We start from the raw sequence: 115,343 nt of genomic DNA, 5'->3' as shown, positions 1-115,343 counted from the left end.
GAAAGCTTATTGACTGTGAAATACAGACAATTATCAAAAAAATCATCTAAATTCATAAAAAAACCCCTAACATTTTTGCTTGTACATACAAATTACAATGTTTCATTTTGTTTGTCAAATTGTAAGTTTTAAAATCCAATAACATAACAAATGACAAAATTTAATATTTGTCATTTGTCATTAGCGTGTGCTATGATGAATTCATAAAAGTAAGGGGAGTGTTTAAATGATGGAATATAGAAAGAATGGTAAGGATGGTCCGTCCGTTTCGGCCATTGGTTTAGGATGCATGGGAATGTCCGATCTTTATGGTGCGGCAGACAGAAAAGAAAGTATCGCAACCATCCATGAGGCACTTGAGAAAGGGATCACACTTTTTGATACCGGGGATTTTTATGGTGTGGGTCATAATGAACTGTTGCTAAAAGAAGCCCTTGAAGGGAAAAGACGTGAAAATGCGTTCATCGCCGTTAAAACCGGTGTGTTGCGATCACCGGGTGGTGGATGGATCGGCATGAACAATCGCCCGGAGGCAATCAAGAATAATCTTGCCTACACGCTTCAGCGCCTTGGCGTGGATTGCATCGATCTCTATCAACCAGCTCGCGTAGATCCAAGTGTTCCGATTGAGGAAACGGTAGGGGCAATTGCGGATCTGGTGAAGGCTGGTTATGTGAGGCACATCGGGCTTTCGGAAGCGAATGCTGAAACTGTTCGCCGTGCTCATGCCATTCACCCGATCAGCTGGCTGCAAATTGAATACTCCCTTTTTAGTCGAGGGATTGAAATAGAAATCCTGCCTACCTTGCGTGAATTAGGAGTCAGTCTCTCTGCTTATGGGGTTCTATCACGGGGATTATTAAGTGGTAAATGGACGAAGGATCGCCAAAGTGTACCAGATTTCCGTTCATTCTCACCACGCTTCATGGGAGAAAATCTGGATAAGAACTTAACACTAGTAGAGGCTTTGAGAAAAATTGCGGAAGAAAAAGAAATAAGCGTAGCTGAGCTCGCCATTGCATGGGTCCTTTCCCGCGGGGAGGATGTCATCCCATTGATCGGGGCTCGTAAACGGTCCCAATTACAGGATGCACTAAGCGCAGTCAGCATTCAACTAAGCCAAACGGAGCTTGAAAAAATAGAAAGAGCCGTTCCTGCGGAGGAAGTTGCCGGAACCCGTTATGCTGCGGAACAAATGGGCTTACTTGGAGTGGAATAAACAACTATGGCTGATTTTCTGACAAAAGAAACCATCTTAGATACAGCAGAACAAGTGCTTCGCCGTTTTGGACCGGAGAAAACAAGTGTGGTTGATGTAGCAAGGGCACTGAATGTAAGCCATGGGACGATTTATCGGCACTTTTCAAGTAAAGCAGCTTTAAGAGAGGCCGTTGCAGAAAGATGGCTCCACAGTATATCTGAACCATTAAAAGCAGATTTTGCACAAGGTGGTTCATCCGCTGAACGATTGCGCTTATGGTTTGAGATGCTGATCAATATTAAACATACACTCGTCCAAAAAGATCCTGAGTTGTTTTCGATGTATACGACCCTCGTCCAGGAGTCGGGTGAAGTGGTTCATGATCATATAGAAGAATTAATCAAACAAATCATCCCCATCATTGAAGAGGGGATCGCTAACAATGAATTTAAATCCAGTGATGCCACGAAAACGGCAACAGGTGTCTTCCTGGCAACGGCACGGTTTCATCACCCGGCACTTGCGATGGAATGGGCATCGCCTAGCATCAATCAAGAATTTGATATCGTATGGAATGTGATTCTCTCCGGCATTGTGAAATAGAAAAACACCCTACCGCATATCCGACAACCCCCTGTTAATGAAATGGTGAAGCAGTTCCGCCATTTCCTTGGGGGTTTTTTTCATGCCGTTTTCCAGCCAGCTCTTGATCATGTAGATGCTGCCACTTACATAGAAGATACTCAGATAGTCGTAGGTTTCGCGGTCGAGCTGCTTGTGGTCGGTCAGCCAGTTTTTGAAGATGAATTCCTTTGCGATGCTCATGCCTTTTTTCTGGAATTGGACCTCGGTGTGTTCACTGAGCAGTATGCGGCAGATATCGCTTTTTGCTGCGATGTATTCGAAGATCTTCTCGGTCATCTGGTAGGCTTCATCTTCCTTGGAGAAGTTGTATTGGTTGAGCGTATGGACCATATCTTCTGTAAACTCTTCATCGATAGAATCGAGCAAGTCATATTGGCTTGCGTAATGGGCGTAAAAGGTGGAGCGGTTGATGTCGGCGTGCTCGCAGATCTCCTTGATGGTGATGCTGGCGATGGGTTTTTCCTTCAGGAGTTCAAGCAAGCTGTCTTTCAGTACCATGCGTGTGTATTTCTTTCGTCTATCCATATCAATTATCATTCCTTTCATGAAGCGGGAGATTTGGAAGCAGAGAACCGTCCCCTGCTTCTTAACCAACATAACGTTCAAGAGTGTTGTGCAACCGACATTTTGAAAGCAACTGCTTGTTGAATGTCCAACACCGTGTCTTTTATAATAATAAAATGAAATGATGGAAGACACAAGAGAGGATGAACGACGATAAATATTGCATCACGTATCATTAAACATAAAAAGGCTGTGTTAATTGCGTTTACATTGGTAACGATCATTGCCACGGTGGCACAGTTCTTTGTTTCGGTCAATTACAATATGGTCGATTATCTGCCGGATGATGCACAGTCTACCCGTGCGATGGAGGTCATGGAGGAGGAGTTCACCGGTGCGGTACCGAATACGCGTGTGTTGATCCCTGGGGTCTCGATCCAGGAAGCGCTAAGCTTCAAGGAACAGCTCGAGGCGATCGACGGTGTCGGGGATGTGCTTTGGCTTGATGATGTGGTCGATCTGAAGACTCCACTTGAGATGGCGGACTCGAAAATGGTGGAAACCTATTATAAGGATGGCAATGCCCTGTTTAGCATCAGTGTCCGCAGTGGGGATGAGGTGGCCATCACCGATAGCATCTATGAGTTGATCGGGGAGGAGGGGGCGATTGCCGGTGAGGCGATCAATACCGCTACGTCCCAGAAGATGGCCGGCAATGAGTCGATGTATGCGACGCTATTGCTCGTGCCGATCATCATTTTGATACTGGTCCTGTCCACTACTTCCTGGGTGGAGCCGGTCTTTTTCCTGACGGCGATCGGGGTGAGTGTGCTGATCAACCTTGGAACGAACATCTTTATCGGCGAGGTTTCCTTTGTCACCCAGTCGGTTGCCCCGATCCTGCAGCTGGCGGTATCGCTGGATTATGCAGTCTTTTTGCTGCATAGCTTTTCCGATTATCGCAAGAAAACCGATAACCCGGAAGAAGCGATGGAGCTTGCGATGAAGAAGTCTTTTCCGGCCATCACGGCAAGTGCCGCTACGACCTTCTTCGGATTTATCGCCCTTACCTTCATGAACTTTGAAATCGGTGCCGACCTTGGGCTCAACCTGGTAAAGGGGATTGTGCTGAGCTTTGTCAGTGTGATGGTATTCCTGCCGGCATTGACGCTCTATTTTTATAAATGGATGGATAAGACAAAGCATCGGAGCTTTGTGCCAAGCTTTAAGGGAATCGGAAACATCGTGCTGAAGTTCAAGGTTCCAAGCTTGATCCTGGTGTTTGCCCTTCTTATCCCTGCGTTCATGGCGCAGAGCAATACGGCCTTTACGTACGGATTTGGCGAAATACCTGAGGATACGCGTTCGGGTCGCGATTTTAAACTGATCAACGAGACTTTCGGGGAAAAAACGCCGCTTGTGCTGCTCGTACCTAAGGGGAATGTGGCCAAGGAAGAAGAGCTCGTTGCAGACCTTGAGGCGCTTGATTATGTGACAAGTGTCATCGCATATGTAAATACGGTGGACGCTGTGATCCCGCCGGAATACTTGGAAAAATCGATCACAGATGAATTTTATTCGGAGAATTATGCGCGGATCGTCATCAACACAAATCAGGGGACAGAGGGCGACATTCCTTTTTCCATCGTAGAAAAAGTGGAAAAGGCCGCTGCTGATTATTATGGAAAAGATGCGCTCGCCCTAGGGGAAAGTGTGACCTTGTTTGATATTAAAAACACTGTCACAAAGGATAACATGCTCGTCAATATCTTGACGGTTGTAACGATTGCGATTGTGCTCCTTGTTGGCTTCCGGTCGATCTCGATCCCGGTCGTGTTGCTTGTGACAATTCAGTCCGCTGTGTGGATCAACCTATCGATTCCGTATTTCACCGAAACATCACTGGTGTTTGTCGGTTATCTGATCATCAGTACGGTCCAGCTTGCAGCAACCGTCGATTACGGAATACTTTTCACGGAAGCCTATCAGCATCATCGTAAGGAAATGTCGGCGGTCAAAGCGATGGTAAAAACCCTGGATGAAAAGACGTTTTCGATCTCGATTTCAGCAGGGATCCTGTCAAGTGTCGGGTTCATTCTATGGATCACCTCCTCGAATCCGATTGTCGGGGCGATCGGTCTATTGCTGGGAAGAGGGACGTTGCTTTCTTTTGTGATGGTGCTATTCTTCCTGCCGGCACTATTGCTCGTAGCCGACAGGCTGATTAAAAAAACAACCTATAAAGCGGACTACTATAAGGAGAAGTGATGATGAGAAAACAACTACAATATACAGCACTCGCAGGCATGCTCGTCCTGCCATCGTTCCTTGGTCATGGAGCTTTGGTGGAGGCGGAGACAACAGGTAAGGTTGCGTCCAAGGATGAAGTGGTCTATGCCACATTGAAAGCAAATGGAGAGCTCGGGCCGATCTATGTCGTCAATACGCTTGATGTGGCCCGTGCCGGAGAGATACTGGATTTTGGAAAATATGAGAGTGTGAAGAACCTGACCGATTTGACCGAACTGGAGCAAGTAAAGGAAGAAATCCGATTGGACGCATCTGAGAAAGGGAAGTTCTTTTACCAAGGAAATCTGCCGGAGGGAACGGAGCTGCCGTGGGATGTCACGGTGACGTACTTGCTTGATGGCAAAAAGGTGGAGCCAGCTGATTTGGCTGGAAAATCAGGCGAGCTTGAGATCTTTATCGAGACGTCTGAAAACGAGGGCGCCGGATCCGTCTTTTACGAAAATTACTTGCTGCAGGTTTCCTTGATGCTGCCGAACACCTATCAGGATATAGAAGCAGCGGACGGGATGATCGCCAATGCCGGGAAGAACAAGCAGATCACCTTTACCGTCATGCCTGGCCAAGAGGAAAAGATGACCGTGACGGCAACGGTGAAGGACTTTGAATTTGATGGCGTGCAGATTGCAGCAGTCCCATCCACCTTGCCGATAGATACGACAGGTACGGAAAGCATGACTGAGGACATGGGGCAGCTGACGGATGCCATCAAGCAATTGAATGATGGCGTGGCAGAGCTGGAAAGTGGAGTTGCTGAATTGAATGATGGCGCAGGACAACTTCGTGACGGTTCCTCTCAGTATAAAAACGGAATAGGTAAGTTGAACGGCTCGTCCGCCGAGCTGGTCAATGCCTCGAGCTCGATTCAAGACGCATTGAGGAAAATAAATGCCGGACTTTCCGGGGATGCGGGACAGGTGGATCTAACCGCACTGGCAGAGTTGCCGGCTGGCCTTACGGAACTGGCGGCTGGCTTGAAAGAGACAGCCGATGGCATGGCGGTATTTAAGGAAAACTATGCGAAAGCCTATGGTGCATTGGATGGCGCCATCAAAGAAATACCGGCTAAGCAGCTTTCTGAAGCAGAGATTGCCGAGCTTTATAAAAGTGGGGCCAACCCTGCAACCTTAGATAAACTGGTGGCTTCCTACTCTGCGGCCCAAAAGGTAAAAGGCACCTATAACCAGACAGAGCAAGCCTTTGCCGCAGTGGAGCCGTCCCTGACTCAGATGGAAGCAGCAGTAAGAGAGATGAGCGGTGCGCTTTCCACCATCGTTGGTGAGATTTCCACTTCACTGAAGGAAACCGATCTCAGCGGGTTCAGCGAGCTGCAAAAAGGAATCTCCAGGCTTTCAGCCAACTATGGTGAATTCCATTCTGGACTGGTTGGTTACACAGGCGGCGTAGGTGAACTGTCAACCTCCTACGGTAAACTGCACGCTGGCCTTGTCGAGCTGAGTGATGGCACTGGTGAATTGGAGAATGGTGTAGTTGGGCTTGAAGACGGAACAACGGAACTATATGAGGAAACAAAAGACCTGCCAGAAAAAATGCAGGACGAGATCGATAAGATGATCCAGGAATACGACAAATCCGATTTCAAGCCGGTTTCCTTCGTATCTCCGAAAAACGAAAAGGTATCATCCGTTCAGTTTGTAATCAAAACAGAAAGCATCAAAAAAGCGGAACCTGAAACAAAAGAAGCAGAACCGGAAAAGAAAAAAGGCTTCTGGACCTTGTTGAAGGAACTCTTCAAATGAAAAATGAAAAAACCCTAAAAAACACAAAACAAGAACGCTTGGATTTTAGATTCCATGCGTTCTTGTTATATAATGACCACTAAGTAGCAATATAGGGGAGTGGAATATGGAAAGTAACGTTTTTGAACAGATGGCAAAAAAATATGATACAGAAGATAGAATGGAATTGTCTAAAGTTATTGTAAAGGAAGTAAGACCGGAATTACAAAATAGTCTATCTAAATCTTTAATAGACTATGGAAGTGGTACTGGCCTGGTCAGCTTGGAATTATCAGATTTAGTAGATTCTATTTTGTTAGTGGATTCATCAGAACAAATGTTGGAGGTTGCGAAAGCTAAAATTTCTCAAAGAAGAATCATCAACTCAAAAGTGCGTTTTTCAGATTTTACCCAGGAAACGCCGGAACTCAAGGCAGACATCGTTTTACTGTCACTCGTCCTTCTTCATATTCCCGATACTAATAAAATTTTACAGGAATTGTTCAACATTTTAAATGATGATGGCAAACTCATTATTATTGATTTTGACAAAAACGATCAAATATATCATCCGAAAGTACATAACGGTTTTTCACATGATGAACTGAAAAATAGATTATCCGAAGTTGGATTCAACTCAATTAAAATGAAGACTTTCTATCATGGGAAGGGCATTTTCATGAAACAGGATGCCTCTATGTTTATATCCAGTAGTGTAAAGTGAAAAAGGAAGCAAATGAAGCCCTGCTTCCGATATTTAGATATGATTGGAAGTGTTAGTTTGTCTGAAAAAATATTAAAAGAGCATTTAATGGATAAGTACGGAGATTTTATCCCTGTTCGATTAAGTGGAGGATACACTAATGAAACGTTCTTGTTAAAAGGAACCCGCCCTCCTTTAGTGGCTAAGGTTGCAAATTCTTTTAACCAGGACATTCAAAACGAAATAAATTGCCTAACACTTAATCAGGAAACAGGTGTAGTTCCCAAAGTCTATGATTTTATTGAAGCAGAGAATTTTCAAATAAGTGTAATGGAGTACAGAGAAGGAACCAATGGGCAATTTATTTTAGATAATAATGACTTGGAAAGAACAAAAGATTTATATAAAATCTTAGGAAAGTCCCTTTCAGAAAATATCCACTCCAGAAAATATAACTTCAACTCAAATGGAATAAAAGAATGTGATTTAGATACCCTGAACTTTAATTTAGATTTTGTACCTGAAAGCTTAATACAATTTTCAAAAGAGATATTAGAAAAAATCAATGATACTAAAGAGGAATGGGTTTTGACGCATGGTGATTATGGGATGCACAATGTGCTATATGCAACCGATAACACTATTACTGTTTTAGACTGGGAATGGTCAGAATGGGCAAACCCTTTAACAGATATAGGTTGGGTCTGCTGGTTTACAAAACTTCATTATCCAGAGCATGCGAGCTTATTAAATTCATTATTCATAAAAGAATACAAAAGTAATAGCCATGTTCATTTATCTTCTGAAAAACTAAAAGCATATTGTGTATATAAAGTCTGGAAAGTATTAAATAAAGTGAAGGATGGACCGCAAGAGGTACTAGAGGAATGGGTTAAGCGGTTAAAATGGACAATTGAAACAGATGTCATCTAAGAGGGGTCCATTAATAGTTAATATGCAGCCATAAAGGAAAAAGCTATCATTCCTAAGTATTAGAGGACGAGGAGTGATAGCTTTTTTTAAGGTGATAGAAAAATGAAACTTTTCACATTAATATTCCGTAGAATATAGTAAATATAAGGAGGGATTCCGATGATCTGGTTATTTATCATAGTTCCTGTAGTGATCCTTTTGGGTATCGTAATTTTTATGGATAAGAAAAATAAAGGGGTGGGCAATGCCCCTGACGTGAATAAAGGGAATCATGGCATTGAAACGGAGACAACAAGGTTTCAGCATTATAACGATAATAACGGCGGAAATTGATGAAGCTGATTAATAGCTGAAGATACGACCATTTAAGGTATTGTTGAATTGAATTCATCCATGATCTCCATCAACAGGCCAAAGAGAATAAGACAAATAGGCACTACATTTAAAACAAGGGCAAAATTCTTTTAGATAATTTCTCTTTACTGAACATGGAAACGATGCTTAAAGGGATGCCCACCATGGAAGCTAGAAATGTCAGTGATGCGAGGAGTTTTAAGAAAGAAGCCGCGCTCCCATCCGACATGATGGAACTAATGAATAAGCATACTGGTATGACAATGATCGTTGCCAGTGCGATAAAGTAAGCGATATTAGTGAAAAGTTTCAAATCCTGCCTCATTTTCAACATCTCCACCTTTTTGAAGTCCTTATTTAATGATACCAAAAAAATACATTCTTGTTTAACATAAACCATAACGTATATTTCTCCTTCCAGATTTCATACTAACAGTTGAAAAGGAGGGATACTTATGGCAAAACGCAATGGCAAGACAGACGCAGCGCAAAAGAACAAACAGGGCTTTGACTCCAGTAAGTCGGATTCGGAATTCTCCAAGGAATTAGGCAGTGCAGCTGCCAACCGGGCGCATAAGGAGAAGGCCAAGGAAGAAAAATCATCCAAGAACCAGGGTGAATGGAACGGGATGAACTGATTTCTACTGAAAAAGCCTTCATTTCCGGATAAAGACGGAGGTGAAGGCTTTTTAATATATGCACCGAAAATTTCATTAAAATCGCTGCTCTTGCCCATACTAATCCAGGGAGGTAGAGCGACTTATGATACAAATTTGGTTAGCAGGTCTTTTATTATTGGCTCAGCCTGTCGGGCATAGCAGCAATAGCTTGATTATCACGCAAGAAGGGCAGCAAATTACTACTATGGAACGTGAGGAATTCGCGATGCCACTTCCGGGAACACCGATTATCAATGATGACAAATATAAAGAATTCGTAGAGATGCTTGATCAGAAAATATATCGTGCTCCCCAAAATGCGGTGATTAACGAGCATGGGGGCATAGCTTCAGAAAAGATAGGCTACAAATTAAATCGCAGGGCGTTCAAGGAAAAGTTTTATGAATACTTTTATAGCAATGGCCCAGCAAAAATGGAAGTGCCCCTATCCGAGATCTATCCAAGGGTCGATAGTGAGCTGCTTTCTAATATCAGAATCAAACAGATCGGTCAATATGTTACATATTTCAATTCCTATAATAAAAGTCGTTCTCATAATATATTTCTTGCCGCAAATGCGATAGATAATCATGTCATTTTCCCGAATGAGACGTTTTCCTTTAACAAGGTGGTTGGAAAAAGAACGATTGAGAAGGGGTACCTGCGTGCGCCGATCATTGTGAGGGGGGAATTGTCAGAAGGGGTAGGCGGTGGTATTTGTCAGGTGTCCTCCACATTGTACAACGCTGTGGACCGTGCCGGATTGAAAATTGTCGAGCGTTATTCCCATAGCCGGAATGTTCCTTATGTTCCTGCGGGACGTGATGCGACCGTAAGTTGGTATGGACCCGACTTCCGGTTCCAAAACCAATACAATCAACCGATATTGATACGGGCAAAACGATATGGGGGCAGCATGATCGTGACGCTTTACTCTTCGGATGTAATCAATTATGAACCGCGGGTGGTGCCGCGTGCTGCATCTACCTTACCAGAGGAAATTAATATAGAACTAACTGAAAGATAACTCTATCCTATTCGAAAAGAAGGATATCCCACTCTATAAAAAGAATACTTCTAGTGAAGAACATATGAACTAGTGTGGAGGGATTTATCTTGGGGAGACTGGTGCATTTTGAAGTCCATGTGGACAACATGGAGCGTGCAAAGACATTTTATGGCGAGGTATTCGGTTGGAAGTTTGAGGACTGGACGGATTATGCGGGAATGCCTTATTTCGGTGCAGTGACAGGGGATGCGAATGAGCCTGGGGTCAACGGTGCTTTGATGCAAAGAAGAGGTCCTGCGCCTGAAGCGAACCAGCCTATGAATGGATTCTCCTGCACGATGGGCGTGGCGGATTACGAGGCTACAGAGAAGCTCATCCTCGAGCATGGCGGCAAGGTTGCCGTCCCTAAGTATGCCCTTCCTGGCATGGCGTGGCAAGGGTATTATGTGGATACCGAAGGAAATGTCTTTGGCGTTCATCAGCCGGATGAAAACGCGAAGTAAGTAAACAAAACAAGGGGACGGTTCTCTGCTTCCGAAGCAGAGAATCGTCCCCTTGATTCTTTAGACCATAAGAGCAAGAATGAGGTCGAAATGTCTATTCATGACTTGTTAAAATAAAATAAAAGAATGGCATCGGCTAAAACAGGAAGGACGGAAAGCGAATGGTTGCTAGAGTAAACCTTACTTTTGAAGAAATGTGGGAGAAAATAATTGCTTGCGACAGTAAGTATGATGGTCTATTTTTTACGGCAGTGAAAACAACCAAAATCTATTGCCGTCCTTCCTGTAGATCTAGGAAGCCGAAGAAAGTAAACGTGGAATTCTTCCATGACATCCATGAGGTGGAAAAGGCAGGCTATCGTGCCTGTAAAAGATGTCAGCCGAAATCGGATCATGCTCCACATATTGAACTGGTTAGAAAGGTCATTTCCTTTTTAGTGAATCAATATAAACAAAAGCTGGAACTACAGGATATTGCGGATCATGCAGGTGTAAGTGCCTATTATCTTGAGCGGCAATTCAAACAGGCAACTTCAGAAACGCCTCGTTCCTATCTGGAGAAAATCAGAATTGATAAAGCGGCTCATCTTCTGAAAAACACTGATCGAACGAATCTTGAAATCTGCTATGAGGTCGGATTCCAAACGCCATCCAACTTTTATAAAGTGTTTCGCCGGTTGAGAAATTGTTCACCCAGTGAATATCGAGCACTGATAAGAGAGGAGAAACAGCATTGAATTGGATCGATAATGGCTCCTCTATTGAGATTCATCCCCCGAGCGACTTCAATTTTAAAGAGTGTCTCATGTTTTTAGGAAGATCTGAGCAAGAGGTATTGCATCAAATAAGAGATTACAATTTTTATAAACTGATAAAAATAGATGACGAATTTATTTTATTGAAAATAGGAAAGGTGAATGATGTCATTAGAGTGGAATTTCCGATTGGCATTCCGACTCCAGGTTTGCGTGAAAAAGCTGCATCCTACGTGTGGGAATACTTTGATATGAATCAGGAACTGGGAAACTTTTACGACATGGCCTATTCTGATAAGGTTCTACAGAACATCGTCAAGAAGTATCGGGGATTACGTATAATTTGTATACCGGATCTATTTGAAGCGCTGACCTGGGCGATTATTGGTCAGCAAATCAATTTAACTTTTGCCTATAGGTTAAAAAAACGATTTGTTGAACATTTTGGAGAATGTCTCACTTTTGAAGGAAACACCTACTGGTTATTCCCCGAAATTGACACGATCGCACAGCTAGATATAGAGGATTTAAGAAAACTCCAGTTTACAACCCGGAAGGCGGAATATATTACTGGAGTTGCAAAGGCTATGAAAAGTGGGCATGTAACAAAAGAAGCCTTGCAACAACAAGATTATCAGCAAGTGAAGAAATCTTTAATGGAAATCCGTGGTGTTGGAGCTTGGACGGCCGATTATGTGATGATGAAATGCCTGCACCATCCCGTTGCATTTCCGGTAGCGGATGTCGGTCTGCATCAGGCAATCAAGCTTCAATTGGGGCTTGAACGCAAACCCTCGATCGAGGAGTTAGAGGAGCTGTCAACAAACTGGGCAGGATGGCAGGCGTATGCAACCTTTTATTTATGGAGGTCTTTATATGAGTAGTGGAATACATAAATTAGATTACAAAACACCGATTGGCTTACTTGAAATAACGGGAACGGAGGAAACTATCTGTTCGATTATGTTTGAAGAGCGGGAAGAAATAGAAAATCTTATGCAAGATGATACGCCAAAGGTTTTAGCGCTTTGCTGGAAGCAACTTGATGAGTACTTTAAAGGGGAGCGGAGTGAGTTTACATTCCCCTACACTTTTCAAGGAACGGTCTTTCAACAATCAGTGTGGAACGCATTGAAAGAAATACCTTATGCCGAAACGGGTTCCTATAAGGATATTGCTGTTTCAATCGGCAATGAAAAAGCCATCAGGGCAGTCGGAAGTGCAAATGGCAGGAACAGGCTGACCATTGTGATTCCTTGTCATCGAATCATCGGGTCAAATGGTACATTAACAGGCTATGCAGGTGGCTTGTGGAGGAAAGAATGGCTTTTGAATCACGAAAGGACTTTTAAATAAGTTCAAACAAGGGGACGGTTCTCTGCTTCCGAAGCAGAGAACCGTCCCCTTGCTTCGTTCCGAAATTTATTTAATATTACAACTATGTAAAAAATTGCTATAATAAATCTGAGTGTATTGACCATAAAGGGGAGAGTCGAATGGAGCAAAATCCATTAGAAAGAAACAATGGTAAGGAAGCAAGGGTGAAGACGGAAAGAAAAGAAGGGGAGCCTACTGCTGCCTTTAAAGGTGCGAGCTGGGCAGCACTGGCTGTCGGTGTGTCCGCTTATCTGATTGGCCTGTTCAATGCCGGTATGGAGCTGAATGAAAAAGGCTACTACTTCGCTGTATTGGTATTCGGACTTTACGCAGCCGTATCCCTGCAAAAAGCGGTACGCGATAAAGAGGAAGGGATTGCTGTAACCGGCATCTACTACGGCCTTAGCTGGTTCGCCGTTATTATCGCTATTTCCTTGATGGCGATCGGACTATATAACGCGGGCAGCATCATCCTGAGTGAAAAAGGATTCTATGCGATGGCGTTTGTGCTGAGCTTATTTGCTGCGATCACGATCCAGAAAAACATCCGGGACACGCAATTGGCGAGGGAGAAGGATTAAATTAAAAAGGTACCTGCACACAGTTTGGTGCAGGTACCTTTTTTCTGTCGGGCTTAGTGAAAAAATGAAATAATGGATTCATCCAGAAGCAAAAACATCAATATTTGCTTGTTTTTAAAGGGGAAGACCCTGTTTCCTTGTTTGTCGGTTTGTCACTGGGAGCTGAAAAATGCAATATGCACAAAAAACTAGATTTGCGGTGAAAAACCATGCTCTTTCGGTGAAAAATTTCAATTTGCGCACAAAAATCAGATTTTACGATGAAAAAGTAAGGGTTTATGCACAATTCGCAGGATGTGGTAGATTTCGACACGCGCTCAACTTCGCCCCCGCCCCCGCCCCCCACCACCAAAAACCAAAAATCCTCTCCAACATGAACATAAAAAAGCAGGACGGAAACACAATCTGTTTGCCCGTCCTGCTTTAATTGCTCTACATGAGTGTACTGCCAATCACTTATTCCGCAGTCCCAACTGTCTCCTTTACCTCTTGTTGAACCAATCGATCATCAAACCATCCGATCAGATGCTGCAAGCGCTCCAAGCGGTGCTTCGGCTTTCCGGAACGGGACAAGTCATGGTTCTCATCCGGGAAGCGAACAAGCTTTGTATCAACACCTAATCGCTTCAGGGCGATATACCATTGCTCTGCCTGCTCCATCGGACAACGCAAGTCCTGTTCGCTGTGCAGGATCAGGGTCGGAGTCTTGACGTTACGCGCATGGTGAAGCGGAGAGATTTCGAGCAGTTTCACTGCATCTTCCCATAGATCCGCATGCCCGTGCTGCCATTCGGTGAAGAAGAAGCCGATGTCGCTAGTGCCGTAGAAGCTGTGCCAGTTGCAGATGCTTCGCTGGGTGACAGCTGCCTTGAAACGGTCGGTGCGGGTGACGATGACGTTCGTCATATAGCCGCCATAGCTTCCGCCTGTCACGAATTGCTGCTCGTGATCGATGTAGTCGAAGTTTGCCAGGGCATAGTCTGCACCTGCCATGATATCTTCATAGTCCATTCCGCCGTAATCGCCGATGACGGCATTCACAAAGTCGTGGCCATAGCCGTGGCTGCCTCGTGGATTTGTATAAAGGACCACATATCCTTTTGAAGCCATCAGCTGCATTTCATGGTGCAGGCCATTTCCATACGCCGTTGCCGGACCGCCGTGGATTTGAAGGATCATCGGATATTTCTTGCCTTCTTCAAATCCATAAGGCTTTAAAACCCAGCCTTCAATCTCCTTGCCGTCTGTGCTAGGGTATTTGAAGTTTTCCGGTGTGCTTAGATGGACCTCGCCATAGAGCGCTTCGTTCCAATCCGTTAACTTCTCTGTATTTTCCACGTCATTCAAATCCTGCACTACCACGTCCCCTGTGGAGTGAGGAGTGGCAAGAACCAATACTGCTTTATCGTCATTTACGATATCGTAGGAAGTCACAACGCAGGCAGCAGGGGATAGCGCAGCTGAAACGTCTCCTTCGATGCTTACCTTGAACAGCTGGCAATCGCCGCCGACTGTGGCATGGAAGTAGATGTTTGAGCTGTTGGAATCCCAGATCAATCGTGGCTCTGCAGTGTCATACTTCGCATCGACCCCAACGAGATTTCCGACTGTGTAGTCGAAGCTTTCGGTCAGGTTTTTCACCTCGCCTGATTCTACTGAAATCAATAGCACATTGGCATTCCCCTGGCTTCTTTCGCCGCGCTCATGACCAGCTACAGCGAGCCATCTGCCATCCGGTGAAAAAGAAGGCGCCATCACATAGCCATTGGCCTGATAGAAAAGGGTCTCCGTTTTTGCTTCGATATTGTATTTCCAGATCGCAGGGAGGTAGCCCCATTCTTTGTCCTCTGCCTTTGTTCCGATATAGAACAGTTTTTTTCCATCTGGAGTGAAACGGGGTTGCCCGAAGTCATGCTCGCCATCGGTGATTTTCGTATAGGATTTTGCATCGATATCGTAAAGGTACACATGCTTGCGATCCTCATTATAGATTCCGACGCCGTCCCCTTTATAGCGAAGTCTTGTAATCACCTTCACATCGCTTTTTTCTTCTTTTTTCTCTTCCTTATCAGTGGCAAGCTTCAACTCGCCGCTGATTGTGAGTGCAAGCTGCTTTCCGTCTGGAGACCAGACAAAATCACCGATTCCCTGCTTGACGTCTGTCAGCTGAACCGCTTCGCCGCCGTCCGTATGTAAAAGCCAAACCTGATTCTTCCCTGTACGATTGGAGCGGAAGGCGATGGCCTTTCCATCTGGTGACCACTTCGGAGCCACATCTTTTACGAGGCTATCCTTGGAATAATGGGACGTAAACTGTCTGCCTGCACCTTTTAAATCAGAAACATAAATGGAAGAATAATAGCCATCCTTCTCCTTATCCACCTGAGTGAGGACATAAGCAACCTTGTCCTGGTTTGGAGAAACTTTCGGATCTCCGACAAACTTGAATTTACATAAGTCTTCTGCTGTAATTGGACGTTTCGTCATTGTACATACCTCCATTATTGGCAATCTATGAGTCTATCATATCATTTCGTGAGGCGAAACAAAATATTAATTTTAGATATTTCTGTATTTTATAAAAATAGAATCTGCAGATAGAAGTATTTTATAAATCCTTGTCGAATAAAGTAAGTAGATTAATCTAGCTGATAGGAGAGATTCGATGCACAATCAAAAAAGAATACGGGATTACGGCGTCCGAATTGGCCGAATGAAGCCGGGGCCACGTAACGCCATTACAGATGTAGAAGGAGTGACTGTCGGCCATGTGACGCTCAGTGATGGGAAAATGCAAACAGGAGTAACAGCCATTTTGCCGCACCAAGGAAACATTTTCAAAGAAAAACTGATAAGCGCAAGCCATGTCATCAACGGATTCGGAAAAACGATGGGGACGATTCAAATGGCGGAGCTCGGCACATTGGAAACACCGATTATTCTGACCAATACATTAAATGTCGGGACCGCGGCAGATGCGTTAATCGACTACACGCTGGGGCGAAACCCAGAAATCGGCCGGACAACTGGAACCGTCAATCCCATCGTCGGAGAATGCAACGATATGTTTTTGAATGATATAAGGGAAAAGTTCGTGAAGCCGGGGCATGTTCTTCAAGCATTTGAGAATGCCTCAACTGAATTCAAAGAGGGAGCGGTAGGGGCTGGAACAGGCATGCTCTGCTATTCCTTGAAAGGGGGCATCGGTTCTGCATCCCGGATCATAGAAATGAAACATGGAAAGTACACAATGGGTGTTCTAGTGTTAACGAATTTTGGGATATTGGAGGATCTCAGGATTAATGGCAAGGCAGTCGGCCAGGAGTTGGCAGATGCAATGGAACAGTCTTACAAGGATAAGGATGAAGGCTCCATCATGATAATCGTTGCAACCGACCTCCCAGTATCGGAACGGCAACTGAATCGGATCATCAAGCGGTCTGTCACCGGCTTATCGAGGACAGGTTCCATCATTACAACCGGAAGTGGTGAAGTTGTCATAGGCTTTTCCACTGCAACCAGGATCCCCCATGAAAAACCGGAGCACTGCCTATCATTGCCGATGATTCATGAAGAGGATATTGATATGGCCTTCAGGGCAGTGGGGGAAGTGACGGAAGAGGCCATTTTGAATTCACTTGTTACCGCAGAGGCTGTGGTGGGACGAGATGGCAATGTGCGGCCGGCATTAAAGGATTTAATCGAGGAGTTTACTCTTTCTTTAATTCAGTGATAAAAACAAGTGTGAGCAGGCGATGCGATGTTTATAATGAAGTTGGAGCAACTATTATTTGTAGAAATGAGTGGTAAGCTATGACTCAAGTAAAGAACATTATTGAGGAGAATTGGCTGAGGAATATCATCCTCTTTCTTAGCAGCCAGACGATTTCCCTATTTGGCTCGTCCTTGGTTCAATATGCCATCATGTGGTACATAACGCTCACAACTGGTTCGGGCTTGATGATGACGTTATTCATCATTTGTGGCTTTATCCCGTCTTTTATTTTATCGCCTGTTGCGGGGGTGTGGGCAGATCGCTATAACCGAAAAATGCTAATCATCCTTGCGGACAGTCTCATAGCCATTGCCACACTGATTCTTGCCATTCTCTTTTTGATGGGCTTTGATTCGATCTGGCTGCTTTTTGTGATGGCGGCGGTTCGTGCCTTTGGAACAGGAATTCAGACACCGGCTGTTGGCGCAATTTTACCGCAAATTGTACCAAAGGATAAACTGACAAAAGTAAACGGGGTAAATGGCAGTATCCAGGCTATTATTATGTTCGTATCCCCATTGGTCAGTGCGGCGCTATTGGGCTTGACGTCGATTGAAGTTATCTTCTTGATTGATGTCGTTACAGCAGTGATCGCGATTTTTACACTTTCTTTCTTTTTGAAAATTGCAGTACACGAGAAGGCAAACACCAAGCAGACGACAAGTTATTTTGCGGATTTCAAGGAAGGAATACATTATGTGAGCAATAATCCTTTTCTAAAGCAGTTCTTTTTATTCTTTGCTGTCTTTTTCGTATTGATGGCGCCTGCCGCATTTCTGACTCCGCTGCAGGTGACGCGGAGCTTCGGTGAGGATGTGTGGCGTCTTACCGCAATTGAAATTGCATTTTCCATCGGTATGATGATAGGCGGTGCCGTCATCGCTTCCTGGGGTGGATTTTCTAACAAGGTGAAAACGATGGGACTTGCAAGCATCATGATGGGGGTCTGTACTTTTGCACTCGGCGTTGTTCCGCAGTTCTGGTTTTACTTAGGCCTCATGACGATATTCGGTCTTGCTGTGCCTATATTCAATACTCCAGCCACTGTGTTGCTGCAAGAGAGAGTGGAAGAGGATTATCTGGGCAGGGTATTTGGCGTATTCGGGATGATCTCCACTTCGATGATGCCGCTTGGAATGCTGATATTCGGCCCGATAGCTGATTTTATCGCGATCGAATGGCTGTTAATCGGAACGGGAGTATTGATCATCATCCTTGCAATTCTTTTAGTACGGAACCGCGTATTGTTGGAGGCGGGAAAGCCTGTTTCGGAGGAATTGAAGGTATAGAGGAATTGGGACGGTTATGTAACTGTCCCAATTTTTTTGTGCTTTTTTAGAGCATTTTACTAGGTGTAATTTTTCAATATCTGATACGTTAGAATTACTAATAGATGCGAGGTGCTGGGAATGAAACTGAATGACTGGTTTGATAGAGGACTAACGTATGGACAATATGTAGAGGGCATGACAGTGAACAAGGAAGAAATGGAATCCATTTTTGATAAATTTACCCTTGATGAAGAAAAGGTCGGGTTTTTAAAGGGCCGACAGCTTAGAGTCATCGTTCTGACGGAGGATTGGTGCGGGGATGCGCTTTTGAATAATCCGATCCTGATGAAGATTGCGGATGCTGCCGATATGGATGTCCGGTTTATCCTCCGTGATCAGAATCTCGAGCTGATGGATCAGTATTTGACGAATGGAACGGCACGTTCGATCCCAATCTTTATTTTCATCGATCAAAAGGGAGAAGAGGTTGCGGTCTGGGGTCCAAGAGCAGTGGCACTGCAGGAAATGGTCGATAGGGTCAAGGCTACCCTCCCGCCTGCGGATGCACATGATTTTAAAGAAAAGCAAGCTGGGGCTTTCAAACAATTAAGAGAGTCCTATGTGAAGGATTCCTCTTTATGGGACATTGTTTCCGAGAGTATTTTAGAAAAGGTAAAAGAGAGAGTACTATAATACGAAATCTGGACAAGGAGCAGCCCTATGACCTTACTAAACAAAATAGCCACCGGCAACACCGCAAGCATCTACCTGCATGAAAACAAAGTGGTAAAGGTTTTCCGGGACGATCTGCCAGCATCGGCTCCGATGTATGAGGCAAGCAAGCAGCAACAGGCTTATGGAACAGGGCTTCGGGTGCCAGAGGTGTTCGAGGTCACTATTATAGACGGCAAGCCTGCGCTTGTCATGGAGTATGTTAGCGGGAAGACCCTTGGGCAACTGGTGATGGAAGATAGGGAGCAGGCCGGATATTACATGGGGCTCTCCGTTGATATCCAGAGGGAGATCCATGAGAAAAAGATAGATTCAATGGAGCCGATGAAGGAAAAACTCGAGCGGCAAATTGAGTCGGTTGGCTGCCTGAATCAAGAGGTGAAGGCTGCGTTATTGGGGAAACTTGCTTCCATGACTTTTGAGAGCAGGCTTTGCCATGGGGACTTTCACCTTTACAACCTGATTCAGACGGATGACGGGATCACGATCATTGATTGGGTCGATGCGAGTTCCGGGGATATCCGGGCTGACGTTTACCGGAGCTATTTGCTTTATTCTCAGGTGTCCACGGAGCTTGCGGAATTGTATGTGGAAATCTATTGTGAGAAGAGCGGGCTGGGCAAAGAGGAGATTTTTTCTTGGGCACCGATTGTGGCAGCTGCAAGGCTTGCGGAGAATGTGGCGACAGAGGATGAAGGGCGGTTGCTGGCGATTGCTCAGTCTGCCCTTTTGGATGATTAAAAAAATTTCTCATTGACTATTAGATTCCTCCCATACTATAATCACACTTAATACTTTTAAAAGCACATAGGAATGAAGCTATGAAGAGAATCTATTAAATCTTATCTCCCTGTTGTAGAGAGCCGGCGTTTGGTGAAAGTCCGGTACAAAGATAAGAGGAATTTCAATCTTGGAGCTTTACTTTGCCCTCGTACGCAAAAGGGCAAAGCGGTGTTTAGCCGTTACATTTAGAGTGGAAAGTCGCATGCTTTCAAGAAGGGTGGTACCGCGTGAATCAGTCACGTCCCTTCGGAAAACGTGTGGCTTTTTTGTGTTTTAGTCTTTTATTTTGGGGAGGAATTCGTGATGCAGCAAGAGGAACAATGGTCATCGAAGTTGGGATTTGTATTGGCGTCTGCGGGGTCAGCAATTGGCCTTGGGGCGATATGGAAGCTGCCGTATGTCACAGGTGTGAGCGGCGGGGGAGCATTCATTCTTTTATTTTTACTGTTTTCCGTGTTGATTGGTTTTCCGCTTTTGCTTGGTGAGTTTATCATCGGAAGGAGTACAGGGAAGGAAGCGGTGTCTGCCTACAAGGAGATTGCGCCAGGATCAAAATGGCATTGGATCGGCTATCTTGGCGTGTTTACCTGCTTTCTCCTGTTGTCGTTTTATAGTGTGATCGGAGGCTGGATTGTCCAATACTTATTCTACGGGGTTACCGGTATGATGGGTAGCTTTGCCGGCGGTTATGAAGGCTTATTTACGGAAGCGGTGTCCAATCCGGTTGCGGCTGTTGCTGCACAGGGTGCATTCTTGCTATTAACCATTCTCGTGGTGGCAAAAGGTGTGCAGAACGGCATTGAGAAGATGAATAAAATCATGATGCCTGCGTTGTTTATCCTATTCATCGTGCTCATCGTCCGCTCGTTGACTCTCGATAATGCGATGGAGGGTGTCTCGTTCTTTTTATATCCTGACTTTTCGAACATTACCTCTGAAAGCGTCCTGTTTGCGATGGGGCAGTCATTCTTCTCCTTGAGTGTCGGAGTTTCCGTGATGGTGACCTATAGCTCCTACTTATCGAAAAAGGAGAGCCTTGTGCAGCCGGCAGTTTCAGTTGTCGGCGTGAATCTATTCATCTCCATCCTTGCGGGACTTGCCATTTTCCCGGCAGTTTTCTCCCTTGGCTTTGAGCCGGCAGAAGGACCAGGCTTGTTGTTCATCGTGTTGCCGTCAGTGTTTGATCAGATCATGTTCGGGAAAGTATTCCTGTTTTTATTCCTGGCTCTGTTTCTATTTGCGACACTTACTTCGGCCTTTTCGATGCTTGAGATTGTCGTGGCGGCACTGACAAAGAACAAAGGCGGCGGTTCCCGAGGTTCCAGAAGCAAAGCGGCCTGGTTGACCGGACTTGGAATCTTCCTTGTCGGCATTCCATCCGCCCTGTCCTACAGTGTATTGGGCGATGCTACCATCTTCGGGAAGACGATATTCGACAGCGCCGACTTCCTGGTCAGCAACATCCTGATGCCTGTAGGCGCATTACTTATTTCGATCTTCGTATCCTATAAGATGAAAAAGGATATCCTCAGAAATGAAATCATCCAGGGGTCAAAAGAATTGAATGGATTATTTACCTTGTGGTACCTGTTAATGAGGTATGTGGTGCCGGCAGTGATTGTGGTTGTGTTTTTGAATGTGGTTGGTGTGATTTAAGGTCATGGGGGATAAGGGAACTGTCCCCATTCCTCTTGCGGGGCCAGACCCTGCAAACTTTTTTAGCCAGATTTGATGTTTTTTGTCGAAAAATGCGTTTTATCGATATCTGCTCTGTTTTCGTTGATATATTAAAATTCTCATTGATATCCGCATATTTTCGTTGATATCGTGAACAGATTCATCGATATATTAAAATTTTCGTTGATATCCCACTTCGGGACACAAAAATGCGGGTTGCAACATAGCCTAAAATGAAAAAAACTCGTCAAATTGACGAGTTTTTTCATTTAAAACCAATCATCAATACCCCTTCTGCAGATTATGATACATATACTGATAGTATTTTGATTCTTCTACCATCCCGAGCCTCAAGATAGAATTTTGGGCAGCCATTCGATGGAGCGGGCGTCTGTGGGATCGAGCTCGGGCGCCCAGTTGAAGCATTCCACCGCTTCGTTCAGCTGTTTATGGTCATGGGGGCAGGTCCCTCGTCCCGCGGGACAAAGGACCTGTCCCCATTTATTCCAGAAAAAGAAAGCAGCACTAAAAACGGCTATTGTTTCCGTCCTGCTTTTTTTGGCGTTTGAGCAGGGTTTGGGTGTATCCAAGGCGGGGAGGGAGACTCCCGATTGGTTTCCAATATAAAAACAGGACATGCTTTTCGAAATGCTCCTGAAGCAAAAGCAGCTGTGCAGGTTTTGCGCTTATATCCATTCAAAAAATAATCCTCAACTTCGGTGCAGTTGAGGATTAATTGATGTTAACTTAGACATTGTCTAAGTTAATCATCAAACTCTACGAATTCATCATGCTTGAATACCATTGAGGTCGCTGTACGTCCATCCATTCTACCACCTGACAAAGCTATAACGACAGCTTTAGCATCTTCATCTGTATCACCCTTGAGTTCTACACGAAGCATGTTGTTACCAGTAAAAGTGTTTTTTCCAACAGGTTCAGCATCTACCTTTAAAACTGCGCAGGCACCGGCTGGGATACAAACATCTCGTTGATAAATTTTTACTTCGGGAGAAGCTGGTGGATATAAGCTTGTGTCTCTACAATTATAAACAGATACATGAACAGTTGAAGTCCTGGATGCTAGATTTTTTAACCCGATTAATAGAAATTCAACAGCTCCACTAGCACTGCCATCAATAGAGATTGGTACAAAAAATGGTCCGGATGTTAGTCTTTTTCCCATTAGTTAATTCCCCCCTTTCCTATTACATAATGTATTCTATTCTGAAAGATTAGAGATGCAAGGTACAAATAGATTAAGTGGTTCGTCTATTTTTTGATTATTTAATAGAGGGGCTTTAGATAGAGTTCATGTAAAACTAAAGGAGGATTCCTGTTTGTAGGTTGTGTTCGTTGATTACAAAATCAATAAGGTAGCGTGGTATTTAGTTGTCATGCCCCTTTCATCTAATTAGGAATGCTCCTTGATTATCTGTGCAATCTCAGGGTCTATCTGGACACCAAGATGATCCTGAGTCATGTCCCCAGTGGCAGCGTCCTGGATGATTTGTGCCGCATCTTCAACCAGTAGGAAGCCCTGTAAATATAGGAGCAGAGTGGCAAAGACCACACGGATTAGATAAGCGTTGTGATTTCTGTATCTTTCTTCGATAGACAGCCTAGGGTCGCCTGCTGCAATACGCTCTTCAGCCGTTTTGGCAAAGGGTATATAGGACCCAGTCAGTGAACAAAGATCATTTGCTCCATGTCCAATGGCACGAAGGTTCCATCCTGTATAGGTTCCTAGTGGTACTATAAGAAACGGATGACGGATACCGGCAATTGAATTCCCGTCGGCGTCAACCGCAGTAACATATTCAGGATAAGGTGCACCGATGGTAGGAGGCTGAGTACTGTGATCCAATACGTTAAGGTAATTTACTAACCCGGTGTAGTTCACACCAGGGATATCGGGGAAGCCTGTCGATAGCGGGGGCACAAGAGTTCCTGATTTCAGACTTGCATATTGGCTCGGAGGTGGTTGGGTTCCGTCCGACACCCATCTGTCTAGTGCGACAATAAGTGCCCGGATGAAAGGCCTGTAGTCCATGGGGTTGCTGAGCTGCTGACAGATTCCCATCGTAGGTGGCAGACCTGGGAAGTGCTGTGTTCCTGCGAATAGGTACGCCCTTACATTTTTCGGCAGAGTAAGGTCCTTTGTCCCCCTTGTATTGGTAACGACTAATGACCCGCGTCCTTGCCAAATTTCATTTTCACCATCCATGTGCATGATCTTAGGACATGTATCATTGCATTGGCATGTTTCGTGAATGCCGCCAGTCTCCCCGCTGATGGGATCTGTAGTTACCCTATAGGTGAAGGGGAACTGGTCTCCGGGAAACAAGTGATCTTCATGCTGTCTGGAATTACGTCCAGGCTGGGCAAATTCATAATTGGTGAAGCTTTTTCGAGAACCTGTAATCAAGGGTATAACCCCGTCAAAGGTGATACGGCCAGACTCATCTTCGTTGAATCCTTGGTGGATAAAATCACGGAGAAAACGACCGCTCTGGGAAACACCGAGAGCTAAGACTTTTTTAATGGAAGGCTTACCCTTGAGCTTCAATGGGTTGGGAGTACCATTGTCATCTGCCTTCTCATAGCGCAAGTATGACACGACGTCACGGACAGCGGCGAAGCCAATTCCCATTACTTTGGGGTCTTTAGCTGGATAAATGAATTCGTAGATTGCCCCACTGTCGTATCCGGCTGGACGGTTAATCGAGATTTGCATCGTGTTCAAGTATTGCCATGTCAAATCAGAAGGGATGGCTCGCGGGTCGTGCTCCCTGGCCCTCACCGTGAGCGTTGCCTTTGTTGGATCCAAGTCGGCTGCAGGATATGTCAGATTGCCTGTGAAAGTGGTGCTTATTCCAGTGTCTGTATACTCCTCACGCGATGTGCCAACTATGGGTTGTCCATTGTTTGTTGGAATGGGAAACTGAGCCAGCATCCTTCCGCCGCCTGCCACAACATCTCCCTGCCACGCGCTCCACACTATCGTGTAGCCCTGGTTCATTAGAAAACCTGTGCCCACATCGCCAGGTCCCCAAGGATCGTTGCCCATCACCCCGCTGTTGATCCAAAAGTTCGCAAACTTGGTTCCCCGATTTACTACTTCATAGAAGATGCGGCGGTTTCCCCGTGACATGTCTACCGGCTTCAGAATAGCCACATCGACGATATACTCAACAAGCCCACTGCTGTTACGGGGGGCCCGGTCCAGATTAACAATGCCCGCGTTTAAAGGGTTTGAAGGGTCGAGTACACCTTTTGCTGTTCCCTTCATCACCTCGTACTGTCCGACAGTGCCAAACTCCATGCCGCCGAAAGCAGGCGACACCACTGGTGCAAGCGTTAAATCTAGTATTGCCATTTTTATTCCTCCTATTAAATTGATAAAATACCATATATAGTATTCTGGCTATATATGATAGGAGTGGGCGAATAAATATAATAGTGAAAAAAATTCAACCTCCCCAATTTCTCCTTTTTGCATCTTACTCTCCAAACACGACAACCTCTTAACTTTCTACTCATTTATTGCCATCTATCAAACAGACCGACCAAAGTGTTAAGTATCAAGTCCAAGGGAAAAACAGGTACCAGTCCTCCACGTTAAAAAGGAGTAACGTTCTTTGCGTTAATAGGAACGAGGGACCTATCCCCATTCCTCACTACTACATTGGTGCAATCTCTGTTTATTGGTAACTTCTAAGCGGGGCCAGACCCTGACGAATTTTTAGCCCAAGCAGATGATTTTTGTCGAAAAATGCGTTTTATCGATATTTGCCCTGTTTTCGTTGATATATTAAATTTTTCATTGATATCCGCATATTTTCGTCGATATCGTGACCGGATTCATCGATATATTGAAATTTTCATTGATATCCCACTTGGGGACATAAAAATGCGGGTTGCAACATTGCCTGAAATGAAAAAACTCGTCAATTTGACGAGTTTTTTTCATTTAGAACCAATCATCAAGATCCATTCTGCAGATTTTGATATATATACTGATAGGATTTTGATTTTTCTACCATACCAAGCTCGAGATAGAGATTGGTATGCCATATGATGAAGCGGATGTCTGTGGGGCGGCCTCGGGCTTGGGGTCCCAGTTGAAGCATTTCGCCGATTCGTTCAGCTGATTAATGTCATGAGGGACCTGTCCCCATTTATTTTTACAGGAATTATGATAGCTATGTCGTATATGTAATTAGGTGGAAATTTATGGTGAGCATTTACTTCAAGGAGTAGCAGATTGCTCGATGGAATTGGAGGGATTAATGTGACTTATTTTTTCATTGGCTTTATCGTGCTGGCAGTCGGATTCGCGATATTTAAAGTCATAAGGAAGAGGAAATTACCGAGTAACAACTATACTCCGTTTGATGATATTACAATGGGTAAGTCGGATAAAGATTAATTTTAATTTTAAAAATCGCGATTATCTTCTCTTTAATGGTTGGCGGACAACCTTGCGAAAAGGAGCATGCAATGAATGACAATTAGAGTCAAAAGAGAAATCTTCCTAGTTTCAGTGTTTTCACTTATTGTGATGGTTATCATTTCAATCTGGTATCTAACAAAACCGGACCATTCCGGTATTGTCGGAGCATTAGAAGAGAGTAAATTCACCTTGTACCCCGTTAAAGTAGACCCCGAAGAAGAACCATATACTCCAGAAATCCATTTCTCAGAGGATACTAAAGTTACTGGGAAAATAAGCAGTATTTTTGATTTGAAAGACAATCAAGAGGTTAAAGTATGGCTAGAAACAGTTGACGGCAAACACTTTGCTGAAAAAATTGTCGTTACTGTCGTTACTAAAGAATAGAATTTCAAATATACAATCTATGAATTTCCTGGATCGAAAGGATGAAAAAAATGACCATTGATAAAAAAGAATTGTGGGATTGGGGAAAGGCGCTTTTCATTGCCTTTTTGTTGGCTTTTATAGTAAGGTCTTTTTTACTCTCTCCTATAGTGGTGGATGGGGAATCGATGGAATCTACGCTAGAGGATCAAGAACGGATGATTGTGACTAAAATTGGGGAACCAAAGAGATTTGATATTGTTGTGTTTCACGCTACCGAGGAGAAGGATTATATAAAAAGAGTGATAGGATTGCCGGGTGACCGCATTGAATATAAGGACGACATCTTATATGTGAATGGCATAGCATACGAGGAACCTTATCTCGATGATCAAAAAGCCAGTATAACGGATGCTCCATTAACGGAGTCATTTACTCTTTTGGATACGCCGGTGAAGGGTGAAACAGTTCCAAAAGGGCATGTTTTTGTGATGGGTGACAATAGGAGAATTAGTGATGACAGCCGGGATCTTGGGGCGATTCCCATGGATCAAATAGTAGGAACAACCAATGTAGTGTATTGGCCATTAAGTGAAATGAGGATAATAAGAAAATAAACGAATAAGGGTAAGGTGTACTGGATGATAAATGCATTCGCCATTATCCTGAGCAGTCAAAGGGGCTTTGACCCTAAGTCCTCCCTATAGAAAGGAAATTCAGTCCCCCTTGTAGAAGTAATGAAGGAACACGATACCCAATTTAGGAGGTAATTAAGATGATCCATAAGCTTTCGCAAGTCATGCTGTATGTCGACAATCAGGATGAGGCAGTTAAATTCTGGACGGAAAAGGTCGGGTTTGAGGTCATTTCAGAGGAAAATAACGGTCATATGAGGTGGATTGAAGTGGCGCCGTCCAAGGATCGGGAAACGAGCATCATCCTGCATGATAAGGAAGTCATAGCAAAAATGTCGCCGGAATTGAACCTTGGGACCCCTTCACTCATGTTCACCACGCCAGATCTTGAGCAGTTTTATCGAGATCTATCTGAAAAAGGGGTAAAGGTAGGGGAAATGGTGAATATGGGGCCGATGAAGGTTTTTAATTTTGCCGATGGGGAAGAGAACTATTTTGCGGTGATGGAGAAGGTTGAATAAGTTTTGTGAAGGTTCAATTCCTGCCGAGGGGTTGGGCTTTTTATTTTTGTTTTTCATGTATGATATACTAGATGAACTTACATAAACAAGCATGTGTTTTAGGAGGATAAATAGATGACGAACAACGATATTCTGATTAGATTGAGATACGCCCTGGATATCAAAGACAAAGATATGGTCGAGATTTTTCAGCTGGGGGACGTGGATGTGACCCAGGAAGAAGTGGAGAAAATACTCACCAAGCCGGTGGACAGCTACGATTTCGACTCGGAGGAAGAGTATGAGCAAGCGCTCGAGGAAGAGGACATCCTTCCAATCAACAATAACAAGCTGGAGGCATTCCTTAATGGCTTCATCATTTTTAAAAGGGGCAGGCAGGAACCAAAGCCCGGACAGCCGGAAAAACCGCCATTTTCCAACGAACCTGCCAACAATATCCTGTTGAAGAAGCTGAAAATCGCCCTCAGCCTGACAACGGATGATATCATCGACACATTGGCTGAAGCGGGAGTTTCGATTTCCAAAAGTGAGCTCGGCGCTTTCTTAAGGAAGAAAGGCCATAAAAACTACAAAGTCTGCATGGACAAGTACGCCAGGAACTTCCTGAAGGGATTGGCATTGAGATATCGCTAAAAGCAGGGGTCAGGCACCTTGGAAAATATCCAAGGTGCCTGACCCCTTTTTTGACCGTTTATTTCATCACCACACCATGTGTGACTGCCTGCTGTTTCTTTTTCTTCCATTGCCAGTATGTGCCGATCCGCATCAGTGTTTCAACTGGGCCGGCCTTGCGGTATTGCAGGTACCAATGGCTCAGGGCCACCTGGGTGCTGTAGATGACAATCGCAAGCAGGATTCCGTTCAGGACCCCGATTTTGCCGAACAGGCCGAATCCGTAGCCGTAGAATATGGTCGTGCAGATGACACTTTGGAGCAGATAGTTGCTCAGGGACAGGCGCCCGACCTTTTCAAATAAGGCAAGCAGCGGATTGAAGTCCATCGTATACAGAAGGGCAAATGCAAAGATATAGCCCAAGGAAAGCAGTGGGGCCCCGAGCATCCCTGCAACTCCTGAGAAGGAGGCATCCGGAAATGCATATGACAAGCTTTTTAGTAAAAGTCCTAAAGGCACAAGCACCATCGAGACAAGCAAATAGCCTCTTCGTTCCTGCTGTGGATTGGCGAACCAGTTGCTTTTTGCCGCATACATGCCAAGCAGGAAAATCGGGCATAGGATAAACGGTGAAAGCAGGAACAGCAGGAAGTATGCTGCAGGTGGAAGTCCAAGTGGATCCTCATCGCTGTTGCGGAATTCCTTGATATCGGTGTAGCTTCCTGCTGCATATATTTCAGTTGCCTTTTCTACATAGGAGGTCATGTTCTGTGCTTCTTCCTTTGTCGGCTCCATCGTCCCGAGGCCTAAAAGGGAGGTCAGAATGAACAGCACCGAAGCCCAAACGAGCATCGTCTTCTTATTTCTATTGATGAAAATAAGCATGATCAGGCTAAGAAATCCATACGTAAACAATATATCTCCTTCCCAGATATAAATGGAATGGAGCAATCCGAGTACTAGAAGCAGGAAGGAACGGCGCACAAAATGGCGTTTCACTTTCTTGCCGTCACGTTCGAGCTTTTCCTTGAATTTGATCATCGAATATCCGAACAGGAACATGAAGATCGGCATAAAGCTGCTCTCCACGAAAATCCTCAGCCAGGTATTTGAGATGCTATCTCCTGAAAACAGCTGGAAATGCTGCAGTTCATCCTTCCCCCACATCCCATATTGAAAAATTAGCATATTTGCCATCAGGATCCCTATCAGGCTGAAGCCTCGCATTCCATCTATCAGTTTAACCCTTTTATTCATCTTCGTTTCTCCTCTCACCCTTTTCATAATTTCACTATATATGTGGCTCATGTCTGATGATTGACGGCTACCTTACGAATGGATAAATTAATTTCCATTTTGTTCAACTATTGGTAAAGTTGCTATGCTAAGATATGTACGGGGTGGAGATACATGGAAAATAAACATATTTTAATAGTCGATGATGAAAAAGCGATTGTGAAAATGCTTGAGATCATGCTGAAAAAAGAAGGGTTCAACCATATATATACGGCACATACTGGTGCGGACGCACTTTCTATATTGGAAAAAGTGAAGATGGATATCATTGTGCTTGATGTCATGCTTCCGGATTGCAGCGGCTTTGAGCTATGTCCGAAAATCCGTCAGATTTCAGCTGCTTATATTCTCTTTTTGACGGCAAAGGTATCAGATCTGGATGTGCTGACAGGCTTCGCCACCGGAGGCGATGATTATGTCACGAAGCCTTTCAATCCGCTAGAAATTGCGGCAAGAATGAAGGCCTATCTCCGCCGGTCACCTGGGACCATGGCGATACAGGAAAAAAAGGAATCGGAAAAGATCTATCATTTCGGGAGGTTCCAGTTAAATGAAGAAGCGGGGGAGCTGATCGTGGAAGGACAGGCGGTCCCGTGCCCGACACAGGTCTATCTCCTGTTGCTTCATTTTTGCAAGCATCCCAATATGGTCCTATCCAAATCGCGTCTGCTTGAAGCGGTCTGGGGGTTTGACCACTATGTGGATGACAATACCGTTTCCGTACATATCAGGAGAATCAGGGAACGAATCGAAAAAGACCCAAGCAGTCCGGAGCATCTGGTTACCGTCAGGGGCCTTGGGTATAAGCTTGTGAAGGAAAAGCAGGCATGAAGCGGTTAAGAAGAAGGCTGTTCCTGCATTTTTCCTTTCAGTTCATTTCTCTTGCTGTCGGGATGATCATCCTTTTCATCCTTCTCATGCTGATTCTCGTCGGTGTGATGACAAAGCATGAATCCATGATCAATTACTATCAAACGAAGGTGGAAAGTGTCGCGATAGATACCGGCAATTCGATTAATAAATTGACGATGGCAGAGGGATGGGACAAGGATCTGGCAGATGAGGATGTATGGGTACAGATCATCGATCATAACGGGAAAGTGATAGAATCAAGCAATGTGCCACCGGACTTCCCAGACTCCTATGACAAACAGGAGCTTTACGTGATGCAGGAAAATAAAGAGATGCTCGGATTTTCTCTCTATTTTTATCTGGAAACGACCTATGATGAGCCATACCTTTTTGTATTGGGAAAAGAGGACGAAGCACATAGTCTTTTGCAACAGCTTACGGGCGACTACAGCTCTGAAGATATCGTCGATCAAGCACGATCCGGGGAGATAGAGGAAAAGTTACAGACGGTGGACGGCCATCTGGAAATATGGGATGGGAATAATCAACTGCTGCAATCCATAGGAAACGATACGAACGCGGCGGATGACCTCCCGCTTGATATTTATATAAGAAATATTACGCCTGATGCATATGCTACAACAGCCACGTACCATCGTGACGAGAGCACAGGTCATTTATGGGTACTCTATACGCCGAATGAACATAAGCAGGAGCTAAAACTGACATCGCTCGAGGAAATCATCGTGGCCTTTGCCATAACAGTTGCCGTTTTTCTGTTGCTGGCCATCATCCTTTCGTTCTGGAACGGATTCCGTTACGGGAACCCACTGTTCATTTTCACGAGCTGGCTAAGCCGGATGGGGAACGGTCAGTATGAAGAGGTATTGACTGAAAAAGAAAAGAAGCTCATTTTCAAGAAAAATGGCAAGATCAGAATGAAGTACAGACTGTATGCTGAGGTGTTCGGGGCATTCTATGACATGGCGGAAAAGCTGGATCAGTCAAAGAAGGAAAGAGAAAGATTGGAAAAGACCAGGGAAGAATGGATGACCGGACTTTCCCACGATCTTCGCACGCCTTTGAGCACGATGCAGGGCTATGGCACCTTGCTAGAAAGCGGACAATACGACTGGTCAAAGCAGGAGCTCGAGGAGATAGGAAAGACAATCGATGACAAGAGCAAGTATATGTTAAGTCTCATAGAGGATTTTTCCTTAAGCTTTCAATTGAAAAATGACTCCAGCATCGCCAATTTCGAACCAACAGAAATCAATAGCCTGATGGCGCACATTATCGAGAAGTTCCAGGAGGACAGGACTCTATCGGACTATCATCTATCATTCGAGCCTCTGGACTACACCGTCACCATGCCAATAGCAAAAAGATGGTTCGAGAGGATGGTGGATAATCTCATCTATAACGCTATTAACCATAACCCGCCAGGAACCAATATCAAGGTGAAGCTGGAGACAGCTGGAGACTCCCTCCTGAAAATCAAGATAGAGGACGATGGGATCGGAATGGACAAGGAAACCCGCAGGAACCTGTTCAACCGCTACTATCGCGGGACCCATACCGAAGCCCGCACAGAAGGATCTGGCCTTGGCATGAGCATCGCCCTCCAAATTGCCAAGCTGCATAAAGGCTCTCTGTCTGTTGAATCAGTTGTAGGCGAGGGGACGGTTGTAGTGATTGAGCTTTCGGGGACAGGTCCCTTGTCCCACTAGTAGAAATCCTGCTGTATGGTGGAACAGCTTGCATAGGATAGGGGAGTACGGATGAAATCTATCATTATTTTAGTAGAATTAGTTCTATTAAGCTTCTTGGTTTTTAGATTATTTAAACTTTACAGGAACTATAAAAACCTAGGCGATTCAGGGACCTTCCTTGAAAAGGTAGGAATGGTATTGAACCGATCGTTGCCAAAGCCTGTTTCCACTCTATTAATCCGGGAAATCACGATGTTTTATTATCTATTGGCAGGAGAATCTCCAAAGGAAGCAGGGGAATCCTTTACTTATCATAAGGAAGCGGGCTATAAAGCGATTCTTATTGCTTTACTGAGCGTGATTCTACTCGAGAGTGCAGGTCTCTTTTTCCTGCTTCACCAATGGAGTCCCATCCTATCTTGGATTCATATTGCGTTGAATATTTATGGCGTGCTTTACCTTATCAGTGATTACCGTGCCATTAAACAACGCCCGATCTTACTTACCGATGAACAGCTTCGTATTCGATTAGGTTCGAGGAGGGAGATTGAAGTTCCCATAAGAATGATAGACACGGTTAACAGCGGCAATAGTTTTATGGAAGAGAAAAAGAATAAAACAGTTTTTAAAGCTGTGTTACTCGAGACGGAGATGCCACACTTTGAACTTTGCCTCAAGGAACCTATTTACATGATCAATCTCCTGGGAAAGCCACAAGTGATAGAGAAAGTGTACGTAACAGTTGATGACAGGGAGAGATTCCACCAATCCCTGCTTCGAAAAATGGAGAGTGGCAAATCCGTTTTAAGGTAACAGCTTACGTAAGCTGGCATAAGCAACAGCACATTCCTACAGGAAGGAATTGTGCTGTTTTTTGTCGAAATGATGGAGAGTACATAACTGAAGGGGGAACCATCATGAACAAGATAAAAGTAGGGATCATCGGTACAGGTTTTGGCGCAAAGGTGCATGCACCCGTGATGCAGAGTCATCCTGGATATGAAGTTGTTTCGATTTCAAGTGTCGCAAGAGGCAGGCTTGATGAGATCAGGGAAGAGACCGGTGTGGAAAATGTGTATAGCAATTGGCAGGAGATGCTGGATCAGGAGGAGCTCGACCTGGTTGCGGTCGCCTCTGCTCCTTTGTTGCATCATGACATGGTAGTGAAGGCATATGAAAAAGGCTGTCACGTGTTGTGTGAAAAGCCGATGTCCTTTGATGCACAAGAGGCAGAGAATATGATCAAGGCAAGGGATGAAGCGGGTAAACTCGGTTGGATCAATTTTGAATACCGTTTCCTGCCTGCAAGACAAAAGGTGAAGGAAATCGTTGCGAGCGGGAAGATCGGCAAAGTGCTGCATGTGAATTTTTCCTTGAATATTGCGGGCTATGAGCGTTACGCGACTGCAAAAAGAGGATGGCTCAGTCAAAAGGACCAGGCAGGGGGAATGCTAGGTGCGGTCGGTTCGCATCTGATCGATTCGCTATTATGGTGGACGGACGCACGGGTTGAATCCATTTCTGGTCAGCTGACCACACACGTACCGGAGTTCACGGATGAGAATGGGGAAAAGGAAATCCGTACGGCAGATGATGCTTTTCAGGCTATGGGGAATTTCGTTGGCGGAGGAACCTTTTCTATCGGCTCGAACATCGCGGTACGTCATGCAGAAGGCTGGGAGCTGGAGATCTACGGGACTGAAGGAACTATAAAAATGTCACAGGACAACAAAGTGCTTCTTGGACTCGGAAATGACCCACTCGAGGTAGTGGAAATAGAGCACACACTCGACATTCCTGAGGGGATGAATCCTGTTGCCGCAGGCTATTATAATGCATTCTACCGATCACTGGATCAAGTATATAATGCGCTTTCGAAGGGTGACATGCATGCGGACCTGCCTGTCTTGGAGGACGGCCATCATGTCCAGCTGATCCTGGATGCAATCATGCGCTCCCATGAGGAAGGAAGAAGGATTGTTGTCGGGTAATCCTTCTTCTGGCCCTTTATCCGACTCCTTTACAAGTTGGTTTGTGAGGTCTGGGGTCATACCCGCTGAGTAATAAATAAAAAGAACCTTAAACCTGGTAAAGAAAAGTCGGCTGGATTTTTCTATACTCATGTTACAGGTTCTTTATTTTGATAGGGGGAAATCCTATGAAACAATCGTGGGGGCCACTTTGGATTTTACTTGCAGCATTCCTCTGGGGGACCACAGGGACTGCACAAACCTTCGCACCGGAAACAGCCCACCCCATAGCAATCGGAGCTGCCCGCCTGGCGGCGATCAGCATGGCGATTTTCCAGCCGTTATTCTTTTCGTCGGTTACCATCACCGGAGTGGCGATCGGAACAGTAATCACAATCGGAAGCGCCCCGATTCTTTCCGGCGTTCTGGAGTGGTTCTTTTTGAAAAAAACCCCATCAAAAATATGGAAGGTTTCGACGGGATTATCCATTATCGGCTGCCTCCTGCTTTTTTTAAACAAAGGATCGGTCCACGTCGATCCTTATGGGATCCTGATGGCGCTAGGTGCGGGGCTCGCGTTTGCTTTTTATGCGCTAGTCAGCAGAAAACTGATCACCAATCATTCTTCCTTATCGGTGGTTGCTGTCGTGTTCAGTCTCAGTGCCATATTTCTATCCCCGTTTTTGTTTATCTATGAGATGTCGTGGATAAAGGAATTCAGTGGCGCCGTTGTAACGCTACATCTTGGAATTGTGACGACCGGGATTGCCTATCTGCTTTTTGCAAAAGGGCTTGCAACCGTCCCTTCCTCCACAGCTGTGACACTCTCATTGGGAGAGCCTTTAACCGCAGCGATCTTCGGGGTATTCATATTGAAGGAACAACTGGATCTCACTTCATGGATTGGCATTTCGCTGCTCTTGGTGGGAATTGCGTTGTTGATCGGTTTCCCCCAGAAAAAAAAGGGCAGATGAGCCATTAGATCGGGAATAAGGATTATATAAAAAACGAACCCGCCATCAAGGGTTCGTTTTCTGGTTCAACAAAGTAATGAGGTCAACACGCTGACTGTTGCTAGCAAAGATAAGGGAATATAAATATTGCGGGTTAATTTGTACAAGTTCCTCAAAGAGTTTTGTATTTTGATCCGCCCGGTAAAGCTCCACCAGAATGGACCTTGTTGTCACATCATCATAGCCTGTCACATTTGTATAGGAGAAGTTATTGTACACCTTTTGCCGGTTGATATAAACATCGACATTGCCTAGATCAACCGCTGCATGAACAAATCTGGCACTTGTGATGGCTGTGGCTGGGGCAGGCCCTGGTTGAGGTCCTTGCCAAGGGAATGGTTCGGGTGGCGTGGGGGTTGGTGTTGGCTGAGGTCCGGTTCCAGGGATGCGGGTTCCTTTCCAGTTCCGAACACCGTATCCTGTTGAAAAGCCTTGTGCATACGTACCTGCAAACGAATTGCCGGTAAAAGTGAATCTAAGGTATCCTGCATTTAATGGCGGTGCATAAGATGGACTCTCTGCCCATGTCCCTGTAAGCACATTGCCGCCGATCGTTCCTTCGATTCTCCCATTAATCCTTCCATCTTGATAACTATATTCCCCTGTAACGTTACCGTTCTCTTGTTTTAAAATCATTTTGCCGAAATCTGTTTTCCATTCTCCTGTTACATCAACTGTAGGCGGTTGCTGCCTGAAATTATAAGGAAAGCCATTATGATGTGCATCACTCCTTATCATTGGCTGTTGATTTGAATAAGGATAATGATGATTGTAATAGTTCATTTACCCGTCACCTCCTATCACATCATATGTATAGAGCATCCATTCGTTCAGTAGCGGAACTAAAACACCCCATTTCTGGTCATTCACCCATGCATCTTCCTGGATATGACATACGTTATAGGAAAGTCACCTATATTTGAAAAACTAAAAGGTGACAACAATCCATTTCTGCTAAAGAAGGAGGATGTCAAAAATGTATCAATTCTCAGCACGCTCATGCATGTCTTGCGGGTCCAATCCAGGGCAGCAGTATTCAAATCCAACATCACAGGGGTATATGGGTATGGGACAGAACCCATTCGGTTCCTATGCTGCAGCACCGCCGCCGATCGATCCGCCACACTATCAATATGGGGGATATGCTTCCCAGTTCATGAATCCATACGGAAATCCTTTTGGAGGGTTTCAGCAGCAGTTTCAATCACCCCCACTGGGACATAGCACTCTTTTTTCACCTGGATCAATGAATCCATACGGAAATCCTTATGGCGGTGGGTTTCAGCAGCAGTTTCAATCACCGACCACTCCAGGACAAAGCACTATTTTTTACAACGGGTCCTATCCGCCGCCTCCATGGGGGACACTTGGACTATCAATCGGCGAAGGTTAAAACGTTATAGAGGAATTTTTCACTTTCTATACAAATTGAACCTTTATCAAAAAGAGAAGCAGGCTAGCCGATAGCCTGCTTCTCTTTTTAGATTCCCCCTCAACACCAAACAATCACTTTATAAGGCATGGTCTGAGCCGGAATGCTTTTGGTGGCCGGACCGTAGATGGCAATCAGGTTGCGGTTGGCGGGATTCCCTGTAAAAGGCTGACCGTTTGCTAACAGGAGTTGGGTGTAGGGGGAGAGATTCAGCTTCAATTGTCCGTCACTGCTCACCAACTGGCTGTTGAAATAGTCGACTTTTACATTTTGGCTGTTGTTTTCTTTTACAATGATAATTGCATTGTATTGAGGCGGGTAGATAAAAGGGACCGGGGCATTTGCATCATGATAGCCAGTGATGGTATCCCCGACTGATACCCGTGCTTGATCGATGAAATAAGTAGTGGGTGCGACCACAAAATTGACCATTCCCCCAGCACTATCTTCAACTGAATACAATTTATAGCAGCCTTCTCCTTCGCCTGTGGAACTGATTGCAAAATCGCTGATCATGGTGACGATTCCCCGGAAAAACGCAAAGCTTATCATAAGGATACCTCCAACATTACGAAATTCTTCAACTATATTCTTATTCGGCACGGGCGAGATTAAGAACAGGTCGGAAGTAGGTAACACCCTTTTCTTCTTTTCTGTTACTATTGTGGAATAATTGCATTCTGATTATTGAATCATAATACAAAGGATGGTGACCGAATTGTCAAGGCAAAAAAATACATATGATAGGCTTGATAAGCCGACAAAAAGCAATTGGAGTGTCCTGCTTGGGGCCGCTTTCCTGATGGGATCTTCGGCAATAGGTCCAGGCTTTTTGACTCAAACTGCCGTTTTCACGGAGCAGCTACTGGCAAGCTTCGGTTTTGTCATCTTGATGTCCATCATTTTGGATATCGGTGTCCAAGTAAATGTTTGGCGGATCATCGCCGTTTCAAAAAAGAGGGGACAGGATATTGCAAATATGGTTCTGCCGGGCCTTGGCTATTTCCTGGCATTTGCCGTCTCATTGGGTGGACTGGCTTTTAATATCGGGAACATAGGTGGAGCGGGGCTTGGCATGAACGTGCTTTTTGGACTGGATGTGCGCATTGGCGCGGTCATCACTGCAGCAGTTGCCGTCGGGATCTTCCTTTCAAAAGAAGCGGGAGTGGCGATGGACAAGATTGCCAGGGTATTGGGATTGATGATGGTGTTGATGACACTCTTTGTGGCATTCCAGAGCAACCCGCCGGTAGGAGAAGCGGTGCTGCGGACTTTTGCGCCGGAAACCGTCGATGTGTTTGCCATCATTACGCTAGTTGGAGGTACCGTTGGTGGATACATAACGTTTGCCGGTGGACACCGCTTGCTAGATGCAGGGATAAGCGGAAAAGAAAACCTTCATCAGGTGACCAAAAGCTCGGTTTCAGGAATCATCATCGCGTCCATCATGCGGATTTTCCTATTCCTAGCCGTATTGGGCGTAGTGGTGACAGGGTTCGAGCTCGATCCGAAAAATCCAGCGGCATCCGTTTTCGAACAGGCAGCAGGGATTGTCGGATATAAAATGTTCGGGCTGGTCCTTTGGGCAGCAGGTATCACATCGGTGGTCGGGGCGGCTTACACCTCGGTATCCTTTTTGCGGACCTTATCAAGCAAGATTGATCGGAATAATACAAAGGTGATCATCGGCTTTATCATTGTATCCACCATTATTTTTGTACTGATCGGTGAACCGGTGTTACTACTGATTTTGGCAGGTGCATTTAACGGATTGATTCTTCCGATTGCACTCGGGACCTTGCTGATTGCTGCCTACAAAAAATCCATCGTGGGGGATTATAAGCATCCGCTGTGGCTGACCATTTTCGGGGTTATCGTCTTTTTCGCCACGGCATATCTTGCAGGTGTGACATTAGTGAATCAGGTGCCGAAATTATTTTCTTAAGGGTAAGAGAGCTGTTTCCAGCTCTCTTTTTTGCATGGTGAAGCGGTGCCGGGAATTAGATTATGCCGTGTGCATAGGGTTATAATAAATGTACTAATAAAAGAAGGAGGGGATAACATGACAATCGATAAAAGGAAATCAGGCTGGAATTTTGATAATTCGTATAGCCGCCTGCCGGAAAAGTTATTTTCTACGATAGATTCAAATCCCGTTTCTGGTGCAAGGATGATTATTTTCAATCATGCTTTGGCGGAATCTCTCGGATTAAACACAGAGGCGCTTTTAGAGGAAGAAGGGCTTGCGGTGTTAGCTGGGAATGAAGTGCCTCAAGGTGGTGCATCATTGGCACAGGCATACGCAGGTCATCAGTTTGGTGGATTTACGATGCTTGGGGACGGACGTGCCTTGTTGATAGGGGAGCAAATCACCCCTGATGGCGAGCGATTTGATCTTCAATTGAAGGGCTCTGGACGGACACCATATTCCCGTGGCGGAGACGGTAGGGCGGCACTTGGAGCGATGCTGCGCGAATACATCATCAGTGAAGCGATGCATGGACTGGGCATTCCGACGACACGCAGTCTGGCAGTCGTTACCACCGGAGAGAGAATCATGCGGGAACGATTGCTGCCGGGTGCAATCATGACAAGGGTGGCATCGAGTCATTTGCGTGTCGGCACGTTTCAATACGCAGCAAACTGGTGCTCTGTGGAGGAGCTTCGGGCCTTGGCTGATTATGCAATAGAGCGGCATTATCCTGAGATTGAAGAAGGTGAAGGACGATACCTGGACTTTTTCAAGGCAGTGATGAAGCGTCAGGCTGCGCTGATCGCCAAATGGCAGCTGGTCGGGTTTATCCACGGGGTGATGAATACGGATAACATGACAATCAGCGGAGAGACGATTGATTATGGGCCATGCGCGTTCATGGATGTGTATGATCCAAAGACGGTATTCAGCTCGATTGATGCACAAGGGCGCTATGCGTATGAGAACCAGCCACGGATTGGCGGGTGGAATCTTGCGCGCTTTGCCGAAGCACTTTTGCCTTTGTTGCACGGGGAACAGGAAAAGGCGGTGGAGATTGCCCAAGAAGCCCTCTATGAATATTCCGGATTGTATAAGAGTCATTGGCTTGCGGGAATGAGAGCGAAGTTAGGGATTTTTAATGAAGAAAAGGAAGACGAAGCATTGATCGATGAGCTTCTCGGTCTGATGAAGGAGCATCATGCTGACTTTACGAATACATTCCGTGCGTTAACCTTAAATAAGGCGGAGGATGCGTTATCCGGGAAGCCTGAGTATGAAGCGTGGCGCGGGAAATGGCAGGCGCGGCTGGGCAGGCAGGAAGAGAATCTTGCGGCTGTACAGGAACTGATGAAGCGTAGTAACCCTGCAGTGATACCGCGCAACCACCGGGTCGAGGCAGCGCTTGAAGCCGCGGTGGAATTCGGAAACTTCGGCGTGATGGAGAATCTGCTAAGAGTATTGGAGGATCCTTTTGCGTATTCGGAGGAACAGGAGGAATATTGTGCGGTGCCTGGACCATCAGGCGATGATTATCGGACATATTGTGGAACATAGGGACAGGTTCCATCTCACACTTAAAGGGCTGAGGAGCCAGCATCCTTCGTACATGGTAAGATTTTTGGCGTAGTGGAAAGCTGAACTCGGCCCCTTATAGAGATAGGGTAAAACACATTGGCTTTTTGGGAAGAAAGATGTAAGATTATGTTGAAGGAGGTGGAAAAGATGCAACAACAATTGGACCGTATGGAGGAAATGCTTACTAGTCTAATCACCATAGTTGGAAATATCAACAGTGAACAAAAGCTGATGAAAGCTGAACAAATGGAGATGAAGAAAGACATTTCTGAAATGAAAGCAGAGCAAGTGGAAATGAAGAGAGATATGTCAGAAATGAAGAAAGACATCTTTGAAATGAAAGCAGAGCAAGTGGAAATGAAGAGAGATATGTCAGAAATGAAGAAAGACATCTTTGAAATGAAAGCTGAACAAGTGGAAATGAAGAGAGATATGTCAGAAATGAAGAAAGACATCTTTGAAATGAAAGCTGAACAAGTGGAGATGAAGAGCGAAATTTTTATTATGAAAGAAGAAACAAAGTTAATGCGTGTAGAAAATGAGAAACGCCATTCAGAGGTAATGAATCGCTTTCATACCTTAGAAGCGGACCACGAACACACATGGGAGAAAACCGTTAAAAATGAGAGGGAGTTTGCGGTTTTTAAAAAGCAATTTGAGCTGCAAAACACCGATGTCTAATCCACAGTTTTATAGAAAACTCAAATCTTAATACTCCATTTTAAATCCACATAACACTGCAGGTTTAAATCCATTCAATCATTTTATCATCATAGGAACTCAGCCCAGATAACATGGGTATTAGGACTTATAAAGTTAAAAGAGGTTGGGAGATTACATTCTCCCGACCTCTTTGCCATTGAAGCGAATAATCACATATTTCGATGGCTTCTTCCAGGATAGATAACGGTAGATGATGAGGACAATCAGAAAATAGGCGACAATTACTCCATTTAGTGCCAACCGAAGCAGAAGTAGATCTAATGGTTCAATCAAGCTGGAAAATCCAAAGCTGATAATCCAAAGACCAACCAACACAAGAAATCCAACCCAGTACCAATCCATCTCATAGCTTGAAGGTTTATTATCCAATTGTTGCTGTTTCTCCATGATGCACGCTCCCCAGTTGTGCCCTAAAAGAAATCAACGCTAAATTGGTATGCTCTTGGGACACTTTAAAGAACAGGATCCGTCGGGGACAGGTCCCTGTGTTGCGCTTTTGGAATGGGATAAGGGGCCTGTCCCCAGAAGGATTTTTGCGATCTTTGCCGAATTGTTGAACAAGTGAATACAGAATACATACGAAAGAAGGTAACTCTATTGCCACGTGAGGAAGTTGTTTTTGAGAGTAGCGGTAATATGCTTGCCGGTACGTTGTTTACTCCAGAGGGGCCTGGCCCCTATCCGGCTATGGCGTTTCTTGTTGGCTCTGGTGGAGTGTCGAAGCGTCTGGGGGAAGCTTGGGGATTTTATATGTGGGTGACTTTGGCGGAGCATTGTGTGTCCAAGGGTGTCGCAGTTTTGCTGTTTGATAAGCCTGGTCTTGGCGGATCTACAGGTAACTGGGAAGCACAGACGTTTGATGATCGCGCGGATGACGCGCTGGCAGCTGTCCGCTTTTTGCAGACGCGAAAGGTGGTTGATCGGCAGAAGATAGGGCTTATCGGACATAGTCAGGGAGGATGGATTGCACAGCTGGCTGCATCTAAGTCTAAAGAGGTTGGTTTTATCATAAGCTTGGCTGGTCCATATATCTCCGTTTACGAACAGATATTAATGGATCGTGAAAACCATCTTCTTGTTGCCGGAGCGTCGCCGATGAAAAAACTGGTGGACATGACTGCAACCAGAGCATTGTTTTTAACGGCGAGGGTGGCAGAGAAGGTTGGATACAAGCATCCAATCATGAATATCCTGGATTATGATCCAAGACCCATTTTGCCCGAAGTCACCTGTCCGGTGCTGGCTCTCTTTGGGGAGAAGGACGTCCTTTGTTTGCCAGGGCCGAGCCTTGATGTCATTAAAAGCCTTATGCCTAAAGGTGATGTTACTACAAAAGTGTTCCCACAAACCAACCATCTTTTCTGGAGATGTAAAACTGGCAGCACGAAAGAGTATGAAAAATTGGATAAGCGTTTTGTGCCGGAATTTTTAGAGTCGATTACAAGCTGGATGAAAAGTAAGGATATCGTGAAGGGGGGAAGACAGGGTGAAACAACCGTGGTCTGAAGTAATGCCTGTCGTGCAATTCCGGGTTGCAAGGCCGACCGATCAGCTCGATAAAGTGGTGGAGTTTTATACAAAAGGATTAGGGTTGAAGGTCATTGGTTCTTTTAATGAGCATGATGGCTATGATGGGGTGATGCTCGGGTTGCCTGGCTTTGCTTATCATCTGGAGTTTACCCAGCATAAGGATGGAAGCCCATGCCCAGCACCGACCGAGGATAATCTATTGGTGTTTTATATTCCGGACAAAGGAGCGAGAGACCGGATTGCCGGGAATTTGGAGGAGATGGGTCATTTGCCGGTTGAGCCTGAGAATCCTTATTGGGGCAGGAGCGGGATTACATTTGAGGATCCGGATGGGTGGCGCGTGGTGCTGCAGAATACGGCGGGGATTGGTCCGAATTAACGGGGACAGTCCCTCATAAATGGGACGAGGGACCTGTCCCCATAATTATCTAATTATCTAGCCAGCCCTCTCTCAAATGCGGCTAAGTGATTCAAGGATGCATCTTTTAATCTGGTAAATACATTTCGGACGTCAGTAGGTATTTCAAGGTCAAGGAATTTTTCATACATCGCGATATTTTCGATTTCTCCTTCCACACCGGCTGCATATGCATTCTTTACCGATGCTGGAGGAGTGACGAATTGTGGTGATATGTCTTGTGGAACCGGTACTTGATATCGGTTGAAAAGTTGAAGCAAAGCGGAAATATGTCTGAGTTCCGCTTCCTGTATTCTGGCGAACGTCCGGATATAGCCAAAGGTGCCGAGTATCTTATTGTAGCGGGCTTGTGCTAAGTATTCATCTTGAAGTGCGTAGGTGAGTATTTCACGCAGTGATAAAGAGGTAGCATTTAATGCACCCTTTGCACCGTAAGTGTCTGGTGTCTGGCGGTAATGGCTAAAGTACTGCTGCTGATAGGGGTAATGATTCGAAAACATAGTTGCTCATCCTCCTGGATGTTAGTGGATGAGATATCATATGCTTTATGATGGAGTGGGTTCCATGGGGACAGGTCCCTCGTTCCGCGGGACAAGGGACCTAGCTCTCAAGTACTCAAAATTCAATGCCATTGTTCTTAGACATATCATCATTTATGATCCCTATGCCTTTTACCTTTCCATCTTTCACATCTGGTTGAACAGAAGGGTTTGAGGGATAGGCATTCCCATTGAAGATTAACTCCTTGTAACGCCCCTCCATACCCCCACCTGAAACATACATGATTATATTATTCCATCCATTTGTCATCCTATCTCGAATAATGATTGGTGCTCTTACTAAAGTAAATTGTGAAACAAGATTATATTCTCCTTCTATTTGTTGAAAGATTAGTGCACTACATCCTCCAGTCCCGCATACGAAAGGCCCTGTCAAATAGACAAATGTTTCGGGTTCCTTGTCGTTATTAAGATCGATTCGATTGTAATAATACCGAACATTATTCTCTCCAGGTTTTAGATCGAGCACTTTACTAAATGCTTTTTCTAATGCCATGTCGCGTTCTGTTTCGGACTCCATGAAGGTAACATCGCTTATATCGACTTTGCTATCTTCAGGTTTGGCTGAATAAATAGTGTTACCTTTTACAAAGGTGCACAAGCAAACCATAAACAATACTAGTTGAATGAGACGGTAATTCTTCTTCATGTTGATCACTCCGATAAATTAGTATCCTTCCACGCATATTCTACCCAAAAATACTTTCTTCATTTAACAAGGGACAGATCTGTGTTGGCGGACCATGGGACCTGTCCCCTTGGCCCACCACCTTAAAAAAGTACAGAACATACCAAAAGAGTGCTAGTGATAGCGCTTACAACACCGGCGCCCCGGCAATATAATTAAGTTGTAATCATATGGATGACAATTTAAAGGGGGATTTAAGGGATGAAGAGAACGTGGAAGTCTTTTTCGGTTTTACTCGTTGTGATGCTGGTCACGGCTTTAATGGCGGCATGCAGTGACAGCAGTGGGGGTAGCAGTAAGGTGAGCGTCGGGATTGTTTTGCCTACGAAGGACGAGCCTAGATGGGTTCAGGATGAGCAGCGTTTCAAGGATGCTTTGTCCGATTCCAAATATACTACGGAAATTTTGTTCAGCCAAGGTTCTTCCGCTAAGGAAAAAGAGAACGTGGAAACATTGTTGAATAAGGGGATTGAAGTTTTGATCATCACGCCTCATGATGGAGCTGCGGCAGCTTCCGCTGTGGAAGCGGCAAAGAAGGAAGGCGTAACGGTCATCTCTTACGACCGTCTGATCACGAACACAGATGCAGTGGATTATTATGTAACGTTTGATAGTGTGGCAGTTGGTGCGGCACAAGGGCAATATTTGATCGATAACTCAGAAGGCAAGGATGTTCCATTGTACCTGTATGCTGGTGCAGCTTCTGATAACAACGCATTCCTATTCTTCGAGGGTGCATGGAGCGTGCTTCAACCGAAAATCGCGGATGGCACTTTCAAAATTGCCAACTCCAGTGAAGCGGAAAAGTTGAAGGATAAAGCGGAGCTTACTCGTGATGAACTTGGTAAAATCCTAGGTCAGGTTACAACGAACTGGGATCCAAACGAAGCGAAAAATAAAGCGCAGACTCACTTGACTGCAGCTAGTGCAGATCTTAAAGGTGATGTAGCGGTACTTGCTCCGAATGATGGAACAGCTCGTTCAATCGCGGATGTATTTGGAACGGATGGCGACATCACAAGCTTCCTTGTAACAGGTCAGGATGCAGAAAAAGCTTCCATCCAATACGTAATCGATGGCAATCAGTCCATGACAGTGTTCAAGGATGTCCGTACATTGGTGAAGGATGCAATGGGTATCGCAGTTGAGATCCTTGATGGGAAAACTCCGGAAACAACGGGTTCTTATGATAATGGAAATAAAGAAGTAAAAGCGAAGCAGACGGATGTAATCGTGGTGGATCAGGAGAATGTGAAAAAAGAACTGATCGATTCCGAATACTACGAAGCTAGCGAGTTTACTGGACTATAAGATGGGTTGCGGGATAGTGGTTCTTAACCGCTATCCCGTCATTGTCAGTGCTTTTGTTAGGCTCTTTTCATGAGAAATGGGCTTTTGTTAAAGGGGGATAAGCATGAGTGAATTTATTTTGGAGATGAATGGGATCTCAAAGGAATTTACGGGAGTGAAGGCGCTTAGCGATGTGAATTTCAAAGTGAGACAGGGCGAAATTCATTGCTTGATAGGAGAGAACGGAGCCGGCAAGTCCACGCTGATGAAGGTACTGAGCGGGGTGTATCCGTATGGAACCTATGAGGGCGATATCGTGTTCGAGGGCGATGTACAGCAGTTTAACAAAATCAGTGACAGTGTGAAGACGGGCATCGCGATCATTTATCAGGAGCTTGCATTGTTTCCGGATCTGACGGTATATGAAAACATTTTTGCCGGAAATGAAGTGAAGCATGGAGGTTTTATCGACTGGAACAAGACAATTGTAGAAGCGAAAAAGCTGCTAGATAAGGTGAAGCTGAACATCACGCCGGATACGCTAGTGAAGGACTTGAGTGTCGGGAAGCGTCAGCTGGTCGAGATTGCGAAGGCACTCAGTAAGGATGTCAAACTATTGATCCTGGATGAGCCGACTGCCGCGCTTAACGAGGACGACAGCGAAAACCTGCTTGACCTTTTAAGAGACCTGAAAAGTCAGGGAATCACCTGCATCATGATCTCCCACAAGCTGAAGGAGGTCATCTCTATTGCTGACAAGGCGACCGTCATCCGTGATGGGAAGACGATTTGTACGCTTGACGGGGCAAAAGGGGAAATCACCGAAAGTGTCATCATCAAGAACATGGTGGGACGCGAGATTGCTGACATTTATCCGAAACGTCCCGACCAGGTGATCGGAGAAAAAATTCTTGAGCTGCACAACTGGTCGGCCTATGATCCTCAGCTTGGCAGACAAGTAGTGAAAGATGTGAACTTGCATGTGAAAAAAGGCGAGATTGTCGGGATCGCAGGCCTTATGGGTTCCGGGAGAACAGAGCTTGCCTTGAGCATTTTCGGCAACGCCAAGAACTATAAAGTGGAGGGAGACCTTGTATGGGACGGCAACTCGACGGTGCTGAAGCATACGAGTGATGCCATCAAAGCGGGAATCGCCTATGTAACCGAGGATCGAAAGGGCGATGGGCTGTTTCTTTTACAGGATATTAAGAGCAACATAACTGCTGCCAACCTGAAAGGCATCGCTTCAAGCGGTGTTATCAATGATAACGAGGAAATCAAGGTGGCCGATGGCTATAAGGACTCCCTTCATATAAAAGCATCGTCACTTGAGCAGCTTGTCGGAAACCTGAGCGGCGGGAATCAGCAGAAGGTGTCGATCGGCAAATGGCTTTTTGTCGGACCGAAGCTCTTGATCCTTGATGAGCCGACGCGCGGGATTGACGTTGGGGCGAAATTTGAAATTTATACCGTGATGAATAAGCTGATTGATGCAGGTCTTAGCATCATCATGATCTCATCCGAGCTTGGGGAAGTGCTCGGCATGAGTGACAGGGTGTATGTCATGGCGCAAGGAGAAATAAAAGGGGAGCTTGCGATTGCGGATGCTGATCAAGAAAGAATCATGCAGCTCGCGACGCTTTAGGAGGTTAATAGAATGAATGTGATACAGGAAGCAAGAACGTTGATTCATGAAAATATTCGCGATTATGGAATGTACATCGCACTATTCGTTATTATTCTTACTTTTTCCATCATGACAGACGGACTCTTCATGAGTTCCCGGAATATCAGTAACCTGCTTGATTCTGCGGGATATATCGCAGTGCTTGCGGTCGGGATGACCCTCGTCATCGTCATCCGCCATATTGATTTGTCTGTCGGGTATGCGGCCGGTTTCCTCGGGGCGATCGCTGCTATCCTTTTGACACAAACTGGAGTCCCGGTATTCTTGACGATTCCTATCATTCTAGTATTAGGTGTGGCAATCGGGCTTTTCAACGGGGTGCTAGTTGCGAAGATCGGAATTCCTTCCTTCGTTGCGACGCTTGCCGGGATGCTCATCTTCCGTGGTGCGCTCTTGCAGGTAACGGAAAAGACAGGGACCATCATCATCCAGGATGACAAATTCAATGCAATCGGGAATGGCTTTATTCCATCCCTGATGCAGGTGAGCGGGCTACATCTATTATCCTTGCTTGTCGGTGTTGTCGGAATTCTTCTATATATCTATAGTGAATTCTCCAATCGCAAAAATAAAATCAAGTACAACTTCGAGGTCGTGTCCAAACCGATTTTTGCATTAAAATTGGTGTTCGTTTCCGGGATCATCGGATACATTACGTGGATACTGGCAGGATATAACGGATTCTCCTGGACAGTCATCATCATGTTACTGGTCGTTATCATCTACCATTTCCTTACGACTAAAACCGTGCTCGGCCGCCATATCTATGCAGTCGGAAGCAACCCGGAAGCTGCTCACCTTAGCGGGATCAATGTGAAGAAGATCACCTATATCGTGTTCGGTTCCATGGGGATGCTTGCTGCCCTATCCGGTATCCTTTTCACGGCACGTCTGCAATCGGCTACAACTACGGCTGGAACCCTTTTCGAGCTTGATGCCATCGCTGCAGCTTATGTCGGGGGCGTATCCTCTGCAGGAGGAGTCGGAAAAGTGACAGGCGCCATCATCGGTGCGATCGTAATGGCGTCGTTATCCAGCGGGATGAACCTGCTAGGTGTCGGCATCTCCTATCAGTATATGATCCGTGGTGGGGTGCTTGCAGGAGCGGTGATCTTTGATGTGATGACCCGTAAAAAACGTTAATAACATGAGGGGCTGGAATCGGTCCCTCGCTTTTTTATCCTCTGATCCCCTCTTTTAAAAATAATCCTACAAAAACTTTTAATCTGCCAATCATTGGTTCTATCAGCAAGTATTGTGCAATTTTGAATAGATGATATGATGAAAATAACATCATGGAGGGGAAGGGGACAGGTCTCTTGCGGAAAACTAGTATTATCGTGCTATGCATTTTGATTGCGATACTTTGTAATTTTACCTTCGTCTCAGCCGGCAAAGTTTTTCGCTCGGATTGGAAGCTGCCTCCAAGGGTAGCCGAGAGCGAGGAGCAGCACCGTCTTGTACTCATCACCCAGGATAGGGAGACGCCTTTTTGGGATGAGGTCGCGAGCGGTGCGATGAGGCAGGCCCGGATGGAAGGGGCGAGCCTCGAGGTCTGGGGAAGCTACGGCAAGAACAAGGAAGAATTTTTGAAAAGCATCGAAATCGCCATTCAATCAAAAGTGGATGGCATCATCATACAGGGTCTGGACAACGAGGAGTTCAAGGACCTCACGAAAATCAAGGCCTCCTTTTACGGCATTCCAATCATCACGGTGGCGAATGATGTCCCGATGAACGAGAGCCTTCGCAGGACGTATGTCGGTTCCGATCAATATATGGCCGGGAAAATGATTGCGAGAGAGCTTTTGAATGAGATGGGTGAGGAAGGCAGTGTTGTGCTCATGTACGACAGCCAAAAGGAATTTTACCAGCAGGAGCGTTTGAAAGGTATCGAGGAAGTACTAAAGCATTACCCGAACATCGAGATGGTCCATGCGGCTACCGAGGATACCCGCGAGCAGATTACCGCTTCGACAAGGGATGTGCTGAACAGAGCCCCTGATGCCGAAGCCTTCATTGCGGTCAATGCAAATGTGGTGGGGGCCATGATCAAGGAAGTTGGTAAGCGCTCTCAAGTGGCACCTTATCACATCTATTCTTTTGACGATGGACCTGAATCGCTGTCCTTGCTGAGGCAGGGAAAGCTTGACGGAATGATCGAACAGTCGCCGGAGATGATGGGGCAGGTCAGTGTGCAGCTGATGATGGAGTGGCTGAACGGAGTGACCGTGCCACTAGATAAAAACGGGTATTTAACGGAGATTACTATCTTGAAAGCGGCGGATGTGCAATGACCAGTATCCAAAAGAAAATATTGACGCTCACCTCGGTTGTACTGGTCATCATGTCGGTAATTTGGTTAGCGCTTACATATTACAACCATAAAACACAGCAGCAGTACAATGAAATCCTGCAGCGTTATTTAAGCATGAACGAGGTGACAACTGCAAGTCAGCAGGTCATCACCGACCTTAACAACTATATGATTCAGCCGTCCAAGGGGAACAGAGAGCGACTGGATGCGAGCAAGGAGAAGATCCAGCAGGCTAAAAATGACGTCTCGAAGCTTCGGAATACCGAGAATAATTTTACCTTGACGAACTATATCAATCTGATTGACAGTTTTATGGAAACGACGGACCGTCTGCTTCTGTTCCATGCTGAAAATGATAGTGAAGCGTCCGCCAACGAGTTCACCGAAGCGACGCGGATCTCCACGTATATGTCGGAAATGTCACTCACGCTCCTTGATACGGAGCTGAAGACGTACAACCGTTTTTACAGGGGGATCATCGAGCAGTCGGGGGAGGTCATGAAGCTTGGGATCTGGGTGTTGCTCCTGATTGCCTGCGTTCTTTTGCTTGTCACATACTGGTTTTCTTTGAGCATCACAAGGCCTGTATACAAGCTGACAAAAGCGGCAAATGAGCTGTCCAAGGGGAATTTCGGCCAACCGGTCAAGGTCGAGACGAATGATGAAATCGCCTTTTTGGCAAAAACCTTCGACCGGATGCGGATCAATATCAACAATCTGATTTCGGAAATCAAGCATAAGGCACAGCTCGAGCGCGAACTCCAGGAGAGCAAGCTGCTTCTGCAGGAAAGCCAATTCCGCAGCCTGCAAAGCCAGATCAACCCGCACTTTCTTTTTAATACCCTGAATACCTTGTCAAAAAAAGCGTATCTCGAAGGCTCGGAGGAAACGAGCGACCTCCTGGTGAGTGTGGCGGGAATCCTGCGTTACAACCTGAAGAGGCTGGACCGCTCGGTGACGCTCCATGAAGAAGTGGTCGTCTTAAAGCAGTACATGGATATTCAAAAAGCGAGATTCACAGACCGACTTCACTTGCATATGGAAGTCGACCCGTCATGTCTTGGGATGAAAATTCCGGCGCTGACCCTTCAGCCGATCATCGAAAATGCCGTCATTCATGCGGTGGAGCCGAAAGAGGATGGTGGCGTCATCTGGTTCCGGGTGATGGAAGAAGCGGACCATATCCGGATCGAAATCGAGGACGACGGATTGGGCATGACCGAGGAAAAGAGACTGCAGATCATCAACGAAACACCGGTCCTGTCAGAAAGCCATTCTACAGGAATCGGTTTCAGCAACGTCGTCAAGCGCCTCCGCCTTTTCTACGGCTATGAGGATGTGATCGATATCGAAAGCGTGGAAGGCAGGGGTACGAAGGTCATTTTGAAAATAGAAAAACAAGGAGTCGATGCGGCATGATAAAACTCCTGATCGTGGATGATGAACAGATAGAACGCGAAGGCATGCAGGCCATTCTGGAAAAAGGGTTTCCCGGAATTGTGGTAAGGCAGGCTAAAAATGGGAGAATGGCAGTGGAGATGGCGGGGGAATTCCGACCGGATTTAGTCCTGATGGATATTAAAATGCCAGGAATGAACGGGCTGGAGGCGGTGGAGCTGATCAGTGCCGACAATCCAGCAGTGAAATTCATCATGGTCACCGCTTTCGACACCTTTGACTATATGAAGCAGGCAATCAAGCTTGGTGTAAAGGACTATGTACTGAAACCGAGCAAAGCAAGCGAAATTGTGGTGACAGTCGGAAAAGTGATCGGCCAGATCGAAGAGGAACAGAAAAAGCTGGCAGAAAGCAAGGTGCAGCAGGAAGCGTTGCAGAAAACCCTGTCACTTGTGGAAACAGACGTCGTGACACAGCTTCTGTTCGACCATGTGCATGAAGTGCATCTGGATATGCTGGTGGAGATGCTCGATACGAAGTCGACGGATGAGATGTTTGTGATGCTCTTGATGCTGCCTGCGGGTTCAGAGCATCTTTATCCCACAGTTAAGGAAAAGGTGAGGAGGACAAAGAGCGGATGGATCGGGGCACTAAACGGTTCGCAGCTTCCGGTTATCGTATTTCGTGATCGGTCAAGGTCGTACCGGGCGCAGGCGACAGCACTTGCTCGAGAGATCCTTGCTTTAGGAAGCGCCGATCCTGTTCAAGGCTGGTTTATCGGGATCGGAAGCGTGTGTGACTCGCTGAATCGGGTACGGGAATCCTATCATGATGCACTCATGGCAACAGTGAATACAGGTCTGCCTGTTAAGTATCGTTTTTCTTCGGATGTACCGGTCATGGGGGCAGGCAGTGAGGCGGACCTGAACAGGCATCAGAAAAAAGAGTTTGCCGATGAAGTCAGGCTTGGACAGTGGGATGAGATACGTTCTTATGTGATGAGCATGATTCAATGCTTGGAGAAGGAGCGGACTGAGCTATTGCATACACAGCAACGGGTGCAGGAGGTGCTGTGGGTGGCTTCACGCGTGCTGAGTGAAATGGGGGTGGAGATCGGCACACCGATGTATTCTTTTAACCTATTGGACTACCGTCAGCTTCGGACAGAAACGGGGCAGCTGCTTGATCGTATGAGGCAGGCCTATATCGGGCATTACGCCCGGATGGAAGCGGACACGATCCACCAATTAAAGCAGTTTATCATGGAGCACTCCCACGAGGACATCACCCTAGATGCCCTGGCGGATAAAGTAGGGCTCAGCCCGATCTATATCAGTAAAATGTTCAAGGAAAAACTAGGCGTCAACTATATCGATTTTCTGACAGAATGCCGCATTGAAAAAGCGAAGCGGCTGATGGGGGATCCTGAAAGAAGCATCAAGGAAATCACCTTTGAGGTCGGCTATCACGATCCGAACTATTTTTCAAAGGTGTTCAAGAAAATGTGCCACATGTCTCCGAAGGAATATAGGAAAACATTGCTTGGCAATAAAGTTTGATCAGGCAGGATAAAAGGGGGAGAGGCAGATGGGTTTGTGGCGTGTATTATTTTTTATGTTGGCACTGACGCTGGTCTTCTGTGTTGCCTCTGCTTGCGAAAATACAGCGACAACATTGGAGCCAGTGGTTCCTACTAAGCTATCTGAAAAGGAAACGGTCGATGATGGCAAAATCAAAATCGGGTTCTCGATGGATACACTTGAGGAGGAACGCTGGCTGAGGGATCGGGATCTGTTCAAGGCGGCGGTGGAAGACTTGGGAGCGGAAGTGAAGATACTCGCGGCAAACGGGGATGATGCCGAACAGGTGCTGCAGGCCGAAAAGCTAATCGCAGAAGGTGTCGACTTGCTGGTGGTGGTGCCGCATAATGCCGAGGCGACCGCAGCCATCGTCAACAAGGCGCATCTCGCCGGAATACGGGTCATCTCCTACGATCGTTTGGTGAAAAATTCGGATATCGACCTGTATGTCTCTTTTGACAATGAAAAGGTGGGAGAATTGCAGGCCGAGGCGATCACAAAGCTCGTCCCGAAAGGTAAATATGTCTACATTGGTGGGGCAGAGACGGACAACAATGCACATCTTTTCAAAAAAGGCGTCTTCAACGTGCTGCAGCCACTGATAGACAAGGGCGACATTACGGTGGTGTATGACGAGTGGACCCGGAATTGGCTGCCTGATAACGCCTTTGCCAACATGGAAGCGGCGCTTGCTGGCAACAATAATGACATAGACGCGGTCATTGCCGCCAATGACGCCACAGCCGGGAAGGTCATCGAAGCCCTGGAAAAACAGGGACTCGCAGGCAAAATTCCGGTTGCGGGCCAGGACGCAGAGCTATTGGCGGCGCAGCGGATCGTCCAGGGAACACAGACGATGACCGTTTACAAGCCGATCCAGACATTGGCCCAAGAGGTGGCCGAGCTGGCAGTGCGCATGGCTAAAGGCGAATACATCGACACCGACCGAAAAGTCAACAACGGCAAAATCGAAGTCCCATCCGTCCTGCTCGCACCGATAGCGGTGGACAAAGAGAATATGGATGAAACCGTGATTCGCGATGGATTTCACACGCGTGAAGACGTATATCGATGAGACAGGGGGACAGGTCCCATGTCCCGCCTAGGGCGGGACGAGGGACCTGTCCCCGTGGTATGATAGTGGGAAAAGGAGGAGACGCTAATGGACTTTATCGCGCTTGATTTTGAGATAGCAAACAATGATTTGAGCAGTGCCTGTTCGTTAGGGATGGTGTTTGTCGATCAGAATAGGATTGTGGACGAGAAGTACTATTTGATTCAACCACCGGGGCTTAAGGTGGACAAGTCCTTCACGAAGGTGCACGGTTTGACGGAAGCGGATTTGAAGGATGCGCCGACATTTGATGAAGTCTGGGCCGAAATCAGCGGCTTCTTTCATTCGGATACATTGGTTGTTGCACATAACGCTTATTTTGACATGAGTGTTTTAAAAAGCACCCTGCTCCACTACTCCTTGGAGATCCCGGAATTCAACTATGCCTGCAGCATTCCGATCAGCACGCGCGGATTGAACGGATTCAAGGTGGGGGGATCGCTGAAGGCAAGAGCCGAGCATTTTGGTGTGGAGCTTGACCATCATCATAATGCCCTGTCCGATTCACGAGCCTGTGCTGAAGTGGTATTGCGATGTGTGGAACTGAGAAAGCGGAAATCGCTCCAAAGCTTCTGCAGCACGTACTCATCGATTCCGGTAAAGAGTTTTGTAGATTTGAAGCCTCAGACGAGTTTTTACACGAAAACAAAAACAAGAAAGTCAAATGTGCGAAAGACATTTAACTCTGTCTCGGTAAGTGATATCACCCCTTCTGCCACTGAATTTGACGACAAGCATCCGCTTTTTGAAAAGAACCTCGTCTTCACGGGCGAACTGACCAGCATTGATCGGGCGGAAGCAATGCAACTGGTGGTTGATAAGGGAGCCGTCATCAAAAGCGGAGTCAGCGGCAAAACTGACTACCTCATCGTAGGACAGCAGGACCCGACCATCGTTGGCCCGGACGGACTTAGCACGAAGGAAAGAAAAGCCCACGAATTGATGAAAAAGGAAAGCAAAATAAAGGTTTTGAAAGAAGAGGAGTTTTTGAAGTTGATAGGGACAGGTTCCGTGTCCCACTGAATGGGACGAGGGACCTGTCCCTAAATTAAGTTTGATGCAGCCTCCTAATGGGAACAAAGAACGATAGCGAACTTTGTGAGGAGGAAAACAATATGAGCAAAACGATATTCATTACAGGCGCCGGTACCGGGCTTGGCAGGGGAGCTGCACTCGGTCTTGCAAGGAATGGTCATCGTGTGATTGCGACGACCGAGCTGACTTCCCAGAAGACGGATCTTATGCGGGAGGCGGATGAAAAGGGGCTTGATATAGAGGTTTTTAAGCTCGATATCACGAATCGTCTCGACCTGGAGCAAATCTATAAGTATGATTTTGATATATTTGTAGCCAACGCTGCAATCAATGAAGGTGGACCGCTTGGGGAAGTGCCCATGGAGAGGTTCCGCTCATTGTTTGAGGTGAATGTATTTGCCACGCTTGAGTCTGTTCAGTATGCTGCGCGTAAGCTGGTGAAAAAAGGATCCGGAAAGATTGTCTTCATGAGCTCCATGGCCGGCATCTCCGCAACCCCATATGTCGGCCCATATACAGCAACCAAGCATGCGATTGAAGGGATTGCCCAAACGATGAAATCTGAGCTTGCGGAGTTCGGGGTAAAGGTGGCAACCATCAATCCAGGTCCATATGCAACAGGCTTCAATAAACGGGCAGCTGAGGAAAAATGGAAATGGTACGAGGAAGAGAAGCATTTTACCAGAAAAGAAGATATGAAAGAACAGGAAGCAAAGCTAAAAGAGTTTGACCCACAGGATATGATCGATGTCATGGTTGAAATCATCCCGGCAGATCACCACAAATTCCGCACCGTCCATCCGGAAGAAACAGAAAAGCAACTGAAGGAAACCGAGCAGGAGCGGTGGGGAATGGAGATTTGATTGAATGAATAAAGAAGGGGCCTGCCCCCCGCTGCGTTAATGCTTTAACGTGGCGGGGGTCAGGCCCCTTTTTAAGTTGGGTCACAGAACCCTATCCCCACGGATTTTCACTAAAGCCTCCAGACTGAATCTCTTTAGCTGTGAGTCTGGCATTGGGGCGAGGTTTTCAACTGCTGTTTCTGCAGCAGTGATGGCTTCTTCGTGTCTGCCGAGTTCTGCAAGGATCAGTGCTTTGAAGGTATCCTTGATATAATGGTTGGTCAGGTCGATCGGATGATGATTATTGATGGATCCCACCTTTTCGATTGTTTGCAGGGCCTCTTCATAACGTCCCAGATAGTAGAGTGCCTTTGCTTTTTCCAAGTTGAACCACGTATCATAGTCCTTCATTCGTTCGGGATCGGAGAGGAAGCTCTCTGCTTTATCGAGCGCTTTGCTGTATTCCTTTTTTTCCGATATCAGTTCGATGATTTGAAACAATCTGTAAAAGTAGATGGAGATTGAGTCATCAGCAAATTCCCCGTACTGTTTCAGCTTTTTTAAATAATAGTCCATCTTTCTTTTATTCTTGTCCATCCATGCATGCGCCGCGGCAAGGCGGTACAGGTCGTCTATCAGATAAAAAATCCTCTTTTCCTTGGAGAAAGCGAGTGCATTTTCCATGGCTTCAACCGCAGCTTCGTATTCCCCTACAGCAAATAACAAGATTGCCTCATGATAGTCCAAATCAAGCCTTGCCATAGGTTCAATATAGGCATGGTTAGTTTCGATTTCCTTCCTTTCGATCAGGAAAATTTCGAGCGCCTTTCTGTAATCATGCTGATGAAACGAGATATTCGATAAGAATATCCCGATGGCAGTCCTGTTGGAAGAGATATTCATCTGATCAAAAATGTCCGCTGCCCTTTTTAAATATTTCTGCCAGTCTGGCTTCTTTTCACGTTGCAGGGCATAGCTATAAATCTCCATCAAGCGTGCACTCTCAAAGCCTTGGGTCAGCTTATCAATGAAGGGTGCTATCAGCTCGATCAATTGCATAGATTTATCTGGTAGAACAGCAAGCGGGGTATTATGTATTTTTTCACCCTTCTCCAGAACACTTCTCAGCTCCTCGGAACTGACTTCCCCCAAGAGTTCTGCCAATTCCACTCCCAACTGCCCGGCAATATGTGTCAGGCTCTCCATGGAAGGATTCGCCTTGTTGTTTTCAATCAAGCTGAGCATGCCCTTCGTGAGACCTGTCCCGGCAAGAGCTTCGAGCGTCAGCTTCTTCTGTTTTCTTAATTTGCGTATCCGTTCACCAAGCATGTTTGCAGAACGCTCCTTTCTTCCGCCTATTTTGTTTAATTATATTAAACTTTTCCTTGAAAGGGAAGAGCGGTATGTGATATGATTTGTTTAATTAAATTAAACTTTATGAAAATTGGGGTGTTGTTAATGGAGGAAAGCTATAAAATAAAAAGGGCAACCTATCACCTTTATACCTTTATGATCAGTAAGCTTGTTGCATCATTTGGTGCTCAGGTCTATACTTTCGCAATCAGTTTTTACATTTTACAGACAACGGGATCTGCGACGAGCTTTGCGGCGAACCTGATATGCAATATTCTCCCACGTACACTGGCAGCTCCATTTGCCGGAGTCATCACAGACCGATATTCAAGAAAAAAGATTGTCATCGTCTCCCAGATTGCCACCACCTTCGCGATAGCAGGTCTTCTAATTTTTATCCTTACATCAGGACTCTCCCTACCGGCTATTTATGTCACTACATGTATTTTGTCGCTTACCTCCATGTTTTCCGGAATTGCATTCACTTCATCCATTACAGGACTAATTGATAAGGATCGAATCCAAAAGGCGATGGCCTTGAATCAAATGTCCATATCTTTTGCCGCGATCGGAAGCCCTGCGGTCGGGGGATTATTATATGGAACAGTCTCCATTCCGGTATTTCTGATTATTTATATCATGGCTTCCATCATTGCAGTAATCCTTGAATCAACGATGAACTTCCGCCTATTTACAACTGTACAGAAAAAGGAAGCAGAAGAAAAAGTGAAAGAAACCATGTGGCAAAGCATCAAAGCTGGAATAGGCTATCTGCGCCTGAAGCCTGTCATCATGATCATGCTTTGGATCAGCTTGCTTATCAATTTCCTTTTTGGAGCATTTGAAGTCGGGTATTCCTATATCCTGATTGAAAAGTTGAATGTGGAGTCCCGGCATTTTGGCTTGACCCAAGGAGCGTTCTCCCTTGGAATGCTGCTCTTGTCGATCTATTTTTCTGCCAGAAAAGAAGTTCGCTATCCGCTTTTGGTCTCCAAGTGGGGTATAGTCGGACTTGGCGTCATAATGGGGGGCATCTCTCTGCCACTTGTATTGTCCATATCCTATTGGATTCAATTCTCGTACTATATGCTGCTCATGTTCTGCTTCGGTTCCATGATTATAGTCGTCAACACACCTATTCAAGTCATGCTGCAAAAAACGATCGACGACGAATACAAAGGACGGGTATTTTCCATCATCGAAACAATGGCAATGGCACTCATCCCACTCGGCATGGTCATCTACGGCATACTCTATGACATCTTCCCGGGACAATGGGTACTGCTCCTGTCGGCAAGCATGCTCGTAACCGTCGTCCTCATCATGGCCAGACCGTCCGTGATCCGCAAAGCACACCCAGAAGTGACGCTGAAAGAAAAAGAAAGCGTCGCCTGACGGGGACAGGTCCCTTGTCCCCAGTGTATAATGTACTTAGGTGATGAAAAGATGGAAACAAGGGACTTTCTCTTAAACGAAATGAAGTTGATTGAGAAGTGGGAAAAGGATCAAAAGGGCATCTGGTTCTGGGAGCGCCTTACCCGTCTGCCATTCAAGCTGCTTGATAAGGTGACGCCGAAATTCATCCAGGCGAAGATCGGAAGCCTGCTCGATGAACTAGGCAGTTACATTCAGAATGGCGGGGAGTATTTGACGAGTGAAAAGTCGGTGCTGCAATACTTTGAAAAGAAAACGGGGCGCAAAACAATAGAGCTATCGGACATTCAAGCTGCACCTGTCAGCGAGATGAAACAGGTCTCACTCGAGCTCTCCGGAAGAAGAAAGACGGCTGCCACGCTACAGGGGGCAAGCACCGGTATAGGTGGACTTTTTACTCTTGCCATCGACATTCCGGCAATCCTTGCGATATCCTTGAAGACCCTCCAGGAGATCGCAGTCATTCACGGCTACGACCCGAAAGACAAAAAGGAGAGGGTCTTCATTTTAAAGTGCCTCCAGTTTTCCACAGCTGATTATGTCGGGAAAAGTGCCATATTGAATGAGTTGGCCGATTTCGGAAACGACGAACGAAAATCAAGCGAAGTCATTTCGCAGCTCCAAGGCTGGCGCGAGGTGACATTGACTTTCACGGAGTCATTCGGTTGGAAGAAGCTTTTTCAGATGGTGCCTGTCGCCGGAATACTTTTCGGTGCCTTTGCCAATCGCTCCATGGTCAGCGATCTTGCCGAATCAGGGACGATGCTATATCAAAAGAGAAGAATTTTGGAGAGACTTGAGAAGGTTTCGAGTCCGGTTAGTGAATAAAAGAGGAAAATCCCTGTCAAATGATGGGGATTTATTTTTTTGTCACTGATTTACCCTTGGCTAACCGGAATTCTCATAGTTATATGGGGCAGCAAATATCGTTATGCTCAAAAATTTTGATATACGGTGAATTCTGGCAGGTTTGCGGTGAAAAAAAGGTCTCTTATGCACAAAAAATCCGTTTTGCGGTGAAAAAAGGCTCTCTTATGCACAATTCGCAACATCCGACAAAAACCGACATCAATCATGCACCCTCCAAAAAGAAGATTTACTAAAAAAGGAAATATTCAGCCTGATGTGTAATATAGCTAAGAAGCAGGACTATTTTCACATAACCCAAAAAGGAGGAGGAACTATAACCATGATTAACAGCTACACAAGGTTCGCAGCGTCAACCCTCGTGCTGCAAGTGTTGACCATCGCAATCTCTGGAGCGTTCGTGCTGAAGCATTTTCCACCAATCCACGTAATGAATGGAGTCATCGCCATCATCATAGCGGCCTTATTGCTAAAAGCAAAATGGAAGTGGACACCGGTATTTGGTATTCTCTACGGACTTTTATTTTCCATTCTTACTGTGCCAAGCTTTGTGATCACCATGTTCCGTCCTATCGATCCGGCATACAACGCGATGCGGGAGGCGAGCAATCCATTTTTCGGTATCAGCTTTTTGACGGCATTGCTTGTTCTTACCGTCCTGATCAGCTCGGTTGCGGGGCTACTTGTCAACCTTGGGAAAATCACCGAAGGTCCGTCATGGTTTCCTAAGCTGAAGGCGGCCATATATGGAGCTGCTGCCATGGCACTTCTTACAAGCATTTACCTTCAATTGCATTGGGTCACCGGAATCAATGCCACAACCGTCGAGCAGCTCCCGACCCTTGTCATGAAGTCGGACTCCATGGAGCCGCCTGCGATGGAAATTACAGAAGGGGAACCGATTGTCCTTCGCATCATAAACGAATCGGACAATGCCTGCCATATTCTAAGCTTCCCAGAGCTTGATGCAAGTGTGCACATGGAGCGCGATCGCACCGGGCTGCTTGTCATTGACCCGGAGCCTGGGACCTATACGTACCAGTGCAAGGCGCACCATGATTATGTGAACGAGAATATTAAAGGTGTACTGACCGTGAATCCAAAATGATGTTCCTTGAAATCCACCCCTCTACCGGGTTGGATTTTTGCATTTTCTATCATATTTTTCGTCATAAAACTACTCCTAAAATATTATTTTTTTCTCAGATTTTCAGGAGGGAATTATGGTAGGATAAGAAAAAATCAGTTTGATAGAACATAGGGGATGGGAATCATGCTGGAAGGTAAGATAATCAAATTCTATCGCGAGCTAAAGGAAATGAAGCAAAAGGACTTAGGGGATGGGATATGTTCGAGTACACATATCAGCAAAATAGAGCGGGGACTCACAGAGGTCTCAGAGGAAACCATTCTATTGTTATCACAAAGATTAGGCATAAAGATGGAAGAGGAATTGACTGACTATCGGAGGGTGGACTTGCTGATAAAAGACTGGCATGCTGCGATCGTGAAAAAGCTCAAATCCAAGGCAGACTCCATCAAGGAGCAGCTGGATGGCATCCATCTTCTGCATATCCAGGATTTCTACCGTTCATATACACTCGTGCTCACGAGGTATTATTTATCTAACGGAAAGTCCGAGGCAGCACACGCGTTGCTAGAGGAAATGGACGTATGGACCGGACTGTCCGATTATGAGGAAAATATGCTGCTGCACATCAAGGGAATCTATTACTTGTCTGTAAAATATGATTATGTCACGGCGATTTCATTTCTTGACAGGATCAGTCTGGAGCATTACCCGAATCAGGAATATTATTATGACCTTGCCATGGCATACAGCTCATTGAACTCTAGGGTCCTTGCGTTTTTCAATGCAAATAAGGCCTTGGCATTTTTTACGAAAATAAGGAGCTTCTCCCGCATTGTGGAGGCGGAAATGCTGATGCTCATCCAATTGGAGCAGTCTGAGGACTATCAGTTTCTCAGCAGTGAATATCATCGCTTGATCGACATGACAGGAGACTATGGCTTGGAGCACCAAAAAGCGATGCTGCATCATAATCTGGGCTATCTTAACTTGCGTCATGGCTATTTCACAGAGGCAAGTCTCTACTACAAAAAGTCGATGGATGCGCGGAATTCCTCCGATCCAAGATATGTCGGTTCGCTTGAAGGCTACATCAATTCTTTGACAAAAGAAGGGAAGACGACGAAGGATAGGTTGTTGAAGCTGGTGGAAGAGGGACTGGCTTTATGCAGAAAATTTACGGATTCTACATTTCATCATCTTTTTACGATGCACCGGTATTCCATTTTAGCGGAAGAAGAGCAGTATTATCGCTATCTTGAGAGTTATGCTTATCCTCACTTTGATAAAAAGGGCTATGTCATGACGAAGGAGCACTATGCCGTGAAGCTATTCGATTATTATATGTCCCAAAACGATATGGAGAATGCGAACCGTTATGCGGGGGCGCTTGTAGAGAAATTCAGAAGGAACAATCAGTTTGTTTGATTATGAATGACGCCGACATCCATAATAAAGCCGCCTGCATCCCCATTATGCAGGCGGCTTTGCTTTTGAAAAGAATTATCTTAATCCGTAAGCCTTGATGATCTCTTGGGTGATCTTATTGCCTTCATCATCCCATGCGCTTGCTCTTAGGGAGACAAATTCTGCATTTTTAGGATTTTGGATGGAAGTTGTAAATGAGTCTCCCTCGCGAGTGAGCTTCACTTTCTTCCAAGTTTCGCCTTCATCGAAGGAAACTTCTAATGTTGCATCTTCAACTTCTCCATAGTCAAGCGCAGTTTCCAACTTAGTAACGGAGATCTCAAGCTCTGTTGGGCGCTTTGCCAATGCATCACCATTTACATCAGTGTCCACCTTGTAGTTGAGCGATAGGAAAGGAAGATCGTGTCTCCAAAGGTCCTCGTCCTCAGCTTCTTTATTCTCGGTCCAGAAAGTCCATTCCGTATTCGTGCGGATGGAAGTCCTGAAGCGTTCTGGATCACGTTTCGCTTCTGTCACGACACGTAATTGGGTACGCTCTGCCGGTACAACAATGTTGGATTGTAAAGCCTGCCCTTTGCCTTCTTTCACTAATGTGTCGCCATTGTAGAGCTTGATTGTCTGATTTTGGACGGAGTAATTATAATCCGCTCCTCCGGTATTCCCCACACCGCTATCCGCAAAAGCAGGGAAATTGAACTGAAGGCGGTTTCCTTGACGGTTCGGCCCCCAGTAACCATTACCTAGGCTAGGACGGACGACAGGGGAGAACCAGTTTTCCACCAATTTCTGTCCGCCTGTGTATGTTGCAAGCGGCTGGCGTACTTCCCAAGGTGTATCCACGAATTGTGCCAGGTGATACCAGCTGGTGCCCTCGGTCGCTGAAACGTATTCCGTGCGTTCGGTTGGATAATTTATTTTGTATTGGAATCCGATTGCACGTCTTGTGTGTGGACGGAGGTCATATCGGAATTCACCGCCGGCAGCTTTGACATGGGAATTGTAGCGACTATCGATTGTCACCAAATCCTCTTTTTTCGGTTCATATTTCAAGTCATTCGGGATGGAGCCTACATGCACATCGACTAGGTCGTATACATAAGGAGTATCCACTTCCCCTTCCACTTGAAGCTGTACATTGCCTGAGCGTACCGCTTCTACAAGCTTGTCGCCTTCCTGTTTGCTGATCCCTGCCACGGCAATCGGGTTGTCCGTATACTCAGGTGTACCGGCAAAAACACTGAATTCCTTGTTTTCATCGTTCACGACGATTAGCAGCTTCACCCCTGCAGCTGCAGCAGCAGTTGCCTGTTGGGAAACGGTTACCTCGCTGTTGCGTTCCACTACTACCGCTTTGCCATCTGCTTTAAGTTGTTCAAAGTCAGCTGTAGTTCCTTTCCCGGCATATACAGTGGTAAGATTGTATTTTCCATCAAGCAGGGTGCTGCCTGCTAACGGGATATCATCCAATTCCTTACCTCTGAAATTGATGGACAGATATGGTTTGGTCAAGCGCCAGCGAGTCAGCATCTCAAAATATCCTTCTTTAGGCTCTTTCGTAGGTACCGCATATAGCTTATCGATCCATACAGGCATGAGATAGAGGCTCGTAAGCGGCTTGTTGCCGATTGTTTGGTAATATTCCATGCGCTGGTACATAGGTTCTGCTTTCTTCGATACTTCTACAGAAATTTCTTCCGCTTTACTTGCATCTAATTCCACCGTTTTGGACTCAACTAGGTTCACCTCAGGATCTCCTACTAGTGCAACGCCTGCCTGATCCGTGTCCATATCCACATCCATCAGGGACATGGCGGAATAGGTGCCAGGTGGAAGGCGGAGCTCCAACGTACCATTGACAGCATAGGAGTATGGCTCCATGGTTTCGCTGAAGATTACAGCATATGCAGTGGTCGGTTCGCCTTTACGGTCCTTGGCGTTTAAAGTGAGGGTGTATCTTTCCTCTTCTTTCACCATCGCCATCGTGGTGTGTACGACTGCTTCTCCGTTTGATTTTGCTGTTATAAAGCCTTGGTAGCGGGAACCGGTTTCAGCAAACTTGGATTCTAGGGTCGCGTTCACGTCTGCAGTTCCACCTGCCGGAATGGTGATGGTATTTTCAGATAGAGTCAGCATGCCTGATGGAGCAGCTTTTCCTTCTGCATTTGTAAAAGTCGCTTCTAATTCAAGAGTGATCGCTTCTTCACTGTCGTTCGTATACGTTACTGTTTTTTGAACAGGCGTTGCATTGTCATGAGGCCATTGAAAAAAGCCGAATGAGATGGAGCTTGTTGCCCTTACCTGGGTTTCAAGGGCAGCTGGGATGTCCACGCGACCAGTCCCAACGTGGTAAGGCTGGTAGCCATCAAGTTTTTTTGTGGTGTTCATCAGGGCTTCTTTAATTTGTTGTCCGGACCATTCCGGATATTTCTGTGCCAGGATGGCTGCCGCACCTGCAACGTGAGGGGTAGCCATGGATGTCCCATTTAAACTTTTATAGCTTCCGCTTCCAGGAGAGTACTGGGAGCGAGCTGCGTTGATACCTACACCAGGAGCAGATAGGTCAGGTTTCAATCCCATATCCTTATAGCGAGGTCCTTTGGAAGAGAAGTAGGCAAGCTTGTCTGCCTTGTCTACAGCTCCTACTGTCAATGCCGCATCAGCCGCACCAGGGGAACCAATCGTACCTTCGCCGCCTCGATTTCCTGCAGCGATGACGAATAAGGTGCCATTCTCTTCAGAAAGCCTATCTACAGCCTGTGCCATTGGATCCGTTCCATCACTTGGCTCGGAGCTTCCAAGACTCATGTTGACGATTTTCGCATTATCGGATGCCCATTCCATGCCGTCGATGATCCAGGAGTCCAGTCCAAACCCTTCATCACTCAGTACTTTCCCCACCAATAAGCGTGCATCAGGAGCCACACCTTTTGACTTTCCATCAGCTGCACCTGTTCCAAGCACCGTAGAGGCAACGTGAGTTCCGTGACCATTTTTATCCGTTACTTCCTCTCCTGGAACAAAGCTTACCGCTCCGTCCAGCTGAGGTGCGATGTCCGGGTGCTGAGCGTCAATCCCTGTGTCTAGCACGGCCACCTTTACGCCTTCACCTGTATAACCCGATTCCCAGGCTGTGTTAGTTCCGATCTGTGGAACGGATTGATGAAGGGATGCTTCCACACGTCCATCGAGCCAGATTTTTTCCACACCATGCTTGAAGAGGGAGTCTTCCTGGTTTTCTTTAGTGGTTTTTGCAGAGACTGTGACATCCTCCCAGAATGTTTCCGCAGATTTCTTATCTGCTGAAAGAGCAGCTGCATTTATGCTTTCAAGTTCTTTTGTTTTCTTGGACCCTTTAGGAGTAGGTGCACCCTTTGAGGAGAAAGCTCTTGCCTTGCTCTCTTCGTATTCGACAATCAGCGGCAGTGACGCGAGGTTTTTGTCGTCATAGCCATACTCTAACAATTTAGTAATATTGAATAAGTCATGATCAAGCTTTCCGGCTGCAAGATATGGCATAACTTTGTTAGGGAGTACGAAGGTATCCTCATCTGTAGTGATGACCCGGACCCCATCCCCATTCTTCTGGGCAGGTTCGACGTTGATGATATATTTGCCGTCAGCAAGCACGGATACCTTGACGACGTCTCCGGTGATCAGGGTGATAACATGATTGCCTGTGATGCTGCTATCCATTGAAACGATAGATGGATTGTTTTTTAAGGCATTGTCATTGTCGGTCGAAGCGCCTATTGATTGAACCTGGAAAAGAGATCCAGAAAGCAAAGAGGCGGCAATGGATCCAACCAATACGGATTTCATGGTCAACTTCTTCAATTTACATTCTCCTATCTGTCTTGTAGTAAATGATCAGAATGCATGTGGAAAACTCTTGCTGAAGAAAACATCTTTCTTTGTGGTGATTAAACGTTGTGTTTCTGGAATTGATAGTTTGCGAGAATCGGACTTATCTACACCTCCTAAAAAATGTGGATTTTCCTTACGGTGGCAAAAACTCTTTGGGTGGGTGTACTGCGGATTTAGTTGAATTGTAAGGCAACCACAAAGGACGTGACAAATGGTGTTTTAAGTGTGACCGAAGGACTAGGTTGCGGACTGGTAAATGAAAAAACAGGTAGAAGATAGTCGATGGAATACTACTAAACTACTAAAAAGTCGGAAAAACAATTGGGGTTTTCACTTGAATACAAAACATGAGGGTCAGGCCCCATAAGAAAAAAGTGGCTAATCACAACTATTCTGACATAACAAAAGGGATAACCATAATAGGTTATCCCTTTTGTTGAAGTAGATTCAGAGTATTCTGCGATAACAAGTCTTTACCGCTTTAATAGGGAGCGGGTCAGGCACCACCTTTCACGCATGCCGCAGCTGATACAGCCGGTAAAAGTTTTTTGTCAGGACTTTTAGCACGGAGTAGAGTGGGACTGCGAGCAGGATGCCGATGAAGCCGTATAGTTTTCCTGCGACGAGGAGCAGGAGGATGACGGTGAGCGGATGGATGGATAGCTTGTTCCCGATGATGAGTGGGGAGACAAGGTTTCCTTCGATCTGCTGGACGATGGTCAGGAGGATCAGGATTTTTACTGCCATGAATGGATCTGTCATCAGGCCGATGATCAGTGCAGGGAGTACCCCGAGTGCAGGTCCGATGATGGGGACGACTGCTGTGATGACAATGAATAATGCCAGCACCAACGCGTATTCGACACCGATTATCAGGTAGCCGATGTACATCAAGAATCCGTTCACCAATGCCACAATCATCTGTCCGCCTATATAAGTGGAAAGCGCCTTATCTATATCCGTGAGGATTCGTCGTCCTTCAATCCGATGCTTTTGAGGCAAATACTTCAGGATAAACGGAAGAAGCTTGTGTCCGTCCTTCAAAAAGTAAAACACAATAAATGGAACAATCACCAGTACCGTCACAAAGCTTGTGATGGAAGAAATGATAACCGCAACATTTTTCCCGATCCGTTCCCCCTGATCCTTCATGAAAGTCAAGAGCTTTTGCTTAGCCTCTTCATAGGACATCAGCCCGAAATTATTCTCATTGATAACCTGCTTGGTCTGTTCTTCGTTTTTTTCAAGAATCGACGGAACATCCTTTGCGAACTGCATTACCTGTTCTTCGATTTTGCCTCCAATTGTAAATCCACCCAAAACTGCTCCCCCTATAATTACGAAAAAAACGATAAAAATGGCTAAAGTACGGGGAATGTACTTGGATCTTGAAAGAAACTCCACAACAGGTTTCAAAATATAAAACAAAAATCCGGCAAAAATCAATGGAAAGAACAGCGTGGCAATCAGACTGAGAATCGGATTAACAAGAAACTGAACCTCGCTCAATAAAAAAATGACCAACAAGACCAAAACGATTCCTGTCAAATACTTAAAAAAAGGATGCCTAATCCACAATATTATCCCCCCAATGAAAAAGAATATAAGTGTTCATTCCCTTTCAGGCGGAATTTGACACATGGGGACAGGTCCCTTGTCCCAAGAAACGCACAAAAATGGGACAAGGGACCTGTCCCCACTGTTTCCCAGCATGTTTCCCAAATCAGGTGAGCAAAATACAAAAGTAAGACAATAAAAAGGAGTGTGTAACCATGGATAAATGGATTAGTTCCATATTGAAGTTGGCAGCAGCTCAGAACCTCATGAAGATGTTTGGCTACAAGCGGAGGAAGAAGAGAAACTTGGGCACGTTTGCGTCATTGCTGGGAATCGGCTTAAGTACAGCGGCTATTTTCTATGGCCGAAATGGTGAAAACGCAATGGACGGGAAGGCAAAGCCTAGACCGATGCAAAAGCATCGTTCCGCATCTGATATCATGAAGACACTCCAGGCAAAAGGTCTTGCGAATCCGAAGGACATGGCTGCTTTTGCGGAAATTGCTGAAGAATTCACGCCGATGCACAAAGCACCATCCCAACCGGGTGGAAACAAGCAGCAAAGAAATGCGCACCAACCCAGCAATAACCAACACAAAGCTAATAAAAATGGTCAACAGACCAACAAACAGAATCATAAATAAACCAGTACCACCTCGCCTTATGATTTGGCGGGTGGTACTGGTTTGCTGTAAAACGTCTGTATCATTTTTTCCAGTTCGTCAGTTTCGGTCACAGATATGGTTGGACTTTCTTTTAACGACTGAATCATCTTTTCCAATAAAAATCTCCGCGGGCTTTTGGCTTCCAGCAGCTCTTCCTGGATAAAATCCAACAGCTCTACATAAGATGTCCCACCTAGCTTGCTCTTCATAGTATCCAACAATGTGATAAGGTTCTGCTTGCGGGCAAGGATTCCGTCCCTGTTTTCGGGAAACCACTGCTCTAGCCTTTCGGGTGCAATCAGTTGATCCTTTGTTTGCGCCACCTCGTTTACCACCTGCACAATTCGTTCCACACTATACTTCACCACGCGATGTATGCTTGCGGTTGCATTTTCCTGTCCCATCAAGTTGAATTTGATATTGTGGTTCAAGATCCCCATGAACATGATGGAGCAATCGAGGAGATAAGGCTTTTTCTCTTCTCCGAAAAGATCGATGAATCGCTCATAGATCCAGCGAATCATACGCAATTGTCCCCGCTTGATGAATTCCTTCAGTTCTTCATCCTTGGAGAAAAAAACTTCCTCAAATAGTGAAATAAGCTTATTGGCACGATTGGTATGCATCTGCATTTCGATCTGTTGGATGAAAATATTGATGTCTGCCGGGTCCTTGCCGATCAAAAGGTCTGCCCGGTCTTTTTCAAGCTTTGTATAGATGGTCTTGAACAGCTCGATAAGCAGTTCATTTTTGGAAGAAAAATAATTATAAAAGGTACCCTTCGAAATACCGCTGAAATCGAGGATATCCTGGATGGATGTCGCTTGGAACCCTTTTTCGATAAACAACTGATGGGCCTTCTTGATTACCTGTAATTTTCGTTCGTTCATCATATCACCTTTTTAGACTGCTAGTATAATTTTTATACTACCTTATTTTAATGGGATACACAAACCCCCAAGAAATAACAGCTTCTTTTTATTGAAAAAATTGTACTGATGGTATAAGATGTACATTATGAAACTGCAGTATAAAATAATGAACTGATAGTATAAGGAGAGAGGAAGCGAAACAACATGCAACAACAAACTGAATCAGCACAGCGACCGCCATATGGGATACTGGCTATCCTGATGATTGGCGCTTTTATTGCTTTTTTAAATAATACTTTACTGAACATCGCCCTGCCGTCCATTATGACAGAGCTTGAGGTGGGTCCTTCGACCGTACAATGGCTCACGACAGGGTTCATGCTCGTGAACGGGATCTTGATTCCGACTACGGCATTTCTCATCCAGAAATATTCCGTCAGACATTTGTTCATCGCCGCAATGGGCTTGTTCACAATCGGAACCGTCCTTGCCGGCTTTGCCCATGTCTTTCCGATGCTTCTAACAGGACGCATGCTGCAGGCATCAGGCTCTGCCATTTTGATGCCACTATTGATGAATGTGATGCTCGTCAGCTTTCCGGTTGAAAAAAGGGGAGCTGCAATGGGTGTATTCGGTCTGATCATGATGGGTGCCCCGGCAATCGGTCCCACTTTATCAGGCTGGCTCATCGAACACTATGATTGGAGAATGCTGTTCCATTTTGTCACGCCGATCGCGGCGGTCATCCTTCTGTTAGGTATTTTCCTATTGAAGGATAAAAAAGTGAGACCGAATATACGTCTCGATATGTTCTCAGTTATATTATCAAGCTTAGGATTCGGGGGTCTTCTTTATGGCTTCAGTTCCGCCGGTTCCAAAGGGTGGGACAGTCCGCTTGTCTACGGAACGATCATTGTCGGGGTGGTTGCCCTGACATGGTTCATCCTCCGTATGCTCCGCCAGGAAAAACCGATGCTGAACTTCCGGATCTATCAGTATCCGATGTTCGCCTTGTCATCGGCCATCTCTATGGTCATCACGATGGCGATGTTTTCCGGGATGATCCTCCTCCCGATCTATGTACAGACTTTGCGAGGCATCTCCCCGCTAGATGCAGGCCTTATGATGCTCCCGGGGGCGATTGTCATGGCGCTCATGTCACCGATCACAGGTAAACTGTTTGATAAATACGGCGGTAAAGTACTCGCGATTACAGGACTGACGATTACGGTCGTAACAAGCTATTTCTTCAGCCAATTGACACTGGAAACCTCCTATACACAGCTGGTCATCCTTTATACAGTAAGGATGTTTGGGATGTCCATGGTTTTCATGCCTGTTTCCACGAATGGATTGAACCAGCTGCCAAAACGGTTCTATCCACATGGAACAGCGATGAACAGCACCTTGCAGCAGGTGTCAGGTGCAATCGGTACGGCATTTTTGGTAACGCTCATGTCCACGCGTGCCGAAAGCTATGGTCAGGAATTGGCAGCAAAAGAACTGCCTAAGCTTGGAGCAGATCCAACTGCCGAAGCGCTCGGTGCCATGCAGCAGCAAATCATGCTGCAATCGACACTCGAAGGGATCAACTTCGCATTCCTCGTGTCCGTCTTTATCGCCGCAGTGGCGCTTGTTCTTTCCTTCTTCATCAAGAGGGCAAAGCAGGCGGAGGATCCGATGGCAGTGGAAGAGGAAAAGGAAAAGGAAGCTTTAGGCGATCCGGTGAAGGCGAAGCTTGCCGGGAATTGATGTAAATGGGAGTAGCTCTTTAGGGGGCTGCTTCTTTTTTTATGTAGCGGGTCGGGGGAATGGTAGTAAGGTGACATGTTTGTTGTGATTTTCGAATTTTGTCGATATGAGTCGAACTGTGCGAATTGTGCATAAGTGCCCTGTTTTTGTGCATAAAACAAAATAATTCACCGCAAATACAAATTTTTGAGCGCAACGAACCCGAAATTGAGCGTAAATCCAAATTTTTGTGCATAACGCACATTTAGGCCGTGTGTACGAAGTAGAATAGACTATGCCAATGGTAAAATACCAAACCTGACAGAATTTTTACCAACGTCATGTCATTTTGCACCCTCCATACTGTTAACCTGCTAAGGATTCGGCTAAAATGATAGTATCTGATTTTTCTGACTGATGGAGAGGTAGATGAAGATGGCGCAAGAAGTAAAGGTGAAAGAAATGCTCGAGGTCGTGCAGGGGTCACAGGCCGTCCTTGTGGATGTCCGATCACCTGCCGAGTTTGCGGAAATGACCATTCCGGGCAGCATCAATATACCGATTTTCGATAATGAGGAGCGGGCGGAGGTAGGGACGCTTTACAAGCAGGTGAGCGTGGAAGAGGCAAAGGACCGGGCTTTGGAAATCGTGTCCGCAAAGCTCCCCGGATTTATCCGTTCGTTTCAGAAGTTGGGTGCACCGATCATCGTGTTCTGCTGGCGTGGGGGGATGCGCAGCAAGACAACTGTGACGCTACTTGAATTGATGGGCATCAGGGCAAGACGTCTTCAGGGCGGTGTCAAGGCGCATCGCCGCTGGGTGATTGAACAGCTTGAAAGGTTGGAAATCCGGCCCGATAGCTTTATTTTGAATGGCGGGACAGGATCGGGGAAAACGGCGATACTTAGAAAGCTTAAAGAAAGTCGTATCCCTACCCTTGACCTGGAGGGATTGGCCGGTCATCGGGGATCGATTTTTGGGCAGATCGGACTGCAACCTACCAATCAGAAGATGTTTGAAGCGGCGCTTGTTCATGAAATGTTGAATCTGCAGGAGGCATCTTATCTTGTTTTTGAGGCCGAGAGCAAGCGGATGGGAAAAATCCTGTTGCCCGAATCTATCATGAATAAAAAGAGGGAATCGACTCACATTTTCATCGAGCTTCCACTGGAGGTCCGTGTGCAGAATATCCTGAATGAATATAAGCCAGCAGAGCATCACCAAGCATGCATCGAGGCTTTTGAAAAAATAAAAAGGCGCCTCCATACGCCGGTCGCCGCGGAAATTCAGGAGCTGCTGGATAATAAAGACTATGCCCTGGCCATACAGCTTTTGCTCGAACACTATTATGATCCGAGATATCTACACAGCGAGAAAGAATATGAGCTTTGCAGGAAGGTGACGATCCAAGCGGAGAATATAGAAGACGCCGTGCGACAGCTTTATGCTTTCTTGGAAAAGCAATATGTAGAAATGTAAATGAAAAAGAGAGGGGGCACCGGCACCCTCTCTTTTTTACATGCTAGCGGTGTTTGCAGTCAAAGACTTCTTTTTCTTTCTTTTCATTCCGAAACCAACCCGTAATAGGTCAATTTTTCTGATGGCAAAATGATAGAGTGCCATAATGATGAAAAATGAAACAAGAACAAGGAAGCACAATTTAACCGGAATGGACCAGGGCAGGTCACGAAGGAAGTATGCGACAAGGATGATGACTGGCTGATGCATGACATAAAAAGGCATCGATGCTTCACCACCATAGCTCAGCAAACCGTTGGAAAAGGATAGATGTTGCTTGCTCCAATGGAAGATAAGCAATATCCATGCCCAGCAGCTTCCTGCATGTATCCCCGAAAACAGGAGTTGTTTACCGAGTCCCTCTGTCGGCATTCCAAGCCTCATGATCCAATAAACATACACGAGGGTGGTAAGGATGGCTGTTGGCAAAATGACAGGGATCGCTTTTTTCAAGACTGGATAAAGGGAATCCTCCCTGAAATAGTAAAATCCATAGAGAAATACAACAAGATAGAAAATCAGGTCCCAGCCGCCAAGTCCGATTGTTTTAATAAAGGCCGCCACCATGATGAGCGGCATCGGCAATAAAAACAGCGAGAGGAATCCACTTTTAATACTTCGTTTTACCTTTAAAAATAAAGGCAACATGAAGAGGGAAAAAATCAATAGCACGAAGAGATACCATAAATGGAGCCCTACAAAAGCGAAGTTCCCGGATCCGCCGATCTCCAAATACCAGCCATCGAAGTAGGAGGGGAGAAAGGATAGGAATGGCCCCTCGAACTGTCCATGTGTAAGGCGTTCGACATATACCTGCGGAGGTGCCAACAGAAAAATCCCGACCAGCAACGGTACTCCGATCCGTATCATCCTTTCTTTCAGGAATGCCTTTTGGCTTCTCTTTTGCAACGCGTAAAATACGCTGATTCCCGATATGGCGAAAAAGATTGGCATCAGCCAGGTCCCGACCATCAAAGAAAGTGCTAAAATCCAAGTTGAATCCAATTCGTTATTTTTCACATGCCAGGGAAAAGGGTTGAAAAACATGGCGCAGTGGAACAGAAAGACAAATAGCGTAGCCAATACGCGAATCCAATCCAAATGAATTTGTCGTGGTAAACTGCCGTTAGAATGATTCATTATGCCTCCGAAAATAGAAATTTAATCCAGAATTAATTATATCTGTATTTTCGAGGCTTGATAACTGATAGAATTCGACAAAAATTTGTTGGCTTCGTTAAATAAGCGAGCCATTATCCCTTAGTATTGATGTGACAATATGGATCGAATCCCATTCCCCACGCGAAAATTTTACGATTGGGAAAGACCGCGGAAACAGCTTGCGACGAATTTCTTCAGCTGAATAGCCCTCTTTATGAAGGGACAATACTTCCGATTGCACGGAAAGTAAATAGTCGCGTTTTCGCTCAAGCGCTTTGCGGCCGTCTTCCAGATATCCGGCATGACTGCAAAATACTTCGCGGAAATCATAGGACAATACCCGTTCTAATGACTGGATGATTTCAGGAATGCTTTCATCTGCCAATGCCAGCTTGGTGCGCGCGCTTACAAACAAATCGCCGGTGAACAGCTGGCCTGTCTCCCTGTTTAGGAAGGCTTTGTGGTCATAGGCATGACCTGGGGTGTCGATGGCATCCCAAGTGGCAGTTCTGGATTGAAATCTCTCTGAGACAGGTTGGGCTTGGAACGGTCGGCGCCTTCCCCAGAACAGCTGCCGATAGAGTGGATAATCTGCCCGCCTTGTGCAGGAGGCGATGGATGATTCATTAAGATAGATTGGCACATTCTTCGTTTTTTGGACATATGCGGCACAGCCAGTATGGTCTTCATGATAATGAGTGAGCAGGACCTGATCATAATCCGCTTCATCAAGGAATGGTTCAAAAAATTTATGTAGCGAATGTGCCCCGGTATCAATTAAGGCGCCATCAATCAAATAGCTGTGCACATTTAAAGAAACACCCTTCAAGGAGATTTCTCCATTCAAATAAGAGACGCCATTAACCTCACCCATGGTTGCTTTCTTCTTAAACAACAAATCTACCATCTCCCCGTTCATTCCAATGTATACAAAAATTATAGCAAAGAAGGTTGATGGATGGTTCATTTTACATAGAGAATATCGTCCAGAAATGATGCTTGGCAATTTTCTTCCTTTTATCATGGAATACTACGTTATAATAGAGGGAGATTATGCAAGCTGAAGGACTGAAATTACATGGGGTATTTACATAAAATGAAGCATTTTGTCGGAGGAAGGATAATCAAGACCGGGATTGCCGTTTTTATAACCGCTCTGATTTGTGAGGCACTCGAATGGCCGGCAATGTTCGCAGTTATCGCAGCGATCGTCACGATTGAACCGAGCGCCGCTGATTCAATCAAAAAGGCTATTGTCCGTTTTCCGGCATCCGGTATAGGTGCACTGTACGCGATTCTTTTCTATATGAGCTTTGGGGACAATCCGTTGACATATACATTGGTTGCCCTTGCGACCATCATCACCTGCCACAAGCTGCGCCTTGATGCAGGAATCCTTGTCGCAACCTTGACCGGGGTCGCGATGATTACAACCGTGCACGACCATTATCTTTCCTCCTTTCTGATAAGATTGGGAACGACCTTTACGGGCCTGACAGTTTCGACCCTCGTCAATCTGTTGGTGTTGAAGCCGAATTACACACCGGCCATCTCCGAGAAAATCAAAATACTATTGAAGGAAACCGGCGAACTGATGGAAACGAGCGGTGCCGAGCTCGTAAAAGGAAAGCATGATGCCAAACCGAAGCAGGCAAGGCAGACCCTCCACAAAATAGTGAGGGATGTTGAGCGTATAGAGGATCTCTGTCGCTATCAGAGGGAAGAGCTGAAGTATCATCGATTCAAAAGAAAGGACCTGCGCCTTTTCTACTATGAAAATAAAAAACTGAAAATCCTGACCCAGCTAACCTATCATGTCGGCAACCTGATGTTCATTCCCAGCCATAAACGGATTGCAGACCCGGAAAAAGGGGCCATCATTCTTGCAACCGTCCGATCGATGAATGAGATCCTGAAGGATGAAAGACATACAGTAAGTGAAGCCCATCAGCGTTTGATAGACAGGCTATTTGAGGAATTTTCCGAGAAAGCTTTATCTCCCTCAGAAACCGATTATCATCATCTGACGACAGAAACCGTTATTTTCTATGAGCTGGTCGCGATCCATGATTTGCTCGAGGAACTGGAAAAAACGGCCTGCATTGCGCTGAAAAAAGAGAAGGCACTGGAAATCTCATAAGCTCTAAGGAGGCCATCATGGAAAATGAGGATTATGATCGTTTGCTTCATATTCACACAACAGAAGAACTGATGGGGCTGCATAGATCCATGATGTATCACAGATATGAGCCGACTCCTTATCGTGATCTTTTGGAGTTGTTCGGGCAGTATGAATTGAAACCGGGCGACCGGGTGGTGGATTATGGCTGTGGAAAGGGAAGATTGAATTTCTTTTTGCATGACCGTTTTGGCGTGGATGTGGTAGGGGTCGAGATGAACGAGGGATTTTATCAGAAGGCATTGGAAAATAGGGAGTCCTATTTGAAGAACCGTAAGCAAGCAAATAGCAGTGTCATCGAGTTCCAAAACTGCTTAGCTGAGGAATACAAGGTCCGTCAAAGTGATAACCGCTTCTACTTTTTCAACCCATTCACCGTCGAGATTTTCCGCAGGGTGGTGGACAATATCCTCGAGTCGGTTGAACAGCATTACCGAAACATAGAGTTGATTCTCTATTACCCATCTGAGGACTATGTGTACTACCTCGAGAACCATTCCTTGTTTGAATGGAAGCAGGAGGTCAGGTTGAGGGGGTATGAGGGGAATGTGAACGAGCGGTTTTTGGTTTATGGGATGGTGTATTGAATGAGGGATAGAAACCGCCATTGGTCCGGTTTCTATCCCTCTTTTTGTAAAGGTAATTCCATACTCATCTTGTAAAGTCTATTCAAGATAAGTTCTTGCTTCGCTTGGTTCTTTATTAGGTAATCAACGTCTATCCGTAACGATTCTATTGCATCATTACTTGGAACCGTCTTTTCCGAGGGTCTATTATGCTCTTGAAGCATCTCTCGAATTTCCCTACGCTGTTCTTTTACCTCGTGTAATATGGCCTGTAGTATTTCATGGTCGGGCATGGTTAACCTCCTTGAAGATTGTTTTGGGATGTAAAGTGGAGCGTGAGTCGTAGGTGAGTTTAAATAATATTGAAACCTTGTGCATTTGCAGTATGGTCAATAGCTCGCAATTTCAAAAGTATATATATAAAAAAGAATGCCCACTCAGGCATTCTTTTCCGGCAATAATCCATTAAGCTGTTCCAAAAGCATCCGTTCATTTTCCTCATCCAGCCATGAATCGTCTATAATCACATACCGGCAATTCCCGCTATTAAGATAGCTATAGATGATCTGCGCCTTGTCGATCTCGAACTTTGTGACTCCTTGAAATGGTGCTTCTGTTGCTCGCGTAGAGAGGTGTTCTAAAATTTTTACTTTAAGACCTTCCATTCCATCACCGAATGCGAATTTCTCCACAAGGACCACTTCAGTCCGCTGTATGAAAAATACTTTCCCCGTTTCCTCATCGATCTCTTCCACAATCGCAAGCTTATGGTTCTCTTCTGTAAAGTGAATCACTTCTTCCTTATAGAAAAGGGAGTTCAGAATGTTGCGGTAATTGCGGTACCTTGCAGCCTCTTCAAATTCCAGCTTTTCAGCGGCTTCTTCCATCCTGCTATTCACGAGTTTCATTAACCCGTTGTCCTGTTGCTCCAAGTGGGCGATCAGCAAATCCAACATCTGATCATACGCTTCTAAAGCAGAACCGCCAAGACATATTCCATTGCAAAGTCCAAGGGAATAGTTAAGGCAGCGGGATTTCTTGTTGTTAGGATGGCTGCACTGGAATCGGAAGATGCTCTTGAAGCCTTCAATGGCACGGACCACGGACTTCCGGCTTGTATAAGGTCCGAAGCAGTGGAACTTTTCGCTGTTCAGCGGTTGGGTCGTTATTTTCAGGCTGCGATACTCCCTGTTCTTCGGGATCGTGAGGTAGATGAAGCCTTGAGGGCTTTTCATTTTCCGATTATAGTGCGGCTTGTATTCCTGGATCAGCTGCCACTCCAGTAAAAACGCCTCGAACTCCGTGTCTGTCACGATATGGTCCAGGTCGCTGACATGGGTCACGAGCCGCTTGATTTTAGGGGCATGGACGGTGGAAGGGCGGAAATAGGACTGGACCCGCTTTTTCAGTTCTTTTGATTTCCCGACATAGAGGATGGTGCCGTATGAGTCCTTCATCAGATAGACACCTGGGGTGGACGGGAGGGATTTTATTTTCTGTTGTAGGTTCATGTTTGGTCCCTCCTGAAGAGTTTATCGGATCGCAGGTATCTTTATTTTTACAGTGAACTCTTCGTCCCGGTACACAAAGTCGAGAAAGCCTTGATGTGCTTCGACGATGTCCATGACCATTTTGGTGCCAAGCCCTTCATGTCCCTTGCCTTTGGTCGTATGGCCGTAGGAATGGTAAAGCTCGTCCAGGACGGGTGTAGGTATCGGAAGGCTGTTGTTTTTGCAGACAAGCAGATAGAGCCCGCTTCTTTTGTAAAATTGCATGGTCAATACAGCCTGCTCCCTGTGATGTTTCTGCCACTCCTCACAGGCATCGATGCTGTTGGACAAAAGATTGCCGATAAGGGTGACCATGTTGGAATCGGAAATTGGCAGAGTCGAGAGTGGAAGGTCCAGGTCGTAGACGACGGAAATGCCACTCTGCTGTGCACGGCGGTACATCTGATGCAGGACGCCTGCCACCACACCGCGCTCCCCTTTTATCGAGAGGTTGGTTTCTTCATAACCATCCACAAGTTTATCCAGGTAGTGCTTGGCCTCTTTCTCGTTGCCATTTTCGAGCATAAAGTGGACTGCGGATACGTGCTTCAGAAAATCGTGTCGCTCCCCGCGGACGACCCGGAAAGTTTCGTTGATTTGCTCCTGCTGTTCTTCGTACTCCAGCACGCTCCGCGTCAAATCGAAAATCTTGCGGGATCCATTGATGCGGATTGCCTCAAGGCCCATAAAAATGAGCAAGGGGACAAAGCTGGCCCAGGCCGAGGATGGCTCAACCGCAAAATAAAGGCTCACAAGCAAAAGCTGCAGGGCAAGCAGGATCAGGTTCCAGCGAAGTCCGATGCTTTTGATATCAAAGATTGTTTTTTTATATAAATAATACACCATAACGATGACAGGTAAACTCACTAGATAGATCGGCACATCCCATGATAGATTTTTCAAGAAAAAGTTCAGATGGATGGTGCCAATGGCTGCAAGGAGGACCCAATATAGATGTGAAGCTTTCAAGATACTGCCTCCTAATCAAAAATAATGCTGCTGCAGGAACTCGACCTTGTCCTTTGTGATCATCGCCTGCTCCCCCATGCCCTCGAAGGTCACGATATAGGAACTCTTTGCATAGAGCGAGAAGTTTTTCACATGGTGGATGTTGATGATGAAGGACCGGTGGGAGCGGAGGAAATCGCGCTCTCTCAGTTCGCCTTCGAGTTCGTTCAAGGTCTGGTAGGTTTTGACCGGTCCTGTTTTTGTGTAGATCGTCGTAGAGCGTCCGGACCGCTCGATAAATACGATGTCCTTTTTCTGGATGATATGTATGTCGTTCTTTTGTTTAATATAAAGTCTTCCGGCAATTTCCGCGGATTTGCTCTTTTCGATAAGCCCTTCGATGGACTTGATCAGACGGTCCTTCGGGTAGGGCTTCATAATATAGTCGTGCACGTTCAGTTCAAAGGCATGGACCGCATAGCCGCTGCTTCCTGTCACGAAAATGACGGAGATGTTCAGGGCATGGGAGTGGATGATGTCCGCCAGCTCATAGCCTGAGAGGTTCGGCATCTCTATGTCGGCTATCAACAGGTCGACCGACTCCTTTTTGATATGCTCATAGGCCTCTTCTGCGCTTTGAGTGGAAAAGACAATTTCCAGGTTCGGCATCCCCGACACAATGCCATTCAGTTTATCCAAATCTATGTATCTATCATCGACAAGCCCAACCCTCATTGCCATTTCCCTCTCCTGTTGTTTTCCATTTTTATCTTTATTTTACCATGTAAAAGGGTTGAATGGACATTTTCGCGACATTAAATGGAATATTCGCGACATAACTAGAGATTCCGGGATTCATTTATTTTAAGATGAAAGCAAGAGATAACGAGGGGGCGTCAGGGCATGATTGAAATTAATGAAGTGACGAAAAAGTTTCAGGATAAAAAAGTGTTTGTAACGGCATTGAAGCATGTCAGCTTTTCTGTGAAAAAGGGCCAGATCGTCGGGCTGCTTGGTGAAAATGGAGCTGGGAAGACGACTCTGCTGAGGACGATTGCCACATTGTTGACTCCGACTGAAGGAAGCGTCAGTGTCGGTGGGTATGATACCGTGAAAAATCCGGACGAAATCAAAAGAAAGATCGGCGTGCTGTTCGGTGGGGAGACGGGCCTATATGACCGCTTGACCGCTCGCGAAAACCTCGAATATTTTGCAGCGCTATACGGGCTTAGCAAGCACGAAACGAAGGTGCGCATCGATGATCTGGCAAAAATGTTCGGCATGAAGGATTATCTGAATCGCAAAGTTGGCGGCTTCTCTAAAGGGATGCGCCAGAAAGTGGCCATCGCAAGAACGCTCATCCATAACCCGGAGATCATCCTGTTCGATGAGCCGACCACGGGACTTGATATTACATCTTCAAACGTATTCCGCCAGCTAGTCCATCAGTTGAAGCGCGAAGGAAAAACGATCATTTTCTCCAGCCACATCATGGAGGAAGTGTCGATGCTGTGTGACACAGTCGCCATGATCCACAAGGGCGAGCTCGTCCACCACGGTAATCTAGAGCAGCTCTATAAATCCGAGGGCAGCCGCGATCTTAACTATATTTTCATGAGCAAACTCGTAAGGGGGAACGATTATTATGCTTCGTAAAATCTACCTGAAAGAAATGAAAGACTCCTTCCGCGACAGAAGGACCCTCCTGTTGACGGTATTGTTACCGATAGTGATGATGTCAGGATTGGTGTTCTTCTATGAAAGCATCGTGTCTGACGGGGAAGGCGAAGTCTATAAGCTTGCAGTGGATACTAGTTTCTCCACAGAAGAAGAGAGCATTTTTGCTGCCTATGAAAATATTGAATTTGTAAAGGGCACAGATCCGGAATCAGAGGTTGAGGAAGGGGAAGCACAGGCCGCACTTATTTTGAATGATGGCTTTTTGGAAAGTGTGAAAAACGGGGAGGAGGCAACGGTAACTCTACTTGGCAACTCTTTTAGCCAAAACTCCTCCAACCTGATGAATATGGTAACTAGCGCACTGGCAGTTTATGAAAAGACGGTCATCGCAGAGCGTCTCGAGGCGCAAGGGACCGCACAGGAATTGGTTCAGCCATTTATGCTTGAGCAGAAGGAAATCACCGAAGATAATCCGAACATCAACCTGGTCGCATTGTTGGTTCCATTGATTTTGGGCCTTGCGATCGGGATCGGCGCAGGTCCGGCGGCATCCGACCTGTTCGCAGGGGAAAAAGAAAAGAAAACGATGGAAGCTTTACTGATGACTCCGGTAAACCGCATGACCCTGCTTGTAGCAAAGTGGTTGACGATCGTTTCGATCGGGTCGCTCACAGGAATCGTCACGCTGATTGTAGTAGCGTTGGAAATCAACTTCCTGACAGAAAACCTAAAAAGCGCGGTTTCACTCGGGGACAACGTGTACCTTGTAATCGGCTTTGCAATACTCGTATCGATCATCTATGCCATGTTTGTCGCTACCTTGCTTATGGTTACAAGCATCATAGGGAAAACCGTAAAGGAAGCACAGAGCTACAGTACCCCAATCATGATGATAGGCATGTTCCCATTGATGATGATTTCAGGAATCGGAATCAACGAGCTCGATTTCCACCACTTTGCCATCCCGATCATGAACGTATTCACGATCCTAAAGGAGCTAAGCTTTGGCATCATCAACTACGAGCACCTTGGTATCATGATGGGAAGCAACCTTTTATGTATCGTGGTTGCCTTTATTATAGCAAGAGTAATGTTTATGAAGGATAAATGGGTGATGAATTAATTTGATAGGTGCCTGACCCTCAACGCTTTAAAGCGTTGAGGGTCAGGCACCTTTTTAATTGTTGGGGAATCGTACCGTCATCAAGGCAAATCCGAGGGGGAGACGGTAAGAAAGAAGGGGAATCGTGCCGTCACCCAGGCAAAACAGCTGGAGAGGCGGTAAGAAAAAGAAGGAATCGTACCGTCACACGGGCAAAATAGCAGGAGAGGCGGCACGAAAGAGGGGGAATCGTACCGTCACACGGGCAAAATAGCAGGAGAGGCGGTACGAAAGAGAAGGAATCGTACCGTCACACGGGCAAAACGGCAGGAGAGGCGGTACGAAAACAAGAGAATCGTACCGCGCCCCAGGCAAAAAAGCAGGAGGGACGGTACGAAAGAGAAGAAATCGTACCGCGCCCCAGGCAAAACAACAGATGAGACGGTACGAAACTATTCGCTAAACCTTTTCAAGTTAAAACCCAACCTCAAACTCAACAGCATCCGCCACCTTGTCCTTGTTAGCATCCAATACCTCACTTGATGAGATGGTAAGTCCTTCTAGCGCTTCCGGATCGGTTTCATCCAGGACGAATCCTAGGCTGCCGACTTTTTCTTCGCCGGGTTTGAGTTCGCCATTCATTTTTTCTAGATAGAAGTCATCCTCCCAAGTGACGGTTTCTCCTTGGTTGGTGGTGATTTCTGAAACAGGGGCAATATGCATGGGCTTGTCGCCGTTATTTTTCACCACAACATTGACCCTGACATAAGGGAACTCGGCTTCTTCATGGGTGAAGCCGTGGAAGAAATCAATAAGGTCCGGGGAAGGCTTGTATTGCATGACCTTTACATCTGAAATGGTAACTGAAACATCTCCCGTCTGTTTCTTATCATGCACCTGTGCGAATTGTTTAAGGGTGATGGAACCATCCTCATCCTGAAATTGTGAATCCTTGATCGTCAGTTCCGTGTCATCCGGTGCTTGTGGGCTGTCTTTGAACGAGATGATATCGGTGCCTTCAGTTTTCTTGGCTTGTGTTTCAGCGTGTACCTCGGAATCGGTATTCGAAGAACCATTTGCCGTGCATCCCGAGAGAAGTGAAGCAGTTAAGGTAAGTGCAATCCATGGTTTTAAACGCATTTTAGCAACCTCCTAAAAATTGAAGCATTCCTTAGCATGTAGCCGCGGAATGCTTTCTTGTGTATATGCTTTATTCTTTATTGTGAGAGGATTTAGTCTTTTCCAGAATAGCGAAAATCTCTTTTGCTGTGTCGGTGTTGTCAATTTTACCAGTGAACTTTTCCATTCCTGGACCATAGGCATATACCGTCACATCCTCACCTGTATGCCCATCTGTCGTCCAGCCTGTACCGGTGCGAAGGTCAAAAATTTTCTCGATGGCGTTGTCAATTTCCAGAACATCTCCCGAGCTGTCCTTTGCTTCCTGGACTGATTGAACCTCTTCAGGTGTCAGCTCAAGATCGATATACTTTTTCAATGTTTCTTCCACAGGGGCACCCTCTGCGATTTCCTTTGCAATGAAGTCAGGTGTCTTTTTCGCTGCCTTTATTGCAGAAGGATCCCATTTGTATACACCGTCACGACCCATTGCCATCCCCCCAGTCGAGTGGTCGGCTGTCGCGATTACAAGTGTGTTCTTATCCTTTTTGGCGAAATCGATTGCTGCTTGGAAAGCCTCTTCGAAATCCTGCATATCACTCATCGCCGCTACAACATCGTTATCATGTCCGGCCCAGTCGATCTGGCTTCCTTCTACCATTAAAAAGAATCCCTTGTCGTTTTTATTCAAACGCTCCAATGCGGAGTTGGTCATTTCTTTCAATGAAGGCTGTTCTGTTGGTCGATCAATCTTTTTGTCCAATCCTTTTGGCGCGAAAAGGCCAAGGATCTGTTCGTTTTTATCATTCAGCATTTCATCACGCGTGGCTACATAGGAATATCCATCTTTCTCGAATTCTTTAGTGAGGTCGCGGTCGTCACGGACAAAGTAGCTTGTCCCCCCACCCAAAAGCACATCCACTTTATGTTCTCCATTAATCAGGTCATCATAGTAATCATCGGCAATTTCATTGTAGTTCTCGCGGGATTCATCATGCGAACCGAAAGCCGCCGGAGTTGCATGGTTAATCTGGGAAGTGGCGACAAGCCCGGTGGATTGTCCGTTTTCCTTGGCCTGTTCGAGAACGGTTTTGACATCTTTCTTTTCTAGGTCAACGGCAATTGCGCCATTATATGTTTTAATACCTGCTGACATCGACGTTGCAGCAGCAGCTGAATCTGTGACACTTTCTTCAGGATCCCATGAATGAGTAGATTGCATGCCTACTAGATAAGGATCAAATTTTGTATCCTCCATCTCTGGGGTATCCGGATTATCCTTTAAGGTTCTATATCCTGTCGTATAGGAATTTCCCATACCATCACCAATCAGGAAAATAACATTCTGTATTTCATCTTTCTTCTTGTTTCCACCTTTTTCAGCAGAAGCCTGATGAAACGCCAAGCCGCTCACTGCAAGAGATGAAGCCATTGCTACGGTTAATAACTTTTTGGAAAATGCCATTGATTAGGACCTCCTGAAGTTTAATAACTTACAAGAGTAATTATATTGCCATACTATTAAGTGAGTATATGGAAGCTGTAAAGATTGTTTACAGGGGAGTGACAGGGTTGTTACGGATTATTGCAGAGTGATAGAGAATGCGAGGCTTTAAGCTTGATAGATAAAATAGACACGCACCTCCACCCATAACCCTCGCATACGCTATTAGGCAAACAACTATGGGGAGGTTATCACTTTGTACTTTCCACAAAATCAAAATCAATTTTTTCAACATGGTCCTGTAGATTACCGCAACAATCTTTCGAACGAACGGCTTATTTATTATTATCCGCGTCCAAGACGTCCTTTCTACTACCCTTATTATCCATACCCTTACTATCCGGCACCTTATTACTACCCTTATTATCCATATTATCCAAGACCGTATTATCGCAACCAGGAAGAAGCGTTGGTTGGGGAAGTAACCCAGTCTGATATGCGCGCAAGCTGGCGGGAGTGGGAGGATCTTGGGGCACCGCTTAGAGGATTCAGAGGGTCACCGGCCGTATCGTCCTGGGCGCCAAATCGCCTCGACACATTTGTCCGCGGCGAGAGCAACCGGATGTTCCATAAATGGTGGGATGGCAGACGTTGGAGCAGATGGGAGGATCTTGGTGCCCCTAGAGGCGGCTTAAGAAGTTCCCCTGGCGCCGTATCATGGGGGCCGAACCGGATCGACACCTTTGTCCAAGGCCAGAACGATGGCATGTGGCATAAGTGGTGGGACGGCAGAAGCTGGAGTCAATGGGAAGACCTAGGTTCTCCGCGGGGCGGCTTCAAGGGATCACCGGCAGTTGCTTCCTGGCAGGAAAATCGCCTGGATTGCTTTGTCCAGGGGATGGATAACAACCTCTGGCATAAATGGTGGGACGGCAGAAGCTGGAGTCAGTGGGAAAACCTTGGATCTCCGCGCAGCGGCCTAGGTGGATCTCCTGGTGCAGTATCCTGGGGACCAAACCGAATTGACGTCTTTGCCATTTGCAACAACAACCGCCTCTGGCATAAATGGTGGGACGGCAGAAGCTGGAGCAGATGGGAAAACCTCGGCACCCCGCGCGGCGGCTTGGATGGTGCACCTGCTGTAGCATCCTGGGCGCAAAACAGGCTTGATGTCTTCCTTAAGGGCAGAGACGACCGCATGTGGCAGATTTTCTGGAACGGCAGACGTTGGAGTGAGTGGGTAAACCTTGGAGCACCACGTGGCGGGGTCCAATCCTCACCGGCAGCAGTTTCATGGGACCGAAACCGAATCGACACCTTTGTCCGAGGTGGCAACAACAGGCTTTGGCATAAGTGGTTCGCCTAATATTTTCATAGAAAAGCACCTGCATTTTCCGAAAGGGGAGCAGGTGCTTTTTCATTAGTTCATTATCTTTTCCGCTTTTAATACTGCTTTCATCGCAAGTCTCGCTTCATTCAACACGGATTGGCGCCATTCTTCATCTTCGGGATAGAACATCTTCTGGAACTCACTCCTGATCCACCTGATGTCTTCCTCCTTCTCGGCGCCTTCCCAATATAGATGATTTTCTAAAATGATGGTGGTGAATTCACGCAATTCGGCTTTGATTCCCTCGCCGAAGGTACCGAATTCGAAAAGCGCAGAGAATAGATGGGTCTCGGGATACTCTTCATTTTTGAGTTTATGAAAATGGTTGGTTGAGTCGCCTTTTACCTTTTCAGGTGTGAAGGTTTGAATGTTTTCTAATGGGAAAAGTGATTTTAACTCCTCTTCATTACGGGGGTCAAGCTCGGATACCAACATCGTTACTTCATTGGTTGGGCCAAGCGCCGTGTGCCAGTCCATATGTATGACCCGTTGATAGGCGGATAATAGCTTCCTTTGTATCGATTTAAGGAAGCAAGTCGATTCTTCCTCTTTGCTTCCACCGTAATAGACCCCTCTTTCAAACTTGAACTGTCCCATGCCTTTGGCTTCTTTCATCGCACTATAACTTGCCTTTGCCGCGCCTTCTGCAAGCCGGGCATATAAAGTCGCCTTCTCTTCCTTTACGTCCATTATTTTTCCATTGGGGAGAAATAACTCCTTTTCCTGTGCATATGTTTGATTCACGTCTTTTGGAACCGTATCCGGGTCATATAAATAATTCCGGTTCAGGTCGACATTATTTTCCGTCACCCGTCTGAAATGTCTCATCCCCCAAGGATTCAATGCGTGAATCATACATATGCCTGTTGTATCGGGATCGATGGAGTCAAGATACTCATCCACAAACAGATGGATGACAGCAGCTCCTGCATACCCTTCGATGCCATGTTCCCCTGAAGTGAAAAATAGCACTTGCCTGTTGTCCGTCAGTGCTTCTGAATAGATCATGTCGACAGTATTATCTTGTTCCTCTCCGATTTTGTGGCTTGTCAGTACCGCTTTTGGCCAATTCTCCTTTATCTTTGCCAGGTGCCCCCGGAAGGCAATGCGGGCTTCCTCATAACTGTTTTTAAAATATCTATCCTTTTCCATAGTAGTCATCAACCTTTCTCGTATTTCTTTGCTTGTTTATTAAGCTTCCCTTTCAAGTTGAGGGAGAAACGTTTTGATTATGAATCGTAAAATGAGTTTAGAAAATAAACAAGGGGTTTATTTTCTGAAAATTGTTGCATTTATCAAAGTGTATTGCGTAAACTGGTAATACCAGATGAAATATTGGTAATACCAGTTTGGGGTGTAGGGATGAGAGCAACTGATAAAATAGAGAAATTATTCATTCGTAAAGTGCTAAGGCAGGAGTATCTACCAGGAACCCAGATCCCCTCCGAAAGGGAAATGGCCGCAGAGTATGAGGTGGGAAGACCGGTGATCCGGGAGGTCCTGCAGCGCCTCGAGCGGGATGGTTGGCTGACGATCAGGAGCGGGCAGAGGGCGGTTGTCAATGATTATTGGAAAGAAGGCAACCTGATGACCATTGTGCATCTGCTTGCCGAGGAGGAGAGCATTCCTGACGAATTTATTGTGCACCTTCTGGAATTAAGAAAAAGCATTTCGCCTGCTTATGTGAAGGATGCGGTCATCCACAAACCTCTATCCGTGGTAAGCCTGCTGAAAGAAAGCGAAATGGTGCCAGATGAGGCGGCTGCGTTTGCCGAATACGATTGGCTTTTGCAGAGGGGCCTTGCTGCTGCATCGCCAAATCCTATCTATCTACTAATATTGAACAGTTTCGGAGACCTGTATGTGAAAATGGCGACTCACTATTTTTACGAAGCCTCATACCGGGAAGCATCTCGCTCCTATTACCGGGAGTTGATGGAGGCCAGTCTTTCCGATGATGGAATTCAGGCAGAGTTCTTGGTGAATGAGATGATGGAGAAAAGCATTCAAATGTGGAAAGCGCAGACGAAGGTTAAATAAAGTGACGGGGAGTGGGCATTAGTGAAAGGATTATATAGGGATTTCTTTTTATTTCCGGATATAACGATATTGATAGGATTGATTGCGCTGAGTGCATCCCTTCAGCTATGGCACGGATTGACCTTGTGGGCTGTCGCCTGCATGTTGCTTGGCCTCCTTGTCTTCATGTTCAGCGAGTACATGACCCACCGGTTCGTTTTTCACCTGAAGCCGCCTAAGAGTCCATTTTTATTGAAAATGCTGAGGCGTCTGCATTATGACCACCATACAGATCCGAACGACCTGCATCTTCTGTTCTTGCCGCTATGGTACAGTCTGCCGAACTTATCAGTGCTTGCCGGCATCTTTTATCTGATCTCAGGAGATATATGGCTGACCCTTGCGTTTGCAACAGGATTGATGACAATGCTGTTCCTATATGAATGGAAGCATTATGTTGCACACCGTCCGATCAAGCCGAAGTCAAGGTTCGGAAAATGGGTCAAGAAGACGCACATCCTCCATCATTTTAAAAACGAAAACTTTTGGTATGGGGTATCGACTCCTTTTGTTGATGTCCTATTTGGCACCTTGAAGGATGAAAAAGAGGTCGAGACGAGTAAAACGGCGAAGGATCTGGAAAAAAGGGCATGAATAACAGTGGAGCGGGGCGTGACATTCCCCGCTTTATCCTATATAATGGAACTATTCCAACTGCAAAGGAGTTTATTTTATGGAAGGGTACGTTCTTAACTAACGTAATTTGATACGTGCGTGTAGAAAAAAACGCTGGTTCGGCTAAAGGTCGGGCTCTGTTTGAGTACGTTTTTTTCTCGCGAAAAGGTTAAGAACACGGGTTTGCGCCTGCTCCATAAAATGATAGTTGAGATAAGTGAACAGGTATATTCCTGCCTGTCACCATTTACGATAAAAAACTACCATTCAAAACGCAAAGAACGAGTGTTGTTCTCTGCGTTTTTTTATATGCAAAAAATAAGGTGAAGACTTTGTTCCGCCTTTTCCTCGCACGTATCAGCTTGTATCAAGAGGATTAAATCTTAGGAGGAAAAAAACATTGAATAGCACAACCATTCAAGCATTACAATTCACAGATTTGAAAAAAGAGGTAGGATCCTACTGCATCTCGGAACCTGGGAAAGAGGCCATAACATCACTTGAGCCATCTACGCATAAGAAGCGTATAGACGCGTGGCTCCATGAAGTATCAGAAGCAAAAAAGATTCTTGAAATTAGCGCAAGCGTGCCGATCCACGGCCTTCACGGCATCCAATACATCTTGAAAAATCTTCATAAGGGTGTGCCCTGCCGTCCCGATCAGCTCATGGGGCTATACGAGTTCCTGGAATGCATCGAGAAGCTGAGACGCTTTATGAAGGATAAGGAATATGTGGCACCGACCATCACTTCCTATGTCTACTCGATTTCTGAGCTGGAGCATATTGCGGCTGAAATCATCCGCTGTATCCGTAACGGGAGGGTGGATGACTATGCGAGCAAGGAGCTTTTAAAGATCCGTAAGCAGATTGCAACCTTGGAAGAGAGGATCAAGCAGCGTGTCGAGCAGCTTGCCAAGTCGGCAAAATACAGTAAATATATGCAGGAGAACCTTGTCAGCATCCGTAATGGCAGATATGTCATCCCGGTGAAAAAGGAGTACAAAAACAACATCAAGGGAGCGGTGTTGGATGTTTCCGCATCCGGCTCCACCGTCTATATCGAGCCTGAGGAAGTAAGTGTCATTCAGGATTCCATCAACCTGCTCAAGTTCCAGGAGGAGGCAGAGGAAGAAAAGATCCTTTTTGTACTGACAGGACTCGTCGAGGAGCATGAACACGAAATTAAAATTGCAATGGATATGATGGTAAGCTACGACCTGATTTTTGCCAAGGCGAAGTATAGCATGGCGATCAATGGGATAGCGCCGCAGATGAATGAGCATCATCTGATCCGGTTGAAGGGGGCGCGCCATCCATTATTGGGTAAGAATGCTGTGCCTTTGAATCTGGTAATCGGTGAGGATTTCGACGCGCTTGTCATCACGGGTCCGAATACGGGAGGAAAAACGGTGACCATCAAGACGGTCGGGCTTCTCACCATGATGGCGCAATGTGGCATGCATATCCCGGCAGAAGCAGGCAGCGAAATCGCCATTTTCCAAAAGATCCTCGTCGATATCGGGGACGGCCAGAGTATTGAACAGTCACTTAGCACCTTCTCCTCGCGAATCAAAAATATTATCGACATTCTCGCACAAAGCACGCCGCAGACCTTGGTGCTGCTTGATGAACTTGGTTCAGGAACCGACCCGGCAGAAGGGATGGGGCTTGCGACTTCCATTTTGGAAGAGCTCTTCAACAAAGGAACAACCATGCTTGCGACGACGCATTACAGCGAAATTAAGGAATTTGCCAATGCCCAGGAAGGCTTCATGAACGGTTCGATGGAATTTGATGTGGAAACACTGAAGCCGACCTATCGCCTGATTGTCGGTGAAGGCGGGGCCAGCCAGGCATTTGCCATCGCGCTTCGTCTCGGGATGCATCCAAAGCTGATTGAGCGCGCACATGAAATCACGTATAAGGAAAAGCGCGATTACACGGGGGCCACCGACAAACCGTTGCATGAATTGAACAGGCAGCTCGCGATGAACAAGAAATATATCCACAAGCAAAAGCATGCCCCTGTGGAAAAAAGTGCCCGGGAGATCGTCTTTAAAATGGGGGATAACGTGAAGATTCCTTCGATCGGCGAGTTCGGGATTGTCTATAAACCGGCAGATGAAAAAGGAAATGTAGTGGTGCAGGTAAAAGGCGAAATGCAGACCTTCAATCACAAGCGTCTGACCCTCTACATCAAGGCAGAGGAGCTTTACGAGGAAGGCTATGACTTTGATATCATCTTCGAATCCAAGGAAAACCGCAAGCTCCGCAGCCAGATGAATAAGCGGCATATTGATGAGGTCATTTTGGAGGACGGGGAGAAGTAAAGGCTTTTACTAGTTTATGAAAAAATGTAAACCTCCCGTTAACGTCTGTAAGAGTTATGTTAATATTTTGAAAATTATCCTCTGTGTGACCGATTTTTTTGTATGATAGTCCTGTAGTACAAATCATGCAAGCAACCCAAGGAGGCAATCTAAGATGAAAAAAGGTTTAATCGCTTTATTATCTTCACTTATGTTACTAGGACTTGCAACTGGCTGCAGCAACGATGAAATGAACAACAATAACGACGGAACGGAAACAAATTCAGAGGAAACAAACGAAGAATAAGAAAAAGTTGGCCGCTGATCAGGGATTGGCGGCTTTTTATATGGATTTTGAGTGCAGGAAAAACGTTTATGCACAAAAATTTCGATTTATGCACAATTCTCCCATGGTTATGCACAAAAAATAGAATTTACGCTTAAAAATCTAGAAATGCGCTCAAAAACAATCCACTTATGCACAATTCGCATCCTTCGCACAAAATTCCTCGATAAAACCACCTCCCCGCACCCCTGCTAAGCCAACCATGAAAAATCCCAATCTTTTGGACATAAGCTACCATAAATCTGGTAAAATGTAGAAAGATATATACTAGGGGGAGCAACCATGGAGTTTAACTTGAACATTCATTTAAATGGATTGGAAATGATTTTCGTCCTTCTCGGCTGGGGAATTGTATTCTTTTTCTTTTACCGCATCTACAAAAATCAGGAGAAGGACATCCGGCCGAAGCTCTGGAAAGGGATATTGGCTATTATCATCGGATTATTTGCTTTTACTTTTCCGCTGACATTCTTTCAACCTCCGATTTCCATCGCCATCTTACCGCTTGGTGTTTGGATTCTCTACGCCCTTAGAAAGGGGAAATGGGAAGTTTACCGGAAATATGCGTGGCTAGGGTTTGGAGCGAACTATATCCTGCTGGCTACAACGCTCATCGGTATCTTTTTTCATGGAATAATCTACCCGAAGGATCAGGCGGCTACATTCATCAGTGAGGCGGAAAATGCGAGCCTGCATATCATCCACCCATCAGCCCAGAAGGCGGATTTAAACCATGAAGCTTTTGAACAAGCTTTGGATATTATGCAGAAAAGTAAGATTGATAGTCACAGATTGTATAATTCCATTGTATTGAAAGAAGAGAAAGTGGAGAGGTTCCCATACATACTTTCAGGAACAAAATCTCAGATTGGCAGCGGTTTGAATACGCAAGTTTACGTCGAGAGGGATGGCAAAGGGGTGCTGATCACATCGGACAACCAAAGGCAGTACTATTTCCGTTCTGAGCAATCCTTTCTGAAGATGGAAGGGGGCGGGACAGATGAATAAAAAAGTAGTATTTCTTATCGGGCTTCTTCTAGCGGGAGCGGTCATCCTGGCGGCTGTCTTCTACCTCCAAACGCCGAAAGCTTTTCTTACGGAAGAAGAAATCATGGATGAGCTTTACCTCACAAATTCAACAGCAAGGGTGAAGGAAATACAGGATATCGTTCCTCTTGATGATAGGAGCTTTTTCGTACCTTTCATCCTCGAAGGTGACCGCTATGCTTCAAGCATCTGGATGTGGCTTGGTGGCAAGTGGGAAAATGTTTCGGTGACCACTTCCTCTGGACCGATTTCCTGGACGAGTAAGGATGGGACAGAAACCTTTTTCACTTGGAATGTCGACCCGCAAGACAAGGTGGAATATTTTCAGTTCTATCTATTATCGGAAAGGTACTTCCAGGTGACCAATGTGAATGCAAATGATAGGATTGAAATATACTTGCCGAAAATTCAGATGGCACATCGGGTTCCAGTTGATGAAACATCTTACGGCGCCGTCCCGATCCCAGAGGAATGGGCTGGAATCATGGAATCTTTTAATGATGTGAATGACTTTCATGGATGGTTTATGGATTATCAATCCCATCAAACTTATTTTGCCTGGCAGGCATTCAACGAGATGGACGAAAAGATTCGCCTGGAAAAAACCTATGGGGATGGGGGCGGCGGGTATTCTACCGGAAGCTACACAGAGCCACTCCTATTCATTAATGAAGGCGACCTAGAATAATATTCTGGCACTTTTCCCAGAACGAGGAAAAGTGCTTTTTACTTGTCTAAATAGATTCATTGTCGAAAAGCGCATTAAACCAATGTTTCTGATGGCACGATTCGACAATCTTCGTAGTTATTTCTACCTATTTTCCAGTTAATCATACTTTTTTTAGGGTAATAGAATGTAAACGGTTTAATAAGTTACAGTTATGATGTAATATAGTACGTATAGAGTTATTATTCTGATATATTAGCTAGCAGTAACAGGCAATAATAATGGAGGCATGTCTGATGAGTAATCAAGACCGTGCGCATATTTGGGAGCGCTTCTACGGGCCGAATATGGGCTATATTTATGAAGAGTATGACAAGTATCAGGAGGATCCGGAATCAGTAGACGATACGATTCGGAAATTGTTCGATGAAATGGGTCCCCCGCCGGAAATGGATTTTGGTGTGCAAGCGGAGGCGTCTTCGTCCCCTAAGAATGCTGCACCTAGCCAAGCTCCACAATCGGCGATCAAAAAAGTCATTGCTGCAACAAAGCTTTTAAGGAATATTCGTACATTAGGCCACCTGGCTGCAAATATTAGTCCGATCCAGTTTGAAGAAAAGCATCCGGCAGGATTCCTCGACGTGGAAACATACGGCCTGAGCAAGGAAGATCTCTTGCAGATTCCGATTGACCTCATTTGGGAGGATGCCCCGGAAGCGATATCCAATGGATGGGAAGCATATGAACATTTAAAACGCATCTATACAAATACAATCGCTTACGAATTCGGTCATATCCATGATGAAGAGGAACAGAATTGGCTGAATAGCTATATCGAGAAGTCCCGCATCCATCAGCCGATGTCCAAAGAGGAGCGCATCGAATTGTTCGAGCGTTTGATGCATGTAGACGGATTCGAGAAGTTTTTGCACAAAACCTTCGTCGGTCAGAAACGCTTTTCTATCGAAGGTTTGGATATGCTGGTACCGATGCTCGACAAGCTGGTGCAATCCGGTTGTGAGGAAGGTACGAAAAATATCAGCATCGGAATGGCGCATCGCGGCCGTCTGAACGTTCTTGCTCATGTACTTGGAAAACCGTATGAGCTGATTTTCTCTGAATTCCATCATTCCCCGAACAAGGAACTCGTTCCTTCAGAAGGTTCACGTGGGATCAACTTCGGCTGGTCCGGGGATGTAAAGTATCATCTTGGGGCAGACCGCAATATCAAAGGCGATAAGGAAAATGTGATCAGCATTCATCTTGCACACAATCCGAGTCACCTGGAATTTGTCGACCCTGTTGTACAGGGTTCTGCACGTGCCTTGCAGGAAGATCGCAGTGAAAAGGGCTATCCGAAGCTGGATGAACAATCGGCTTTCAGCGTCTTGATCCATGGTGATGCAGCTTTCCCTGGAGAAGGGGTAGTGGCGGAAACCTTAAACCTGATGAAGCTCCGAGGCTATGCGACCGGTGGAGCGATCCATATTATCGCGAATAACCTGCTAGGCTTTACAACTAACTATCAGGATTCCCGTTCGACCAAATATGCGAGTGACCTTGCAAAAGGCTACGAGATCCCGGTTATCCACGTCAATGCGGATGATCCGGAAAGCTGCCTGGCTGTGATGTATTTTGCCTACCAGTATCGTAAAAAGTTCAATAAGGATATCGTGATCGACCTTGTCGGTTACCGCCGTTTCGGCCATAACGAAATGGATGATCCGAACGTGACTCAGCCGTATCTTTATGAAAAAATCAACAATCATCCGACCATTGCTGAGAAATATGCGAAAGAACTCGTTTCCCGCGGTATTTTGACAGAAGAAGATACAACAAGCAAAAAGTCCGAGATGATGAAAAAGTTCCAAGAGACTTTTGATCAATTAAAAGAAAAAGAAAATAAAGAAGAAGTGACCAAACATGTACCGGTCAAGATCGTTGAACATGTACCTGAAATGGAGACTGCAGTTTCCGTTGATCTTCTTCGTTCCATTAATGAAAACCTTGCAAAATGGCCTTCCCACTTTAAGGTGTATCCGAAGCTTGGACGTATCCTTAAAAAGAGGGAGAGTCTGTTGAGCGAGGAAGGAAAAGTAGACTGGTCACTAGGGGAAACGCTTGCCTTTGCTAGCATCCTTGCAGACGGCACACCGATCCGTTTGACAGGTCAGGATAGCGAGCGTGGAACATTTGCCCACCGCCATCTTGTATTGCATGATCACCAGACGGCAGAAAGATATGTGCCTCTGCACAATATCCCGGAGGCGAAAGCTTCGTTCTCCATCTACAACAGTCCGTTGTCTGAAACTGCGGTACTCGGCTTTGATTATGGATATAGTGTGCAATCACCGGAATCCCTAGTCATCTGGGAAGCCCAATTCGGAGACTTCGTAAACGTAGCACAGGTAATCATCGACCAGTTCATCGCTGCAGGCCGTGCAAAATGGGGCCAAAAATCAAGCCTTGTGATGCTATTGCCTCATGGCTATGAAGGTCAAGGACCGGAGCACTCGAGCGGTCGCGTGGAGCGTTTCTTGAATTCAGCTGCAGAGAACAACTGGATTGTGGCAAACGTAACAAGTGCAGCCCAGTATTTCCACCTTTTAAGAAGACAGGCGCTTCTCACCAAAACGGAGGATGCACGTCCTTTGATCGTGATGACGCCGAAGAGCTTGCTGCGTAATTCCATGACAGTTTCCAATAGCTCCGAACTGAGCGAAGGCTCATTCAAGCTTTTAGTGGAGCAGGAAGGAACCGGGCAGGAAAAGTCCAAGGTTACCCGTCTTGTTCTTTGTACAGGAAAAGTATCCATCGACCTTGCAAGCAAACTGACGGAGCTGTCAGATGAAGACGTCGAAAACCTTCATATAGTCAGAGTGGAGCAGCTGTATCCATTCCCGAAAAAGGAAGTGGAAGAGCTGGTTGCCGAGTATCCGAACCTGAAAGAAATCGTTTGGGTACAGGAAGAGCCGAAAAACATGGGCGCTTGGCCTGTGGTAAAAGCACCATTGCATGAGATCGCTTCAAGTGGACTGGCTGTTGAATATATTGGACGTCCAAAGCGTTCCAGTCCTTCAACCGGGGAGCCACATATTCATAAACAAGAGCAAGCTGGAATTGTACAAGCTGCATTAAATGTTAGCAAAGGGCATGGAGGGGAATTCATATGATCGAAGTTAAAGTACCTGAATTAGCGGAATCCATTACAGAAGGAACAATTGCAGAGTGGACGAAAAGTGTCGGCGAGTCCATCGAAAAGGGCGAGACGATCGCAGAGCTTGAAACCGACAAAGTAAACGTTGAAATTAAAAGTGAGCACAGTGGTGTCATCAAGGAATTTCTTTTTGAACCAGGTGACAACGTAGAGGTTGGCCAGGTTATCGCAGTGCTTGGTGATACTGGCGAGGCAGGCGGATCTGCACCGGCAGAAGAGCCTGCAGCGGCTGCTCCAGTTGCAGAAGCATCGAAAGAAGAAAAAGCGGAAGAGCCAAAGCAGGAAGTACCTGCTGCCAAAGCTCCTGAAGCGGAAAAGAAGTCTGTGGCAACCCGCACAGCTGTTGCATCTCCTGCTGCCCGCAAAAAAGCGCGTGAGCTTGGAATCGACCTGAACGAAGTAAGCTACCGTGATCCAATGGGCCGCGTACGCGTAGAAGATGTCGAGGCGCATCAGGCTTCCGCTGAAAAGAAAAAGAGCGAGCCAGCACCTGCAGCTCCTTCTAAAGCAGCGGCAGCACCGAAAGCTGTGGTACAGGATGACCGTATCGAGCGCGTGAAAATGTCCCGCCGTCGTCAAACGATTGCAAAGCGCTTAGTTGAAGCACAACACACTGCAGCGATGCTCACTACCTTCAATGAAGTGGATATGACAGCAGTCATGGACGTGCGTAACCGCCGTAAGGATGCTTTCTTCAAAAAGAATGGCGTTAAGCTTGGGTTCATGTCCTTCTTTACAAAAGCTGTAATCGGGGCACTGAAGTCCTTCCCATTATTGAATGCGGAAATCCAGGGCGACGAGATCCTGATGAAGAAGTTCTATGATATCGGTGTGGCAGTTTCCACCGAGGAAGGACTGGTTGTTCCAGTTGTCCGTGATGCAGACAAACTAAGCTTTGCCGGCATCGAGAAAGAAATCGGTGAGCTTGGTAAAAAAGCGCGTGACAACCAATTGGCACTGAAAGACCTTCAAGGCGGAACATTCACCATCACAAATGGCGGAATCTTTGGTTCCCTGTATTCCACTCCAATCCTGAACACACCACAGGTTGGTATCCTTGGCATGCACACCATCCAACGCCGCCCTGTTGTAGTGGACGATAAAGACACAGTGGAAGTAAGACCAATGATGTACATCGCCCTTTCCTATGACCACCGCATCGTCGATGGTAAGGATGCTGTACAATTCCTGGTAAAAGTGAAACAGTTGCTAGAAGATCCGGAAGACTTGTTGTTGGAAGGCTGATCTAGAGATATTTGAAGAGAACCGCTGTCCCGAGGAGGGGCAGCGGTTTTTATATGGCAATAATCACCACCAGAAAAGAAAATTGTCACAATACTACCAATTTACCGACAAAATAAGTATAATCAATAGTAGAAGAGAGACACATACGACCAAGGGGGAACTAAAGAGATGAAGAAATTAGTAGTTTTGTCGATGACTGCGATGCTGGCAGCGTCCATGATGGCTTGTTCAAATGATAATAGTGCGACAGATACAAAGGAGCCTTCACAGCAGACCGAAAGTCCGAAGAGTCCGAGCAAGCAGACAGATCCTGATTGGATTACACCTGTTGGGGAAACCATTTCCACTGAAGGCGGGGACTTTACCTTCCATACGAGGAACGATCAGGTGGAACCGGTGGAGGCTGGATCCTTGACCCTTGATTTTGACCAGGTTGCAGGAATCAGCGGCGTGCTTTCTCCGGAATTTGCCGAGCATGTTGGACAGAATAAGCTTGAATACATTCAAGTGGATATCCAAGTGACGAACACTTCCAAAGATCCTATTAATTTTGATGCATATCAGGCTACATTGATTACTAGTACAGGAGAAGAAATTGCAGCTCCGAACCCGAAATTGGGAGAACTTCCTGAGGGTAAATTTGCCGGGGAAGAAAAGAAGCAGGCTTCTGTTTTCTATGTGCTGGAAAAATCAAAGGCTGAAGATGTCGAATGGGTTCGTCTCGTCATGAAAGCCCCTACCAATGAAAGCAATGAAAAAGTCGGGGAAGACCTTGATATCAAGGTGGAACTGAAGGGTTGATAGATAGTAAGGCACAAAAACCTTGAGAGTACGTCTTCTCAAGGTTTTTGTGTGTCGTCTTTTTCGATGGGGATCCCCATCTCTACTTTTTTCATTTCAATTTCCAATCTTAAATATTCCAGCTCAACTTTTTTCTCCTGCAGCTCATAGCTTTTCTTTTTATCATAGCCGTAATAGATGAGAGATAGCGCAACAATCACAGTAATATAAAACCATAAATCCATTTCTTGCACCTCCATTACCACTTTATACGTATGACACGTCAATTGGTTCCCCTCTTTTTTACTATTTAAAAGATAGAAGGAAACATATTACGGCAACCGTGGTATAGTTAAGATGATAGATACATAGAAGGGAATGAATCGGATGATCAGAGTTGCCTTGCTAAGTAAATGGCATGTGCATGCAGCGGAATATGCAGAGCATGCACAGGGAAATGAGCATATTGAAATCACGCATGTATGGGATGAAAAAGAAGAGAGAGGCAGAGAATGGGCAGCCGAGCTTGGTGTGGAGTTTGTCCAGGATATCGAGTCCATTTTTAAAAATCCTGATATTGATGCAGTCATTGTCGATACGCCAACTAGCATGCATCGGGATGTTATTATCAGAGCTGCTGAGAGCGGTAAACATATCTTTACGGAAAAAGTGCTGGCAATCACGGTCGAAGATGCAGAAGCCATATTGGATGCAGTTGAAAAGAATGGTGTGAAGCTGATGGTTTCCTTACCACGTCTAACGGCGGACTATTATCTCTATGCGCAGAGAGTGGTGGATGAAGGCTTACTGGGCAAGCTGACGACGATCCGATGCAGGGTGGCGCACAATGGTGCGGTACCTTATGAAAATAGGCCACATGGCTGGCTGCCAAAGCATTTTTATAACATGGAGGAATGTGGTGGCGGGGCATTTATCGACCTGGGAGCCCATCCGATCTATCTCACGAACCGTCTTGGAGGTCAGGCAACTGCCGTCACAGCAAGGCTTCAACATACACTTGGATACGAGGTGGATGACAATGCGGTTGCCATTGTCGAATATGTATCAGGTGCCATGGGTATTCTTGAAACGGGCTTTGTTGCAAATGGAAGCCCATTCCAAATCCAGCTGTATGGTACTGCGGGGACACTTCTGATAGAAGATGACAAAATCCGTATTTTCAGCAGCCTGATGGAAGAAGGCTGGCATGAGGTGAAAGACCTGCCTGCTCCACAGATCATGCCTATGGACCAATGGGTCGAGGAGATTCGCACAGGCGAAACACCTAACATCACACACCAGGATGGATTCAACCTTACCCTCATCAACCACGCGGCAAGACTTTCCCATGATCAGGGAAGAAGAGTGGAAATCAAAGAATTGGTTTAATGAGTAAAAAAACCACCAAATGGGGTCTGACCCCTTTGGTGGTTTTTCACTTTATTCTTCCTCTTCGCCGTCTTCTTTATTGAACCAGAGCGGGTCCATCTGGTCCACGTCCCCATTGTAGTTGATAAGGATCTCTTCGCCCGCTTTTATATCCTTGTATGCGTAAAAGTCAAAGGTATGTTCGTCGAAGTTGATCTCGTATCTGGCATTCGGTTCATACGAGTGGTTAAAAAGCATTCCGTATCCAAGAAGGATGGCAGAATGGTTCACTCCATATTCAAACGCATAGTCCGCAAGAGTCGTCTTTTCAATATGCTGATGTTCTTCATTCAAATAGGAAATTACAGGTGCTGCGTGGAACATTACGCCTTCTTTTATATCCTGGGTTGCAAAGACCCCTCTATTAAATTCCCCATCGCTAATTGGGGATTTTTTTACCTCGATCATAGTTATCACCTTCGCCATTCATTTATAGTAAAATAGTCAACCTCTTAAGCGTGCCATTTTTTAGTAAAGAAAGCAACAAGTTAAGTTCTTCCAGATGTTTAATAGGGAAAATGAAGGCTTTGAAAGTGGCTTTTAAAGGAAATCGACTGTTTCTGTCGAATGCAATCATATACTAAATATGAAAGGGATGGCAATGATGAACAGAATAAACCTGATCGCACTTGGCGTAAAAGATATTGCGGCATCGCTCAAATTTTACCGCGAGATCGGCTTTGAAGCTTCCGTAAGAGGACCAGAGGAGGCGCCGGTAATCGTGTTTTTCAAGAATCAGGGGACGAAGCTGGAGCTTTATCCGTTGGAGCTGCTGGCCAAGGATATCAATGAGGAAAATCCACCGGCACTTTCAACAGGCGGCTTCCCGGGCATCACGCTTGCCTATAATGCCAAGAGCGAAGAAGAAGTGGACGGGATCTTCCACCGGGTTAAAGAGGTTGAGGCAGAGATTGCAAAAGCACCGAAGAAAACGGATTGGGGAGGCTATAGTGGCTACTTCCGGGACCCGGACGGCTATTATTGGGAAGTGGCCTATGGCGCAGACTGGAAGTTTGACGAGAATGATATGCTGATAATAGAGGATTGAATGTATCTAGGAGAAAAACGGACAGGTATTTAAATCCTGAGCCGTTTTTTTTTAGAGAAAGGTAAGGAAATTTTTGTTTTGAAAATGACTCTGATTATATTCAAGCCAAACAGCTGATTTCATCTTTCTGTCCACTTCCCCTTGCAGCTCCGCATCGATGGCAAGCATATACTGTCTCGCTTCCTCAACCGTCATGTTGAACTTTGCTGCAGCCTGTTGATAGGGGTGTTGGAGGGTAAGCAGATTAAAATATTGTTCAGCGGTTTCAGCCTGATTCACATATGCCAATTCAATTTCTTCAATAAAAGAATGGAATATGCGTTTTTCTTCGGAAAGTGACCTCTGTGCCATTTTCATTAAAAAGCTGTACTTGCCTTCATACAATTCCAGTCACCTCATCTCAAAATCCATCACTTGTTTACCAGCTTGCTTTTTTCACTCCTGGTATCTGCCCCTTATGTGCATACTCTCTAAATGCTATGCGCGACATTTTGAATTTACGCAAGTATCCTCGAGGACGACCCGTAACTTCACATCTATTGTTCAAGCGGGTAGGGGAGGAATCACGCGGCAGCTTTCTTAAACCTTCCACGTCTCCTTTGGCAATCAGCTCCCGGCGAAGATCTGCATATTTTTCGACTAGTTGCTGTCTCTTTCTCTCTTTAACTACTTTGGATTTTTTGGCCATGATAAGAACTCTCCTTTTATCTTTTTTTGAAAATAGGAATCATTACGTTTTATTTAAACATACTAATTTTTTTGTTGCAACATTTTTTAGTTCATAAATAAAATTCATCCATTAATTAGGATGGAATGATATAATTAGCTGAAGGTGACTATAAACAGAGAAGTTTTTTAGAATCATTTACATAGGAAATTTACGTTGACGGAGTGATTACATGCAGATGCGCACACGATTTATTAAAGGCATTCCCAACATGTTCACGCTTGGGAATTTATTTTGTGGATTTTTATCGATAGGTTTTGCAGCTAATGCACAATACAGCAACGCAGCTATATTAATACTGATCGGGATGATGCTTGACAGTATGGATGGAAGGCTTGCCCGCATGCTAAAAGCGGATAGCAATCTCGGAAAAGAATTGGATTCCCTTGCGGATGTTGTGACATTCGGAGTAGCGCCATCATTTTTGGTCTATTATACATACTTCTATCAGTTCGGCTTACTTGGACTTGCCATTGCAGGACTATTCCCATTGTTCGGCGCGTACCGTTTAGCGCGTTTCAATGTGAGCCCACCGAATTCTTCAGGTAAATATTTTACGGGAGTCCCAATCACAGCAGCTGGTGGAATCATGGCGCTGCTCACTCTGTTCGGGAACTTTATTCCGCAGATCGTGACAACCGTCATTTTCACAGCACTATGCTTTTTGATGGTAAGCCGCCTGAAGATTCCAAGCTTCAAGGAAGTGCCACTACCGAAATACGGCACGATTGTCACCTTGTTCCTTGGATGCTTGCTGTTTATCATCTACCAGGGTACGTATCAGCAATACCCATATCTGATCTATATCGCGATTCCTTTATATATTGCCTACCTTGCTTACCGTTTTGTAAAAGGGAAGAACAAGAAGGAAATCGATTAAGTAAAAGAGAGTCTGGTCCGACAAATGTCGGTACCGGATTTTTTTGTGTCAAAGATTATTTTGACTGCTTTTTCCTACCTTGGAGCCAAAGGGAATCTACTATGTAGAAAGGGAATCGAAGAAACATAGCGCCGGAATGATACCTTCGCTCTTCACCAAATCAGGTGGGGAGAGAATCAAAACGCCGGAATGATACCTTCGCTTCCCACGAAATCAGGTGGGGAGGGAATCAAAACACCAGAATGATACCCTCGCTCCTCGCCAAACCAGGTAGGGAGGGAATCAAAACGCCGGAATGATACCCTCGCTCCCCACGAAATCAGGTGGGGAGGGAATCAAAACGCCGGAATGATACCTTCGCTCTTCACCAAATCAGGTGGGGAGGGAATCAAAACACACCAGAATGATACCCTCGCTCCTCGCCAAACCAGGTAGGTAGGGAATCAAAACGCCGGAATGATACCCTCGCTCCCCACGAAATCAGGTAGGGAGGGAATCAAAACGCCGGAATGATACCCTCGCTCCTCGCCAAACTAAGTAGAGAGGTAATCAAAACACCAGAATGATACCCTCGCTCCTCGCCAAACCAGGTAGGGAGGTAATCAAAACACCAGAATGATACCCTGGCTCCTCGCCAAACCAGGTAGGGAGGGAATCAAAACGCCGGAATGATACCTTCGCTCCCCACGAAATCAGGTGGGGAGGGAATCAAAACACACCAGAATGATACCCTCGCTCAGCCTATGAATAAGTAGTAAAGATACCAACAACAGCCCACAGTTAAGAGAATCCTACTTAAAAGGAAATCATCCAAACCCATCACTTACCACCAATAAGCCGCTCCTGTAAACCTTTGTTTGTATGTATTTCATAAACATCAAATTAAAATCCCTTGAACTTCACGTTAACGTAAATGGTAATATGGAAATATATCTAAATTTTCAAACAAAGAGGGTTTTGCAGAATGTTCACGATCACCCAACTGGCAAAGGAATTTCAGGTGTCGACCCGTACCATCCGCTATTATGAAGAGTTAGGCCTCATCAAGCCGGAAAGAACAGATGGAAATCAGCGGTTTTTTTCAAAAAGGGAGCATGCAAGGCTCAAACTGATCATCCGGGGCAAAAGGTTCGGCTTTCAGCTTGATGAGATCAAGGAGATGGTGGTGCTGTTCGACGAGGACCGTACAGGGGAAAAGCAACTCGAGAAAACGATTGAGTATGGAACGAGAAAAGTGGAGGAAGTGGAAAATCGCATCCGGGAGCTGACTGAATTGAAAGAGGAAATGCAGCGAATGCTTAAGGATTTTACGGAGAAATTGGAGAAGGGGAGATGAGGAGGATGGAAAATAAACGCAATTTTTTCACGGAGGATAAGCACTTGCAGGCAGTGCTTCAAAAGTATCTGGAGCCTTCCTTTTATCAATGGGCACAAGGGGAATTGACAGAGTTTGGGGAGAGCTGTGCCGGTGAGATTGACGAAAGGGCGGTGCATACTGACCGGGAAGGGCAGCCAAAGCTCATCAAATACAATCGGATGGGAGAGGACATTTCTGAAGTCTGGGTCAATGAAGGGTACAAAAAGACAGTAGAAGAAACCTATAACAGGGGAATTGTCGGCTTTGTCCATAAGGAGATCCCGGCGCTTGGCAAGTCAGGGAACTACCTCTATTCCTATGCACAGGGCTATCTTTTGTCACAATCCGAGCCTGGTTTCTATTGTCCTGTTACTTTGACGATGGCAACCGCGTACTTGCTTGAGCATTATGCGGACGAGGAAGTGAAGGAGAGATTCCTGAAACATGTCATTTCAACAGGGGAAGTGGATCTCTATGAAGGGGCAACCTTCCTTACAGAGCGGCAGGGTGGCTCGGATGTGGGGGCAAATGAGACGAAGGCTGTTCTTCACGAGAGTGGTCATTACCTTCTGCATGGGGAGAAATATTTTGCCTCAAATGCGGGACAGTGCGGGGTAGCCATGGTGCTTGCAAGAATGGAAGGGGCACCGGCGGGGACGAAGGGGCTAAGCCTGTTTGCCGTCCCTTGGCGAAAAGAGGGTGGATCTTTGAATGGAATCCAGATCCGCAGGCTGAAGGACAAACTTGGCGTCAGGGCAGTTCCATCGGCTGAAGTGGTGTTTGAAGGAGCAGAGGCGTATCTCGTGGGGGAACCTTCAAAGGGCATCTATTACATGATGGAAGCATTGAATTTATCGCGGGTATGCAATGCGGTCGCATCCATCGGAATCATGAGAAGGGCTTATGTGGAAGCGAGGGAGTATGCAGGAAACCGCCATACCTTTGGAGATCACTTGATCAATTTCCCGATGATCCGGGAGTCGCTGGTCAAGATGGCTGTAAAATTGGAGGTCGAAACAAGCGCGCTGTTTGAGCTGATTGCCTTGTTTGACCGGGTCATGAGGAAGGAAGGTAAAGTCTCGGAGAAGGATGTGGCACTGAACAGGCTCCTCATTGCCCTTTTGAAAAAGGAGACAGCAGAGCAGGCCGTCCATTATTCCCATGAAGCAATCGAGATGCATGGCGGGAATGGGTTCATCGAGGACTTTGTCACACCAAGGCTGCTCAGGGATGCGCAGGTGTTGACAGTATGGGAGGGGACGGCCAATATACTCGGCTTGGAAGTCTTGCGTCTCATGAATAAGTACCAGGTGCAACGTCTATTTGTAGAGGAAATGCGCACAAGGCTATCCAACCTTGGAAATGTCTCTATAGGCCTGAGGGAGCCTGTGGAGTCCGCGATTTCCACCTTGGTCGAGCTCTGTGATTATGTAGCAAGCTGCACCAGTGATCTTCAAACCTTCCATTCCAAAAAGATCGGCAACTTGATGGTGAAGATTTTTGAAAGTGTCGTTGCGTTGGAGGGTGCAGATTCAGGGGACGCGCGCGAGGGAGTCAAAGCGGAGATTTTCCTGGAGCAGACATGGCAGGAGTTCACATGGATTGACCGTCATAATAAAACACTGAAGCATTTTGACACGATTGTTAATTGGGAGAAAAAAGGGCTGGAGGTTTAATCACTTCACACAAAAAAACCTTCCGAAATAGCGGAAGGTTTTTTGATATATACAACGTTAAAGAATCATTAAGCCGCCTTATTAGCTGCTTTTGCTAGGTTTGCATGACGGTGAATGAATATTTGTCTTACATACCAGCCAAGAACAACTGCTGTTAGTGAAAAACCAATCATCACGGATAGCTTGTAGCTTAAGTGCAATCCTTCTGGAGCGTAGAAAATATACGTGCAAACGACCCCGGTCATGAACAAGGCAGGGACACCGCAGATCCAGTGTAATTTCTTGTTTTTCAACAGATACATCGTTGCAGTCCAAAGCATCACGGTTGCAACCACCTGGTTTGTCCATCCGACATAGCGCCAGAGGAAGGTGTAATCGATGGTAGCAAGGAACAGTGCCGGAGCAGCAACTGATAAGGTCACGATCAGGACCTTCACTTTTCCTTCCATGTTAAAAAACTTGGATAAGCCTTCCGTCAAAATCATACGGGATGACCTTAAGGCCGTATCCCCGGTTGTGATAGGCAGGATGATGACACCAAGAATGGCCAGGATCCCCCCAAGTGTTCCAAGAAGGGAAATGGAAATCTCATTGACAACATACGATGGGCCACCTTGCGCGAGTGCTTCCTGCAAGCCGCCCGTCCCATTGAAGAATGTCATACCGGCTGCAGCCCAGACAAGGGCGATGATACCTTCGATCACCATTGCACCGTAAAAGATTTTACGTCCATGGGACTCCCTTTTCATAGTACACGCCACGATTGGGCTCTGGGTACAGTGAAATCCGGAAATGGCACCGCAGGAGATAGTGACCATCAATAAAGGCCAGATTGGCAATTCCTGTGGATGCAAATTAGTTAAGGTCAGGTTAGGGATAGGGTTGTCCTGAAAAAGTAGCGAAACACCGATTGCCACCGCCATGAAAAGTAGGATTCCCCCAAGCAATGGGTATATTTTTCCGATGATGCGGTTGATCGGCAACAGAGTCGCGAGTAGAAAATAGCCGAAAATAATCAATAATGCCACGGTAAAGCTGAGTGGTGTCAGCTGGGCAATCAACTGTGCCGGACCAGCCGTGAAGGCAGCGGCAACAAGTACACTCAGTACAAGGGAAACAACGGTTATCAGGGATTTTACTGTATTCCCCAAATAACGGCCAACAATGGAAGGGTATTGTGCCCCGCCATGTCGCATAGAAAGCATACCGGAGAAATAATCATGGACTGCACCTGCAAAAATAGTACCGATCACAATCCAGATGAAGGCGACAGGTCCATACAAAGCACCCATGACAGCCCCGTAGATCGGGCCAAGACCTGCGATGTTCAAGAGCTGAATCATATTGCCCCGCCACCAGTTCATTGGGACAAAATCGAAATTATCGCGCTTTGTATAAGCAGGCGTACGATTGCTGTCGTCGATAACAAAAACCCGTTCCACAAATTTAGAATAAACGGCATATCCTGCAATCAATAAAAGTAGTGCTCCGAAAAAAGTAATCATGCTGTTCCCCTCCTGTTGTCGAATGTTTTAGAATTATGAAACATTTTAACATGATTAACAAGGAAAACAACAGATTTTTCTGAAAAATTTAATTTTTATTATAATCCTCCGGAAAATATATTATTGGTTAAATGTGGGATTATAGGGGCTTTATTGATTTAGGGTACGTTTTCATCTACAATAAAGGTTGTTATTTTTATGCAAGGTTATTAATAATAGAATGATTCGAGAGTGATATAGTTTGAAGGAACTTTCTTTATTTAAGGACAAATCTAATATATACCTAATGATTATGTCATTAGGTGGAATCGGGATATTTATTATACATATTAACTTCACATCAGAGATCATATTTTTGAATTTCCCTCTGTTCTTTTTGCTAGTTGGAGCACTTCTATTACTCCTTCATTTTACAATTATCCTTCCGCCAAAAGGGAATTCTCTATGTATGGATTCCTCTATTTACCTTGCTTCCCTATTTATTTTAGGTCTGGAAATTACACTTTGTTTATTATTCACCAGTAGTTCTCTTTATTTGGTATTTGAACGTAAGATATTGGTGCGGAGGCATGTGTTTAACTTCGCTATCTACGCATTAATGATAACTGGGGCGCATTATGTTTTTCTTTTATCAGGAGGGGGATTTGGTGTTTTTAATCCACACTACCTCCTCTCATATGTATTGGCACTAGTATCCTATTACTCCATTAATCTGCTGGTAATAAGTAGCTTCTTTGCCTTATATTTATCTGAAAAATTAGCTGGGATCATTACCTCAATAGGTAGAGAGTCTGTATTAAATTATCTAATATCTCTTGTAATGGCTTTTATATTGGCAATCCTTTTAGGAGGATATCCAGTCTTTGGAATTATTTTATATACTCTTATTATTGTTTTATTGTCTATCGCATTTAAAAAATATTTTCATCTCTACGAAGAAATGACCAAAGACAAAGTCTACCGAGAGCAGATCCTTAACTCTCTTCCTGTCGGTATCATTACGGTAGACAATGATTCTACCAACTTTTCATTAAATACGGCGGCGTCTTCCATCTTGGAAATGGATGGTGAAGAGGTGAAAGAGATGGTCAGTGTGAGAGAAGCTGATCCGATCAATGCTTCGTTCTGGGGGATCCTTGCCTCCAAAAAGATCTGCCAGAATATTAAAGTGCCTTATGTGAAAGAGGGAAAAGAACAGTATCTTCTAGTCTCTCAATCGGATTTGCTGGACCAGGAGAGAGCCATGATCGGAAGAATCTTTCATTTTATTGATATTACCTCTACTGCTGTACTGGAGGAGCGGATCCATCAATCTGAAAAGCTTGCTGTCCTCGGGGAGCTTGCGGCAGGTGCGGCACATGAAATCCGGAATCCGCTGACGGTGATACATGGATTTGTATCGCTGATGAGGCAATCATTCACCGAAAAGGATAAAAATAAGTTTCAAATCCCCCTGCTTCTTAAGGAATTTGACCGGATCAACACAATCGTGGAGGAAATGCTGTTGATTGCAAAGCCTGGTGCGCCTGTGTTAAAAAGTGTCTTTTTAGAGGATATCGTAAGAGAAATCCCGCATAATCCAGCAGTTCAAGAAGGGATATCCCTTAGTGTCGAGTTGGAACGGGTACCGCTCATGTTGGACGCAAAACAGATGAAGCAGGTCTTCTACAACCTGATACGAAACGGCAGTGAGGCAATGGCAGGGGGAGGGGCCATCTCAATCTATTCCAGGAAACTTGAGAATGCCTACCAGATTTTTGTGAAGGATACTGGCTCAGGAATACCCGAAAAGATGAAGCACACGATCTTTGATCCATTTGCCACCTCAAAAGACACAGGTACGGGACTCGGACTCACTATTGTCCAGCGCATCATTGAAAACCATCATGGTAAAATAGAGGTGCAGGAAAGTTCTGCGGCTGGGACGACTTTCCTTATCACACTGCCGCTTCCACCCAAAAACTAATGTAAGTAAAAAGGAATGATGACCTTGTATTTATCCATAAAAGAGACAGCTGAATATTTATCCTGCTCCACCGCCTATGTGGAAAGCCTGATTCAGCAAAAGAAAATCCGTGCCATGTTCGATGGAGAGAACTATCTTATCAATAAAGATCAGTTTGACACGCATTTGAAGCAGCTTGAAAAATATAAGGAGCTTGTGGAAGAGCTTCGCAATGAACCGGTTCCGGAAGATATCGATATCAAGGATGAGGATTGAAAAAAGCGCCATTTTCGGCGCTTTTTTCTTATTGAAGGGCTAAGGTTATTCCCCTTTTTTATAAAGCAAAGGATTAATAGGAGTTTGTGCCAGGTCGCCCGCTTTCAGGCCGGGAAGCCAGGCTTGCAGGTCGCCCCTGCGTGCGTTGCTGTCTGGCTCCGCTACACGTGTCCCGTCAGCGTAATAGATGACTGTCATGACTTTACGCATGGTATCTGTCGGATTGCCGGGTGCGTTATGGAGTGTCCAGCCTGCGTGGAATGTTGCATCGCCCGCTGCCATCGCCCCGTAAGTGACCGTCTGAAGCCCTTTACCTTTTACATATTGCTCAAGGGTGCGATGTGATTCATCGGATATGACCACCTTGCTGATATATCCCGCTTTATGCGATTCCGAGGCGAAGGTCATCGAGCCGACCTCTTCGCTGATGGGTACAAGCGGGATCCACATGGTGATGGTTTTATCCGTATCGAGCGGCCAATAGATCTGATCCTGATGCCAAGGGGTATGGCCGCCATGAGGCTCTTTGTATAGTGCTTGGTCGTGGTAGATACGGACCCCATCCACCCCCATCAGCTCTGCTGCAATTTTCGCAAAACGCTTCGCCAAGACAAACCGTGCGATTGCCTCGCTCTGCTCCCACAGGCGTCCGATTTGGATGAAGGCCTTTCCATAAGTATCCCTCTCCTCGACAGGCTTATCGTGGTAATTCAATTCCTTTACTCGGTTGCTGATGATAGGTTCAAAGATATCAATTTCATCCTGTGTAGCTACATTCCTTAGCAGGATGTGCCCTTTTTCCTGATAGCTTTCAACCTGTTCCTTTGTCAGGTCATAGCTTTCCTTGAGGGTCGGCAATGTGCTCAAATCGATATTCTCTTTTACAGTCATTATTCTCCACCTCTTTTTAAAGTTTGTTAGTTTTACTATAGTAGCAAAATGGAAGGTTGGCTTTGTCAAAGTTTCCTTGAAAGTTGTCAAAACTTACTGTTAATTAAGTTATAATAATAGAAGAAGATTGAAAGGGAGTGGGGGTGAGGTTCATACAGCATTTATCGGAGCTTTTGGAGGAAAGGCCGATTGTCCCTTTTATAAGGGAAAGCGACTATGCGGTCAGAAGACCTTGGAGGGCCCCCAACAGACGGCTGCTGGATTATTTGTTGATCTACATACAGGAGGGGCAATGCCTTTTTCAAGTGGATGGAACAGCGTATCTGTTTCAAAGTGGGGAGTTTTGCCTGATCCAACCGGGAAGCCTCGTAGAATTGGAAGGATTGACGTCCACAATCACCCCGTTTGCCCATCTGGATTTCTTTTATCATCCTGATCGGACGAAAAGCTTTCCTACCAAGCCGGGGCAGCTGGTTCTCCAAGAATATGAGCATCTATTGCAACCAAGATTGAACGATATACATGGAATCCATGTACCGGTAAAGCTGGAGCTGAAAAATCCCGGGAGATTCCGGGACTATTTCATGCAAATGGTAGAGGCCTGGCAGAACCGGGAACCGATCCAGCAGCTAAAAGCGCAGCATCTGGCAACAGAGCTTTTGCTGATTATCCTGGATGAGCATCACTCTGCGTCTAAGCTTGAATCATCCCCCACTAAGGCGCTGAGCTGGTTTCCATCTTATCTTTCCAATCATCTGTCCGAACGCTTGACGCTTCAAGGTATGGCCAAAAGGGCAAATCTGTCCGTATCAAGATTCAGCACACTTTTCAAGCAACAGTTTGGCAGCTCCCCGCATCAATATTTTCTGGAGATGAGGATCAATCATGCCCGGGAGCTTTTAGAGAAAACGGAATTGACGCTTGAACAGATTGCTTCCTATTGCGGCTTTGCAAATATTCACCATTTTTCCAAGGCATATAAAAAGAGGATGGGGAAGTCGCCAGGCAAATTGAGAATAAGAGGCGACGCTTTATCCACAATTGAACTGGAGGAGAAAAAATGAGTAAAACTTATAAAGTCATGACATTTAATCTGCGAGTCGATGTTAGGACAGACCCATTTGTCTGGGAGGATAGAAAGAACTGGATCGCGCAGACGATAGAAAAGCACCAGCCGGATTGCATCGGGACACAGGAGGCAAATATCCCGATGCTCGCCTGGCTCGAGGACATGTTGCAGGAGAGCTATGAGGTGTATGGGGTCAACCGCACGACATCGACTGAGGTAGGGGAATTCAGTGCCATTTTTGTGAAAAGGTCAACGTTTACCATTGGCGAGAAAGGATCTTTTATGCTTTCGGAAACGCCTGAAGTGATCGGGAGCATGGGATGGGATGCCCATTGTGCCAGAATCTGTTCATGGGTGGAGCTGATTCCGCAAGAAGGATCCACTCCGGTCCTAAGATTTTTCAATACGCACCTCGACCATATGGGGCAGAGGGCAAGAGTGGAAGGGCTGAAGCTGATCTTGGATGTAATCAAGGAAAAAGAATGCGAAAACCCGATGCCGGTTCTTTTGACAGGTGATTTCAATGATGCACCGGATAGTGAAACCTTGAAGGCAGTGGCATCGATGAAAAGTTGCTACGGGGGATTGTCGGGCGAGGAGCTGCAAAATAGCCTGACCTTTCACGCCTATCATGGTGGAACGACGGGCACTCCGATCGACTATATTTTTGCAGATATTGGGGCAGAGCTTTCCTCGACCATCATTATCAGGGACAGTATAGATGGTGGATTCCCTTCCGATCACTATCCTGTAATGGCTACTGTAACTGTAAAATGAACATTCGCATAAAAATGGTAAGCTGCGGGCTATAGACCCGCAGCTTTTTTCATATCCGGCGCCTCCCAACTTCTTTATTTTTGAGATAGCGGATATAATGAATGTATTGATTGGTTGTGGAAAGCAGTGTGTTTAAATAAACAACTGTTAGAGGAGGATTCACTATGATGGAAAAAGTTTTACATAGATTGGAACAGCATCGGAATTTCTTTGCGACCGGCAGGACCAAGGAAGTGGATTTTCGCCTGCAACAGCTTGATAAGCTGAAAAAGGCGATCGTGGAGCATGAGCAGGACTTGAACCAGGCATTAACGAAGGACCTGGGAAAATCCGCATTTGAGGCCTATGCTTCCGAGATAGGATTCGTATTGGATAGCATCAGTCTTTTTATGAAGCATATAAAAGAGTGGTCAAAGGTGCGAAAGGTGAAAACGCCACTCGTCCATTTGGGGTCAAAAAGCTATATCTATCCGGAGCCTTATGGAACTGTCCTGATAGTCGGTCCTTTCAACTATCCGTTCCAGCTTGTCATGGAGCCGATGATCGGTGCGATGGCGGCAGGTAACTGTGTGTTGCTCAAGCCGTCCGAATTTACCCCGAACGTCTCGAAGGTAATGGCAAAAATCATTCAGGATAACTTTGAAGAAGGCTATATCAGCGTGATGGAGGGTGGAAAGGAAGTCACCTCCGAGCTTATCCATGCACCGTTTGACTATATCTTTTTCACGGGAAGCGTCGAAGTGGGTAAAATCGTCATGAAGGCGGCAGCGGAGAACCTGGTGCCGGTCACGCTCGAGCTTGGTGGGAAAAGCCCATGTATCGTTGACAAGGATGCAAACCTTGAGGTAGCGGCGAAAAGAATCGTATGGGGGAAGTTCATGAATGCTGGACAAACATGTGTCGCTCCTGATTATATTCTCGTTCACCGTGAAGTGAAGGAACAACTCGTGAAAAATCTTGCTAATACCATCAAGGATTTTTATGGGGAAAACCCGCAAGAGAGCAGGGATTATGGTCGCATAGTCAATGAACGCCAGTTTGACCGCCTTGTTTCTTTATTGGATGAGAAGAAGGTGGTTGCCGGAGGATCCCATCATAGGGAAGAATTGTTCATGGAACCAACCTTGATGAACGATGTAAGCTGGGATGATAAGGTGATGCAGGAGGAGATCTTCGGTCCTATTTTACCTATCCTTGAATACGGGGACCTTAAGCAGGCAATTGAACAGATAAATGCAAGGCCGAAACCATTGGCCCTATACCTTTTCACAGAGAATGGAGAAGTGGAGGAGCGGGTGATCCAGAGCGTTTCCTACGGAGGCGGATGCATCAATGATACGGTGACGCACCTTACCAATCCTAATCTTCCTTTTGGGGGAGTGGGTCCATCCGGAATCGGGTCCTACCATGGAAAAGACAGTTTTGAAACCTTCTCGCATAAGAAAAGTGTCATGAAAAAGAGCACCAGGGTGAACTTGAGCTTCATTTATCCGCCATACTCAGAAAAAAGCATCAACTTCCTAAGGAAGATCATGAAATAAGGAGATTTCTTCCAAGTGATTAGGTCTATTTTGGCATTCCTTTTTCGAGACTGGTGTGTTAATATTTAGGAATACGAAATATATATGTAAGAAACGTGCGTATAAAAATGGATCTTCGTTTGTGGAGATTCATTTTTCGTTTATCCTTTTATGTTTTTCACTAGTCTAGGAAGGTGTATGAATATGATACAAAAAAAAGTAAAGGAAACGTTGTGGACGAAGTCCTTCATTATGCTGATGGTAGGGAACTTGTTTGTTTTCATGAGCTTTCAGATGCTGATCCCGACGCTGCCTCCTTATATAAAATCTTTGGGGGCAACCGGGTTTGAAATCGGCCTTGTGACCGCACTTTTCTCGATCGGTGCGGTGCTCAGCAGACCTTTCATCGGTTATCTTCTGGAATTCAAAGCTAGAAAACCCCTTGTACTGGTCGGGGCTGTCGCACTATTATTGATCACCGTCATCTATCCCATGTCCCAGGTTGTCGTGATCTTTTTGTGCTTCCGCTTTATTCATGGGCTGGCTTGGGGCTGGTCGACGACTGTCAACGGCACGGCAGCGGTTGATGTCATTCCGAAATCCCGTCTTGGTGAGGGGATGGGGTATTACGGTCTTTCCATTACGCTTGGGATGATCATCGCACCGAGCTTAGGGATCTTCCTGTATCAGGTGACAACATTCTCCAACCTGATTTATTTGTCAGGTGTGCTCGGGGTAATTGCGCTGGTTCTTTTAGGCATAGTAAACTATCAGACTCCTGAAGTGGTGAGGAATGCCAAGCGTGAGGAATTGAAGTTCTCTTATATAGGGTCTTTGGTGGAAAAATCAAGCTGGTACCCATCGTTCATCACATTGGTTGCAACCTTCGGGTATGGAGCGATAGTGACGTTCATCGTGATTTTCGGAGAGGAGAGGGGAATCGAGCATATTTTCCTTTTCTATCTTTTGAATGCTGTGATGGCTTCCGTTTCCCGGCCTTTCGCGGGTAAATGGTTTGATACCCACGGTCCCAAGGGGCTGGTGCTATTCTGTATGTCGCTCTCTTTCATCGGCATGTGGGTGCTTTCCTTTGCCCACAGTGATGCAATGATCGCCATTGCCGGTGCCTTGTTTGGTGTTGGATTCGGTTCATTGATTCCAACCTTGCAGTCATGGACACTATCCACGACACCGGACAATCGCCGCGGTGTTGCAAACGGGATGTTCTTTTCATCCATCGACCTTGGAATCGGACTCAGCGGACTGATCTTCGGCGTGCTCGCCCAATTCGTCGAAACAGCAACCCTCTTCCAGATCTCAAGCATCTTCCTGCTCTTCGCCATGTGGTTTGTGGTGGTGGAGGGAAGAAAAAGAAACAAAAAAAGGGGCCTGACCCCCGCTGCGATAAAGTACTAAAGCAGCGGGCTCAGGCCTTTTCTATTTCCTTCACACGCCCGACTTGGCCGTCTTCTAGACGTACCTTGATGCCGTGGGGATGGAAGCTTGATTTTGTAAGGATATCCTTCACAATACCGGAAGTCAATTTGCCTGAACGCTGATCCTGCTTCAATACGATTTTGACAGCGATGCCAGGTTTAATATCTGTTCTATTTTGGCCATTCATGTTTTTATCCCGTCCAATCTCTAGAGGTATGATCCTTTTTCCTTTGTAATCATACCACAACGGTGAGGCTCCGCTCTAATCAGCGGATGGATGAAGGGCGAAACTTTGGGTAGGGTTAAAATTTGCCTTCAACATGATGAAGAACTGCTCAAGCCTCTCAGTATCCCATCTCCGCCAAAAGCTCGATCATGAGATCCGGCCTATTGGTGATAAGCCCGTCCGCACCTCGTTCAAGGAGGTAGCGCATCGTCTCCTTGTCATCGATGGTCCAGTAGTGAACCTGAAGACCGCTTCGCTGTGCGTCGTTGATCAGCCTCTGGTTCGTCAGGTCGAAAATGCTCTGCTCCTGAGGGATCTGAAAAGCGTCCACTTCTGGAAGGTACAGGTTGCGCATGAAGAGCTTATGGAATATGACAAATCTCGTAATCTCCTGTTCGCCTCCAGCAAGCGCCACACGTCCTTTGGCATAGGAGTCGAATTTCTTGATGATATCCTGATCAAATGCTGCAACGAGCACTTTATCCTCCATCTCATATTCCTCGATCAATTCCCAAAGCTTCTGGGCGATCTCGTCATAGTTGTCAGGAGGGTTGCTATCCTTGATTTCTATTTCGATGCGCATAGCGCCTAATTCCTTAAACATTTCTTCGACAGTGGGGATGTAGACTCCCTTCCCGCGGAAGCTGTACTCACCATCCAGGTCCTGAAAGTGATGGCCTGCATCCAAAGCTTGAATCTCCTCGAGTGTCATGTCTGCAACTGTCCCGGACCCGTCGGTGGTGCGGTCGACAGTCGGATCATGGATCGCAACGAGATGTCCATCTTTTGTGATATGAATATCCGTTTCAATGACATCGACACCCATGTCAGCCGCCTGCCTGAAAGCTGCCATCGTATTGGAAGGTCCCAACAGCTCGCCACCCTGATGGGCAATGACCAATGGGCGATCATTCTTGAAATATGGCTTCTCTTCTATTTTACTAGTGGGACTAAAGGTGAAAACCAGGCATAACGACACCAGAATCGCCAAAAAAAGCCCCGCTCCAAGCAGCACCTTGCGTCCCCGCCCCCTCTTTTCTTTCAAAGGAATATTAACTTCCGCCATCTTGCTCCCCCGCAATCTCTACATATACTAGTCCCATTATAAAATATTTTGAATAGTATGTATATGGGGCCTGACCCTCAGCGCTTTAAAGCGCTGAGGGTCAGGCCCCTATCATTAAATCCCGAACGCATTCTTCACATCTTCGACTATCTGATGGCGGTTGTACTCGAAGTAGAGGCCTTGGGTGAGGCGGTTGGGATCGCCGAAGAAAAAGCGTTCATATAGTGTTTGCCTTGAGCCGAAAGCACTCATGCTGACATCCCAGGCGAGACGGAACAGCTTTATGCGGCTCTCTGCATCTGAGTAGGCGGCCTGGATATACTGGTCGATGTCCCCTCTGATGGGGGAATTCATGTCGGCTTCTGTGGGAATCGTCACAAGACCGCTGGCGCCAAGGAGCTGGAGGATCTCCATGAATCTAGGGTACACCTTCGGGAATTGCAGGGTAGCGGCAGATAGCGGTGCAAGGTCAGGCACCATCGTACCCCACTGATCAGGTTTGGCCCCCATTTCGGATGCGAGGAGGAGTGCCTTATGATTCTCCAAGGCTATGATTATCTCACATATTTTCTCTTTTACATGCT

At 45.8% G+C, this 115,343-nt stretch carries 110 protein-coding genes and 1 other annotated feature (2 of these 111 cut by a window edge); of the genes, 78 read left to right on the top strand and 32 right to left on the bottom strand.

The features are described 5' to 3' along the window. Window positions 1-56: the beginning of a MarR family winged helix-turn-helix transcriptional regulator gene (locus JOC95_RS08925; RefSeq protein WP_204415288.1), read on the bottom strand. 370 nt of this gene lie to the left of the window's left edge; the window shows 56 of its 426 coding nt (coding positions 1-56); it begins with the start codon at window positions 54-56; its stop codon lies beyond the left edge, outside the window. 170 nt (window positions 57-226) lie between these two features. On the opposite strand from JOC95_RS08925, the gene JOC95_RS08920 reads away from it, so the two are divergent. Both JOC95_RS08920 and JOC95_RS08915 read left to right on the top strand, forming a co-directional pair. Further along, window positions 227-1,219, top strand: coding sequence for an aldo/keto reductase (locus JOC95_RS08920; protein ID WP_239582791.1), 993 nt, complete (start codon window positions 227-229; stop codon window positions 1,217-1,219). A 6-nt stretch (window positions 1,220-1,225) separates the two neighbouring features. Beyond that, complete coding sequence (locus tag JOC95_RS08915) at window positions 1,226-1,804, top strand: TetR/AcrR family transcriptional regulator (protein WP_204415286.1); 579 nt, start codon at window positions 1,226-1,228, stop codon at window positions 1,802-1,804. A 9-nt stretch (window positions 1,805-1,813) separates the two neighbouring features. On the opposite strand, the gene JOC95_RS08910 is transcribed toward JOC95_RS08915, so the two are convergent. Next, window positions 1,814-2,371, bottom strand: a complete 558-nt coding sequence (locus JOC95_RS08910) for a TetR/AcrR family transcriptional regulator (RefSeq protein ID WP_338083076.1) — start codon at window positions 2,369-2,371, stop codon at window positions 1,814-1,816. Window positions 2,372-2,674: 303 nt separating this feature from the next. Between JOC95_RS08910 and JOC95_RS08905 the strand changes: the two genes are divergently transcribed. The 13 genes from JOC95_RS08905 to yiaA all read left to right on the top strand — a co-directional run bounded on the left by JOC95_RS08905 (window position 2,675) and on the right by yiaA (window position 13,270). Beyond that, window positions 2,675-4,618, top strand: a complete 1,944-nt coding sequence (locus JOC95_RS08905; protein ID WP_239582819.1) for an efflux RND transporter permease subunit — start codon at window positions 2,675-2,677, stop codon at window positions 4,616-4,618. Between the two features lie 2 nt (window positions 4,619-4,620). Continuing rightward, window positions 4,621-6,417: a YhgE/Pip domain-containing protein gene (locus JOC95_RS08900; protein ID WP_239582790.1), complete on the top strand. Its 1,797-nt coding sequence runs from the start codon at window positions 4,621-4,623 to the stop codon at window positions 6,415-6,417. 106 nt (window positions 6,418-6,523) lie between these two features. Then, window positions 6,524-7,120: a class I SAM-dependent DNA methyltransferase gene (locus JOC95_RS08895; protein ID WP_204415282.1), complete on the top strand. Its 597-nt coding sequence runs from the start codon at window positions 6,524-6,526 to the stop codon at window positions 7,118-7,120. A gap of 57 nt (window positions 7,121-7,177) precedes the next feature. Further along, window positions 7,178-8,032: a phosphotransferase family protein gene (locus JOC95_RS08890; protein ID WP_204415280.1), complete on the top strand. Its 855-nt coding sequence runs from the start codon at window positions 7,178-7,180 to the stop codon at window positions 8,030-8,032. A gap of 159 nt (window positions 8,033-8,191) precedes the next feature. After that, window positions 8,192-8,365: a hypothetical protein gene (locus tag JOC95_RS08885; protein WP_204415278.1), complete on the top strand. Its 174-nt coding sequence runs from the start codon at window positions 8,192-8,194 to the stop codon at window positions 8,363-8,365. Between the two features lie 185 nt (window positions 8,366-8,550). Beyond that, the gene (locus JOC95_RS21530) at window positions 8,551-8,676 is read left to right on the top strand and encodes a hypothetical protein (RefSeq protein WP_275580533.1); all 126 of its coding nucleotides are present in this window, start codon (window positions 8,551-8,553) and stop codon (window positions 8,674-8,676) included. Between the two features lie 165 nt (window positions 8,677-8,841). Next, window positions 8,842-9,024 (top strand): hypothetical protein, encoded by a 183-nt coding sequence (locus JOC95_RS08880; RefSeq protein ID WP_204415276.1) that lies wholly within the window; start codon window positions 8,842-8,844, stop codon window positions 9,022-9,024. Between the two features lie 124 nt (window positions 9,025-9,148). After that, the gene (locus tag JOC95_RS08875) at window positions 9,149-10,072 is read left to right on the top strand and encodes a VanW family protein (protein ID WP_204415274.1); all 924 of its coding nucleotides are present in this window, start codon (window positions 9,149-9,151) and stop codon (window positions 10,070-10,072) included. Window positions 10,073-10,161: 89 nt separating this feature from the next. Then, window positions 10,162-10,557: a VOC family protein gene (locus JOC95_RS08870; protein WP_204415272.1), complete on the top strand. Its 396-nt coding sequence runs from the start codon at window positions 10,162-10,164 to the stop codon at window positions 10,555-10,557. Window positions 10,558-10,718: 161 nt separating this feature from the next. Next, window positions 10,719-11,294 carry a bifunctional transcriptional activator/DNA repair enzyme AdaA gene (locus JOC95_RS08865; RefSeq protein ID WP_204415270.1) on the top strand — a complete coding sequence of 192 codons (576 nt, stop codon included), beginning with the start codon at window positions 10,719-10,721 and terminating at the stop codon, window positions 11,292-11,294. Further along, entirely contained in the window at window positions 11,291-12,196 is a 906-nt protein-coding gene (locus tag JOC95_RS08860) for a DNA-3-methyladenine glycosylase family protein (protein ID WP_239582789.1), read from the top strand. The genes JOC95_RS08865 and JOC95_RS08860 overlap by 4 nt, the downstream gene beginning before the upstream one ends. Beyond that, a complete protein-coding gene (locus tag JOC95_RS08855) occupies window positions 12,189-12,668 on the top strand; it encodes a methylated-DNA--[protein]-cysteine S-methyltransferase (RefSeq protein ID WP_239582788.1) in 480 nt (159 codons plus the stop codon). Before JOC95_RS08860 ends, JOC95_RS08855 begins: the two co-directional genes overlap by 8 nt. A 140-nt stretch (window positions 12,669-12,808) precedes the next feature. Next, window positions 12,809-13,270: an inner membrane protein YiaA gene (gene yiaA, locus JOC95_RS08850; RefSeq protein ID WP_204415266.1), complete on the top strand. Its 462-nt coding sequence runs from the start codon at window positions 12,809-12,811 to the stop codon at window positions 13,268-13,270. A gap of 456 nt (window positions 13,271-13,726) precedes the next feature. On the opposite strand, the gene JOC95_RS08845 is transcribed toward yiaA, so the two are convergent. Continuing rightward, window positions 13,727-15,757 (bottom strand): S9 family peptidase, encoded by a 2,031-nt coding sequence (locus JOC95_RS08845; protein ID WP_204415264.1) that lies wholly within the window; start codon window positions 15,755-15,757, stop codon window positions 13,727-13,729. A 178-nt stretch (window positions 15,758-15,935) separates the two neighbouring features. Between JOC95_RS08845 and JOC95_RS08840 the strand changes: the two genes are divergently transcribed. From JOC95_RS08840 to JOC95_RS08820, 5 genes are all read left to right on the top strand, one after another. Beyond that, complete coding sequence (locus JOC95_RS08840) at window positions 15,936-17,003, top strand: DmpA family aminopeptidase (protein ID WP_204415261.1); 1,068 nt, start codon at window positions 15,936-15,938, stop codon at window positions 17,001-17,003. A gap of 80 nt (window positions 17,004-17,083) precedes the next feature. Beyond that, entirely contained in the window at window positions 17,084-18,334 is a 1,251-nt protein-coding gene (locus tag JOC95_RS08835; protein ID WP_204415259.1) for an MFS transporter, read from the top strand. A gap of 120 nt (window positions 18,335-18,454) precedes the next feature. Beyond that, window positions 18,455-19,009: a thioredoxin family protein gene (locus JOC95_RS08830; RefSeq protein ID WP_204415257.1), complete on the top strand. Its 555-nt coding sequence runs from the start codon at window positions 18,455-18,457 to the stop codon at window positions 19,007-19,009. A 27-nt stretch (window positions 19,010-19,036) separates the two neighbouring features. Further along, a complete protein-coding gene (locus tag JOC95_RS08825; RefSeq protein ID WP_204415255.1) occupies window positions 19,037-19,789 on the top strand; it encodes a phosphotransferase family protein in 753 nt (250 codons plus the stop codon). A gap of 71 nt (window positions 19,790-19,860) precedes the next feature. Beyond that, window positions 19,861-20,080: a binding site (T-box leader), on the top strand. A gap of 54 nt (window positions 20,081-20,134) precedes the next feature. Further along, entirely contained in the window at window positions 20,135-21,487 is a 1,353-nt protein-coding gene (locus JOC95_RS08820; protein ID WP_204415253.1) for a sodium-dependent transporter, read from the top strand. Between the two features lie 784 nt (window positions 21,488-22,271). Here the strand turns inward: JOC95_RS08820 and JOC95_RS08815 are convergent. Both JOC95_RS08815 and JOC95_RS08810 read right to left on the bottom strand, forming a co-directional pair. Further along, complete coding sequence (locus JOC95_RS08815; protein ID WP_204415251.1) at window positions 22,272-22,694, bottom strand: hypothetical protein; 423 nt, start codon at window positions 22,692-22,694, stop codon at window positions 22,272-22,274. Window positions 22,695-22,922: 228 nt separating this feature from the next. Continuing rightward, complete coding sequence (locus tag JOC95_RS08810; RefSeq protein WP_204415249.1) at window positions 22,923-24,887, bottom strand: alpha/beta hydrolase domain-containing protein; 1,965 nt, start codon at window positions 24,885-24,887, stop codon at window positions 22,923-22,925. A gap of 888 nt (window positions 24,888-25,775) precedes the next feature. Here JOC95_RS08810 and JOC95_RS08805 point away from each other — a divergent pair. The 5 genes from JOC95_RS08805 to JOC95_RS08785 all read left to right on the top strand — a co-directional run bounded on the left by JOC95_RS08805 (window position 25,776) and on the right by JOC95_RS08785 (window position 28,119). Beyond that, window positions 25,776-25,940 (top strand): DUF3951 domain-containing protein, encoded by a 165-nt coding sequence (locus JOC95_RS08805; RefSeq protein WP_239582787.1) that lies wholly within the window; start codon window positions 25,776-25,778, stop codon window positions 25,938-25,940. A gap of 75 nt (window positions 25,941-26,015) precedes the next feature. Continuing rightward, window positions 26,016-26,351, top strand: coding sequence for a hypothetical protein (locus tag JOC95_RS08800; protein ID WP_204415247.1), 336 nt, complete (start codon window positions 26,016-26,018; stop codon window positions 26,349-26,351). A 50-nt stretch (window positions 26,352-26,401) separates the two neighbouring features. Then, entirely contained in the window at window positions 26,402-26,947 is a 546-nt protein-coding gene (gene lepB, locus JOC95_RS08795) for a signal peptidase I (protein WP_204415245.1), read from the top strand. A gap of 158 nt (window positions 26,948-27,105) precedes the next feature. After that, entirely contained in the window at window positions 27,106-27,486 is a 381-nt protein-coding gene (locus JOC95_RS08790) for a VOC family protein (RefSeq protein WP_204415243.1), read from the top strand. 114 nt (window positions 27,487-27,600) lie between these two features. Next, entirely contained in the window at window positions 27,601-28,119 is a 519-nt protein-coding gene (locus tag JOC95_RS08785) for a YehS family protein (RefSeq protein WP_204415242.1), read from the top strand. 58 nt (window positions 28,120-28,177) lie between these two features. On the opposite strand, the gene JOC95_RS08780 is transcribed toward JOC95_RS08785, so the two are convergent. Beyond that, a complete protein-coding gene (locus tag JOC95_RS08780) occupies window positions 28,178-29,356 on the bottom strand; it encodes a DUF418 domain-containing protein (RefSeq protein WP_239582786.1) in 1,179 nt (392 codons plus the stop codon). Window positions 29,357-29,509: 153 nt separating this feature from the next. Between JOC95_RS08780 and JOC95_RS08775 the strand changes: the two genes are divergently transcribed. The 5 genes from JOC95_RS08775 to JOC95_RS08755 all read left to right on the top strand — a co-directional run bounded on the left by JOC95_RS08775 (window position 29,510) and on the right by JOC95_RS08755 (window position 34,903). Beyond that, window positions 29,510-30,226 carry a response regulator transcription factor gene (locus JOC95_RS08775; protein ID WP_204415240.1) on the top strand — a complete coding sequence of 239 codons (717 nt, stop codon included), beginning with the start codon at window positions 29,510-29,512 and terminating at the stop codon, window positions 30,224-30,226. Beyond that, the gene (locus tag JOC95_RS08770) at window positions 30,223-31,977 is read left to right on the top strand and encodes a sensor histidine kinase (protein ID WP_204415239.1); all 1,755 of its coding nucleotides are present in this window, start codon (window positions 30,223-30,225) and stop codon (window positions 31,975-31,977) included. The genes JOC95_RS08775 and JOC95_RS08770 overlap by 4 nt, the downstream gene beginning before the upstream one ends. Before the next feature lie 51 nt (window positions 31,978-32,028). Next, complete coding sequence (locus tag JOC95_RS08765) at window positions 32,029-32,772, top strand: hypothetical protein (protein ID WP_204415238.1); 744 nt, start codon at window positions 32,029-32,031, stop codon at window positions 32,770-32,772. Window positions 32,773-32,876: 104 nt separating this feature from the next. Then, entirely contained in the window at window positions 32,877-33,950 is a 1,074-nt protein-coding gene (locus JOC95_RS08760; protein ID WP_204415237.1) for a Gfo/Idh/MocA family protein, read from the top strand. 167 nt (window positions 33,951-34,117) lie between these two features. Continuing rightward, entirely contained in the window at window positions 34,118-34,903 is a 786-nt protein-coding gene (locus tag JOC95_RS08755; protein ID WP_204415235.1) for an EamA family transporter, read from the top strand. Window positions 34,904-34,948: 45 nt separating this feature from the next. On the opposite strand, the gene JOC95_RS08750 is transcribed toward JOC95_RS08755, so the two are convergent. Then, window positions 34,949-35,725, bottom strand: a complete 777-nt coding sequence (locus JOC95_RS08750) for a DUF4397 domain-containing protein (protein WP_204415233.1) — start codon at window positions 35,723-35,725, stop codon at window positions 34,949-34,951. Between the two features lie 193 nt (window positions 35,726-35,918). Between JOC95_RS08750 and JOC95_RS08745 the strand changes: the two genes are divergently transcribed. Next, a complete protein-coding gene (locus tag JOC95_RS08745) occupies window positions 35,919-36,335 on the top strand; it encodes a hypothetical protein (protein ID WP_204415231.1) in 417 nt (138 codons plus the stop codon). Window positions 36,336-36,434: 99 nt separating this feature from the next. On the opposite strand, the gene JOC95_RS08740 is transcribed toward JOC95_RS08745, so the two are convergent. Beyond that, window positions 36,435-36,926 carry a hypothetical protein gene (locus JOC95_RS08740; RefSeq protein WP_204415229.1) on the bottom strand — a complete coding sequence of 164 codons (492 nt, stop codon included), beginning with the start codon at window positions 36,924-36,926 and terminating at the stop codon, window positions 36,435-36,437. Window positions 36,927-37,176: 250 nt separating this feature from the next. Here JOC95_RS08740 and JOC95_RS08735 point away from each other — a divergent pair, with 250 nt between their 5' ends. The 3 genes from JOC95_RS08735 (at window position 37,177) to JOC95_RS08725 (ending at window position 40,605) form a co-directional block, all read left to right on the top strand. Then, window positions 37,177-38,319: an NRAMP family divalent metal transporter gene (locus JOC95_RS08735; protein WP_239582818.1), complete on the top strand. Its 1,143-nt coding sequence runs from the start codon at window positions 37,177-37,179 to the stop codon at window positions 38,317-38,319. Window positions 38,320-38,436: 117 nt separating this feature from the next. Next, entirely contained in the window at window positions 38,437-39,903 is a 1,467-nt protein-coding gene (locus tag JOC95_RS08730) for a protein adenylyltransferase SelO (protein ID WP_204415225.1), read from the top strand. Window positions 39,904-40,071: 168 nt separating this feature from the next. Next, complete coding sequence (locus tag JOC95_RS08725) at window positions 40,072-40,605, top strand: hypothetical protein (protein ID WP_204415223.1); 534 nt, start codon at window positions 40,072-40,074, stop codon at window positions 40,603-40,605. 153 nt (window positions 40,606-40,758) lie between these two features. On the opposite strand, the gene JOC95_RS08720 is transcribed toward JOC95_RS08725, so the two are convergent. Continuing rightward, window positions 40,759-41,034 carry a hypothetical protein gene (locus tag JOC95_RS08720; RefSeq protein WP_204415221.1) on the bottom strand — a complete coding sequence of 92 codons (276 nt, stop codon included), beginning with the start codon at window positions 41,032-41,034 and terminating at the stop codon, window positions 40,759-40,761. A gap of 210 nt (window positions 41,035-41,244) precedes the next feature. Here JOC95_RS08720 and JOC95_RS08715 point away from each other — a divergent pair, with 210 nt between their 5' ends. Further along, a complete protein-coding gene (locus JOC95_RS08715) occupies window positions 41,245-42,153 on the top strand; it encodes an alpha/beta hydrolase family protein (protein ID WP_204415219.1) in 909 nt (302 codons plus the stop codon). Between the two features lie 4 nt (window positions 42,154-42,157). Beyond that, entirely contained in the window at window positions 42,158-42,556 is a 399-nt protein-coding gene (locus tag JOC95_RS08710; protein WP_204415546.1) for a VOC family protein, read from the top strand. A gap of 53 nt (window positions 42,557-42,609) precedes the next feature. Here JOC95_RS08710 and JOC95_RS08705 read toward each other — a convergent pair whose 3' ends face one another. Both JOC95_RS08705 and JOC95_RS08700 read right to left on the bottom strand, forming a co-directional pair. Further along, window positions 42,610-43,095 (bottom strand): ferritin family protein, encoded by a 486-nt coding sequence (locus tag JOC95_RS08705; RefSeq protein ID WP_204415217.1) that lies wholly within the window; start codon window positions 43,093-43,095, stop codon window positions 42,610-42,612. 115 nt (window positions 43,096-43,210) lie between these two features. Next, window positions 43,211-43,804 (bottom strand): hypothetical protein, encoded by a 594-nt coding sequence (locus JOC95_RS08700; protein WP_204415215.1) that lies wholly within the window; start codon window positions 43,802-43,804, stop codon window positions 43,211-43,213. Between the two features lie 240 nt (window positions 43,805-44,044). On the opposite strand from JOC95_RS08700, the gene JOC95_RS08695 reads away from it, so the two are divergent. The 9 genes from JOC95_RS08695 to JOC95_RS08655 all read left to right on the top strand — a co-directional run bounded on the left by JOC95_RS08695 (window position 44,045) and on the right by JOC95_RS08655 (window position 55,127). Beyond that, complete coding sequence (locus JOC95_RS08695) at window positions 44,045-45,154, top strand: sugar ABC transporter substrate-binding protein (protein WP_204415213.1); 1,110 nt, start codon at window positions 44,045-44,047, stop codon at window positions 45,152-45,154. A 103-nt stretch (window positions 45,155-45,257) separates the two neighbouring features. After that, window positions 45,258-46,778 carry a sugar ABC transporter ATP-binding protein gene (locus JOC95_RS08690; protein WP_204415211.1) on the top strand — a complete coding sequence of 507 codons (1,521 nt, stop codon included), beginning with the start codon at window positions 45,258-45,260 and terminating at the stop codon, window positions 46,776-46,778. Between the two features lie 12 nt (window positions 46,779-46,790). Beyond that, window positions 46,791-47,963 carry a sugar ABC transporter permease gene (locus JOC95_RS08685; RefSeq protein ID WP_204415209.1) on the top strand — a complete coding sequence of 391 codons (1,173 nt, stop codon included), beginning with the start codon at window positions 46,791-46,793 and terminating at the stop codon, window positions 47,961-47,963. Between the two features lie 176 nt (window positions 47,964-48,139). Beyond that, the gene (locus tag JOC95_RS08680; protein WP_204415207.1) at window positions 48,140-49,117 is read left to right on the top strand and encodes a sugar ABC transporter substrate-binding protein; all 978 of its coding nucleotides are present in this window, start codon (window positions 48,140-48,142) and stop codon (window positions 49,115-49,117) included. After that, window positions 49,114-50,556: a sensor histidine kinase gene (locus JOC95_RS08675; RefSeq protein ID WP_204415205.1), complete on the top strand. Its 1,443-nt coding sequence runs from the start codon at window positions 49,114-49,116 to the stop codon at window positions 50,554-50,556. Before JOC95_RS08680 ends, JOC95_RS08675 begins: the two co-directional genes overlap by 4 nt. After that, window positions 50,553-52,094 carry a response regulator gene (locus JOC95_RS08670; RefSeq protein ID WP_204415203.1) on the top strand — a complete coding sequence of 514 codons (1,542 nt, stop codon included), beginning with the start codon at window positions 50,553-50,555 and terminating at the stop codon, window positions 52,092-52,094. The genes JOC95_RS08675 and JOC95_RS08670 overlap by 4 nt, the downstream gene beginning before the upstream one ends. Window positions 52,095-52,122: 28 nt before the next feature. Beyond that, on the top strand, window positions 52,123-53,190 hold the full coding sequence (gene xylF, locus JOC95_RS08665) for a D-xylose ABC transporter substrate-binding protein (RefSeq protein ID WP_204415202.1): 1,068 nt from the start codon (window positions 52,123-52,125) through the stop codon (window positions 53,188-53,190). A gap of 87 nt (window positions 53,191-53,277) precedes the next feature. Further along, window positions 53,278-54,252 carry an exonuclease domain-containing protein gene (locus JOC95_RS08660; protein WP_204415201.1) on the top strand — a complete coding sequence of 325 codons (975 nt, stop codon included), beginning with the start codon at window positions 53,278-53,280 and terminating at the stop codon, window positions 54,250-54,252. Between the two features lie 92 nt (window positions 54,253-54,344). Beyond that, complete coding sequence (locus tag JOC95_RS08655; RefSeq protein WP_204415200.1) at window positions 54,345-55,127, top strand: SDR family oxidoreductase; 783 nt, start codon at window positions 54,345-54,347, stop codon at window positions 55,125-55,127. A gap of 81 nt (window positions 55,128-55,208) precedes the next feature. Here JOC95_RS08655 and JOC95_RS08650 read toward each other — a convergent pair whose 3' ends face one another. Further along, complete coding sequence (locus JOC95_RS08650; RefSeq protein ID WP_204415199.1) at window positions 55,209-56,435, bottom strand: helix-turn-helix domain-containing protein; 1,227 nt, start codon at window positions 56,433-56,435, stop codon at window positions 55,209-55,211. 129 nt (window positions 56,436-56,564) lie between these two features. On the opposite strand from JOC95_RS08650, the gene JOC95_RS08645 reads away from it, so the two are divergent. From JOC95_RS08645 to JOC95_RS08625, 5 genes are all read left to right on the top strand, one after another. Next, window positions 56,565-57,854 carry an MFS transporter gene (locus tag JOC95_RS08645; protein ID WP_204415198.1) on the top strand — a complete coding sequence of 430 codons (1,290 nt, stop codon included), beginning with the start codon at window positions 56,565-56,567 and terminating at the stop codon, window positions 57,852-57,854. 51 nt (window positions 57,855-57,905) lie between these two features. Next, complete coding sequence (locus tag JOC95_RS08640; RefSeq protein ID WP_204415197.1) at window positions 57,906-58,721, top strand: EcsC family protein; 816 nt, start codon at window positions 57,906-57,908, stop codon at window positions 58,719-58,721. A 20-nt stretch (window positions 58,722-58,741) separates the two neighbouring features. Then, window positions 58,742-58,996 (top strand): hypothetical protein, encoded by a 255-nt coding sequence (locus tag JOC95_RS08635; RefSeq protein WP_204415194.1) that lies wholly within the window; start codon window positions 58,742-58,744, stop codon window positions 58,994-58,996. 86 nt (window positions 58,997-59,082) lie between these two features. Then, window positions 59,083-59,868, top strand: coding sequence for a cupredoxin domain-containing protein (locus JOC95_RS08630; protein WP_204415192.1), 786 nt, complete (start codon window positions 59,083-59,085; stop codon window positions 59,866-59,868). A gap of 165 nt (window positions 59,869-60,033) precedes the next feature. After that, window positions 60,034-61,278, top strand: a complete 1,245-nt coding sequence (locus JOC95_RS08625) for a helix-turn-helix domain-containing protein (protein ID WP_204415190.1) — start codon at window positions 60,034-60,036, stop codon at window positions 61,276-61,278. A gap of 75 nt (window positions 61,279-61,353) precedes the next feature. On the opposite strand, the gene JOC95_RS08620 is transcribed toward JOC95_RS08625, so the two are convergent. After that, a complete protein-coding gene (locus JOC95_RS08620; protein ID WP_204415188.1) occupies window positions 61,354-65,112 on the bottom strand; it encodes a S8 family peptidase in 3,759 nt (1,252 codons plus the stop codon). Between the two features lie 540 nt (window positions 65,113-65,652). After that, window positions 65,653-66,651, bottom strand: coding sequence for an AI-2E family transporter (locus JOC95_RS08615; protein ID WP_239582817.1), 999 nt, complete (start codon window positions 66,649-66,651; stop codon window positions 65,653-65,655). A 263-nt stretch (window positions 66,652-66,914) separates the two neighbouring features. On the opposite strand from JOC95_RS08615, the gene JOC95_RS08610 reads away from it, so the two are divergent. After that, entirely contained in the window at window positions 66,915-67,343 is a 429-nt protein-coding gene (locus tag JOC95_RS08610) for a hypothetical protein (protein ID WP_204415184.1), read from the top strand. Window positions 67,344-67,360: 17 nt separating this feature from the next. Here JOC95_RS08610 and JOC95_RS08605 read toward each other — a convergent pair whose 3' ends face one another. Continuing rightward, window positions 67,361-68,257 carry a TetR/AcrR family transcriptional regulator gene (locus JOC95_RS08605; RefSeq protein WP_239582785.1) on the bottom strand — a complete coding sequence of 299 codons (897 nt, stop codon included), beginning with the start codon at window positions 68,255-68,257 and terminating at the stop codon, window positions 67,361-67,363. 183 nt (window positions 68,258-68,440) lie between these two features. On the opposite strand from JOC95_RS08605, the gene JOC95_RS08600 reads away from it, so the two are divergent. Further along, entirely contained in the window at window positions 68,441-69,988 is a 1,548-nt protein-coding gene (locus JOC95_RS08600) for a DHA2 family efflux MFS transporter permease subunit (protein ID WP_204415182.1), read from the top strand. Window positions 69,989-70,396: 408 nt separating this feature from the next. Continuing rightward, a complete protein-coding gene (gene mnmH / locus JOC95_RS08595) occupies window positions 70,397-71,446 on the top strand; it encodes a tRNA 2-selenouridine(34) synthase MnmH (RefSeq protein ID WP_338083073.1) in 1,050 nt (349 codons plus the stop codon). Between the two features lie 36 nt (window positions 71,447-71,482). Here mnmH and JOC95_RS08590 read toward each other — a convergent pair whose 3' ends face one another. Further along, window positions 71,483-72,625: an acyltransferase family protein gene (locus tag JOC95_RS08590; protein ID WP_204415180.1), complete on the bottom strand. Its 1,143-nt coding sequence runs from the start codon at window positions 72,623-72,625 to the stop codon at window positions 71,483-71,485. Between the two features lie 97 nt (window positions 72,626-72,722). After that, window positions 72,723-73,544, bottom strand: a complete 822-nt coding sequence (locus tag JOC95_RS08585; protein ID WP_239582784.1) for an MBL fold metallo-hydrolase — start codon at window positions 73,542-73,544, stop codon at window positions 72,723-72,725. A 198-nt stretch (window positions 73,545-73,742) separates the two neighbouring features. Between JOC95_RS08585 and JOC95_RS08580 the strand changes: the two genes are divergently transcribed. Both JOC95_RS08580 and JOC95_RS08575 read left to right on the top strand, forming a co-directional pair. Then, window positions 73,743-74,786 carry an aromatic acid exporter family protein gene (locus JOC95_RS08580; RefSeq protein WP_239582783.1) on the top strand — a complete coding sequence of 348 codons (1,044 nt, stop codon included), beginning with the start codon at window positions 73,743-73,745 and terminating at the stop codon, window positions 74,784-74,786. Between the two features lie 17 nt (window positions 74,787-74,803). Then, window positions 74,804-75,412, top strand: coding sequence for a methyltransferase domain-containing protein (locus JOC95_RS08575; RefSeq protein WP_204415174.1), 609 nt, complete (start codon window positions 74,804-74,806; stop codon window positions 75,410-75,412). A 416-nt stretch (window positions 75,413-75,828) separates the two neighbouring features. Here the strand turns inward: JOC95_RS08575 and JOC95_RS08570 are convergent, their stop codons facing one another. From JOC95_RS08570 to JOC95_RS08560, 3 genes are read right to left on the bottom strand one after another with little or no spacing between them, the layout of a single operon-like run. Next, window positions 75,829-76,902 carry a GIY-YIG nuclease family protein gene (locus JOC95_RS08570; protein ID WP_204415172.1) on the bottom strand — a complete coding sequence of 358 codons (1,074 nt, stop codon included), beginning with the start codon at window positions 76,900-76,902 and terminating at the stop codon, window positions 75,829-75,831. Between the two features lie 21 nt (window positions 76,903-76,923). Continuing rightward, window positions 76,924-77,910 (bottom strand): sensor histidine kinase, encoded by a 987-nt coding sequence (locus tag JOC95_RS08565; RefSeq protein ID WP_239582782.1) that lies wholly within the window; start codon window positions 77,908-77,910, stop codon window positions 76,924-76,926. A gap of 15 nt (window positions 77,911-77,925) precedes the next feature. Continuing rightward, window positions 77,926-78,624 (bottom strand): LytR/AlgR family response regulator transcription factor, encoded by a 699-nt coding sequence (locus JOC95_RS08560; RefSeq protein WP_204415538.1) that lies wholly within the window; start codon window positions 78,622-78,624, stop codon window positions 77,926-77,928. Between the two features lie 168 nt (window positions 78,625-78,792). Between JOC95_RS08560 and JOC95_RS08555 the strand changes: the two genes are divergently transcribed. Together JOC95_RS08555 and JOC95_RS08550 are read left to right on the top strand one after the other, a co-directional pair. Continuing rightward, window positions 78,793-79,545, top strand: coding sequence for an ABC transporter ATP-binding protein (locus JOC95_RS08555; RefSeq protein ID WP_204415170.1), 753 nt, complete (start codon window positions 78,793-78,795; stop codon window positions 79,543-79,545). After that, window positions 79,535-80,692 carry an ABC transporter permease gene (locus JOC95_RS08550; RefSeq protein WP_204415168.1) on the top strand — a complete coding sequence of 386 codons (1,158 nt, stop codon included), beginning with the start codon at window positions 79,535-79,537 and terminating at the stop codon, window positions 80,690-80,692. The genes JOC95_RS08555 and JOC95_RS08550 overlap by 11 nt, the downstream gene beginning before the upstream one ends. 453 nt (window positions 80,693-81,145) lie before the next feature. Here the strand turns inward: JOC95_RS08550 and JOC95_RS08545 are convergent, their stop codons facing one another. Both JOC95_RS08545 and JOC95_RS08540 read right to left on the bottom strand, forming a co-directional pair. Then, window positions 81,146-81,811, bottom strand: coding sequence for a DUF4352 domain-containing protein (locus tag JOC95_RS08545; protein WP_204415166.1), 666 nt, complete (start codon window positions 81,809-81,811; stop codon window positions 81,146-81,148). 70 nt (window positions 81,812-81,881) lie between these two features. Continuing rightward, window positions 81,882-83,255 carry an alkaline phosphatase gene (locus JOC95_RS08540; RefSeq protein WP_204415164.1) on the bottom strand — a complete coding sequence of 458 codons (1,374 nt, stop codon included), beginning with the start codon at window positions 83,253-83,255 and terminating at the stop codon, window positions 81,882-81,884. A 235-nt stretch (window positions 83,256-83,490) separates the two neighbouring features. Between JOC95_RS08540 and JOC95_RS08535 the strand changes: the two genes are divergently transcribed. Further along, the gene (locus JOC95_RS08535; protein WP_204415162.1) at window positions 83,491-84,600 is read left to right on the top strand and encodes a PLL family lectin; all 1,110 of its coding nucleotides are present in this window, start codon (window positions 83,491-83,493) and stop codon (window positions 84,598-84,600) included. 54 nt (window positions 84,601-84,654) lie between these two features. Here JOC95_RS08535 and JOC95_RS08530 read toward each other — a convergent pair whose 3' ends face one another. Next, window positions 84,655-85,785, bottom strand: coding sequence for a M14 family metallopeptidase (locus JOC95_RS08530; protein WP_204415160.1), 1,131 nt, complete (start codon window positions 85,783-85,785; stop codon window positions 84,655-84,657). Between the two features lie 201 nt (window positions 85,786-85,986). On the opposite strand from JOC95_RS08530, the gene JOC95_RS08525 reads away from it, so the two are divergent. From JOC95_RS08525 to JOC95_RS08490, 9 genes are all read left to right on the top strand, one after another. Next, window positions 85,987-86,664 carry a GntR family transcriptional regulator gene (locus tag JOC95_RS08525; protein WP_204415158.1) on the top strand — a complete coding sequence of 226 codons (678 nt, stop codon included), beginning with the start codon at window positions 85,987-85,989 and terminating at the stop codon, window positions 86,662-86,664. Window positions 86,665-86,685: 21 nt separating this feature from the next. After that, window positions 86,686-87,297 carry a sterol desaturase family protein gene (locus tag JOC95_RS08520; RefSeq protein WP_338083071.1) on the top strand — a complete coding sequence of 204 codons (612 nt, stop codon included), beginning with the start codon at window positions 86,686-86,688 and terminating at the stop codon, window positions 87,295-87,297. A 421-nt stretch (window positions 87,298-87,718) separates the two neighbouring features. Continuing rightward, window positions 87,719-89,650 carry an endonuclease MutS2 gene (locus JOC95_RS08515; protein ID WP_204415156.1) on the top strand — a complete coding sequence of 644 codons (1,932 nt, stop codon included), beginning with the start codon at window positions 87,719-87,721 and terminating at the stop codon, window positions 89,648-89,650. 154 nt (window positions 89,651-89,804) lie between these two features. After that, on the top strand, window positions 89,805-89,936 hold the full coding sequence (locus tag JOC95_RS21525) for a hypothetical protein (protein ID WP_275580532.1): 132 nt from the start codon (window positions 89,805-89,807) through the stop codon (window positions 89,934-89,936). A gap of 321 nt (window positions 89,937-90,257) precedes the next feature. Then, window positions 90,258-90,983: a hypothetical protein gene (locus JOC95_RS08510; protein ID WP_204415154.1), complete on the top strand. Its 726-nt coding sequence runs from the start codon at window positions 90,258-90,260 to the stop codon at window positions 90,981-90,983. Further along, window positions 90,976-91,710 carry a hypothetical protein gene (locus JOC95_RS08505; protein WP_204415153.1) on the top strand — a complete coding sequence of 245 codons (735 nt, stop codon included), beginning with the start codon at window positions 90,976-90,978 and terminating at the stop codon, window positions 91,708-91,710. The genes JOC95_RS08510 and JOC95_RS08505 overlap by 8 nt, the downstream gene beginning before the upstream one ends. Window positions 91,711-91,985: 275 nt before the next feature. Continuing rightward, window positions 91,986-94,862, top strand: a complete 2,877-nt coding sequence (locus JOC95_RS08500; protein WP_204415152.1) for a 2-oxoglutarate dehydrogenase E1 component — start codon at window positions 91,986-91,988, stop codon at window positions 94,860-94,862. Then, on the top strand, window positions 94,859-96,151 hold the full coding sequence (gene odhB, locus JOC95_RS08495; RefSeq protein WP_204415151.1) for a 2-oxoglutarate dehydrogenase complex dihydrolipoyllysine-residue succinyltransferase: 1,293 nt from the start codon (window positions 94,859-94,861) through the stop codon (window positions 96,149-96,151). Before JOC95_RS08500 ends, odhB begins: the two co-directional genes overlap by 4 nt. A gap of 168 nt (window positions 96,152-96,319) precedes the next feature. Continuing rightward, the gene (locus JOC95_RS08490) at window positions 96,320-96,952 is read left to right on the top strand and encodes a DUF4352 domain-containing protein (protein WP_204415150.1); all 633 of its coding nucleotides are present in this window, start codon (window positions 96,320-96,322) and stop codon (window positions 96,950-96,952) included. 38 nt (window positions 96,953-96,990) lie between these two features. On the opposite strand, the gene JOC95_RS08485 is transcribed toward JOC95_RS08490, so the two are convergent. Then, window positions 96,991-97,176, bottom strand: a complete 186-nt coding sequence (locus tag JOC95_RS08485; protein ID WP_204415149.1) for a hypothetical protein — start codon at window positions 97,174-97,176, stop codon at window positions 96,991-96,993. A 142-nt stretch (window positions 97,177-97,318) separates the two neighbouring features. On the opposite strand from JOC95_RS08485, the gene JOC95_RS08480 reads away from it, so the two are divergent. Next, window positions 97,319-98,320: a Gfo/Idh/MocA family protein gene (locus tag JOC95_RS08480; protein WP_204415147.1), complete on the top strand. Its 1,002-nt coding sequence runs from the start codon at window positions 97,319-97,321 to the stop codon at window positions 98,318-98,320. 51 nt (window positions 98,321-98,371) lie between these two features. On the opposite strand, the gene JOC95_RS08475 is transcribed toward JOC95_RS08480, so the two are convergent. Further along, complete coding sequence (locus tag JOC95_RS08475; protein ID WP_204415145.1) at window positions 98,372-98,767, bottom strand: SET domain-containing protein; 396 nt, start codon at window positions 98,765-98,767, stop codon at window positions 98,372-98,374. Window positions 98,768-98,963: 196 nt separating this feature from the next. On the opposite strand from JOC95_RS08475, the gene JOC95_RS08470 reads away from it, so the two are divergent. Next, window positions 98,964-99,407 (top strand): VOC family protein, encoded by a 444-nt coding sequence (locus JOC95_RS08470; protein WP_204415534.1) that lies wholly within the window; start codon window positions 98,964-98,966, stop codon window positions 99,405-99,407. Between the two features lie 51 nt (window positions 99,408-99,458). Here the strand turns inward: JOC95_RS08470 and JOC95_RS08465 are convergent, their stop codons facing one another. Then, window positions 99,459-99,791: a hypothetical protein gene (locus JOC95_RS08465; RefSeq protein ID WP_204415139.1), complete on the bottom strand. Its 333-nt coding sequence runs from the start codon at window positions 99,789-99,791 to the stop codon at window positions 99,459-99,461. Between the two features lie 34 nt (window positions 99,792-99,825). Beyond that, window positions 99,826-100,095, bottom strand: coding sequence for a 30S ribosomal protein S14 (gene rpsN, locus JOC95_RS08460; protein WP_204415138.1), 270 nt, complete (start codon window positions 100,093-100,095; stop codon window positions 99,826-99,828). Between the two features lie 211 nt (window positions 100,096-100,306). Between rpsN and pssA the strand changes: the two genes are divergently transcribed. The 3 genes from pssA to JOC95_RS08445 all read left to right on the top strand — a co-directional run bounded on the left by pssA (window position 100,307) and on the right by JOC95_RS08445 (window position 104,047). Next, the gene (gene pssA, locus JOC95_RS08455; RefSeq protein WP_204415136.1) at window positions 100,307-101,014 is read left to right on the top strand and encodes a CDP-diacylglycerol--serine O-phosphatidyltransferase; all 708 of its coding nucleotides are present in this window, start codon (window positions 100,307-100,309) and stop codon (window positions 101,012-101,014) included. Between the two features lie 964 nt (window positions 101,015-101,978). Then, window positions 101,979-102,350: a MerR family transcriptional regulator gene (locus tag JOC95_RS08450; RefSeq protein WP_204415135.1), complete on the top strand. Its 372-nt coding sequence runs from the start codon at window positions 101,979-101,981 to the stop codon at window positions 102,348-102,350. Window positions 102,351-102,355: 5 nt separating this feature from the next. After that, window positions 102,356-104,047, top strand: a complete 1,692-nt coding sequence (locus JOC95_RS08445) for an acyl-CoA dehydrogenase family protein (protein ID WP_204415134.1) — start codon at window positions 102,356-102,358, stop codon at window positions 104,045-104,047. A gap of 68 nt (window positions 104,048-104,115) precedes the next feature. Here JOC95_RS08445 and JOC95_RS08440 read toward each other — a convergent pair whose 3' ends face one another. Continuing rightward, window positions 104,116-105,552: a carbon starvation CstA family protein gene (locus JOC95_RS08440; RefSeq protein ID WP_204415133.1), complete on the bottom strand. Its 1,437-nt coding sequence runs from the start codon at window positions 105,550-105,552 to the stop codon at window positions 104,116-104,118. Between the two features lie 940 nt (window positions 105,553-106,492). Here JOC95_RS08440 and JOC95_RS08435 point away from each other — a divergent pair. Both JOC95_RS08435 and JOC95_RS08430 read left to right on the top strand, forming a co-directional pair. Further along, window positions 106,493-107,518, top strand: a complete 1,026-nt coding sequence (locus tag JOC95_RS08435) for a two-component system sensor histidine kinase NtrB (protein WP_204415131.1) — start codon at window positions 106,493-106,495, stop codon at window positions 107,516-107,518. A gap of 15 nt (window positions 107,519-107,533) precedes the next feature. Further along, window positions 107,534-107,773 carry an excisionase family DNA-binding protein gene (locus tag JOC95_RS08430; RefSeq protein WP_204415130.1) on the top strand — a complete coding sequence of 80 codons (240 nt, stop codon included), beginning with the start codon at window positions 107,534-107,536 and terminating at the stop codon, window positions 107,771-107,773. 45 nt (window positions 107,774-107,818) lie between these two features. Here JOC95_RS08430 and JOC95_RS08425 read toward each other — a convergent pair whose 3' ends face one another. After that, entirely contained in the window at window positions 107,819-108,664 is an 846-nt protein-coding gene (locus JOC95_RS08425; RefSeq protein ID WP_204415129.1) for a phytanoyl-CoA dioxygenase family protein, read from the bottom strand. A gap of 143 nt (window positions 108,665-108,807) precedes the next feature. Here JOC95_RS08425 and JOC95_RS08420 point away from each other — a divergent pair, with 143 nt between their 5' ends. The 4 genes from JOC95_RS08420 to JOC95_RS08405 all read left to right on the top strand — a co-directional run bounded on the left by JOC95_RS08420 (window position 108,808) and on the right by JOC95_RS08405 (window position 113,446). Beyond that, complete coding sequence (locus JOC95_RS08420) at window positions 108,808-109,728, top strand: AraC family transcriptional regulator (RefSeq protein WP_338083070.1); 921 nt, start codon at window positions 108,808-108,810, stop codon at window positions 109,726-109,728. Continuing rightward, complete coding sequence (locus JOC95_RS08415) at window positions 109,725-110,510, top strand: endonuclease/exonuclease/phosphatase family protein (RefSeq protein WP_204415128.1); 786 nt, start codon at window positions 109,725-109,727, stop codon at window positions 110,508-110,510. The genes JOC95_RS08420 and JOC95_RS08415 overlap by 4 nt, the downstream gene beginning before the upstream one ends. Before the next feature lie 164 nt (window positions 110,511-110,674). Next, window positions 110,675-112,051, top strand: a complete 1,377-nt coding sequence (locus JOC95_RS08410; protein ID WP_204415127.1) for an aldehyde dehydrogenase — start codon at window positions 110,675-110,677, stop codon at window positions 112,049-112,051. 177 nt (window positions 112,052-112,228) lie between these two features. Beyond that, window positions 112,229-113,446 (top strand): MFS transporter, encoded by a 1,218-nt coding sequence (locus JOC95_RS08405; protein WP_419096232.1) that lies wholly within the window; start codon window positions 112,229-112,231, stop codon window positions 113,444-113,446. A gap of 10 nt (window positions 113,447-113,456) precedes the next feature. Here JOC95_RS08405 and JOC95_RS08400 read toward each other — a convergent pair whose 3' ends face one another. The 3 genes from JOC95_RS08400 to hpaB form a co-directional block, all read right to left on the bottom strand. Beyond that, complete coding sequence (locus tag JOC95_RS08400) at window positions 113,457-113,654, bottom strand: YwbE family protein (protein ID WP_204415125.1); 198 nt, start codon at window positions 113,652-113,654, stop codon at window positions 113,457-113,459. 157 nt (window positions 113,655-113,811) lie between these two features. Beyond that, on the bottom strand, window positions 113,812-114,759 hold the full coding sequence (locus tag JOC95_RS08395; RefSeq protein WP_204415123.1) for a glycerophosphodiester phosphodiesterase family protein: 948 nt from the start codon (window positions 114,757-114,759) through the stop codon (window positions 113,812-113,814). Window positions 114,760-114,873: 114 nt separating this feature from the next. Beyond that, window positions 114,874-115,343 carry the 3' portion of a 4-hydroxyphenylacetate 3-monooxygenase, oxygenase component gene (gene hpaB / locus JOC95_RS08390; protein ID WP_204415122.1) on the bottom strand. Its footprint extends 970 nt past the window's final position, so the window shows 470 of its 1,440 coding nt (coding positions 971-1,440); its start codon lies beyond the right edge, outside the window; its stop codon occupies window positions 114,874-114,876.

It is taken from the genome of Sutcliffiella tianshenii (assembly GCF_016908565.1).
Classification (GTDB): Bacteria; Bacillota; Bacilli; order Bacillales; family Bacillaceae_I; genus Sutcliffiella_A; species Sutcliffiella_A tianshenii.
The sequence above is the reverse complement of the archived record's forward strand: the minus strand, read 5'-3'. Positions and strand labels throughout refer to the sequence as shown.

Excerpts from the sequence above, each read along its gene's own strand:
- JOC95_RS08815 (WP_204415251.1), bottom strand. The coding sequence starts at position 22,694 with ATGGGAAAAAGACTAACATCCGGACCATTTTTTGTACCAATCTCTATT.
- JOC95_RS08790 (WP_204415243.1), top strand. The coding sequence starts at position 27,106 with ATGATCCATAAGCTTTCGCAAGTCATGCTGTATGTCGACAATCAGGAT.
- JOC95_RS08505 (WP_204415153.1), top strand. The coding sequence starts at position 90,976 with ATGAATAAAAAAGTAGTATTTCTTATCGGGCTTCTTCTAGCGGGAGCG.
- JOC95_RS08855 (WP_239582788.1), top strand. The coding sequence starts at position 12,189 with ATGAGTAGTGGAATACATAAATTAGATTACAAAACACCGATTGGCTTA.
- JOC95_RS08470 (WP_204415534.1), top strand. The coding sequence starts at position 98,964 with ATGAACAGAATAAACCTGATCGCACTTGGCGTAAAAGATATTGCGGCA.
- JOC95_RS08740 (WP_204415229.1), bottom strand. The coding sequence starts at position 36,926 with ATGATAAGCTTTGCGTTTTTCCGGGGAATCGTCACCATGATCAGCGAT.
- JOC95_RS08675 (WP_204415205.1), top strand. The coding sequence starts at position 49,114 with ATGACCAGTATCCAAAAGAAAATATTGACGCTCACCTCGGTTGTACTG.
- JOC95_RS08895 (WP_204415282.1), top strand. The coding sequence starts at position 6,524 with ATGGAAAGTAACGTTTTTGAACAGATGGCAAAAAAATATGATACAGAA.
- JOC95_RS08580 (WP_239582783.1), top strand. The coding sequence starts at position 73,743 with ATGAAGCATTTTGTCGGAGGAAGGATAATCAAGACCGGGATTGCCGTT.
- JOC95_RS08555 (WP_204415170.1), top strand. The coding sequence starts at position 78,793 with ATGATTGAAATTAATGAAGTGACGAAAAAGTTTCAGGATAAAAAAGTG.
- JOC95_RS08780 (WP_239582786.1), bottom strand. The coding sequence starts at position 29,356 with ATGAATAAAAGGGTTAAACTGATAGATGGAATGCGAGGCTTCAGCCTG.
- JOC95_RS08750 (WP_204415233.1), bottom strand. The coding sequence starts at position 35,725 with ATGAACTATTACAATCATCATTATCCTTATTCAAATCAACAGCCAATG.
- JOC95_RS08640 (WP_204415197.1), top strand. The coding sequence starts at position 57,906 with ATGGAAACAAGGGACTTTCTCTTAAACGAAATGAAGTTGATTGAGAAG.
- JOC95_RS08500 (WP_204415152.1), top strand. The coding sequence starts at position 91,986 with ATGAGTAATCAAGACCGTGCGCATATTTGGGAGCGCTTCTACGGGCCG.
- JOC95_RS08545 (WP_204415166.1), bottom strand. The coding sequence starts at position 81,811 with ATGCGTTTAAAACCATGGATTGCACTTACCTTAACTGCTTCACTTCTC.
- JOC95_RS08655 (WP_204415200.1), top strand. The coding sequence starts at position 54,345 with ATGAGCAAAACGATATTCATTACAGGCGCCGGTACCGGGCTTGGCAGG.
- JOC95_RS08730 (WP_204415225.1), top strand. The coding sequence starts at position 38,437 with ATGACAATCGATAAAAGGAAATCAGGCTGGAATTTTGATAATTCGTAT.
- JOC95_RS08645 (WP_204415198.1), top strand. The coding sequence starts at position 56,565 with ATGGAGGAAAGCTATAAAATAAAAAGGGCAACCTATCACCTTTATACC.
- JOC95_RS08490 (WP_204415150.1), top strand. The coding sequence starts at position 96,320 with ATGAAGAAATTAGTAGTTTTGTCGATGACTGCGATGCTGGCAGCGTCC.
- JOC95_RS08430 (WP_204415130.1), top strand. The coding sequence starts at position 107,534 with ATGATGACCTTGTATTTATCCATAAAAGAGACAGCTGAATATTTATCC.
- JOC95_RS08810 (WP_204415249.1), bottom strand. The coding sequence starts at position 24,887 with ATGGCAATACTAGATTTAACGCTTGCACCAGTGGTGTCGCCTGCTTTC.
- JOC95_RS08800 (WP_204415247.1), top strand. The coding sequence starts at position 26,016 with ATGACAATTAGAGTCAAAAGAGAAATCTTCCTAGTTTCAGTGTTTTCA.
- JOC95_RS21525 (WP_275580532.1), top strand. The coding sequence starts at position 89,805 with ATGAAAAAAGGTTTAATCGCTTTATTATCTTCACTTATGTTACTAGGA.
- JOC95_RS08900 (WP_239582790.1), top strand. The coding sequence starts at position 4,621 with ATGAGAAAACAACTACAATATACAGCACTCGCAGGCATGCTCGTCCTG.
- JOC95_RS08920 (WP_239582791.1), top strand. The coding sequence starts at position 227 with ATGATGGAATATAGAAAGAATGGTAAGGATGGTCCGTCCGTTTCGGCC.
- JOC95_RS08835 (WP_204415259.1), top strand. The coding sequence starts at position 17,084 with ATGACTCAAGTAAAGAACATTATTGAGGAGAATTGGCTGAGGAATATC.
- JOC95_RS08475 (WP_204415145.1), bottom strand. The coding sequence starts at position 98,767 with ATGATCGAGGTAAAAAAATCCCCAATTAGCGATGGGGAATTTAATAGA.
- JOC95_RS21530 (WP_275580533.1), top strand. The coding sequence starts at position 8,551 with ATGGAAGCTAGAAATGTCAGTGATGCGAGGAGTTTTAAGAAAGAAGCC.
- JOC95_RS08445 (WP_204415134.1), top strand. The coding sequence starts at position 102,356 with ATGGAAAATAAACGCAATTTTTTCACGGAGGATAAGCACTTGCAGGCA.
- JOC95_RS08605 (WP_239582785.1), bottom strand. The coding sequence starts at position 68,257 with ATGATGAACGAACGAAAATTACAGGTAATCAAGAAGGCCCATCAGTTG.
- JOC95_RS08510 (WP_204415154.1), top strand. The coding sequence starts at position 90,258 with ATGGAGTTTAACTTGAACATTCATTTAAATGGATTGGAAATGATTTTC.
- JOC95_RS08825 (WP_204415255.1), top strand. The coding sequence starts at position 19,037 with ATGACCTTACTAAACAAAATAGCCACCGGCAACACCGCAAGCATCTAC.
- xylF (WP_204415202.1), top strand. The coding sequence starts at position 52,123 with ATGGGTTTGTGGCGTGTATTATTTTTTATGTTGGCACTGACGCTGGTC.
- JOC95_RS08410 (WP_204415127.1), top strand. The coding sequence starts at position 110,675 with ATGATGGAAAAAGTTTTACATAGATTGGAACAGCATCGGAATTTCTTT.
- JOC95_RS08770 (WP_204415239.1), top strand. The coding sequence starts at position 30,223 with ATGAAGCGGTTAAGAAGAAGGCTGTTCCTGCATTTTTCCTTTCAGTTC.
- JOC95_RS08425 (WP_204415129.1), bottom strand. The coding sequence starts at position 108,664 with ATGACTGTAAAAGAGAATATCGATTTGAGCACATTGCCGACCCTCAAG.
- JOC95_RS08450 (WP_204415135.1), top strand. The coding sequence starts at position 101,979 with ATGTTCACGATCACCCAACTGGCAAAGGAATTTCAGGTGTCGACCCGT.
- JOC95_RS08905 (WP_239582819.1), top strand. The coding sequence starts at position 2,675 with ATGGTCGATTATCTGCCGGATGATGCACAGTCTACCCGTGCGATGGAG.
- JOC95_RS08480 (WP_204415147.1), top strand. The coding sequence starts at position 97,319 with ATGATCAGAGTTGCCTTGCTAAGTAAATGGCATGTGCATGCAGCGGAA.
- JOC95_RS08650 (WP_204415199.1), bottom strand. The coding sequence starts at position 56,435 with ATGCTTGGTGAACGGATACGCAAATTAAGAAAACAGAAGAAGCTGACG.
- JOC95_RS08525 (WP_204415158.1), top strand. The coding sequence starts at position 85,987 with ATGAGAGCAACTGATAAAATAGAGAAATTATTCATTCGTAAAGTGCTA.
- JOC95_RS08690 (WP_204415211.1), top strand. The coding sequence starts at position 45,258 with ATGAGTGAATTTATTTTGGAGATGAATGGGATCTCAAAGGAATTTACG.
- JOC95_RS08435 (WP_204415131.1), top strand. The coding sequence starts at position 106,493 with ATGACCAAAGACAAAGTCTACCGAGAGCAGATCCTTAACTCTCTTCCT.
- JOC95_RS08845 (WP_204415264.1), bottom strand. The coding sequence starts at position 15,757 with ATGACGAAACGTCCAATTACAGCAGAAGACTTATGTAAATTCAAGTTT.
- JOC95_RS08440 (WP_204415133.1), bottom strand. The coding sequence starts at position 105,552 with ATGATTACTTTTTTCGGAGCACTACTTTTATTGATTGCAGGATATGCC.
- yiaA (WP_204415266.1), top strand. The coding sequence starts at position 12,809 with ATGGAGCAAAATCCATTAGAAAGAAACAATGGTAAGGAAGCAAGGGTG.
- JOC95_RS08590 (WP_204415180.1), bottom strand. The coding sequence starts at position 72,625 with ATGAATCATTCTAACGGCAGTTTACCACGACAAATTCATTTGGATTGG.
- JOC95_RS08670 (WP_204415203.1), top strand. The coding sequence starts at position 50,553 with ATGATAAAACTCCTGATCGTGGATGATGAACAGATAGAACGCGAAGGC.
- JOC95_RS08775 (WP_204415240.1), top strand. The coding sequence starts at position 29,510 with ATGGAAAATAAACATATTTTAATAGTCGATGATGAAAAAGCGATTGTG.
- JOC95_RS08915 (WP_204415286.1), top strand. The coding sequence starts at position 1,226 with ATGGCTGATTTTCTGACAAAAGAAACCATCTTAGATACAGCAGAACAA.
- JOC95_RS08405 (WP_419096232.1), top strand. The coding sequence starts at position 112,229 with ATGAATATGATACAAAAAAAAGTAAAGGAAACGTTGTGGACGAAGTCC.
- JOC95_RS08745 (WP_204415231.1), top strand. The coding sequence starts at position 35,919 with ATGTATCAATTCTCAGCACGCTCATGCATGTCTTGCGGGTCCAATCCA.
- JOC95_RS08735 (WP_239582818.1), top strand. The coding sequence starts at position 37,177 with ATGGGATCTTCGGCAATAGGTCCAGGCTTTTTGACTCAAACTGCCGTT.
- JOC95_RS08610 (WP_204415184.1), top strand. The coding sequence starts at position 66,915 with ATGGATAAATGGATTAGTTCCATATTGAAGTTGGCAGCAGCTCAGAAC.
- JOC95_RS08865 (WP_204415270.1), top strand. The coding sequence starts at position 10,719 with ATGGTTGCTAGAGTAAACCTTACTTTTGAAGAAATGTGGGAGAAAATA.
- JOC95_RS08685 (WP_204415209.1), top strand. The coding sequence starts at position 46,791 with ATGAATGTGATACAGGAAGCAAGAACGTTGATTCATGAAAATATTCGC.
- JOC95_RS08700 (WP_204415215.1), bottom strand. The coding sequence starts at position 43,804 with ATGAAGAAGAATTACCGTCTCATTCAACTAGTATTGTTTATGGTTTGC.
- JOC95_RS08830 (WP_204415257.1), top strand. The coding sequence starts at position 18,455 with ATGAAACTGAATGACTGGTTTGATAGAGGACTAACGTATGGACAATAT.
- JOC95_RS08630 (WP_204415192.1), top strand. The coding sequence starts at position 59,083 with ATGATTAACAGCTACACAAGGTTCGCAGCGTCAACCCTCGTGCTGCAA.
- JOC95_RS08415 (WP_204415128.1), top strand. The coding sequence starts at position 109,725 with ATGAGTAAAACTTATAAAGTCATGACATTTAATCTGCGAGTCGATGTT.
- JOC95_RS08540 (WP_204415164.1), bottom strand. The coding sequence starts at position 83,255 with ATGGCATTTTCCAAAAAGTTATTAACCGTAGCAATGGCTTCATCTCTT.
- mnmH (WP_338083073.1), top strand. The coding sequence starts at position 70,397 with ATGAAGATGGCGCAAGAAGTAAAGGTGAAAGAAATGCTCGAGGTCGTG.
- JOC95_RS08705 (WP_204415217.1), bottom strand. The coding sequence starts at position 43,095 with ATGTTTTCGAATCATTACCCCTATCAGCAGCAGTACTTTAGCCATTAC.
- JOC95_RS08910 (WP_338083076.1), bottom strand. The coding sequence starts at position 2,371 with ATGGATAGACGAAAGAAATACACACGCATGGTACTGAAAGACAGCTTG.
- JOC95_RS08395 (WP_204415123.1), bottom strand. The coding sequence starts at position 114,759 with ATGGCGGAAGTTAATATTCCTTTGAAAGAAAAGAGGGGGCGGGGACGC.
- pssA (WP_204415136.1), top strand. The coding sequence starts at position 100,307 with ATGCAGATGCGCACACGATTTATTAAAGGCATTCCCAACATGTTCACG.
- JOC95_RS08720 (WP_204415221.1), bottom strand. The coding sequence starts at position 41,034 with ATGGAGAAACAGCAACAATTGGATAATAAACCTTCAAGCTATGAGATG.
- JOC95_RS08755 (WP_204415235.1), top strand. The coding sequence starts at position 34,118 with ATGAAACAATCGTGGGGGCCACTTTGGATTTTACTTGCAGCATTCCTC.
- JOC95_RS08765 (WP_204415238.1), top strand. The coding sequence starts at position 32,029 with ATGAAATCTATCATTATTTTAGTAGAATTAGTTCTATTAAGCTTCTTG.
- JOC95_RS08820 (WP_204415253.1), top strand. The coding sequence starts at position 20,135 with ATGCAGCAAGAGGAACAATGGTCATCGAAGTTGGGATTTGTATTGGCG.
- JOC95_RS08485 (WP_204415149.1), bottom strand. The coding sequence starts at position 97,176 with ATGGATTTATGGTTTTATATTACTGTGATTGTTGCGCTATCTCTCATC.
- JOC95_RS08600 (WP_204415182.1), top strand. The coding sequence starts at position 68,441 with ATGCAACAACAAACTGAATCAGCACAGCGACCGCCATATGGGATACTG.
- JOC95_RS08880 (WP_204415276.1), top strand. The coding sequence starts at position 8,842 with ATGGCAAAACGCAATGGCAAGACAGACGCAGCGCAAAAGAACAAACAG.
- JOC95_RS08885 (WP_204415278.1), top strand. The coding sequence starts at position 8,192 with ATGATCTGGTTATTTATCATAGTTCCTGTAGTGATCCTTTTGGGTATC.
- JOC95_RS08840 (WP_204415261.1), top strand. The coding sequence starts at position 15,936 with ATGCACAATCAAAAAAGAATACGGGATTACGGCGTCCGAATTGGCCGA.
- JOC95_RS08710 (WP_204415546.1), top strand. The coding sequence starts at position 42,158 with ATGCCTGTCGTGCAATTCCGGGTTGCAAGGCCGACCGATCAGCTCGAT.
- odhB (WP_204415151.1), top strand. The coding sequence starts at position 94,859 with ATGATCGAAGTTAAAGTACCTGAATTAGCGGAATCCATTACAGAAGGA.
- JOC95_RS08570 (WP_204415172.1), bottom strand. The coding sequence starts at position 76,902 with ATGAACCTACAACAGAAAATAAAATCCCTCCCGTCCACCCCAGGTGTC.
- JOC95_RS08560 (WP_204415538.1), bottom strand. The coding sequence starts at position 78,624 with ATGAGGGTTGGGCTTGTCGATGATAGATACATAGATTTGGATAAACTG.
- JOC95_RS08875 (WP_204415274.1), top strand. The coding sequence starts at position 9,149 with ATGATACAAATTTGGTTAGCAGGTCTTTTATTATTGGCTCAGCCTGTC.
- JOC95_RS08660 (WP_204415201.1), top strand. The coding sequence starts at position 53,278 with ATGGACTTTATCGCGCTTGATTTTGAGATAGCAAACAATGATTTGAGC.
- JOC95_RS08400 (WP_204415125.1), bottom strand. The coding sequence starts at position 113,654 with ATGAATGGCCAAAATAGAACAGATATTAAACCTGGCATCGCTGTCAAA.
- JOC95_RS08635 (WP_204415194.1), top strand. The coding sequence starts at position 58,742 with ATGATGGGGATTTATTTTTTTGTCACTGATTTACCCTTGGCTAACCGG.
- JOC95_RS08530 (WP_204415160.1), bottom strand. The coding sequence starts at position 85,785 with ATGACTACTATGGAAAAGGATAGATATTTTAAAAACAGTTATGAGGAA.
- JOC95_RS08575 (WP_204415174.1), top strand. The coding sequence starts at position 74,804 with ATGGAAAATGAGGATTATGATCGTTTGCTTCATATTCACACAACAGAA.
- JOC95_RS08785 (WP_204415242.1), top strand. The coding sequence starts at position 27,601 with ATGACGAACAACGATATTCTGATTAGATTGAGATACGCCCTGGATATC.
- lepB (WP_204415245.1), top strand. The coding sequence starts at position 26,402 with ATGACCATTGATAAAAAAGAATTGTGGGATTGGGGAAAGGCGCTTTTC.
- rpsN (WP_204415138.1), bottom strand. The coding sequence starts at position 100,095 with ATGGCCAAAAAATCCAAAGTAGTTAAAGAGAGAAAGAGACAGCAACTA.
- JOC95_RS08760 (WP_204415237.1), top strand. The coding sequence starts at position 32,877 with ATGAACAAGATAAAAGTAGGGATCATCGGTACAGGTTTTGGCGCAAAG.
- JOC95_RS08695 (WP_204415213.1), top strand. The coding sequence starts at position 44,045 with ATGAAGAGAACGTGGAAGTCTTTTTCGGTTTTACTCGTTGTGATGCTG.
- JOC95_RS08625 (WP_204415190.1), top strand. The coding sequence starts at position 60,034 with ATGCTGGAAGGTAAGATAATCAAATTCTATCGCGAGCTAAAGGAAATG.
- JOC95_RS08550 (WP_204415168.1), top strand. The coding sequence starts at position 79,535 with ATGCTTCGTAAAATCTACCTGAAAGAAATGAAAGACTCCTTCCGCGAC.
- JOC95_RS08725 (WP_204415223.1), top strand. The coding sequence starts at position 40,072 with ATGCAACAACAATTGGACCGTATGGAGGAAATGCTTACTAGTCTAATC.